This window comes from Gordonia phthalatica, from assembly GCF_001305675.1.
Classification (GTDB): Bacteria; Actinomycetota; Actinomycetes; order Mycobacteriales; family Mycobacteriaceae; genus Gordonia; species Gordonia phthalatica.
In genome coordinates, this window is record NZ_CP011853.1 from 1,483,943 (window position 1) to 1,599,285 (window position 115,343).

Annotated in this window: 99 protein-coding genes, 1 tRNA gene, 3 rRNA genes and 3 pseudogenes (2 of these 106 running past the window's edge); 79 read left to right on the plus strand and 27 right to left on the minus strand. The window is 67.2% G+C overall.

From position 1 onward, the window contains the following. From ACH46_RS06920 to ACH46_RS06930, 3 genes are all read right to left on the minus strand, one after another. Window positions 1-701 carry the 5' portion of a lytic transglycosylase domain-containing protein gene (locus ACH46_RS06920; protein WP_062395091.1) on the minus strand. The gene continues 409 nt to the left of window position 1, outside the view, so 701 of the gene's 1,110 nt are visible here — the first part of the coding sequence; the start codon lies at window positions 699-701; the stop codon falls past the left edge of the window. A gap of 138 nt (window positions 702-839) precedes the next feature. After that, window positions 840-1,361: a DUF1003 domain-containing protein gene (locus ACH46_RS06925; RefSeq protein WP_062392267.1), complete on the minus strand. Its 522-nt coding sequence runs from the start codon at window positions 1,359-1,361 to the stop codon at window positions 840-842. Next, window positions 1,358-2,638 carry a magnesium transporter MgtE N-terminal domain-containing protein gene (locus ACH46_RS06930; protein ID WP_062392268.1) on the minus strand — a complete coding sequence of 427 codons (1,281 nt, stop codon included), beginning with the start codon at window positions 2,636-2,638 and terminating at the stop codon, window positions 1,358-1,360. Before ACH46_RS06930 ends, ACH46_RS06925 begins: the two co-directional genes overlap by 4 nt. A 37-nt stretch (window positions 2,639-2,675) precedes the next feature. Between ACH46_RS06930 and ACH46_RS06935 the strand changes: the two genes are divergently transcribed. From ACH46_RS06935 to ACH46_RS06960, 6 genes are all read left to right on the plus strand, one after another. Beyond that, window positions 2,676-3,152, plus strand: coding sequence for a YflT domain-containing protein (locus ACH46_RS06935; protein ID WP_062392269.1), 477 nt, complete (start codon window positions 2,676-2,678; stop codon window positions 3,150-3,152). A gap of 177 nt (window positions 3,153-3,329) precedes the next feature. After that, on the plus strand, window positions 3,330-4,814 hold the full coding sequence (locus tag ACH46_RS06940) for an ABC transporter substrate-binding protein (RefSeq protein ID WP_062392270.1): 1,485 nt from the start codon (window positions 3,330-3,332) through the stop codon (window positions 4,812-4,814). 50 nt (window positions 4,815-4,864) lie between these two features. Next, the gene (locus ACH46_RS06945; protein ID WP_417935295.1) at window positions 4,865-6,187 is read left to right on the plus strand and encodes a carbohydrate ABC transporter permease; all 1,323 of its coding nucleotides are present in this window, start codon (window positions 4,865-4,867) and stop codon (window positions 6,185-6,187) included. 6 nt (window positions 6,188-6,193) lie between these two features. Further along, on the plus strand, window positions 6,194-7,024 hold the full coding sequence (locus ACH46_RS06950) for a carbohydrate ABC transporter permease (RefSeq protein ID WP_062392271.1): 831 nt from the start codon (window positions 6,194-6,196) through the stop codon (window positions 7,022-7,024). A gap of 3 nt (window positions 7,025-7,027) precedes the next feature. Continuing rightward, window positions 7,028-8,197, plus strand: a complete 1,170-nt coding sequence (locus ACH46_RS06955) for an ABC transporter ATP-binding protein (protein ID WP_062392272.1) — start codon at window positions 7,028-7,030, stop codon at window positions 8,195-8,197. A 47-nt stretch (window positions 8,198-8,244) separates the two neighbouring features. Then, entirely contained in the window at window positions 8,245-8,835 is a 591-nt protein-coding gene (locus ACH46_RS06960; protein WP_062392273.1) for a suppressor of fused domain protein, read from the plus strand. A 42-nt stretch (window positions 8,836-8,877) separates the two neighbouring features. Here ACH46_RS06960 and ACH46_RS21845 read toward each other — a convergent pair whose 3' ends face one another. The 3 genes and pseudogenes from ACH46_RS21845 to ACH46_RS20765 form a co-directional block, all read right to left on the minus strand. Further along, window positions 8,878-9,327 carry a hypothetical protein gene (locus ACH46_RS21845; protein ID WP_335334161.1) on the minus strand — a complete coding sequence of 150 codons (450 nt, stop codon included), beginning with the start codon at window positions 9,325-9,327 and terminating at the stop codon, window positions 8,878-8,880. Between the two features lie 26 nt (window positions 9,328-9,353). Continuing rightward, entirely contained in the window at window positions 9,354-9,851 is a 498-nt protein-coding gene (locus ACH46_RS21850; protein ID WP_335334162.1) for a type IV toxin-antitoxin system AbiEi family antitoxin domain-containing protein, read from the minus strand. Between the two features lie 133 nt (window positions 9,852-9,984). Then, a pseudogene (locus tag ACH46_RS20765) lies at window positions 9,985-10,372 on the minus strand (dioxygenase family protein); the annotation flags it as partial. Between the two features lie 40 nt (window positions 10,373-10,412). Between ACH46_RS20765 and ACH46_RS21580 the strand changes: the two are divergent. Next, window positions 10,413-10,523, plus strand: a pseudogene (locus tag ACH46_RS21580) (suppressor of fused domain protein); the annotation flags it as partial. A gap of 325 nt (window positions 10,524-10,848) precedes the next feature. Here the strand turns inward: ACH46_RS21580 and ACH46_RS06975 are convergent. Beyond that, window positions 10,849-11,937 (minus strand): magnesium and cobalt transport protein CorA, encoded by a 1,089-nt coding sequence (locus ACH46_RS06975; protein WP_226995790.1) that lies wholly within the window; start codon window positions 11,935-11,937, stop codon window positions 10,849-10,851. Between the two features lie 64 nt (window positions 11,938-12,001). Between ACH46_RS06975 and ACH46_RS06980 the strand changes: the two genes are divergently transcribed. Both ACH46_RS06980 and ACH46_RS06985 read left to right on the plus strand, forming a co-directional pair. Further along, a complete protein-coding gene (locus ACH46_RS06980; RefSeq protein WP_062392275.1) occupies window positions 12,002-12,616 on the plus strand; it encodes a MarC family protein in 615 nt (204 codons plus the stop codon). Window positions 12,617-12,639: 23 nt separating this feature from the next. After that, on the plus strand, window positions 12,640-13,533 hold the full coding sequence (locus tag ACH46_RS06985) for a glycine betaine ABC transporter substrate-binding protein (protein ID WP_226995791.1): 894 nt from the start codon (window positions 12,640-12,642) through the stop codon (window positions 13,531-13,533). 92 nt (window positions 13,534-13,625) lie between these two features. On the opposite strand, the gene ACH46_RS06990 is transcribed toward ACH46_RS06985, so the two are convergent. Next, complete coding sequence (locus ACH46_RS06990) at window positions 13,626-14,456, minus strand: SDR family NAD(P)-dependent oxidoreductase (RefSeq protein WP_062392276.1); 831 nt, start codon at window positions 14,454-14,456, stop codon at window positions 13,626-13,628. A 41-nt stretch (window positions 14,457-14,497) separates the two neighbouring features. Beyond that, the gene (locus ACH46_RS06995; protein ID WP_062392277.1) at window positions 14,498-16,030 is read right to left on the minus strand and encodes a flavin-containing monooxygenase; all 1,533 of its coding nucleotides are present in this window, start codon (window positions 16,028-16,030) and stop codon (window positions 14,498-14,500) included. Window positions 16,031-16,108: 78 nt separating this feature from the next. On the opposite strand from ACH46_RS06995, the gene ACH46_RS07000 reads away from it, so the two are divergent. The 4 genes from ACH46_RS07000 (at window position 16,109) to ACH46_RS07015 (ending at window position 19,055) form a co-directional block, all read left to right on the plus strand. Then, the gene (locus ACH46_RS07000; protein WP_062392278.1) at window positions 16,109-16,714 is read left to right on the plus strand and encodes a TetR/AcrR family transcriptional regulator; all 606 of its coding nucleotides are present in this window, start codon (window positions 16,109-16,111) and stop codon (window positions 16,712-16,714) included. 306 nt (window positions 16,715-17,020) lie between these two features. After that, the gene (locus ACH46_RS07005) at window positions 17,021-18,100 is read left to right on the plus strand and encodes a glycosyltransferase family 2 protein (RefSeq protein WP_062392279.1); all 1,080 of its coding nucleotides are present in this window, start codon (window positions 17,021-17,023) and stop codon (window positions 18,098-18,100) included. 35 nt (window positions 18,101-18,135) lie between these two features. Beyond that, the gene (locus tag ACH46_RS21255) at window positions 18,136-18,405 is read left to right on the plus strand and encodes a hypothetical protein (protein ID WP_062392280.1); all 270 of its coding nucleotides are present in this window, start codon (window positions 18,136-18,138) and stop codon (window positions 18,403-18,405) included. Next, a complete protein-coding gene (locus ACH46_RS07015) occupies window positions 18,405-19,055 on the plus strand; it encodes a class F sortase (RefSeq protein ID WP_062392281.1) in 651 nt (216 codons plus the stop codon). Before ACH46_RS21255 ends, ACH46_RS07015 begins: the two co-directional genes overlap by 1 nt. Window positions 19,056-19,178: 123 nt before the next feature. Here ACH46_RS07015 and ACH46_RS07020 read toward each other — a convergent pair whose 3' ends face one another. From ACH46_RS07020 to ACH46_RS07030, 3 genes are all read right to left on the minus strand, one after another. Beyond that, a complete protein-coding gene (locus tag ACH46_RS07020; RefSeq protein WP_062392282.1) occupies window positions 19,179-22,934 on the minus strand; it encodes a multifunctional oxoglutarate decarboxylase/oxoglutarate dehydrogenase thiamine pyrophosphate-binding subunit/dihydrolipoyllysine-residue succinyltransferase subunit in 3,756 nt (1,251 codons plus the stop codon). A gap of 288 nt (window positions 22,935-23,222) precedes the next feature. Next, on the minus strand, window positions 23,223-27,026 hold the full coding sequence (locus ACH46_RS07025) for an ABC transporter ATP-binding protein (protein WP_062392283.1): 3,804 nt from the start codon (window positions 27,024-27,026) through the stop codon (window positions 23,223-23,225). Continuing rightward, a complete protein-coding gene (locus ACH46_RS07030) occupies window positions 27,023-27,835 on the minus strand; it encodes a hypothetical protein (RefSeq protein WP_193392952.1) in 813 nt (270 codons plus the stop codon). The genes ACH46_RS07025 and ACH46_RS07030 overlap by 4 nt, the downstream gene beginning before the upstream one ends. A 317-nt stretch (window positions 27,836-28,152) precedes the next feature. Between ACH46_RS07030 and ACH46_RS07035 the strand changes: the two genes are divergently transcribed. The 4 genes from ACH46_RS07035 to ACH46_RS07050 all read left to right on the plus strand — a co-directional run bounded on the left by ACH46_RS07035 (window position 28,153) and on the right by ACH46_RS07050 (window position 33,798). Continuing rightward, a complete protein-coding gene (locus ACH46_RS07035; RefSeq protein WP_082399468.1) occupies window positions 28,153-29,637 on the plus strand; it encodes a DHA2 family efflux MFS transporter permease subunit in 1,485 nt (494 codons plus the stop codon). Window positions 29,638-29,739: 102 nt separating this feature from the next. Beyond that, window positions 29,740-31,032, plus strand: a complete 1,293-nt coding sequence (locus ACH46_RS07040; RefSeq protein WP_062392285.1) for a metallophosphoesterase family protein — start codon at window positions 29,740-29,742, stop codon at window positions 31,030-31,032. Further along, entirely contained in the window at window positions 31,029-33,623 is a 2,595-nt protein-coding gene (locus ACH46_RS07045) for an AAA family ATPase (protein ID WP_062392286.1), read from the plus strand. The genes ACH46_RS07040 and ACH46_RS07045 overlap by 4 nt, the downstream gene beginning before the upstream one ends. Window positions 33,624-33,725: 102 nt before the next feature. Further along, window positions 33,726-33,798: transfer RNA gene (locus ACH46_RS07050), tRNA-Arg, on the plus strand. Window positions 33,799-33,870: 72 nt separating this feature from the next. On the opposite strand, the gene ACH46_RS07055 is transcribed toward ACH46_RS07050, so the two are convergent. Beyond that, the gene (locus tag ACH46_RS07055) at window positions 33,871-34,335 is read right to left on the minus strand and encodes a GNAT family N-acetyltransferase (RefSeq protein WP_082399883.1); all 465 of its coding nucleotides are present in this window, start codon (window positions 34,333-34,335) and stop codon (window positions 33,871-33,873) included. A 34-nt stretch (window positions 34,336-34,369) separates the two neighbouring features. On the opposite strand from ACH46_RS07055, the gene ACH46_RS07060 reads away from it, so the two are divergent. The 7 genes from ACH46_RS07060 (at window position 34,370) to ACH46_RS07090 (ending at window position 40,824) form a co-directional block, all read left to right on the plus strand. Further along, window positions 34,370-35,722 carry a hypothetical protein gene (locus ACH46_RS07060; RefSeq protein WP_062392287.1) on the plus strand — a complete coding sequence of 451 codons (1,353 nt, stop codon included), beginning with the start codon at window positions 34,370-34,372 and terminating at the stop codon, window positions 35,720-35,722. A 101-nt stretch (window positions 35,723-35,823) separates the two neighbouring features. Next, the gene (locus ACH46_RS07065) at window positions 35,824-36,225 is read left to right on the plus strand and encodes a hypothetical protein (RefSeq protein WP_062392288.1); all 402 of its coding nucleotides are present in this window, start codon (window positions 35,824-35,826) and stop codon (window positions 36,223-36,225) included. Beyond that, window positions 36,222-36,788 (plus strand): hypothetical protein, encoded by a 567-nt coding sequence (locus tag ACH46_RS07070; RefSeq protein WP_062392289.1) that lies wholly within the window; start codon window positions 36,222-36,224, stop codon window positions 36,786-36,788. The genes ACH46_RS07065 and ACH46_RS07070 overlap by 4 nt, the downstream gene beginning before the upstream one ends. A 3-nt stretch (window positions 36,789-36,791) precedes the next feature. Next, on the plus strand, window positions 36,792-37,445 hold the full coding sequence (locus ACH46_RS21260; protein ID WP_062392290.1) for a hypothetical protein: 654 nt from the start codon (window positions 36,792-36,794) through the stop codon (window positions 37,443-37,445). A 146-nt stretch (window positions 37,446-37,591) separates the two neighbouring features. Beyond that, entirely contained in the window at window positions 37,592-39,043 is a 1,452-nt protein-coding gene (locus tag ACH46_RS07080; RefSeq protein ID WP_062392291.1) for a hypothetical protein, read from the plus strand. Beyond that, a complete protein-coding gene (locus ACH46_RS07085) occupies window positions 39,040-40,368 on the plus strand; it encodes a hypothetical protein (RefSeq protein ID WP_062392292.1) in 1,329 nt (442 codons plus the stop codon). The genes ACH46_RS07080 and ACH46_RS07085 overlap by 4 nt, the downstream gene beginning before the upstream one ends. Window positions 40,369-40,464: 96 nt before the next feature. Continuing rightward, entirely contained in the window at window positions 40,465-40,824 is a 360-nt protein-coding gene (locus ACH46_RS07090; RefSeq protein ID WP_062392293.1) for a hypothetical protein, read from the plus strand. A 27-nt stretch (window positions 40,825-40,851) separates the two neighbouring features. On the opposite strand, the gene ACH46_RS07095 is transcribed toward ACH46_RS07090, so the two are convergent. Beyond that, the gene (locus tag ACH46_RS07095; RefSeq protein ID WP_062392294.1) at window positions 40,852-41,328 is read right to left on the minus strand and encodes an SRPBCC family protein; all 477 of its coding nucleotides are present in this window, start codon (window positions 41,326-41,328) and stop codon (window positions 40,852-40,854) included. Next, a complete protein-coding gene (locus ACH46_RS07100) occupies window positions 41,321-41,662 on the minus strand; it encodes an ArsR/SmtB family transcription factor (RefSeq protein ID WP_062392295.1) in 342 nt (113 codons plus the stop codon). Before ACH46_RS07100 ends, ACH46_RS07095 begins: the two co-directional genes overlap by 8 nt. A 70-nt stretch (window positions 41,663-41,732) precedes the next feature. Between ACH46_RS07100 and ACH46_RS07105 the strand changes: the two genes are divergently transcribed. The 3 genes from ACH46_RS07105 (at window position 41,733) to ACH46_RS07115 (ending at window position 45,220) form a co-directional block, all read left to right on the plus strand. Beyond that, on the plus strand, window positions 41,733-42,563 hold the full coding sequence (locus ACH46_RS07105) for a shikimate 5-dehydrogenase (RefSeq protein WP_062392296.1): 831 nt from the start codon (window positions 41,733-41,735) through the stop codon (window positions 42,561-42,563). A 28-nt stretch (window positions 42,564-42,591) separates the two neighbouring features. Then, on the plus strand, window positions 42,592-43,302 hold the full coding sequence (locus tag ACH46_RS07110; RefSeq protein ID WP_062392297.1) for a haloacid dehalogenase type II: 711 nt from the start codon (window positions 42,592-42,594) through the stop codon (window positions 43,300-43,302). 544 nt (window positions 43,303-43,846) lie between these two features. Then, window positions 43,847-45,220, plus strand: coding sequence for an HNH endonuclease signature motif containing protein (locus ACH46_RS07115; RefSeq protein ID WP_062392298.1), 1,374 nt, complete (start codon window positions 43,847-43,849; stop codon window positions 45,218-45,220). On the opposite strand, the gene ACH46_RS07120 is transcribed toward ACH46_RS07115, so the two are convergent. Next, window positions 45,217-46,074 (minus strand): ribokinase, encoded by an 858-nt coding sequence (locus ACH46_RS07120; RefSeq protein WP_062392299.1) that lies wholly within the window; start codon window positions 46,072-46,074, stop codon window positions 45,217-45,219. The two genes, ACH46_RS07115 and ACH46_RS07120, sit on opposite strands and share 4 nt — an antisense overlap. Window positions 46,075-46,148: 74 nt before the next feature. Between ACH46_RS07120 and ACH46_RS07125 the strand changes: the two genes are divergently transcribed. The 7 genes from ACH46_RS07125 (at window position 46,149) to rho (ending at window position 55,214) form a co-directional block, all read left to right on the plus strand. After that, window positions 46,149-46,532 carry a VOC family protein gene (locus tag ACH46_RS07125; RefSeq protein ID WP_062392300.1) on the plus strand — a complete coding sequence of 128 codons (384 nt, stop codon included), beginning with the start codon at window positions 46,149-46,151 and terminating at the stop codon, window positions 46,530-46,532. Window positions 46,533-46,605: 73 nt separating this feature from the next. Continuing rightward, window positions 46,606-48,258, plus strand: a complete 1,653-nt coding sequence (argS, locus tag ACH46_RS07130; RefSeq protein ID WP_062392301.1) for an arginine--tRNA ligase — start codon at window positions 46,606-46,608, stop codon at window positions 48,256-48,258. A 58-nt stretch (window positions 48,259-48,316) separates the two neighbouring features. Then, the gene (gene lysA / locus ACH46_RS07135) at window positions 48,317-49,741 is read left to right on the plus strand and encodes a diaminopimelate decarboxylase (RefSeq protein WP_062392302.1); all 1,425 of its coding nucleotides are present in this window, start codon (window positions 48,317-48,319) and stop codon (window positions 49,739-49,741) included. Next, window positions 49,738-51,045, plus strand: a complete 1,308-nt coding sequence (locus ACH46_RS07140; protein ID WP_062392303.1) for a homoserine dehydrogenase — start codon at window positions 49,738-49,740, stop codon at window positions 51,043-51,045. The genes lysA and ACH46_RS07140 overlap by 4 nt, the downstream gene beginning before the upstream one ends. Beyond that, window positions 51,038-52,123: a threonine synthase gene (gene thrC, locus ACH46_RS07145; RefSeq protein WP_062392304.1), complete on the plus strand. Its 1,086-nt coding sequence runs from the start codon at window positions 51,038-51,040 to the stop codon at window positions 52,121-52,123. The genes ACH46_RS07140 and thrC overlap by 8 nt, the downstream gene beginning before the upstream one ends. A 16-nt stretch (window positions 52,124-52,139) precedes the next feature. Continuing rightward, window positions 52,140-53,090, plus strand: coding sequence for a homoserine kinase (gene thrB / locus ACH46_RS07150; RefSeq protein WP_062392305.1), 951 nt, complete (start codon window positions 52,140-52,142; stop codon window positions 53,088-53,090). 210 nt (window positions 53,091-53,300) lie between these two features. Further along, window positions 53,301-55,214 (plus strand): transcription termination factor Rho, encoded by a 1,914-nt coding sequence (gene rho / locus ACH46_RS07155; protein ID WP_226995856.1) that lies wholly within the window; start codon window positions 53,301-53,303, stop codon window positions 55,212-55,214. A gap of 167 nt (window positions 55,215-55,381) precedes the next feature. Here rho and ACH46_RS07160 read toward each other — a convergent pair whose 3' ends face one another. Beyond that, entirely contained in the window at window positions 55,382-56,476 is a 1,095-nt protein-coding gene (locus ACH46_RS07160; RefSeq protein ID WP_236995115.1) for a flavodoxin domain-containing protein, read from the minus strand. A gap of 299 nt (window positions 56,477-56,775) precedes the next feature. Between ACH46_RS07160 and rpmE the strand changes: the two genes are divergently transcribed. The 16 genes from rpmE (at window position 56,776) to ACH46_RS07240 (ending at window position 70,820) form a co-directional block, all read left to right on the plus strand. Further along, window positions 56,776-56,988 (plus strand): 50S ribosomal protein L31, encoded by a 213-nt coding sequence (gene rpmE, locus ACH46_RS07165; RefSeq protein ID WP_062392308.1) that lies wholly within the window; start codon window positions 56,776-56,778, stop codon window positions 56,986-56,988. A 95-nt stretch (window positions 56,989-57,083) separates the two neighbouring features. Beyond that, window positions 57,084-58,157 (plus strand): peptide chain release factor 1, encoded by a 1,074-nt coding sequence (gene prfA / locus ACH46_RS07170; protein ID WP_062392309.1) that lies wholly within the window; start codon window positions 57,084-57,086, stop codon window positions 58,155-58,157. Continuing rightward, window positions 58,154-59,104: a peptide chain release factor N(5)-glutamine methyltransferase gene (gene prmC / locus ACH46_RS07175; protein ID WP_082399472.1), complete on the plus strand. Its 951-nt coding sequence runs from the start codon at window positions 58,154-58,156 to the stop codon at window positions 59,102-59,104. Before prfA ends, prmC begins: the two co-directional genes overlap by 4 nt. Beyond that, on the plus strand, window positions 59,101-59,760 hold the full coding sequence (locus ACH46_RS07180; RefSeq protein ID WP_062392310.1) for an L-threonylcarbamoyladenylate synthase: 660 nt from the start codon (window positions 59,101-59,103) through the stop codon (window positions 59,758-59,760). Before prmC ends, ACH46_RS07180 begins: the two co-directional genes overlap by 4 nt. After that, complete coding sequence (locus tag ACH46_RS07185; RefSeq protein ID WP_226995792.1) at window positions 59,757-61,019, plus strand: serine hydroxymethyltransferase; 1,263 nt, start codon at window positions 59,757-59,759, stop codon at window positions 61,017-61,019. Before ACH46_RS07180 ends, ACH46_RS07185 begins: the two co-directional genes overlap by 4 nt. Window positions 61,020-61,021: 2 nt before the next feature. Then, complete coding sequence (locus ACH46_RS07190; protein WP_062392311.1) at window positions 61,022-62,179, plus strand: MraY family glycosyltransferase; 1,158 nt, start codon at window positions 61,022-61,024, stop codon at window positions 62,177-62,179. A gap of 27 nt (window positions 62,180-62,206) precedes the next feature. Next, on the plus strand, window positions 62,207-62,722 hold the full coding sequence (locus tag ACH46_RS07195) for a hypothetical protein (RefSeq protein WP_062392312.1): 516 nt from the start codon (window positions 62,207-62,209) through the stop codon (window positions 62,720-62,722). Window positions 62,723-62,911: 189 nt separating this feature from the next. Beyond that, on the plus strand, window positions 62,912-63,769 hold the full coding sequence (atpB, locus tag ACH46_RS07200) for a F0F1 ATP synthase subunit A (protein WP_082399474.1): 858 nt from the start codon (window positions 62,912-62,914) through the stop codon (window positions 63,767-63,769). Window positions 63,770-63,880: 111 nt separating this feature from the next. Then, window positions 63,881-64,126 (plus strand): ATP synthase F0 subunit C, encoded by a 246-nt coding sequence (locus ACH46_RS07205; RefSeq protein ID WP_062392313.1) that lies wholly within the window; start codon window positions 63,881-63,883, stop codon window positions 64,124-64,126. Window positions 64,127-64,142: 16 nt separating this feature from the next. Further along, window positions 64,143-64,691, plus strand: a complete 549-nt coding sequence (locus ACH46_RS07210; RefSeq protein ID WP_062392314.1) for a F0F1 ATP synthase subunit B — start codon at window positions 64,143-64,145, stop codon at window positions 64,689-64,691. Window positions 64,692-64,827: 136 nt separating this feature from the next. Further along, complete coding sequence (locus tag ACH46_RS07215; protein WP_062392315.1) at window positions 64,828-65,634, plus strand: F0F1 ATP synthase subunit delta; 807 nt, start codon at window positions 64,828-64,830, stop codon at window positions 65,632-65,634. Between the two features lie 99 nt (window positions 65,635-65,733). Then, entirely contained in the window at window positions 65,734-67,368 is a 1,635-nt protein-coding gene (gene atpA, locus ACH46_RS07220) for a F0F1 ATP synthase subunit alpha (RefSeq protein WP_062392316.1), read from the plus strand. A gap of 1 nt (window position 67,369) precedes the next feature. Further along, window positions 67,370-68,335 (plus strand): F0F1 ATP synthase subunit gamma, encoded by a 966-nt coding sequence (locus tag ACH46_RS07225; RefSeq protein ID WP_062392317.1) that lies wholly within the window; start codon window positions 67,370-67,372, stop codon window positions 68,333-68,335. Window positions 68,336-68,375: 40 nt separating this feature from the next. After that, window positions 68,376-69,824 (plus strand): F0F1 ATP synthase subunit beta, encoded by a 1,449-nt coding sequence (gene atpD, locus ACH46_RS07230; RefSeq protein ID WP_062392318.1) that lies wholly within the window; start codon window positions 68,376-68,378, stop codon window positions 69,822-69,824. Window positions 69,825-69,833: 9 nt separating this feature from the next. Continuing rightward, window positions 69,834-70,211, plus strand: a complete 378-nt coding sequence (locus ACH46_RS07235; protein ID WP_062392319.1) for a F0F1 ATP synthase subunit epsilon — start codon at window positions 69,834-69,836, stop codon at window positions 70,209-70,211. A gap of 168 nt (window positions 70,212-70,379) precedes the next feature. Beyond that, the gene (locus ACH46_RS07240) at window positions 70,380-70,820 is read left to right on the plus strand and encodes a DUF2550 domain-containing protein (RefSeq protein WP_226995793.1); all 441 of its coding nucleotides are present in this window, start codon (window positions 70,380-70,382) and stop codon (window positions 70,818-70,820) included. 9 nt (window positions 70,821-70,829) lie between these two features. On the opposite strand, the gene ACH46_RS07245 is transcribed toward ACH46_RS07240, so the two are convergent. Next, window positions 70,830-71,444 (minus strand): cob(I)yrinic acid a,c-diamide adenosyltransferase, encoded by a 615-nt coding sequence (locus tag ACH46_RS07245; RefSeq protein ID WP_062392321.1) that lies wholly within the window; start codon window positions 71,442-71,444, stop codon window positions 70,830-70,832. A 38-nt stretch (window positions 71,445-71,482) separates the two neighbouring features. On the opposite strand from ACH46_RS07245, the gene murA reads away from it, so the two are divergent. From murA to ACH46_RS07280, 7 genes are all read left to right on the plus strand, one after another. Beyond that, on the plus strand, window positions 71,483-72,751 hold the full coding sequence (gene murA / locus ACH46_RS07250) for a UDP-N-acetylglucosamine 1-carboxyvinyltransferase (protein WP_062395103.1): 1,269 nt from the start codon (window positions 71,483-71,485) through the stop codon (window positions 72,749-72,751). A 194-nt stretch (window positions 72,752-72,945) separates the two neighbouring features. After that, window positions 72,946-74,217, plus strand: a complete 1,272-nt coding sequence (mdo, locus tag ACH46_RS07255; RefSeq protein ID WP_062392322.1) for an NDMA-dependent methanol dehydrogenase — start codon at window positions 72,946-72,948, stop codon at window positions 74,215-74,217. A 5-nt stretch (window positions 74,218-74,222) separates the two neighbouring features. After that, window positions 74,223-75,281, plus strand: a complete 1,059-nt coding sequence (locus tag ACH46_RS07260) for a MadB family AAA-type ATPase (protein WP_062392323.1) — start codon at window positions 74,223-74,225, stop codon at window positions 75,279-75,281. Further along, window positions 75,278-76,786 (plus strand): MadC family VWA domain-containing protein, encoded by a 1,509-nt coding sequence (gene madC / locus ACH46_RS07265; protein ID WP_062392324.1) that lies wholly within the window; start codon window positions 75,278-75,280, stop codon window positions 76,784-76,786. Before ACH46_RS07260 ends, madC begins: the two co-directional genes overlap by 4 nt. 62 nt (window positions 76,787-76,848) lie before the next feature. Then, window positions 76,849-78,033: an iron-containing alcohol dehydrogenase gene (locus ACH46_RS07270; RefSeq protein WP_062395105.1), complete on the plus strand. Its 1,185-nt coding sequence runs from the start codon at window positions 76,849-76,851 to the stop codon at window positions 78,031-78,033. 2 nt (window positions 78,034-78,035) lie between these two features. Continuing rightward, window positions 78,036-79,376, plus strand: coding sequence for a MadS family sensor histidine kinase (locus tag ACH46_RS07275; RefSeq protein WP_062392325.1), 1,341 nt, complete (start codon window positions 78,036-78,038; stop codon window positions 79,374-79,376). Further along, entirely contained in the window at window positions 79,376-80,050 is a 675-nt protein-coding gene (locus tag ACH46_RS07280; protein ID WP_062392326.1) for a MadR family response regulator transcription factor, read from the plus strand. The genes ACH46_RS07275 and ACH46_RS07280 overlap by 1 nt, the downstream gene beginning before the upstream one ends. Before the next feature lie 12 nt (window positions 80,051-80,062). On the opposite strand, the gene mftM is transcribed toward ACH46_RS07280, so the two are convergent. Beyond that, window positions 80,063-80,941 (minus strand): mycofactocin oligosaccharide methyltransferase MftM, encoded by an 879-nt coding sequence (gene mftM / locus ACH46_RS07285; RefSeq protein ID WP_226995794.1) that lies wholly within the window; start codon window positions 80,939-80,941, stop codon window positions 80,063-80,065. A 444-nt stretch (window positions 80,942-81,385) separates the two neighbouring features. Between mftM and ACH46_RS07290 the strand changes: the two genes are divergently transcribed. From ACH46_RS07290 to ACH46_RS07305, 4 genes are all read left to right on the plus strand, one after another. Continuing rightward, window positions 81,386-82,906 (plus strand): 16S ribosomal RNA (locus ACH46_RS07290). Window positions 82,907-83,281: 375 nt separating this feature from the next. Continuing rightward, window positions 83,282-86,420, plus strand: a 23S ribosomal RNA gene (locus ACH46_RS07295). Window positions 86,421-86,555: 135 nt separating this feature from the next. Then, window positions 86,556-86,672: ribosomal RNA gene (gene rrf / locus ACH46_RS07300) — 5S ribosomal RNA — on the plus strand. The 16S, 23S and 5S rRNA genes sit together here, the layout of an rRNA operon. A 257-nt stretch (window positions 86,673-86,929) precedes the next feature. After that, window positions 86,930-88,084: a low temperature requirement protein A gene (locus ACH46_RS07305; RefSeq protein WP_062392327.1), complete on the plus strand. Its 1,155-nt coding sequence runs from the start codon at window positions 86,930-86,932 to the stop codon at window positions 88,082-88,084. A 26-nt stretch (window positions 88,085-88,110) separates the two neighbouring features. On the opposite strand, the gene ACH46_RS07310 is transcribed toward ACH46_RS07305, so the two are convergent. Beyond that, the gene (locus ACH46_RS07310) at window positions 88,111-89,607 is read right to left on the minus strand and encodes an NAD-dependent succinate-semialdehyde dehydrogenase (RefSeq protein WP_062392328.1); all 1,497 of its coding nucleotides are present in this window, start codon (window positions 89,605-89,607) and stop codon (window positions 88,111-88,113) included. 77 nt (window positions 89,608-89,684) lie between these two features. Between ACH46_RS07310 and nucS the strand changes: the two genes are divergently transcribed. Next, complete coding sequence (gene nucS, locus ACH46_RS07315; RefSeq protein ID WP_062392329.1) at window positions 89,685-90,371, plus strand: endonuclease NucS; 687 nt, start codon at window positions 89,685-89,687, stop codon at window positions 90,369-90,371. Window positions 90,372-90,384: 13 nt separating this feature from the next. Here nucS and ACH46_RS07320 read toward each other — a convergent pair whose 3' ends face one another. Both ACH46_RS07320 and mce read right to left on the minus strand, forming a co-directional pair. After that, window positions 90,385-91,341 carry a hypothetical protein gene (locus tag ACH46_RS07320; RefSeq protein WP_062392330.1) on the minus strand — a complete coding sequence of 319 codons (957 nt, stop codon included), beginning with the start codon at window positions 91,339-91,341 and terminating at the stop codon, window positions 90,385-90,387. 119 nt (window positions 91,342-91,460) lie between these two features. Continuing rightward, window positions 91,461-91,946, minus strand: coding sequence for a methylmalonyl-CoA epimerase (gene mce, locus ACH46_RS07325; protein WP_062392331.1), 486 nt, complete (start codon window positions 91,944-91,946; stop codon window positions 91,461-91,463). Window positions 91,947-92,060: 114 nt separating this feature from the next. On the opposite strand from mce, the gene ACH46_RS07330 reads away from it, so the two are divergent. The 4 genes from ACH46_RS07330 to ACH46_RS07345 all read left to right on the plus strand — a co-directional run bounded on the left by ACH46_RS07330 (window position 92,061) and on the right by ACH46_RS07345 (window position 95,484). Beyond that, window positions 92,061-93,257, plus strand: a complete 1,197-nt coding sequence (locus tag ACH46_RS07330; protein ID WP_062392332.1) for an acetyl-CoA C-acetyltransferase — start codon at window positions 92,061-92,063, stop codon at window positions 93,255-93,257. A 6-nt stretch (window positions 93,258-93,263) separates the two neighbouring features. Then, window positions 93,264-93,629, plus strand: coding sequence for a DUF3817 domain-containing protein (locus ACH46_RS07335; protein ID WP_062392333.1), 366 nt, complete (start codon window positions 93,264-93,266; stop codon window positions 93,627-93,629). Between the two features lie 44 nt (window positions 93,630-93,673). Further along, entirely contained in the window at window positions 93,674-94,579 is a 906-nt protein-coding gene (locus ACH46_RS07340; protein WP_193392973.1) for a tetratricopeptide repeat protein, read from the plus strand. 110 nt (window positions 94,580-94,689) lie between these two features. Continuing rightward, complete coding sequence (locus tag ACH46_RS07345) at window positions 94,690-95,484, plus strand: acetoin reductase (RefSeq protein WP_062392334.1); 795 nt, start codon at window positions 94,690-94,692, stop codon at window positions 95,482-95,484. Here the strand turns inward: ACH46_RS07345 and glgB are convergent. The 4 genes from glgB to ACH46_RS07365 are packed head-to-tail and all read right to left on the minus strand — an operon-like array spanning window position 95,477 to window position 101,179. After that, on the minus strand, window positions 95,477-97,297 hold the full coding sequence (gene glgB, locus ACH46_RS07350; RefSeq protein WP_062392335.1) for a 1,4-alpha-glucan branching protein GlgB: 1,821 nt from the start codon (window positions 97,295-97,297) through the stop codon (window positions 95,477-95,479). The two genes, ACH46_RS07345 and glgB, sit on opposite strands and share 8 nt — an antisense overlap. Further along, window positions 97,294-99,294, minus strand: coding sequence for an ATP-dependent DNA helicase (locus ACH46_RS07355; protein ID WP_062392336.1), 2,001 nt, complete (start codon window positions 99,292-99,294; stop codon window positions 97,294-97,296). Before ACH46_RS07355 ends, glgB begins: the two co-directional genes overlap by 4 nt. Next, a complete protein-coding gene (locus ACH46_RS07360) occupies window positions 99,291-99,887 on the minus strand; it encodes an isochorismatase family protein (RefSeq protein WP_062392337.1) in 597 nt (198 codons plus the stop codon). The genes ACH46_RS07355 and ACH46_RS07360 overlap by 4 nt, the downstream gene beginning before the upstream one ends. Beyond that, entirely contained in the window at window positions 99,884-101,179 is a 1,296-nt protein-coding gene (locus tag ACH46_RS07365) for a nicotinate phosphoribosyltransferase (RefSeq protein WP_236995126.1), read from the minus strand. The genes ACH46_RS07360 and ACH46_RS07365 overlap by 4 nt, the downstream gene beginning before the upstream one ends. Before the next feature lie 61 nt (window positions 101,180-101,240). Between ACH46_RS07365 and clpS the strand changes: the two genes are divergently transcribed. The 9 genes from clpS (at window position 101,241) to ACH46_RS07410 (ending at window position 107,384) form a co-directional block, all read left to right on the plus strand. Further along, a complete protein-coding gene (gene clpS, locus ACH46_RS07370; protein ID WP_193392954.1) occupies window positions 101,241-101,543 on the plus strand; it encodes an ATP-dependent Clp protease adapter ClpS in 303 nt (100 codons plus the stop codon). Continuing rightward, window positions 101,543-102,190, plus strand: a complete 648-nt coding sequence (gene aosR / locus ACH46_RS07375) for an oxidative stress transcriptional regulator AosR (protein WP_062392340.1) — start codon at window positions 101,543-101,545, stop codon at window positions 102,188-102,190. Before clpS ends, aosR begins: the two co-directional genes overlap by 1 nt. A 3-nt stretch (window positions 102,191-102,193) precedes the next feature. Then, window positions 102,194-103,279 carry a P1 family peptidase gene (locus ACH46_RS07380; RefSeq protein WP_062392341.1) on the plus strand — a complete coding sequence of 362 codons (1,086 nt, stop codon included), beginning with the start codon at window positions 102,194-102,196 and terminating at the stop codon, window positions 103,277-103,279. A gap of 55 nt (window positions 103,280-103,334) precedes the next feature. Continuing rightward, window positions 103,335-103,790, plus strand: a complete 456-nt coding sequence (locus ACH46_RS07385) for a M67 family metallopeptidase (RefSeq protein WP_062392342.1) — start codon at window positions 103,335-103,337, stop codon at window positions 103,788-103,790. A gap of 2 nt (window positions 103,791-103,792) precedes the next feature. Continuing rightward, on the plus strand, window positions 103,793-104,068 hold the full coding sequence (locus tag ACH46_RS07390; protein ID WP_062392343.1) for a MoaD/ThiS family protein: 276 nt from the start codon (window positions 103,793-103,795) through the stop codon (window positions 104,066-104,068). Window positions 104,069-104,071: 3 nt separating this feature from the next. Continuing rightward, window positions 104,072-105,058, plus strand: coding sequence for a PLP-dependent cysteine synthase family protein (locus ACH46_RS07395; protein ID WP_062392344.1), 987 nt, complete (start codon window positions 104,072-104,074; stop codon window positions 105,056-105,058). Between the two features lie 74 nt (window positions 105,059-105,132). Next, complete coding sequence (locus tag ACH46_RS07400) at window positions 105,133-105,705, plus strand: rhomboid family intramembrane serine protease (protein WP_062395111.1); 573 nt, start codon at window positions 105,133-105,135, stop codon at window positions 105,703-105,705. After that, window positions 105,702-106,505 carry a glutamate racemase gene (murI, locus tag ACH46_RS07405; protein WP_062395110.1) on the plus strand — a complete coding sequence of 268 codons (804 nt, stop codon included), beginning with the start codon at window positions 105,702-105,704 and terminating at the stop codon, window positions 106,503-106,505. The genes ACH46_RS07400 and murI overlap by 4 nt, the downstream gene beginning before the upstream one ends. 105 nt (window positions 106,506-106,610) lie before the next feature. Then, complete coding sequence (locus tag ACH46_RS07410; protein ID WP_062392345.1) at window positions 106,611-107,384, plus strand: cyclic nucleotide-degrading phosphodiesterase; 774 nt, start codon at window positions 106,611-106,613, stop codon at window positions 107,382-107,384. A gap of 396 nt (window positions 107,385-107,780) precedes the next feature. Here ACH46_RS07410 and ACH46_RS07415 read toward each other — a convergent pair whose 3' ends face one another. Beyond that, window positions 107,781-108,059 carry a helix-turn-helix domain-containing protein gene (locus ACH46_RS07415; protein ID WP_157851020.1) on the minus strand — a complete coding sequence of 93 codons (279 nt, stop codon included), beginning with the start codon at window positions 108,057-108,059 and terminating at the stop codon, window positions 107,781-107,783. Between the two features lie 85 nt (window positions 108,060-108,144). Here ACH46_RS07415 and ACH46_RS07420 point away from each other — a divergent pair. The 4 genes and pseudogenes from ACH46_RS07420 to rph all read left to right on the plus strand — a co-directional run. Beyond that, a pseudogene (locus ACH46_RS07420) lies at window positions 108,145-111,113 on the plus strand (BPTD_3080 family restriction endonuclease). Next, on the plus strand, window positions 111,100-113,805 hold the full coding sequence (locus ACH46_RS07425; protein ID WP_062392347.1) for a site-specific DNA-methyltransferase: 2,706 nt from the start codon (window positions 111,100-111,102) through the stop codon (window positions 113,803-113,805). The pseudogene ACH46_RS07420 and the gene ACH46_RS07425 overlap by 14 nt, the downstream one beginning before the upstream one ends. Before the next feature lie 270 nt (window positions 113,806-114,075). After that, window positions 114,076-114,810 (plus strand): Fic family protein, encoded by a 735-nt coding sequence (locus tag ACH46_RS07430; RefSeq protein ID WP_226995797.1) that lies wholly within the window; start codon window positions 114,076-114,078, stop codon window positions 114,808-114,810. Between the two features lie 155 nt (window positions 114,811-114,965). Next, a protein-coding gene (gene rph, locus ACH46_RS07435) for a ribonuclease PH (RefSeq protein ID WP_062392348.1) crosses the window boundary here: on the plus strand, window positions 114,966-115,343 show its 5' portion. The gene runs 381 nt beyond the window's last position; only the first 378 of its 759 coding nucleotides appear in the window; it begins with the start codon at window positions 114,966-114,968; the stop codon falls past the right edge of the window.

Below are 115,343 nucleotides of genomic sequence, written 5' to 3' on the forward strand. Positions count from 1 at the left end.
TATCGGCCCGCGGAGTAGGTCGCGTCGAAGATGTTGTCGGGATCGGCCTTGCCGTCGCCGTTGGCGTCGGAGCCCCAGGCGGCCCAGGTGCTCGGGATGAACTGCATCGGACCCATGGCGCGGGCGTACCCGTTGCCGTGCTTGATGACCTCGTTGCCCGCGAGGCTGCCGTCGAGCACGGGGCCGCGGATGGCGCTGCGGCTGTTGCCGTAGGCGTCCACGTTTCCGTTGCCCGCGTGACCGGACTCGATGCGGCCGATGCCGGCCAGGAGGAACCACGGCAGCTTGCACTGCGGCGTCTCGGCGGCGACGCGGGTGGCGGCCAGCTTGTACGCCTTGAGGACGATGCCGGGGATCCCGAGCGGGCCGGAGGGCAGGTTGGCGGCCAGGCGGAACTGTGCGGGGCCGTCACTGATCGACGGATCGGACGGATCCGCGGGGGGAGCGAAGCCGACGAGAGTCGCGGTGCCCGCGGGCACGGTCATCGCGGTCTTGCTCGCGGCCAGTTCGGCGCGGTCGCCTGCGAGGTCGACGCTGGAGACGGAGGCCGGGGCCATCGACAGATCTGCGGGTGAGGCGGGGGTGACGCTGGAGACGGTGCCGCCGAGGACGACAGCGCCGATGGCGGCGGTTGCGGTGCCGACGGCCAGGCCACGGCGCGACAGGTGCACACGGTTCGGGCGGTCACGCCACAAAGTCATCCCCATACAGCTTTCTCTGTTCCGCTTACTCGTCCTCGACACGGGATCACCGCGTGTCGCTGACGTCGAATCAGAGGGAAGTCTGCAATCATCCCCCCGTCCGACTGTGAGCAAGCATACATGCGATGGTTTCTGCGGTCATGTCGGATCGGAATCTTCGGCCTTCGCCAGTCTCTCGGTGATGCGGTCGGTGATGCGATCGGCGAGCTCGTCGACCAGATCGTCGAGCTCGTGCCGCATGTAGTCGCGGGTCACGGTGTCGCCCACCGCGAGTCGGACCGCGGCGAGTTCGCGCGCCAGGAACTCGGTGTCGTCCTTCGTCTGCGCGGCTCGGGCCCGGTCCTCCTCGAGGGACACGCGGTCGCGGTTCTCCTGACGGTTCTGCGCCAGCAGGATCAGCGGGGCGGCGTAGGCGGCCTGCGTCGAGAACGCGAGGTTCAACAGGATGAACGGGTACGGGTCCCATTCGAAGGCGAAGATCCCGATGTTGAGCGCGATCCACACGATCACGATGACGGTCTGGATCGCCAGATAGCGTCCGGTGCCGAGGAAGCGGGCGATGCGCTCGCTGTACACGCCGACGACGTCGGAGTCGAGGTTGAAGCTGATCCGGGTGCGATGGGTGCTGGGCGTGTCGAGGTGGCGGCCGACAGGGCTCATCGATCGGTGCCTTCCAGGTCGGTCTCACGCCAGTCGCGCGGGAGCATTGCGTCGAGGAGATCGTCGACCACCACGGCGCCCAGCAGGTGGCCGTCGTCGTCGATGACCGGTGCCGACACCAGGTTGTACGTGGCGAAGAACCGGGCCATCTTATCGAGCGTGTCGCCCGGCAGCAGTCGGGGAATCTCCTTGTCGAGGATGCCGCCGACGAGGTTGGCCGGCGGCTCGCGGAGCAGGGCCTGGGTGTGCACCGCGCCCAGGAACTTGCCCGTCGGTGTGTTGGTGGGAGGTCGGACCACGAACACCATGCTGGCCGCTGCCGAGTTGATGTCGGGGTCGCGGACCCGCGCCAGCGCTTCGGAGACCGTCGCATTGGCGGTCAGGATCAACGGTTCCGGTGTCATCACGCCGCCCGCGGTGTCGGGGGAGTGCAGGAGCAGTCGACGCACCGACTCGACGTCCTCGGGATCCATCCGGGCCAGGAACGCCTCGGCCTCGGCCTGCGGCAGTTCGCCCATCAGGTCGGCCACGTCGTCCGGGTCCATCGCCTCCAGGACGTCGGCGGCCCGGTCGGGTTCCACGCTGCCGAGGATGGCGCTCTGGTCGTCGGTCGGCATCTCCTGGAGGACGTCGGCCAGGCGTTCGTTGTCGAACGCCGAGGCGATCTCGTTGCGGCGCTTGTTCGGCAGTTCGCGGAGCGCGTGCGCGACGTCGGCCGGGCGCATGTCCTCGAACTGGGCGAGGGCCATCTCCACGCCCTGTCCCGGTCGAGACAGTTCCAGGGTGCTGATGCCGTGCACGTGGCGCCACTGGACGACGATCGTCTCGCCGCGTCGTCGCAACCCCTTGCGGAGCGTGCGGAGCGCGACGCGGTTTACCATCCAGTCGCGGGTGCGGGTCTGTTCGATGGCGAGGTCGACCACGGTCAAGTCCTCGCCCGCGAGTTCGGGGTAGTCCGGATCGTCGACCCGCGCACGCGTGTCCAGCACCTGACCGACGGCCAGGGCCTCGTTCGGCCGCAGGCGGAGCCGTCGAAGATTGACGTGACCGGTCGTCAGAGTGACCGCGTCGGGCTCGATGCTGGTCACCCGCAGCATCGGCACGAAGATGCGGCGGCGCGTCGTCAACTCGACGGCGAGGCCGAGGACGCGGGGCTGTTTTCCGGGCATGTGCATCGACACGACGACGTCGCGGACGCGGCCGATCGATTCGCCATCGGGGCCGAGCACGGCGAGGCCGACTAGTCTGGCCACAAAGACCTTGAGGGCGGGCGTCATGCGTCAAGCCTAGAGTCATCCCAACCCTGGAGCCGAAATGACGAATCCGATGCGACAGACCCCGGGCCTCCCGACGCCGCCCAAGGGATGGCCGGTGGGCTCCTACGACACCTACGCGCAGGCGCAACGAGCTGTGGATTACCTGTCGGACAACGAGTTCGCCGTCGAGAACCTGACGATCGTCGGCGTCGACCTGATGCAGGTGGAGCGCGTCCTCGGTCGGCTCACCTGGAGCAAGGTGATCGTCGGCGGCCTCGGATCGGGTGCGTGGTTGGGCGCCTTCTTCGGCCTGCTGATGACGTTGGTCGCCGGATCCACCTGGACGCCCATTCTCATCGGCGTCGGCGCAGGCATGGTCTTCGGTCTCATCAGCGCCGCGGTCCCGTACGCGGCGACCCGGGGGCAGCGCGACTTCACCTCGACGATGCAGCTGGTGGCCGGCCGATACGACGTCCTGTGCGACCCGCGTGCAGCGGAGAAGGCACGAGACATGTTGGCGCGCCTGGCGATCTAGCTCCTCGGCCCGGACGGAGGGCCTTCACCTCGTCGAAATGTCACCGATTGGACACGACTCACCCGAGTCTTCCGATCGTGTGCGCTGTGTCACCCACCGGTGGGATAACGTATGGCCCACATCAGTTTTCACAGCTGTTTCTTAGACGAGGGTCGAAGGTAGGAGGCTGGCAGCGAGATGAGCAAGGGCTATTCCGCGCCGGAGGGACATTCAGGCGCATCACCCGGCCGCACCCGGCGCAAGCTGGTCACCCGCTTGGCGGCGACGGCGGCGGCCGCGGCAGCAGCCGCTCCGCTTCTCGCGGGTTGTTCCACCGGTTTCGAGCAGGGCGTCATCAACGTCTACGCCGCCGCCGACGGTTTCGATTTCGTGAAGCAGCAGGCGGCCACCTGCACCGAGGAGTCCGGGGGCAAGTACCGGATCCAGGCCAACGTCCTGCCGAAGGGCGCCGACGACCAGCGGCTCCAGTTGGCGCGTCGCCTGGCGGGCAACGATCACACGATGGACCTGATGGCGATGGATGTCGTGTGGACGGCCGAGTTCGCCAATGCGGGCTGGGTGGTTCCCGTGCCCGACGACCTCGCCGCCGAGGTGGAGAAGACCAACCTCGCGGGGCCGCGCGAGACCGCGATGTGGAAGGGCCCGGGCGATTCCGAGAAGCGCCTGTACGCACTGCCGCTGTGGACCAACACCCAATTGCTCTGGTACCGGCCGGACCTGATGAAGGACACCCTCGGCAGCAGCAAGCCGCCGAAGACCTGGGATCAGCTCCTCGAGGACACCCAGGCGATCGCCGACAAGGGCGGCCCCAGCCAGATCATGGTCCAGGCCAAGCAGTACGAGGGCCTCATGGTCTGGTTCAACTCGCTGCTCACCAGCGCGGGCGGCACCGTCCTCGACCCGAACGACCCGAGCAAGGTGACGCTCAACGACACCCCGGAGCATCGTGCCGCGACGGTGAAGGCGCTGCAGGTGATGCGGGCCGTCGCGACCGCTCCCGGCCGCGACCCGTCGATCACCCAGTCCGATGAGGGCACCGCTCGTCTCGGGATGGAGACCGGCAAGGCTGCGTTCGAACTGAACTGGCCGTTCGTCTGGGCGTCGGCCCGCACCAACGGGGCCACCGGCGACGTCGCCTTCCTCAAGGACATCCTGTCCCCGTACAAGGACCTGCTGACCAACGAGGACAACCCGCCGACCGACGCGCAGTTGGCGCCGATCAACAAGAAGATGCAGAAGCGCTTCAACTTCGCTGCGTACCCGGGCGTCTACCCGGACAAGCCCGCGCGGTCGGCCATCGGCGGCTTCAACCTGGCGGTCGCGTCGACGTCCAAGCAGCCCGCCCTCGCGTTCGAGGCGGGCAAGTGCCTGACCAGCGAGTCGGCGCAGAAGATGTACGCGGTCTCCGGCGGCACGCCGCCCACCATCGCGTCGATCTACGACGACAAGGAGTTCAAGCTCGCCTACCCGATGGGCGCGGAGATCCGGAAGGCGCTCGACGACGCGGGCGCCACCCGTCCGGCGTCGCCGCAGTACCAGGCGATCTCGACCCTGGTCACCGCCACGCTGTCGCCGGTCGACTCGTGGGATCCGGAGACGATGGTTGACAAGCTGGCCGAGCAGGTGCAGCGCGCCATCGACGGTGAGGGGATCATTCCGTGACCGACGAGCACAACGACGGCGGCGCGCCGGGTGACCCCGGCGGGTACGGATTGAGCCCGAACGGACCGGTCCCGGACAGCACGCCGGGCAAGCACGCCCGGCCCGAGGACGCCGACGGCACGTCCCCGTCCGGGACGCCGGTCTCCGACGGCGCACCCTCGGTCCACTCGGACGTGTGGGTGGCGCCGCCGTCACCGCCGGCTCCGGGGCCGGGGAGTGCGGTTCCGCCGAGTGCGGTTCCGCCCGCGCCGCCCCAGTCGGAGTCGCCCCAGTCAGAGCTGCCCCAGTCGGAGTCGCCCCAGCCGGGGTCACCCCGGTTCGGGGAGCCGCCCGCGTCACAACCCTTGCGACCGCAGTCCCCGGTCGCCCCGGCACCGGTGGCCGCCGCAGTCGGCGCGTCACCGGTCGGTCCCGGAACGAATGGAGGTTCGATGTCCGAGGTCCTCGACACCGGTCCCACTCCGGCGCTGGCGAATGCGCCGAAGCTGAAGACGACCGGCCGCAAATCGTCCGAACGCAAGCTCGCCTACTGGCTCGTCGCACCGGCCGCCATCGTCATGGCGCTGGTGACCGGGTATCCGATCATCTACGCCTTCTGGCTGTCGTTGAACAAGGCGACACTCACCGCGCCCGACGACCAGGAGTTCGTCGGCCTCTCGAACTACGTCACCGTCCTGTCCGACGGCTACTGGTGGTCGGCCTTCGGCGTCACCGTGTTCATCACCCTGGTCTCGGTGGTCATCGAGTTGGCGCTCGGCATGGCGATCGCCCTCGTGATGCACCGGACGCTGTTCGGCAGGGGCACGGTCCGCACCGTGGTCCTGATCCCGTACGGCATCGTCACCGTCGCGGCGGCCTTCTCCTGGTACTACGCCTGGACGCCCGGCACCGGCTACCTGGCGAATCTGCTGCCGGACGGCTCCGCGCCGCTCACCGAGCAGTGGCCGTCGCTGTTCATCATCATCTTGGCCGAGGTCTGGAAGACCACGCCGTTCATGGCGCTGCTGCTGCTGGCCGGCCTGGCACTGGTCCCGGACGAGCTCCTCAAGGCCGCGCAGCTCGACGGCGCGGGCGCCTGGACTCGACTGTTCCGGATCATCCTGCCGCTGATGAAGCCCGCGATCCTGGTCGCGCTGCTCTTCCGCACCCTGGACGCCTTCCGGATCTTCGACAACATCTACGTCCTGACGGCCGGCTCCAACGGCACCGGTTCGGTGTCGATGCTCGGCTACAACAACCTGTTCAAGGCGTTCAACCTGGGCGTCGGATCGGCGATCAGCATCTTGATCTTCCTGTGCGTGGCGATCATCGCCTTCGTGTTCATCAAGGGGTTCGGCACCGCCGCCCCCGGCTCCGACGACGAGGGGAGGTAGTCACCGATGGATACGACTATGCGACGCAAGGTCGGCTGGACCGTCGCCAACATCCTGGTGGTGCTCTACGCGGTGATTCCGCTCTGGTGGATCATCAGCCTGTCGTTCAAACCGACCGGCAGTGTCACCGACGGCAGCTTCATCCCGAAGCAGTGGACGCTCGACAACTACAAGGGCATCTTCGACACCAGCGCGTTCACGTCGGCTCTGATCAACTCGATCGGCATCGGCATCCTGACGACGATCATCGCCGTCGTCCTGGGCACCATGGCCGCCTATGCGATCGCCCGCCTGGAGTTCCGCGGCAAGAAGCTGCTCATCGGCGCCGCGCTGCTGATCGCGATGTTCCCGCAGATCTCGCTGGTCACGCCGCTGTTCAACATCGAGCGTCGCCTCGGCCTGTTCGACACGTGGCTCGGCCTGATCCTTCCGTACATCGCGTTCGCGCTGCCACTGGCGATCTACACGCTGTCGGCGTTCTTCCGCGAGATCCCGTGGGATCTGGAGAAGGCGGCCCAGATGGACGGTGCCAGCCCCGCGCAGGCCTTCCGCCGAGTGATCGTGCCGCTCGCCGCGCCGGGTGTCGTCACGGCGTCGATCCTGGTGTTCATCTTCGCCTGGAACGACCTGCTCTTGGCCCTGTCGCTGACCTCGACGGAGAACGCGATCACCGCCCCGGTGGCGATCTCGCAGTTCACCGGCAGCTCCCAGTTCGAGGAGCCGACCGGTGCCATCGCGGCCGCCGCCGTCGTGATCACCATTCCGATCATCATCTTCGTACTCTTCTTCCAACGACGTATCGTGGCCGGTCTGACCTCCGGCGCGGTGAAGGGATAACCCATGGCCGACATCGTTCTGGAGAACGTCTCCAAGCAGTACCCGGACGGCTCGACGGCCGTGCACGGGGTGAACCTGACCATCGCCGACGGCGAGTTCGTGATCCTCGTCGGCCCGTCGGGCTGCGGCAAGTCGACGACCCTCAACATGATCGCCGGACTCGAGGACATCACCTCGGGCGACCTCCGCATCGGCGGCACCCGGATGAACGAGACCGCTCCGAAGGACCGCGACATCGCGATGGTCTTCCAGAGCTACGCCCTGTACCCGCACATGTCGGTGCGGCAGAACATCGCGTTCCCGCTGACGCTCGCCAAGCTCGACAAGGCGGAGATCAACCGTCGCGTCGAAGAGGCCGCCACGATGCTCGACCTGACCGAGTACCTGGACCGCAAGCCCGCCAATCTGTCGGGTGGCCAGCGGCAGCGCGTCGCGATGGGCCGCGCCATCGTCCGCACTCCGAACGCCTTCCTGATGGACGAGCCGCTGTCGAACCTCGACGCCAAACTCCGCGTGCAGATGCGCACGGAGATCGCGGCGCTGCAGGCGCGACTGGGCACCACCACCGTCTACGTGACCCACGACCAGACCGAGGCCATGACCCTCGGCGACCGCGTCGTCGTCATGCGGGCCGGGTACGTCCAGCAGGTCGGAGCGCCGCAGGAACTCTACGACCACCCGGCCAACCTGTTCGTCGCCGGCTTCATCGGTTCGCCCGCCATGAACTTCCTGCCGGGTCGGCTCACCGCGACCGGCGCCGACACCCCGATCGGGCACATCACGTTCGCCGATCAGCAGGCCATCACCGGCCGGGCGCGGGAGGCGGGCTCCAACGGTGAGGTGCTGCTCGGCATCCGGCCGGAGCACCTCGTCGACGCAGCCCTGACCCACGAGGCGGAGCTCGCGCAGTTCCTGACCTTCCCCATCACCGTCGACCTGGTCGAGTCGATGGGCTCGGACAAGTACGTGTACTTCACCTGGAACACGCCGGACGCGGCGAGCGACGTGCTCACCAAGCTGGCCGAGGACCTGGGGTCGACGACCGCGGGCGGCCAGAAGGTCGCACGCCTGTCGCCGTACACGCAGGCCCGCCGCGGCGACAGCCTGACGCTGGCGCTGAACCCGGACCGGCTCCACGTGTTCGACACCGCGAGCGGCGTCAGCCTGCGCTGACGCCCGCCCGCGAATCGCACTCACCCCACCCGTGATTCACTGGTGGGGTGAGTTCGTCTTCGGGATCGGTCACCGATCGGGTCATCGCGCACGTGTCAGGGATCGTCGGATCGGAGCCGCAGAAGGCCTCGGTGACCTTCCTCGGCGTCGAACCGGTCGACGTCCTCCGCTTCGTCCGCGGCGACGAGGTGATCTTCGCGACCGTCGGCTGCTCCCGGCACCCCATGCATGACCCGACCGACCTCGTCGCCGACCCGGTCCGCGGGCCGCGCGCCGAGGTGACGATGACGATGCGCGCGACCACCGGGCTGCAGGGCCTGCACAAGTCGCTCGCGATGCTGGCCGCCGCGCCGGCCGTCGAAGGGCTGATCCTCGACGTCGACTCGCTCGTGGACCTGCAGCAGCCGCTCTGGGCGGGCGCCATCTGCTCGGCGTTCCTGCTCACCGCGGACGACCGCTTCGCCGACCTGCCGCTCGACGTCCCCGCGGACCCCGTCCGCTTCCTGCGCGCCGTTCCGATCACCGCGAACGAGGCGGCGTGGGTGCGGCTCAAGGGCGCCGACGAGCTCCGTGCCGCCTGGGCCGAGGCCGGCGTCGACGTGACAGACCCGACGCGCGCGGCGGTTACGCCGGGGTGAGCCGCCCAACTGTGTAGTTCTTTACCCGGAGCGGGTAAGGAACTACATACCGAACGTTCTCACAGTGCACGACGGCGACGAGCACGGCGTCGGAGCGCCCGTCCACCCGTGGTTCTGGAGTACGCGTCCTAGCTTCGATGCCGTCGAACAGGAGCGGATGTGGGCCTGGCCCCAGGCGAGTCGCACTGTGTGCAGTGCGGCGAACGCAGCTGCGTCCAAGTCCCGCTCCAGGTCCCTGTCGCGCGACGTCGCGTCGTCGTGGAACTCGAGACCGTCCAGTTCGACGACGACTCCGAACTCCTCGTACTTCACGTCGCGGAAGCCGCGACGACCGACCTCGGTCGGTGCCTGTCGCACGCCGCGGGGGAGACCGTGCGCTCGTTCGACGTGCGTGAGGTACGTGTGTTCGAGCGCCGAGCAGGCGCCGTCGCGGACGTCGATCAGGACTTTCGTGAGGAAGGCGCGGCGCCTCATCCGCAGGCGGTTCGCCATCGCTGTGAGCAGGCGATCAGCTGTGGTCAGCCGCGCCTGAACCGCGTCCGCGAGGCAGGCGACGGCGCGCAGATCGTTCGGGCGATGTCGAGAAGGGCCTCTTCGAGGCGGATGCGGGGAGGCCGCATGTTGTCGTGGATCAGGCCGGGTGACAACGCACGATGGTGAACGACGACGCCTGGCCGACGTGACACGCGTCGACCGGCCGCAACGGTGATGTGGATCGCCTCGTCGTCGTGGCCCGAGCAGTCCCTGCGTTCGGCAGCACGCAGCGCCGAACTGTGACTCAGGACGGCGGGCGCCGCGTCGAGCACTGCGCACCACGCGCGCTGCAGCCAGGTCGGTTCGCCGGTATGCGTGAGATAGACCCCTGGATACACCGGCACCCACAGGCCGGATCGCAAGCGCTGGCGGACGAATGCGGAATCGAGTCCGCATTCGAAGACCTGTTGTCGCGTGATGACGCCGGACTGATCCTTGATGAGCTGTGCCAGGAGCGCTAATGCGATGTCGATGTCCCCCATGGGTCGAGTGTCATCGAACGAATCGGACTTCGCGGACCGGTTCGCGCTCGTGTGGACGACTAAAAAAGTTGTTCACATGTAGTTTGTTACCCGCTCCGGGTAACGAACTACATGCTAAGCGCCTTCAGGGCGCTCAGCCGTGCGCCAGCACGATGTCGAAGCGAGTGCGGGACCACGGCTGATCGCCGAGGTAGCGGCCGTCGGGCGTCGGCGTTCCTGTCGCCTGCGGGTCGAACGAGGCGATCAGCGAGTCCTTGACGCCGAAGGCGCTGTCGCCGATCTCCAGCTGGGGATCGCCGTCGACGAAGATGTGCGTCACGAGGGTCCGCAGGCCCGGGGCCGACACCATGAAGTGGAGGTGGGCGGCGCGGACCGGGGAGCGGCCGGTGGCGGCGAGCATCTTTCCGACGGGACCGTCGTGCGGGATCGGGTATGGCGTCGGCTGCAGGCCCCAGAAGCGGTAGCCGCCGTTCTCGTCGGTGAACAGGTGCGCGCGCGGCGACGCGGTCGTCGCCGTACTCCGGTGCGCCCTCGACGAAGAACGGGCCGAAGACCGTCGACAACGAGGCGGCGTGGGTGCGGCTCAAGGGCGCCGACGAGCTCCGCGCCGCCTGGGCCGGGGCCGGCGTCGACGTGACAGACCCGACGCGCGCGGCGGTCACGCCGGGGTGAGCAGCCCAACTGTGTAGTTCTTTACCCGGAGCGGGTAAGGAACTACACACCAACGGCATTCACGGCACAAGTCGGCGACGTGCACGGGTGCGGTTCTCCGCGCCATCCATGATTCTGCAGGACCCGCCCCAGCTTCGATGCCGTCGAACAGGAGCGGATGTGGGCCTGGCCCCAGGCGAGTCGCACTGTGTGCAGTGCGGCGAACGCAGCGGCGTCCAAGTCTGGGACGAGTGTCATCGAAGGACTCGGACTTTGCGGACCGGTTCTCGCCCGTGTGGACGACTCGAAAAGTTGTCCACATGCTAGGGAGCAAGACGCTGAAGCGCTACAGCCAGTGGTACTTGTGGAACGTCCGCCACAGGGTGAAGCACACCGTGAACAGGGCGATCAGCAGGATCGGATAGCTGAACTGCCAGTGGAGCTCGGGCATGACGTCGAAGTTCATGCCGTAGATGCCCGCGGCGGCGGTGGGGACGGCGGCGATGCCGGCCCACGCCGAGATCTTCCGCATGTCGGTGTTCATCTGCGTGCTGACCTTGGTGGCCGCGGCGTCGAGCAGTGAACTCAGCCGCTCCTCGTACTCACCGACCATCTCATTGACCAGCGTGAGGTGGTCGGCGACGTCGCGGAAGTGCCTGCGGATCTCCTTGCTGTTGGGCGTCAGAGCGGCCGATTCCGCCGTCACCTTGTTCCCGGACAGCAGGCTCAGCGGTGTGCCGAGCGGATACACGGCGCGGCGCAGCTGCAGGACCTCGCGTTTGAAGAGGTAGACGACGTCGATGTCGAGATCCCGCGACGACGCCGCGAAGATCCGTTCCTCCAGCTCGTCGACGTCGGACTCCATCTCCTGCACCACCGCGACGTAGGAGTCGACGACGCGGTCGGCGACGGCGTGCACGACCGTCGCGGGCCCCAGCTTCAGGTGCTCGGGTGTGCTCTCGAGGCGCTGCCGGACGCCGGCGAGGTGGGTGTGGTCGCCGTGGCGGACGGTGATGATGAAGTCGCGACCGGCGAGGACCATGATCTCGCCGGTCTCGACGATGTCGTTGGCGACCTCGTCGTCGTCGTGATCGATGTACTTGACGGTCCGCAGCACCAGGAACAGGGTGTCGTCGTACAGTTCCAGCTTGGGCCGCTGGTGCGCGTGAACGGCGTCCTCGACCATCAGCGTGTGCAGGCCGAAGGCCTCGGCGACGTCGCCCATCTGGCGTTCGTCGGGCTGATGCAGACCCAACCAGACGAAGCCGCTGCCGGTGGCGCGAACGAAGGCGAGCGCCTTGCGGAAGTCGAGGCCGGTCGGCTGGCGGACGCCGTCGACGTACACCGCGCAGTCGACGACGGCGCGCGCCACCGGAACCGGCGGGGGAGCGACGGTCGCCTGCTTTCCCGATCCGCGGTTTCCCGGCTGCAGCATTCTCGGCATGGACGGCACAGGTCGACCTTATCGGTCGGGTAGCCGCGCTGCTTACACTCAGTGCGTGTATTTCGACATTGCTGTGTTCACGACGACAGCGATCACGTTGATCGTCATCATGGACCCGCCCGGCCAGATCCCGGTGTTCCTGTCCCTGGTCGGGAAGCGCTCACCGGAGTACCGCCGGAAGGCCGCGTGGCAGGCGCCGCTGGTCTCGCTCTTCGTGATCAGCATCTTCGCGATCGGCGGCCGGGCGATCCTGGCGTACCTGCACATCGGCATTCCTGCACTGCAGGGAGCGGGCGGTCTGCTGCTCCTGCTCGTCGCGCTGCAACTGCTGATGGGGACCTCGGGGCAGAAGCAGGAGGCCGACGAGGACGTCAACGTCGCGCTGGTCCCGCTGGGCACCCCGTTGCTCGCCGGGCCCGGTGCGATCGCCGCGGTGATCGTCGCAGTCAGCCAGGTGCACGGGGAGATCGGCGGATACCTCGCCATCGCCGCCGGGATCCTGGTGGCCCACATCGTCGTGACGTTGGCCCTGTTGTTCTCCACCAACATCATCAACGTGCTCAAGGTCTCGGGCATCACGCTGCTGGCCAAGATCGCCGGTCTGCTGCTCGCGGCGATCGCCGTCGAGCTGATCGCGACGTCGGTGATCGGCTTCGCGGCCACCGCGTGACCACTCGACTACCGTTGACGCCGATGCCCTTCCGATCCATGTCCTCGCACCGTCCGGTCCGCCGCGGCGCCGCACTGCTCGCGACCGTCGGCCTCGCCGCGACCCTGCTGACCGCCTGCGGATCCGACGCTGCCGACCCGTTCCGCGTCGGTAGCGACGGCAGTGCGACGATGCGGGTCGCAGCCGCGGTGTACGCCGGAGCCCTCCAGCGCACGGGCGTGCGGATCGAGGTGCAGCCGAAGCCGGAGGGCGACCGTCGCCTGCTCGACGAGACCGCGCAGGGCGACCTCGACCTCTTCCCGGCGTTCACCGGCGAGCTGCTGACGACATTGACGCCGAAGCCGGAGGCGACGTCGGCCGCAGACGTCGAGGACGCCGTCAACCGGGCGCTCCCGCAGGACGTGACGATCGGCGATCCGGCCGCGGTCGACAATCGTCGACAGCTGGTCCTGTCGCAGCGGCTCGTCGACGAACGGCACGTCACCGACCTCGCCGGATGCGGCGCGCTGCCGCCCGGCATGCCCCTGGTCACCACCGGAACCCTGACCGACGACGACAGAACCGCGTTCGCCGCGTGCCGGGTGGGACCGGTGACGGAGGGACTGACGGCGGCAGAGGTGGTGCGACGCGTCGCCTCGGGGACGCAGCTCGGAACCCTCACCGGCCTCGAAGCCGCGACGGCGCTGGCTGGACACGACGACGTCACCGCAGTGCGGTCCGCGGACACCGGACCGAGGTCGCAGGACCTGGTGCCCGTGTTCCGTGCCGGGCGCGTGGGGAAGTCGCAGATGAAAGCGCTCAGCAGAGTGGCCGGCGAGCTCACGACCGCCGATCTCGCCGCGATGGCGCAGAAGGTCGACGGCGGCGCCGATCCGACCGCCGTCGCGAACGAGTGGCTCAGCACCAGCGGCGGTTAGGCCGTGTTGGATGAGTCGCAGAGACACGCGTGCCGTGTCCCGCGCCCCCCGAATCGGGGCACGGAACACGGCACGGAGCGGTGCGGCGGGTGCTACTTGGTCTTCGAGAACGCCCAGCCGGCGAGGCGGGCGCTGATGCTCTGGTAGCCCGAGGCGACGAGGCGGACGCTCAGGTCCAGCACCTTGGCGTCGAGGCCCACCAGTACGCGGGCGCGGTCGCGTTCCACGGCCTTGATGATGATGTCGGCGGCCTTCTCCGAGCTGGTGTTCGCCAGGTACTTGTCGAACAGCTCGGCGCTCTTGGCCTGATCGTGGTCACCGGAGGTGGTGGCGTTGCGGGCGATCGCGGTCTTGATGCCGCCCGGATGCACGCAGGTCACCTTGACCGGGTGCTTCGCGATGATCATCTCCTGGTTCAGCGCCTCCGTGAAGCCGCGGACCGCGAACTTGGCCGAGTTGTACGCCGCCTGCCCCGGCTCGGCGAGGAGGCCGAACAGCGACGAGGTGTTGACGACGTGGCCGTCGCCCGACGCGATCAGGTACGGCAGGAACGCCTTGGTTCCGTTGACGACGCCCCAGTAGTCGATGTCCATGACACGCTCGATGTCCTTGAACTCCATCGTCTCGACCTCGCCGTGGTGCGCGATGCCCGCGTTGTTGAAGATCGCGTTGACGGTGCCGAAGTGCTCGGCGACGGTGTCGGCGTACTCGAGCACGGCCTCGCGCTCGGCGACGTTCAGCAGCTGGCTGTGGACCTGGGCGCCGGTCGCGGCGACGAGGCGCTCGGTCTCGGCGAGGCCGTCGGGGTTCACATCGGAGATGGCGATCTTCGCGCCGCGCTTGCCGAGTTTGATGGCCAGGTCGCGACCCATGCCGGAACCGGCGCCGGTGATGACGATGACCTTGTTGTTGAAGTCCTTCATGTCTTATCTCCTGGAGTGTTCGGGTGGTGCAGTGGTGAGGATCAGGCGTCAGCGGCGGCGGGCTCGTCGGCCTCGTCGGCCGGGGCGACGAACTCGTCGGCCGTCTTCACGTCGTACGCGGCGACGTCGAACGACCGTGTCTGGTTGCGGAAGTTGAAGGTGAAGCCGGGCCACAGGACGGTGATGTTGCCGTGCTCGTCCTTGTACCACGAGGCGCAGCCGCCGTTGACCCACACGCTCTTTTTGAGGTTGTCCTGAAGGCTGCGGTTGAACGCGTCCTGCACCGACTTCTTGACGTCGACGCGGACGATGCCGCGCGACCGGGTCTTGCGGACGTAGTCGACGAGGTAGTTCAGCTGGGACTCGATCATGTAGACCATGGAGGTGTGGCCGAGGCCGGTCGACGGGCCGATGAGCAGCATCAGGTTCGGGAAGCCGTGGATGAACGAGCCCTTGTAGGCCTGCATGCCGTCGACCGCCCAGACCTCCGACAGGCTCTTGCCGCCGACGCCGACGATCGTGTCGAAGACGGGGGAGTCGGTGACGTGGAAACCAGTGGCGATGACGATGACGTCGACGTCGCGCTCGGTGCCGTCCTTGGTGACGATGCCGGTCTCGGTCACGCGGGCGATGCCGTCGGTCACCAGTTCCACGTTGTCCTGGTCGAGGGTCGGGTACCACTCGTTGGACTTCAGGATGCGCTTGCAGCCCACCGCGAACTTCGGGGTGACGGCCTCGCGCAGCTTCGGATCACGGATGCCCTTGAAGATGTTGCCGCGCGAGAGGATCTCGACCGGCTTGAGCGCCTTCGGGGCGTAGGTCATGCCTGCGGCGACGATCTCGTTGAACGAGTAGATGCCGCCGCGGATCGCCGACTGGAAACCGGGGATGTTCTTGAACGCCCAGTTCTCCAGGCCCAGGTAGGGGCGCTCGTTGCGGGGGATGATCCACGGAGCGGTGCGCTGGTAGACGTCCATGTGGCCGACGACCCTGCCGAGCTGCGGGACCACCTGGATGGCGGAGGCGCCGGTGCCGATCACCGCGACGCGCTTGCCCGCGAAGTCGTAGCCCTCATCCCAGCGGGCGGTGTGGACCATCTTGCCCTGGAAGCCCTCGATGCCCTCGATGTCGGGGAGGTTGGGCTCGCAGAGCGGGCCGACGCCGCCGACCAGGGTGCGTGCGGTCAGGCTGTGCGCCTCGCCGTCGCGGGTGTAGTCGATCTCCCAGCGGCCGAGGTCCTCGTTCCACTCGGCGTGGGTGACGTCGGAGCCGAACAGCGACTTCTCGCCGATGCCGTGCTCGTCGGCCACCTTGTTGATGTACCGGTGGATCTCCGGCTGGTGCGAGTACGAGCGCGACCACTCGGGGTTCATGGCGAACGAGTAGGAGTACAGGTGCGAGGGGACGTCGCACGCGGCGCCCGGGTACACGTTGTCGCGCCAGGTGCCGCCGAAGTCCTGCCCGCGGTCGAGGAGCACGTAGTCCTCGACGCCTTCCTGCGTGAGCTTGATGGCGGCGCCGAGGCCGGAGAAGCCCGCTCCGATGATCGCGATCTCTACATCATGCGTTGTCATGGTGACAACGATAAGAGTCTGTTGACCGAGAGTCAATAGCTAATTGAACTTTGGTCAATAAGGCCCTACGGTGGTGACATGACCACGACGAGAACCCGCATGAGTCCGGCAGCACGACGTCGACAGCTCATCGACCTCGGCGTCGACATGGCCCGTACCGTGCCGTTGGAGTCGGTGACCATGGAGGCGGTGGCCGAAGCCGCGGGGGTGTCGAAGGGGCTCATCTTCCACTACTTCGAGTCGAAGGCCGACTTCCACCTGTGCGTCATCACGGAGCAGGCGCAGGAGATGCTGGATCGGACCGAGCCGCAGGAGGAGCTGGGGGATCCGATTGCGATGCTCACCGCGTCGATGGCCGCCTACGTCGATTACGTTGCGGACAACGGTCGCGGCTTCGTCGGCGTCATCCGCGGTGCCGCGAGTGCCGACGACGCCATCCGCGAGGTCGCCGACAGGACCCGCGCGCAGATGACCGAACGGATCCTGTCGCGAGCGGATCGGATCGGCATCGAGCGCACGCCGGCCATCGAGATGGGCGTCGCCGGGTGGATCGCCTTCGTCGAGGAGTTGCTGGTGCGGTGGCTCGACGAGCCGGTCATCACAAGGGACCAACTGGTCGACATCTTCGTCACGGCCCTGCCTGCGCTCGCCGGCGTCGTCGGCATGGTCACCGCGGGGGAGTAGGGCGCCGCGAACTCATTCGCCACAGTGCGGCCCGCGCGTGACGACTGTCGGTTGCCGTCCACCGAATCGATGAGTGATCCAGTTCATCTGTGACCGACGGTACTTGCATCGGTTCAGATGAATCTGTCGCGGCGACAACCGCCAGGTAGCAATTTCACCTGGCATTTCGTCGAACTGTTACAAACGTGGATAAAAGTTTTGTATCCGCCTCATCGTTTCACTGATGGGGAGAGATGTTCTTCCCCTTCCGCTCCCTTTAGCGTCGTCTTCCGTAATCCACAAGGGTCCAACGGAAGGGGAGCCGACGTGCTGACAGTCCTCGTCCCGGCGCACAAGGGCGGCCACGTCCATGGGAGTGACGCGCAGCCGCAGATCATCGAGATGCTGGACTCGCTTGCGGCCCAGACGGTGGTTCCGGACCGCATCGTCGTCCTGATCAACAACTGCACCGACGACACCCCGGAACTCGCTGCGGCGGCCGGAGCTGAAGTCCTTCATGTACCCCCGAATCCGCACAAGAAGGCCGGTGCGCTGAACTGGTGGCTCGACGAGAACCTCGCGGTGCTCGAAACCACCGACCAGATCCTGGTGATGGACGCCGACACGATCCTGGAACCGGAGTTCGTCGAGAACGCGCGCAAGCGGATCGACTCGGGCTACCACGCGGTCGGCGGCGTCTTCCTCGGCAAGGAGGGCGGTGGCTTCGTCGGCATGCTGCAGCGCAATGAGTACGCGAGATACGCCCGGGACATCGAACGGCGCAACGGGCGATCACTGGTTCTCACCGGGACCGCGACCGTCTTCACCATCCGGGCGCTCAGGCACGTCGTCGCCGGTCGGGAATCGGGGCTGATCCCGAACTCGGCGGCGAGCGGTGAGCGGGCCCAGGTCTACGACACCAAGGCGCTGACCGAAGACAACGAACTGACCTTCGCGCTGCTCCACCTCGGGTACAAGATCATCGCGCCCGTCGAGTGCGGCCTCACGACCGAGGTCATGGAGACCTGGGGCGACCTGGCCAAGCAGCGCGAACGGTGGAAGCGCGGCGCCATCGAGAACAACCGCCACTACGGCCTCACCCGATACACCCTCAACTACTGGCGTCTCCAGCTCTGGGGCCAGATCGGCATCTTCGTCACGATCGCCTACCTCGCCACGCTCGTGTGGGCCGTCGCGAGCCTGTCGATCACGGTCTTCTGGGTGTGGATCCTCGTCACGGCCGTCTACGCCGTCGAACGATTCGTCACCGTCGTCGGGCGTCGCGGCCTACGGCAGGGTCTGATCGGGTTCCTCATCGTCGTCGAGATGCCGTACGACATCTTCCTCCAAGGCGTTCAACTTAAAGCCATCGCAGCATCGGCGCTGCACACCCGCGCGTCCTGGTGACGCGCTCCGCACTACACAAGTCAGGAGTCTTGACCATGGCAATCGCCTCCCCAGTCAGCGCAGTCGGACCGCTCGCCCAGACCGGAGTCGGCGCGACCGCATCCATCGGCGCGCTCGCCACGACGGTCGACGGATGGACCGCCGCCGCCCTCGGCGCCGTCTTCATCCTGCTCGCCGCATTCACTCTCTTCGGCGCGGCCGGTGCGCTCGCACGCACCCTGCCGATGCCGGGATTCCGGTATCGGACTCCGAAGCTCCTCGCACCGTCCGACGACGAGTATCTGGCGCTCGTCGGAGGTGCGTGATGGCCGACGACGGACCGTGCTACCGAGCCCGGCGGCTGCCGCTCGGCGTGCTGACGACCGTGGCGGTCGTCGCGTTGATCGCCGGGCTGGCCGGTGCCCTCATGGCCATCGGCGGGTCGCCGCGTGCAGACGGTTCGGAGGTCGAGCCCGCTGTGGCGACGGCGGCCGCGGACCGAGCCTCCGCGCCGGTGCGGATCAAGGTGGGTCCGCAGGACGGCGTCCGTGCGATGGACGCTCCCGTCTCGGTGATGCCGTCGGCGTGCACCGACGTCATCGAGCCTCCGTACGACTCCCGAGTCGGCGACGTGTTCTGGTGCTCGGACTACGCCGCGCTCGGCAGCGGAGGTGACCGGCCGACGGTGCTCGCCGGTCACGCGGGCGCCTCGATCGATACTGTCTTCAACGATCTGTACCCGCGCGGTGACGCCTTCGTCGGTCAGACCGTCCGCTTCGAGACCGCGGGCGCCGGCGAGCGCGCTTATCGTGTGACCGCCGTGTACACGCCGGCGAAGGCGGACCTCCCGTATCTGACGCAGGTGTGGGGGACGCCGGGACAGCAGCTGGGCGGTCGCGTCGTCCTCGTCACCTGCCTGCAGACCCCGGACGGGGCGTGGGGCAAGAACTACGTCGCGGTGCTCAGCCCCGCCTGACCGGACGCCCGAACCGAAGCCGGCCGCGGCGACCTCGACGACGAAAAGAAGGCCCGCCCCATCGGAATCCGATGGGGCGGGCCTTCTCAGGTCGTGCGCCGGAGCGTCACGCGCGGGGCGACGTCAGTTGAACGCCTCGTCGACGATCTCCTGCTGCTCCACCGCGTGCACCTTGCTGGAACCGGACGACGGAGCGGACATCGCGCGGCGCGAGACGCGCCGCAGACCGGCCAGCAGCTCGGGCAGCATCTCCGGGAGCCAGAGGCCGAGGAACGGCCACGGACCCTGGTTGGCGGGCTCCTCCTGGACCCAGCGGAAGTCCTTCGCGTTCGGGTACGCCTCGAGGGTGCGTGCCAGGCGGCGGTAGGGGACCGGGTACAGCTGCTCGACGCGGACGATGGCGACGTCGTCGCGGCCGTCCTTCTCCTTGCGGGCGGCCAGCTCGTAGTACAGCTTGCCGCTGACCAGAAGGACGCGCTGGACCTTATTGCGGTCGCCACCGTTCTTGAAGGCGGGGTCGTCGATCACCGAGAGGAACTTGCCCTCGGTGAACTCCTCGACCGGCGAGACGGCGGCCTTGTTGCGGAGCATCGACTTCGGGGTGAAGACCACGAGCGGGCGGCTGATGCCGTCGTGCACGTGGCGACGCAGCAGATGGAAGTAGCTCGCCGGGGTCGACGGCAGCGCGACGGTCATCGAACCCTCGGCACACAGCTGCAGGAAGCGCTCGATGCGTCCCGAGGTGTGGTCGGGTCCCTGACCCTCGTGACCGTGCGGCAGGAGCAGGACCACGTCGCTGCGCTGACCCCACTTGGCCTCGCCGGAACTGATGAACTCGTCGATGACCGACTGGGCGCCGTTGACGAAGTCGCCGAACTGCGCCTCCCACATGACCAGGGCGTCGGGGTCGGCGACGGCGTAGCCGTACTCGAAGCCGAGGACGCCGTACTCCGACAGCGGGGAGTCGTAGACCAGGAATCGGCCGGTCGCGTCGGGCAGGTGGTTCAGCGGGGTGTACTCGCTGCCGTTCTCCCGGTCGATGAGGACCGAGTGACGCTGCGTGAACGTGCCGCGGCGGGCGTCCTGACCCGACAGGCGGACGGTGCGGCCCTCCTGGACCAGCGAACCGAAGGCCATCATCTCGGCGAACGACCAGTCGACGTTGCCCTTGGTGGGCATCTCGTGGCGACGCTTGATGACCGGCTTCACGCGCGGGTGCGCGGTGAAGCCCTCCGGCACGTTGCCGAAGGCGTCGCCGATCTGCTGCAGGCGCTCCTGGTCGACGGCGGTGACGAGCTTGGTGACCAGCGTCTGGTCGCCCTCCACCGACGGCGACGCCTCGGGCGTGTGACGCTCGAGTTCCTTGACCTCGACGAACACGCGCTCCAGCTGACCCTGGTAGTCGCGGAGGGCGTCCTCGGCCTCCTTGGTCGAGATGTCACCGCGGCCGATGAGGGCTTCGGTGTAGCTCTTGCGGACGCTGCGGAGGTTGTTGATGACGTCGTACATGGCCGGCTGGGTCATCGACGGGTCGTCGCCCTCGTTGTGGCCCAGGCGGCGGTAGCAGACCAGGTCGATGACCACGTCGCGGTTGAACGCCTCGCGGTAGTCGACGGCCAGCTTGGCGGCCCAGACGCAGGCCTCGGGGTCGTCGCCGTTCACGTGGAAGACCGGCGCACTGATCATCTTGGCGATGTCGGTGCAGTACTGCGTGGAGCGGGAGTGCTCGGGCGCGGTGGTGAAGCCGATCTGGTTGTTCACGACGATGTGCACGGTGCCGCCGGTGCGGTAGCCGGGCAGCATCGACATGTTGAGGACCTCGGCCACGATGCCCTGGCCGGCGAACGCCGCGTCACCGTGCAGCATCAGCGGGAGGACGCCGAACTTCTTGTCCTCGCTCATGCCGTCCTGCTTGGCGCGGACGATGCCCTCCAGGACCGGGTCGACGGCCTCCAGGTGGCTGGGGTTGGCGGTCAGCGAGACGGTGATCTCGTTGTCGCCGAACATCTGGTAGTACTTGCCCTCGGCGCCGAGGTGGTACTTCACGTCGCCCGAGCCGTGGGACTCGGCGGGACCGAGGTTGCCCTCGAACTCGCTGAAGACCTTCGAGTAGGGCTTGCCGACGATGTTCGTCAGGACGTTCAGGCGACCGCGGTGCGGCATGCCGATGACGACCTCGTCGAGCTCGTGCTCGGCGCTCTGATCCAGGACGGCGTCCATCATCGGGATGACGGCTTCCGCGCCCTCGAGGGAGAAGCGCTTCTGACCGACGTACTTGGTGGCGAGGAAGGTCTCGAAGGCCTCGGCGGCGTTGAGCTTGCTCAGGATGTACTTCTGCTCGGCCACCGGCGGCTTGACGTGCTTGATCTCCACGCGCTCCTGGAGCCAGCGCTGCTGCTCGGGATCCAGGATGTGCGTGTACTCGACGCCGACGTGACGGCAGTAGGCGTCGCGCAGGATCGACAGGACGTCGCGCAACTTCATGTCGCGCTGGCCGTGGAAGCCGCCGACCTTGAACGAGCGGTCCAGGTCCCACAGGGTGAGGCCGTAGGTGAGGACGTCCAGGTCGGGGTGAGCGGCCTTGGCGGCGGCGTCCATCATCAGCGGGTCGGTGTCGGCCATCAGGTGACCGCGGCTGCGGTACGCGGCGATCAGCTCGAGGACGCGGGTGTTCTTGTCGACCAGGCCCGCGGGGATGTCGCGACGCCAGCGGACCGGCTCGTACGGGATCCGCAGCGACGTGAACAGTTCGTCCCAGAAGTCGTCGCTGATGATCAGGTTGTGAATGGTGCGCAGGAAGTCGCCCGACTCCGCACCCTGGATGATGCGGTGGTCGTAGGTCGACGTCAGCGTCATCAGCTTGCCGACGCCCATGGCGGCGATCTGCTCGTCGCTGGCGCCCTGGAACTCGGCGGGGTACTCCATGGCGCCTGCACCGATGATGGTGCCCTGACCCTGCATCAAGCGGGGGACCGAGTGGACGGTGCCGATGGTGCCCGGGTTGGTCAGCGAGATGGTGACGCCTGCGAAGTCGTCGGCGCCGAGCTTGCCGTTGCGCGCGCGGCGGACGATGTCCTCGTAGGCGGCCACGAACTCGCCGAAGTTCATCGCCTCGCAGCCCTTGATGGCGGCGACGACGAGCGTGCGGTTGCCGTTCTTGCCCGGCAGGTCGATCGCGAGACCGAGGTTGGTGTGCGCGGGGCTCACCACGTTCGGCTTGCCGTCGACGATGGCGAAGTGGTTGTTCATGCTCGGGAACGCCTTGAGCGCCTGGACGATCGCGTAGCCGAGGATGTGGGTGAAGCTCACCTTGCCGCCGCGGGTGCGGGCGAGGTGGTTGTTGATGACGACGCGGTTGTCGATCATCAGCTTCGCCGGGATGGCGCGGACGCTCGTCGCGGTCGGCACCTCCAGCGAAGCGTTCATGTTGCGGACGATCGCTGCGGCCGGGCCGCGCAGGACGCGGTTCGTGTCGACGGCGTCGGCGTCGGCGGGCTTCGCGGTCGACGCGGCCATCGACGTGCCGGACGCGGCCTTGGTGGCGGCGGACTCGCGGGCGGGGGCCGGCGTCCGAGCGGGGGCGGCGGCCTTCTTGGCGGGCTCGGTGTCGAGCGTCACGGCCTGCTTCGGTGCGACACGCGCGGCCGGAGCCGGAGCCGGAGCCGCGGGGGCGGCGGGAGGCGTCGCTGCGGGTGCGGGCGCCGCGGGCGGCGTCGCACCGTTCGCGGGGGCTGCGGCAGTCGTGCTGGGACGGTAGTTCTTGAGAAGCTCGTGCCAGCTCGGATCGACTGATTCAGGGTTGGTCTGGAATCGCTGGTACATCTCCTCGACCAGCCATTCGTTTTGTCCGAAGTCAGATTCGGATATCGAACTGCTCACAGCGTTGTCTCGCCTCAATTCACCCAGGTGTTTTTCGATCGCTCGGCAGGCGGGCGCTTGATCTCGTGAACCGTCGCCGACCTGCCAACAGTCGATGGTACGCGGCAGCGTCACGGCCCGTGCGAACTGCGCGACACCGACCAGGGCAGTATGCGGGTAGTGGTCAAAATCACGCAATGGGACGAACGAATTGCGGTGGATATGTCGGGTTTGGCAAGTTCGGCGTCTGTCTGCTGATAGGCGCTGCGTACGGATTGAGTGTGTTCACCTATCAATCGCGGTCTGCGGTCATCGGATGCCGACCGGATCGGTCGGTGCGCGGTCGTCGCAGGCGTCCGGGGAGACCCCGGCATCCCACAGTCGCCGGTATGGTCCGCGGGCGGCGAAGAGTTCGTCGTGGGTGCCGAGTTCGACGATTCGACCATCGTCGACGACGGCGATCACGTCGGCGCGGGCGGCCGTCGCCAGCCGGTGCGCCACGATGACGCTGGTCCGACGATGCGCGAGAGCTTCGCCCGCCGCGAGGACCTGTGCCTCGGTCGCCTGGTCGAGCGTCGCGGTGGCCTCGTCGAGCAGGATGAGGTCCGGTTCGACGAGTTCGGCCCGGGCGAGGGCGATCAGCTGGCGTTGACCGGCGGAGAGGCCGCGGCCTCGTTCGGCGATGCCGAACTCCATGCCGCCGGGCAGTGCCGCGATCATGCTCGCCGCGCCGACACGACGCGCGGCCTCGGCGATCTGCTCGCGATGGGCGTCGGGACGACCGTAGGCGATGTTGTCCGCCACGGTTCCGGCGAACAGGTGGGGTTCCTGCGGGACCACGCCGAGGCGGCTGCGATAGCGGGGGAGGTCGAGTTCGCGGAGGTCGGTGCCGTCCATGCGTACGGTGCCGTGCGTCGGATCGTAGAACCGGGCGAGGAGCTTCACGATGGTCGACTTGCCCGCACCGGTGGTGCCGACGAGGGCGAGTGATGTGCCCGCGGGGATCGTCAGGTCGACGTCTGTGAGGGCCGGGCGGTCGGCGCCGGAGTAGCGGAAGTCGACGGCGTCGAGGCGGACGTCGCCGCGGAAGGCGGGAGCTGCGAGCACCTCGGCCGACGGAGCGGTGTCGGCCTGCGGTGCGTCGACCAGCGAACTCGGGGTCAGCAGCAGGTCGCGGATTCGGCGCAGTCCCACCGCTGCCTGCTGGTACGCGTCGAACACCGTGGTGAGTTGCTGCACCGGACCGAACAGCATCGCCAGGTACAGGACGAAGGCGATCAGAGTGCCGGACGACAGTGATCCGGAGGTCACCTGGTGGGCGCCGACGCCCAGGACCACGGCGGTCGCGGCCTCGGAGCAGAAGGTGATGAACGGGAAGTACAGCGAGATGGCCCGCTGGGAGTCCATCCGCGCCTCCACCCAGGCGTCGCTGCGGCGGCCGAACTCGGCCTGTGCCACCGGGATGTGCCGGTACGCGCGAGTGGTGGCCAGACCGGCGATGTTCTCCTGGAAATCGGCGTTCACAGCCGACACCAGTTCGCGAGTGCGGGTGTACGCGCGGGACGAGTAGCGACGGAAGATCACGGTCGCGACGAGCAGGATCGGAATGACCGGGGCGATGACGAGCGCCAGTTCCCAATCGGTCGCCAGCAGGGCGCCGGACACGCCGAACAGGGTGAGTACGGCGATCACCGCCGTCGACAGGCCGTTCTGCACGAACCCCGACAGGGCGTCGACGTCGGTGGTCATGCGCGTCATGATGCGACCCGACAGTTCGCGCTCGTAGTAGTCCAGACCGAGTCGCTGCAGGTGGGCGTAGCTGCGGATCCGGAGGGCGTACAGGACGCGTTCGCCGGCGCGCGCAGAGGTGACGACGTTGACGGCTCCGGTCACCCAGGTCACCGCGACCAGTGCGACGCCCGCGACGGTCGCGAGGCCGATGATCGTCGCGTCGGCGCGACCGGCGGCGTCGAGCACGGTGCGCGCGAGAGTCGGGAACACCAGGCCGATCAGCGTCTCGACGGCGATCGTCCCCACCACCGCGGCCAGCAGCAGGCGCACGGGGCGGAGGATCTGTCGGAGGCTGAACGACGGTCGGTGCCTGCGGGCGGCGTCGACGTCGACGTGCGGCGGTTCGTCGGCCGGGGGCAGGGCGTCGACGGCGGCGCGGATCTCGTCGGTGGCGGGCAGGGAGCCGAGGGCGCCGGAGCGGCCGCCGTGCATGCGGGCGGGAGCGGCAGTCTGCAGACGAGCTCTCGGCGCTTCGCCGTCGACGCCGCCGGGCCACAGGTCGTCGACGGTGATCGAAGACTGCTGCTGGACGCTCGCCGCGGCCGCCGCGCGCTGGTCTGCGGTGTCGGTGGCGGACATCAGGCGCCGGAACAGCGAGCTGCGTCGTGACAGTTCGGCGACGGTACCGATGTCGGCGACGGCTCCGTGGTCGAGGACGGCGACGCGATCGGCGATGGCGAGGGTGGAGTCGCGGTGGGCCAGGACCAGCATCGTGGTGCCCAGCGACCGGAAGTGCGCGAAGATCCGGGCCTCGGTCGCGGCGTCGACGGCGGAGGTCGCGTCGTCGAGGACCAGGACGCGGCTGCCGCGATGGAGCGCCCGAGCCAGAGCCACCCGCTGGCGTTGACCGCCGGACAGGGTGAGGCCGCGTTCGCCCACGCCGGTGTCGTAGCCGTCGGGGAGGTCGGCCGCGAAGTCGGCCGCCGCCGCACGGGCTGCGGCGACGATCGACTCGTCGGCATGGGCCGGGGCCTCATCGGCGCCGAGCGCGATGTTGGCGGCGATGGTCGTGGAGTAGAGGAACGGCTCGTCGAAGGCGAAGGAGACCGCGTCGTACAGGCTGTCGGTCGACACGGTCGCGAGGTCGGCGCGCGCCCCGTCGGCGCCGATCAGGGCGATGGTGCCCGCATCGGGGCGGTACGCGCCGGTCACGAGTTCGGCGAGAGTCGATTTGCCCGAGCCCGGGCCGCCGACCACGGCGACGCACTCGCCGGGTCGGATCGTCAGGTCCAGGTCGGCCAGGACGGTGCGGTCGTCGTACCGGACCGAGACGCCGTTGAAGCTCAGCCCGAGCGGACCGTCCGGGGCGGTCTCGGTGTTGGCGAACGCATCGTCGCGAGGATGGTCGATGACCTCGTACACGCGGGTGACGGCCGACGCGGCGAGCTGGGCGTTCACCACGAGGTTGGTGAGGATCCGAGCCAGGCCCGACATCGTCGCCAGGTAGGTGGAGAACGCGAGGAAGGTGCCCGGGGTGATCTCGCCGAGGTACACGAGGTAGCCGCCGAGACCGATCACGGCGACCATGCCGAGTTGGGGGACCGCACCCATGGTCGGCATGAAGCGGGAGCTGATCTTCGCTGCGCGCAGCTTGAACCGGTACAGGGTGTCGCCGAGGGCCGCGAGCTCGTCGGTGGCGCGCCGTTCCTGACCGAAGCCCTTCACCACCCGCACCCCGGTCACCGTCTCCTCGACGTGGCCCGCCACTTCGGCGGCCGACTGCTGCGCCGCCCACGTCGCGGCGAACAGACGTCGTCTGCTGCGGTAGACGATCACCGCGATCAGCGGGACCACCGCCACCGCGACCAGGGTGAGCAGCGGCGACAACCAGGCCATGACCGTCAGCGACAGCACCACCTGCACGGCGCCGCCGAGGGACAGCGGGGCCATCGCGAGGAGAGATTGGACGATCTGCAGGTCCGAGATCGAGCGCGACACCACCTGGCCCGTGCGGATGGTGTCCCGGGAGGGGCCGTCCACGTGGTGGAGGGTGTCCAGGAGTCGACGTCGGAGGGTGTCCTGCACGGTGATCGCCATGCGGCCGGCCGTCATCCGGCGCCCGAACTGCCCGGCGTATCGGATCACGGCGCCGACCAGCAGAGCACCGATCAGCGCGGGCAGGCCGAATCGACCGGATCCGTGGCCGGTGGCGGTGTCGATCGCGGCTTTGGTCAGCAGCGGGGCGACGATGTCGACGGCCACCGCGCCCAGCGTCGCGACTGTCATCACGATCGCCAGGCGGCGGTGCCTCCAACACTCGGCGACGAGCCGACGGATCCAGCCGTCGGCCGCCGGTGTCGCAGTCGGTGGACGGTCGGTCAACCCGCCTCGATGGCACTGCGCAGACCGACGACCTCACCGTCGAGATCCCAGAAGCGCGGCGGGGGACCGAACGCCTCGCGGGCGTTCCGGAGGACCAGTGAGCCGAGCGCCCGGTTGCCGACGCCGCCGATCACCGCGCCGATGCCGCCCGGGATCAGCTTGCCCATCACCACGGGCGCCTTGCCCAAGGTGAACTTGCGGACGAAACGGTTGCCGAGGGTCCGGTTGATGGTCTTGAGGTTGATCTTCGGGAGTCCCGGCACGTCGAGCTTGGCCATGGCGTCCCGGCTCTTGGCGCCGATCGCCTTGCCGACGATCGTGGTGCCCTCGTCGCCCAGCGCGACGGCGAGAACCAGGGTCTTGCGGCGTTCGGCGTCGGCGGGGGAGATCCCGTGGACCTCGGCGATCGCCAAGGCGAGCAGTGCGGACGCCTCGATGAAGAGAGCGCTCTCGGCGGTGATGGCGCCCAGCGCGGCGACGGTGCCGATGCCCGGGACTGCGGAGGTGGCGCCGACGGCGCCACCGGATGCGGTGACCGTGCGCAGGTAGTGCTTCTCGAGTCGACGGATCACCTGCTCGGGGCTCTCGTCGGGGTGCTTCGCGCGGACGCGCTCCACATACTTGGCGACGGCGGGCTGCTGCAGGCGCTGCGCCTTGTCGACCAGTGCGCCCAGGACCGCAAGGGTGCCCTTGCCCGCCTTGCGCTGGTCCTGGGTGAGTGCATCCTCGGTCGCCGCGGCGGGCAGTGCGCTGCCGCTGGGGTCGTAGACGACGTCCTTCCGGGCAGCGTCGCGCTTCGATTTACGCATGTCGGTCCTCCCTCGTTCGCTCCGACTCGCGGTTGCGAGGCGCAGTCAGGCGATGTCACAACTGTATGCGCGACCACCGACATCGTGCGGTGGCGAGCAACATGACCTCGGCGGCTCGGGACCCGCGCGGACGCGGTGAACCACCTTCGTACAAGCCATTGTGTGCCGGAGATATTCCGCTCCGGGTGTCACGTCCGTCACACGACGTTTTCGCTGGTCGGCGTACTCGAAACGGGGGTCGTCGCCGGTCGGTGATCGGTGCTAGCCTTGGCCGGTTCATCACGCGAAAGGCGAGTTCAGTGACCGCAACTCCGCAGATGCCGGCCTTCAAGTCCGTCACCGATCGGCCATGGGCCGCGTTGATGGCGCTGTGCGTCGGCTTCTTCATGATCCTGGTCGACATGTCGATCGTCGCGGTGGCGCAGCCGCAGATCATGCAGGCGCTCGACGCCGACGTCAACCAGATCGTCTGGGTCACCAGCGCCTACCTGCTCACCTATGCGGTCCCGCTGCTGATCGCGGGTCGGCTCGGCGACAAGATCGGGCCGAAGAAGGTCTACCAGGCCGGTCTGCTGATCTTCACCGCCGCCAGCGTGTGGTGCGGCCTGTCGGACACCATCACCGCGCTGATCATCGCCCGCGGCGTGCAGGGGCTCGGTGCGGCCCTGATCACCCCGCAGACGATGGCGCTCATCACGCGCATCTTCCCGCCGGAGCGGCGCGGTGCCGCGATGGGCGTCTGGGGCACCGTCGCCGGCGTCGCCACCCTGGTCGGCCCGCTGCTCGGCGGCATCCTGACCGACTCTTTCGGCTGGGAGTGGATCTTCTTCGTCAATCTGCCGGTCGGCCTCGTCGGCCTGGTCCTCGCGGCGATGCTGGTGCCCGACGTCGAGACGCACGACCACCGCTTCGACTGGGTCGGCGTGGCGCTCTCGGCCGTCGGTCTCTCGGCGCTCGTCTTCGGGATTCAAGAGGGCGAGTCGTACGACTGGGCCGGCTGGATCTGGGGCCTCATCGGTGTCGGCGTCATCGTGATGGGCCTGTTCCTGGTGTGGGAGGGCAAGGGCAAGGTGGAGCCGCTGGTTCCCCTGTCGCTGTTCCGCGACCGCAACTTCAGCGTCTCCAACCTCGGCATCGCGTCGATGGGCTTCGCTGTGTCGGGCTCGATGATCCCGATCATGTTCTTCCTCCAGCTGGTCGGCGGCATGACTCCGCTCCGCTCGGCCCTGGTGATGGTGCCGATGGCGGTCATCACCGGTGTCCTCGCGCCGATCGTCGGACGCATCCTCGACCGCGTCCACCCGCGCAGCGTGGTGGCGCTCGGCCTCTTCGGATACGCGACCGCCAGCGTCTGGGCCGGATTCATCTTCCGGCCCGAGACGCCGGTGTGGCACCTCCTGCTGCCGACGATGCTGATGGGCGTCGCGAGCGCCGCCGTGTGGGCGCCGCTCGCCGCGACCGCGACCCGCAATCTGCCGTGGCACCAGGCCGGCGCCGGCGCAGGCGTCTACAACACCACCCGCGTCATCGGTTCCGTCGTCGGCGCCGCAGGCATCGGCGCCCTGATGATGTCGCGACTGTCGGCGCATCTGCCGGGCGTCGACACCAGCGGTCACGGCGGTGCCGTCGCCCAGCTGCCCGAGGCGGTGCGCGAACCCTTCGCCCGAGCGATGGGCGAGTCGATCTATCTCGGTGCCGCGATCCTGTTCATCGGTGCGGCCGCGACGCTGTTCCTCGTCGACCATCGGACGGGGAGGACCTCGGTCGAACCGGAAGGAGCCCAGGCCGACGCCACTGCGTAAGCCGGTCGCCGACGGCGCGCGAGGGGCGCTTGCCCGGTTTTGTCAGAGGTGACTCGTACCATCGCCAGAGACGAGTTGACCACTGGGAGATTGGAGCACGGCGTGACCAGACCGGCCTACGACGATTCGGCACTCGACGGCACCGCATGTGTCACCGAGCCGCTGTTCGACCTCGAGCCGCTCGCGCTGTTCTCCGTTCCCACATCGGCGGCCGCGCAGCCGCCCGCCGACGCGGGGACGGCACCCGCCGTCACGTTTCTGCACACCGCGGACTGGCAGCTGGGGATGACCCGGCACTTCCTCGCCGGCGAGGCTCAGCACACCTACAACGCCGCTCGTGAAGACGCGGTCGTGCGGATCGGCACCCTCGCGAAGGAGACCGGAGCCGAGTTCGTCGTCGTCTGCGGCGACGTCTTCGACGACCCGCGCGTCTCCACCCGCATCATCCGGCGGACCCTCGACGCGCTGGGCGACTACCCGGTGCCCGTGTACCTGCTGCCCGGCAACCACGACCCGCTCGACGCCACGAGCGTCTACTCCTCCAAGGAGTTCAAGGACGCGTGTCCGGCCAACGTCCACGTCCTCACGGAGGCGGGCGTCGTACCGGTGCGCGACGGTGTCAGCCTGGTCGCCGCCCCGTGGACCACCAAGCGGCCGCTCACCGATCTGGTCAACGACCAACTGGCGAAGCTCGCACCGTCCGACGACATCCGGATCGTCGTCGGACACGGCGGCGTCGACTCGCTGAGCCCCAACTCCGATCCGTCGATCGTCCGTGCGGCGACCCTCGATGTCGCCGTCGCCTCGCAGCTCGTCGACTACGTGGCCCTCGGCGATCGGCATTCGGTCACCTCGGTCGGCGACTCGGGGCGCATCTGGTACTCCGGCGCCCCCGAGGTGACGGCGTTCGATCACGTCGAGACCGCGCCCGGGCACGTCCTGGAGGTCACGCTGACCCGCGGTGCGCAGTCGTCGATCGACGTGACCCGACACCGGGTGGGGCAGTGGGCGTTCCGCACGATCCGCGAGGACGTCGACGGTGCCGACGACATCGAACGGCTCCGCGGCCTGCTGACGGAGATCGGCGACAAGTCGCGGACCGTGGTGCAGCTCTCGCTGACCGGCACCGTCAGCGTCGCCGAGAACGTGATGCTGTCCGACCTGTTGGAGGAGTTCGGCGACCGCTTCGCAGCGCTCACCATCTGGGAACGACACCACGACCTGACCGTGGTCTCCGACCCGTCCGACGTCACCGCCCTCGACCTCCAGGGGTACGCCGCGCTTGCCGCCGAAGAACTCGCCGCGCGGGCCGCGTCGACCGTCGACGAGGCCGACGCCGAAGCCGCACGCTCCGCGCTGGGACTGCTGTACCGACTGTCGGGAGCCGCGCGATGAGGCTGCACCGACTGCGCGTCGCGAACTTCCGCGGCGTCGAGGCCCGGGAGATCGAGTTCGCGGACACCGGCGTCACCGTCATCGAGGGCGACAACGAGGCGGGCAAGTCGTCGATGATGGAGGCCTTCGACCTCCTGTTGACGACGCAGTCCAGCAGCAAGTCGAAGCACGTGCGCGGCATCCAGCCGTCGGGGCGCGACGTCGGGACCGACGTATGGGCCGACATCTCCTGCGGCGCATGGCGCTTCGAGTACGCGAAGCGCTTCAACCGCCAGCCGGAGACCACCCTCACCATCGTCGAGCCCGTCCGCGAGCAGCTCGTCGGTCGCGAGGCGCACGAGCGCGTCGAGGCGATCCTGGCGGAGTCGCTCGACAAGACGCTGTTCGGTGCGCTCCGGTTGCTGCAGTCCACCGATCCCGCGCTCGGCGATCTCGCGAACAGCGCTGCGTTGTCCCAGGCACTCGACCGTGCGGCGGGCGAGGCGGAGTCCGACGGCGGGGAGTCGCCGCAGACTCAGGACCTCGTCGCTGCGGTGACCGCCGAGTACACGAAGTACTACACCCTGAACCAGGGACGGCCGACCGGTGAGTTGGCGCAGGCGACGGACGCTGCGCGCAAGGCTGCGGCGGCCGTCGCCGAACGCGAGGCGATCCTCGCCGGCGTGCAGGAGGCGGCCGACAGGTTGCCGCGGGTCGCGGAAGCGATCAAGCAGTTGCTGGCGGAGGAGCGCGACGGCGCCGTCGAGCTGGCGACCGCGAGCGCCGCCGTCGCCGAGGCCGACGGGGTGGGGGAGCAGGTCAAAGCGGCGCGCGCGGTGGTCGAGACCAAGCAGATGGCGCATCGGGTCGCCGTCGACGCGGCCAACGAGCGAACCCGGTGCCGTGAACGCCGCGCGACGATGGCGGCGTCCGCGGACCAGACCACCGCGCGCATCGCCGAGGCACGACGCCTCGCCGCTGCCGCGACCGACGCGGCCGCCGCACTCGCCGCGGAGATCGAGACGTCGTCGGCGAAGCTGGGCCGACTGCGCGAGGATCTCGGCGTCGCAGAAACCGCCGTCGTCGTCGCCGCGGATCGCGGGCGACTGACGAGGTTGACGGCGACGCTCGCCGAAGTCGCACGTCTGCAGCGCGAACTCGCGGAGGCCCGGGAGGCCGCCGCCGCGGTCTCGGTGACCGGCGACGACGTGCGCGAGGCCACGGCGTTGGATCGTGACATCACGACGCTGACCGCCCGGCTCGACGCCGCCTCCGCGCGAGTGGCGGTGACCCGTCTGGGCGACGGCGACGTGCTTGTCGACGGGACTGATGTCGACGATCGGCTCGAGGTCGCGGCGTCCGAACTGTCGGTCGTCGAGGTTCCCGGCGTGGCTCGAATCGAAATCCGGCCCGGCGCCGACACAGCCTCGCTGGCGACGGAGCTGGCCGGGGTACGCAGCCGCGAGACGGAACTGCTGCGACGGTGTGGCGTGCCGAGCCTCGCCGACGTCGCCCCTGCGGCGAATCGTCGTGCGGATGCGCTGCGACGGGTGAACGAGTTGGAGCGCGATCTGCAGCGGGAACTCGCCGGGTCGCGTCCCGAGGACCTGGAGCGCCAACGGCTCGACCTCGTCGATCGGGTCCCCGACGGCCCCGTCGTCGAAGTCGACGACCCCGCGCCCCTGCGGCAGGCGGAGCGCGACTTGTCCGACCTCATCGCGCGAGCCGAGCGCACGCGCGACGCGAAGTTGTCGGAGGCGCGCGAGCAGAGCGGCCGCGCCGACGCATTGGAGGAGTCGGGCGCGCGCATCGTCGACGAGGTCGCCGCGCTCGACGCCGAACTCGCCGCGTCCGAAGGCGAGATCGACGACGAATCGCTGGCGGCGCGAGTGATCGACGCGGCGACTGCTCTCGATGAGGCTCGTGCCGTCTTGGTGAAGCGAACCCAACGACTCGACCAGCTCGACCTGGCGGGCCTGCAGAACACACTGTCGCACGTCGAGTCGTCGCTCGAGCGGACACGGAAGCAGCTGACAGAGCAGCGCCGCCTGCGCACCGAGTTCGTCACCAAGCTCGACGTCTGTCGTGCCGACGGCCGCCTGGACGAGCTGTCCGAGGCGATCGCCGAGAACGATGCCGCACAGGCCCAGTTGAAGCGTGTCTCCGCACGTGCGGCAGGTGCACGGGTCCTCCACGAGACGTTGCAGCAGAAGCGGAACGAGAGTCGCGCCCGGTACGTCGACCCGTTCACCAGGCGCCTGGAGGAGTTGGCCGCACCGGTCTTCGGCGAGGACGTTCGCTTCCACGTGACCGACGAGTTCGTCATCGCCACCCGCACGCTCGGGGGAGTGACGGTCGACATCGACGCATTGTCTGCAGGTGCCAAGGAGCAGGTCGGCCTGCTGGCGCGCCTGGCATGCGCGACCCTCATCGACAGTGCCGACGGCGTCCCGCTGATCCTCGACGACGCGCTCGGGTACACCGATCCGGGGCGTCTGACCTCGATGGCCCAGGTGCTCGGCACTTCCGGTGGTGACGCCCAGATCATCGTCCTGACCTGCACACCCGACCGTTACAACGAGGTCGCGGGCGCGAAGCTGATTGCGGTCTGAGGAGTCGGCCCGGACTCCGAGCATCACGTGCTCGACGGGCGACACCAGCCCCAATGTTGGGGCCGTCGCAAGGCATGCGCTAATGTTGCTTTCGCCCAATGAGCCCCCCTAGCTCAGGGGATAGAGCGTCTGCCTCCGGAGCAGAAGGTCGTAGGTTCGAATCCTACGGGGGGCACCGAGAAAACCGCAGTTCAGAGGAATTCTGGCCTGCGGCTTTCGGTTTCCGTGCCACCTGCGTGCCCGATCGTCAGGGCCGCGGCGGAATCGGCCGAATCCGTCGTCGCTCCAGCACTGTCTCATCGGGGTCGACGAAGCCGAACTGACGGTATAGACCGTGTGCGTCGTCGGTGTGCAGCAGCCAGCGGAAGTGGACTCCGGGACCGCGTTCGATCATCTCGTCGACGAGCTTCTTGCCGAGCGAGTGACCGCGCGCCGACGGAACCACGAAGACGTCGGCCAAATAGGCGACCGTGACACCGTCGGAGATCGCGCGGGCGAACGCGACGAGGTCGCCGGTGGCGGTGTCGATCGCTCCGACGACGCGCCAGGATCCGTCGATCGCGTTCCGGATGTCGGCGCGACTGCGCCACTTGCCCCAGTAGACGTGATGCGTCAGGAATTCGACGACGGCGTCGTAGTCGAGGCGGGCGCGGTCGTCGAAGAACTCGAATCGGTCGTCGACCGGCACGGGTGGGGGCGGCGGGGTGGTCATGCCACGATTGTCGCCCACCATAGAGTGGACAGTCGTGAAGACGCAGCGGGTGATCGTGGGCACAGTGTCCGCATTGTTCGCCGTGATCTTCGGGATCGCGGCGATCATCACCTCGTCGCGGCCGGCGCAGATCGACGACGCTCCACGCTGGGTGGCGGTCTTCGCCGTGTTGGTCGGGATCGGTGAGCTGGTGGTCGTCGGGTCGGCGAGAGTGCGGACTCGGGTTCGACCGCGTGGTTCGCGAGCGTTCGCGGTGCTGACCGGCGGTTTCGGCGTGGCGATGATCCTCGTCGTCGTACTCGGGTGGCGTCAACACGGGCAGCGGGCGCTCCTGCGGTTCTACGACGAGTACGGTTCGGTGATTCTCAGCTGCGCCGCGGGGATCGCGGCGGGGCTGGCGTTGCTCCTGCTCAGCCCGAGGTGGGCTGCGTTCCGGCCGGGGAGGGCGGGGGCTGTCGTCGCCGCGGTGACGGCGGTCGTGTGGGCGTCCACGGTGGCACCGCTGACCGTTCTCTATGCGAATCCGTGGCACACCGACCTGATACGCGCAGTGCCTCGATCGACGCAGACCGCGGATTCCCCGTATCGGATCGGCTCGGTGTCGGTGAACGTCAGTGTCCTCACGTTCCCGGGAGGCTTCGCCATCGCGGAGAACGGTGTGCTGACCGCCTATGACAGCCGCCGCGGAGAGCCCGCGTGGCGCTTCGACTACAGCGAACTCGCAGGTGGCGGTGTCGCCGAGCTGAGGTCGGCGGGAACCGCGGGTGGTGCCATCGACCTGGTGCTGGACTCGGTCGTGATCACGCTCGCCGCGTCCGACGGTGAGGTCCTCGGCACGGAACTCACCAGCGAGGACTTGCGTTCGGGCGAACCGTACGACGTCCCCGGCTCCGACGGCCGCCTGACCTTCGGTTACGAGAGCGGTGCCGTCGACGACGAGGTGTCGATCCGTGATGCGTCCGGATCGCTGCTCGATCAGTTCGGCATCCCGCGGGAGGCCACGGGCGAAGGACATCCGTTCGTGGTGAAGGGGATCGGCGACACGGTCATCGGCTACTCGTCGTATCGGGCGAACGCGTTGTTCGTTCGGAACATCAGAACTCGGTCCACGACAGAGATCTCGCTCGCAGGCAGTGATGCGGCGCAGTCCGATCAGCTCGCGAACCTGCCGATCGTCGCCCCCGTCGGGGCGCGGATCTGGGTGGTCGGCGGCCGGGAATCGATACGGGTGGATCCGGTGTCCGGCGAAGTCGACCGGGCACCGACGACCTGCCGTCGAGGCGGGAAGGTGATGGGCGTGTGGTCGGTGGGCGACGGTGCCCTCGCGTGGTGCTGGGGGCGGGACGGTCGGGATGAACTGGCGACGGAGTTCGTCGGCATTCCGTGATCGGCGTTCCCTGCCTCGGCGAATTCTCGGTGCAGCCCGGTGGAAGTCGGCTGAATGACGACGATTCGGGCCGACGGTACCGGTCCGATAGCCTTCGGGCCATGGAGGAGACAGCGGGGGAGACGACCTCGGACGAGGGCCGTCAAGCAGCGCAGTCGGACGACAAGGACATGCTCGACCATCTCGGTCTCGCCTGGATCAAGAAGCTCGGTTCGTTCGCCGACGTGCTGATCGGCGTCGGCGTCGCTCTGCTCGCGATGGCGGTCTGGGTCGCGACGATGGTCCTGATCAACGGCACGCCGAACGAATCGCAACACTTCTACGGCACCGGCGGCGAGACCCGCTTCACCGACATCCGACTGCCGGTCGCCGGCGGTGTGGTGCTCATGGCCGGGCTGGTGATCGTTCTGGTCGCTACGCTGTTCGCCGTCCGGCGGTCGGCGCCCGATGGGAGGGAGCGCAGCGGGGAACCATCGTCGCCACGGTCAGCGGCGTCGGCGTGATCGTCACCGCGCACTACTTCACCGGACTCCTCTCCGACCGGACCGACGACTGGGGAACCGAGGGGTCTGGCTACGCCGCCGCGGTACTGGCCTGGGGCTTGGCGATGTTCGGCTTCATCACGACGTTCCTCGCGGTGTTCTTCCTGGATCGGGAGCGACCGTCCTTCTTCACGCCGGTCGCTGCGCTGATCACCGTGGTCGTCGGGGTTGCGACGATCGGGTTGTCCCCGGTTGGCGACGGCAGTCTCCGCACCGCACACGGCGAACTGACCGAGCTCGCCGATTCACAGCCCCATGCGGTGCGTGCACCGGGGAGGGTCGTCGACGACCTCACGGTCTACACGCCGATCACTCTCGCGGGATATCTGTCCGGGGGCATGGTTCGGACCGCAGAGACCGGGGACAAGACTGCCGACATCGTCATGCACAACTTCGCGGACTCATCGGTTCGCTGGCGCCTGAAGGTCCCCGGCGACATCTACGACGGACTCTCCATGCGCGCCTATGAAGGCTCTCGGTATCTGGTCGTCACCACCCGTATCGGAACGACCTTCACGACCTAAGGGGTGGACGTCTTCACCGGCGACGTCGTGTGGCGTCGACCGGGGCTCCGGTCGACGGAGGACATGCACATCATGCGGTCGAAGGAGGTCGAATACCGGCTGCTCGACGTTCCGGACGATCGATTGTCGGTCTCGATGACCGACCTCGCGACCGGTGATGAGGCGTGGCGCTTCACGACGCCGAGGCTGTGCTCGATCGGCGGGGTCCAAGACCGGCGGCACGCGGTCTTCGCGATCGTGAACTGCGCGGACCAGCAGAGTCGTCTGGTAGCGATCGACCCGACGACGGGTGCGGCGACGACGGTGGCGGAAGACCGTCAAGGGATGCTCGCCGGACGGGTGGAGCGCGATGCCGACGCGGGCGCCGACGGCGTGAAGTACAGCGGCGAATATCTGCTTGACGTGGGGGAGTCCCTCGTCGACGCCCGGTCCCAGAAGCCGATCAAGGGATTCCACGGTGCGCTGTGCGACGGTGCCGGCGAGTGCCTCGTTCCGTCGTCCGGAGGAAAGAGCGTCGTCTTGCGCTCGCTGACGGGGTCGCATCCGGACGTCGTGTTCCGCGGCGTCGGGGAGGCTGGCAACCCTGTTGTTCTGCGGGAGTCGGTGGTGTGGGTCGTCGGTGGGGACAACGGTCGGACCGTGGTCATCGGAGACTGACGGACCGGCGCGACGTCGACGGTTCGCGGCCAGATCGCGCAGCCTCGCGTCGTCGCGGGCGGTGTCTTCGTTCCGCCGTACGACACGACTGGCTCATCGGACGACGACGGTGCACGCACCGGTCTGTTCCTTCCGGAGGTGAAGTGATGACCGACGACATGGCGACGGAGACTCCGGTGTCCAGTGCTCCCGAAGAGGATGCGCCGACCGTACCGACCGCAGAGGAACTGAATCCTCGCCTCGGCGTGAGCTCGTCGATGCTCGGCGTCTCGATCGGGTCCGCGATCTTGGCGATGACCTGCGGCCTGGCCGCGATCTCGAGTTTCAGTGAGGTCTACTCGATCGATGCCGTTCTGGCGGTGACGACGGCGGTGGCGGTCGGTGGCGGTGCAGCCGCCCTGGCGCTCGCCATCGTCATGGCGACCTGGGGACGTTCGCACTTCATCGACATGATCTTCCCGATCGGATTCGTCGCCATGCTCGTTTTGGTCCTCGGCGTAGGCGCCGGAGCGACGCACTTCGACGACGATCGCGATCTGTTCCGCTTCTTCGACTCCGGTGGCGCCGTCGTCCTGGCATTGCTCGGTGGACTGTTCGTCGTCGTGAGTCTGGTTGCGGCAGCGGCGATCCCGTCGAAGGCTGGACGTGGACGGCGGCGGCCGGTGGCTGTGACAGTGGGACTGGTGGTGATCGTGGGCGCGGGTGTCGTCGTGCCGGTCGCGGGCGCCTATGCGGATCATCCGTGGAAGCCGCAGGTATTCGCGGACCCGACGGGCGGGTCGTATCCGACCCATCTGGGGCGTCCCTCGTTCCACGTCCTGGTTCCGGGTGATTCTTACATCACTCGGACGGACACCGGGTTCGTCGTTGCTGCAGGCAGCGTAGCGACTGCGTACGACGGAGCCACCGGGACGAAGCTGTGGTCGATAGATTTCACCGACTTCACTCCGGGTGGCGAGTCCGGTCCGACTTTGAACGTCACGCGCGTTCGCCTCGACCGGGTCGACGCCGTTGCCATCACCCGCGAAGGCGTGGGCGTGCAGGTGGATTCGAGCACGGGCCGAGTGATTCGCCATGTGTCGCTGGAGAAGGATCGAGCCACGAAGGAACGCGTCCATTATTTGGCCGAGGGGAGGCAGGCGACCGTCGTCGGCCGAATGGTGACCGTCGAGTCCGACAACGGAACGGTGATCGACCGGTTCGAGCTCCCGGAGATGTACAACGTCGACGGAGACGGCCCCGCGGGGATCCTGGTGTTGGAGAGTGATCAGCTCGAGGATGGTGACACGTTCATGTTCCGCGACGTGGTGGCTCACCGCTTCGGGACGTTCGAGACCGCGAAGCTGGGTCTGGGCCATTCGCGAGTCGGCACGTCCAGTGAGAGCGTCATCGGGTTGGGGGAGAACTTCTTGATGGCGGACTTCAAGGACCTCGTACTCGTGAATCGCTCGGGCGCTGTCGTGCAGCGGCGTGGTACTCCGTGCAGCGGCGGTGAGATCATCGGCGGGATCTTCAAGCAACGCGGGGCGATCCTGGTGCAGTGTCTCGGTTCCGATTCGATGAATGACTCGCGGGAGATCGTGGGGTTGACCGAGTGAACGACTCGAGTCGGTGGGCGACGATCGTTGCCGCGGCGCTCGCCGCGGCAGCGGGAGCGCTGGGCGTGTGGGGCATGACGTCACTGTCCTCGGCGCTCGTCATCGGCCCCGGCCTGATCGCACTCGGGGTCGCCACGATGATTGTCGTGGCGATCGTCGGAACTGCCGTCGCACCGGCCGTGTGGGTGGATCGGCGGCGAGAGCGAGTGGCGGATCGCAGATTCTATCTGCTGTACATCGGAGTGCTGATGGCCCTCGCAACAGTGGTGGTGGGCGGTTTCGCAGTCGCTCGACTGACGATTCTGCGGATCTTCGACGACGAAGGCGCAACGGTCTTGCTTCTCTGCGCGGGCACGGCGGCCTCGTGTTCAGCGTTGGCCGCTGCCTGCGTCGACAGGCCGTCGCCGCGCTGGAGCAGCGGTGCGGTGGTCGGGACCCTCGTGGTCGCGGTGGTGGTGAGTGCGGGTGCCGGGGTCGGTTCGAAGCACTTCGGAATGACATGGAAATCCGGGCACACCGAACTCGTCATGCGCCCCGCAATAGCCGGCGGTGTGGACACGGTGACATACCGCAAAGCCGTGGGCGACTCCCCGGTGCAGTTTCTGCGGAACGTCATCGCCGTCGCCGAAGAGGAACGCCTCGCTGCATACAGTGGCGTGACCGGCGAACTCGCGTGGTGGGCGTCGTTCCCGATGGCCTCGGTTCGACCTCGAGATGTGCGGCTCCACGCCGCCGATCCGATGCGCGAGAACCTGATCTTGACGACTCGAGATGTGGACTTCACGATTGACGGCCGCACTGGGGCGCTCATCAGTCGCGTGCGGAGTGCAGACACGGTGAAGTCCAGTCGGCGGGCAGTCGTCGGCGCCGACGGTCAGCTGTTCGTCGCTGGGAACGAGCGCGGCAGGCGTTGGCACGTCCGTCTCACGAGTCCAGAAGGTGCAATCGTCGACGACTTCGAGCTCCCCGACGGACGGGGGTCGGTGGGCGGAGGCCCTGTCTTCGCGCATCGACTGCCCGGGAATCGGCTCCTTGCCGCGGCAGACGGCGCGACCAACCTGTTCATACGCGATCGTGAGGCGAAGACCGTGTCGTCGATCGAGCCGAACTATCACCCGCTCTTACTCGGCGAGGACACTGTGACAGCGATCGGTGATCGCATCGTCGTCTCCGACGGACCCGTCCTCACGGAGATCGACCCTTCGGCCGCACGCGTCGTCCGTCGCGTCGACTCTCCGTGCCCCCACGCCTTCAGAGTCGTGACGGTTGCGAACCGAGTCGTCGTCGAGTGTCCGACGATACGTCAGTGGATCGGTTTCCAGTAGGGCGACACGTAGTCACCTGAGTGTCAAGCAACACTTGACAGGCACTTGTTGGGCTGTCAAGATTATCTTGACACGAAACACGGTGAGGAGGATGCAATGAATCTGGTGGAACGCGCAAACGAAGTCGATGTGACCGATGCTGCTCGCGCGGTGCTGAACGTCGCGGCGTCCGAGGCCGGCAGGTTCGCCGATGAGTTGATCGGAACGGGACCGCTCCCCGGCACGGATGCGTGGAAGGCGGAGCAGGAGACGGACGTCCCCGCGCAGCGAATGCTGGCGTGGCAGTTGGTGAGCTTGCGCGTGCAGTTCGCTGCGGGGCTGGACTGCATCGAGACGGTGATCGTCCTGCGTTCGATGTCCACGAGTTGGGAGACGATCGGCAGGGCTGTCGGGATGAGCAGGCAAGCTGCGCACGAGCGGTGGGGTACGCGGGTGAAGGCGCTTCTGCCGGAGTAGAGGCGTTGCCGCGCACCCTCCCCGCGATCAGCGCGACGTCGTGAGCTCCCGGTACCGCGCCAGGTACAGCGGCCAGCCGCCGTCTCCGGCGACGCCCTGACGGACCGACTCCCATCCGGGGCCGTGCCGATCGAGGTGGCGATGTTCGACCGCCACGAGCGTCGACGACGGACCGTCGGCGGTGAAGCTGATCTCCACCTCGCTGCACCGCTCGTGATCTGTCTCGATCTGCCACGTCGGCCCGATGTCCCAACTGAAGACGACGCGATGCGGCGGCTCGAAGGCGAGGATGCGCGCCCAGCGGCATTCGGTTCCGTCGTCGGCGCGGTCGATGATGGAGCCGCCGATCCGGGGTTCGAAGACGGTCTCGGTGATCGGGGTGCCGAGCAGATTGTGTTCGCGCGGTTTGAAGTCGCCGAAACGGCCGGTGAAGAGCTCGAAGGCCGCGGCGGGGGAGACCGGCACGGTCACTGAACGTTGGATGGTCGAGCTTGAATCAGTCATTGGTCTCGTCCTGTTCTGCGTTGATGGACTGGGTCGCAGTCTCGGCGAAGCCGTCGAGGGTGCGACTCCAGAAGGTTTCGAGTTGGTCGCGGAGCGCCGAGAGTGCCGCGGCGTTGACGGAGTAGACGCGGCGCGTTCCGTGCTGCTGGTCGGCGACGACGCCGGCGTCTTTGAGGACCTTGAGGTGCTGCGACACCGCAGGTCGGCTGATCGGCAGGCGGTCCGCGATCTCACCGACCGCCAGCGGGTCCCGAGTGAGGAGTGCGAGGATCTCTCGCCTGGATCCATCGCCCAGGACGGTCCAGGCCAGTTCCTGATCTCCGTTAGTCTTCACGAACGGTAAGTATTCGCTTACGGATACGAAGTGTCAAGGGTCTGTGGTCGACCGCGGTTACCCTCGACGCATGACCGCACCGCACTCTCGTGACCTCGACCGCGACACCGTCTTGTGCATCTCATTGGCGGCGCGGCCGTCGAACATCGGCACCCGATTCCACAACTACCTGTACAACCAGCTGGGCCTGAACTACGTGTACAAGGCGTTCGCGCCCGCCGATATCGCCGCTGCCGTCACCGGCATTCGGGGGCTTCCGATCCGCGGCGCCGCGGTGTCGATGCCGTACAAGGAGGCGGTGATCGACCTCGTCGACGTGATGGAGCCGTCCGCCGCGGCGATCGACTCGGTCAACACGATCGTCAACGACGACGGCGTTCTTCACGCGTACAACACTGACTACCAGGCTGTCGCCGACCTGCTGGTCGCGTCGTCGTTCGACCGGTCGGCTCCGGCTGTGGTGGCCGGCAGCGGCGGGATGGCGAAGGCGGTCGTCGCGGCGATGCGCGACTCCGGCTTCACTGACGTCACGGTGATCGCACGCAACGTCGCGACCGGTTCGGCGCTCGCTGAGAAGTACGGGTTCCGTCATGCGACGGAGGTCGGCGACGCCCGCCCGACCACGCTCGTGAATGCCACACCGATCGGCATGGCCGGCGGCCCCGACTCCGACGGCATGCCGTTCGCGCAGGGCGTGATCGATGCGGCGACGGGCTGCCTGGACGTGGTCGCAATGCCTCCGGAGACGCCGCTCGTCCGTGCAATGCGCGCGCGGGACGCGGAAGTGATCAGTGGGGATGCAGTGATTGCGGGGCAGGCGGCCGCGCAGTTCGCCCTCTACACCGGCATCACGCCGACCCCGGAACAGGTGGGGGAGGCGTCGGAGTACTCGAGGAGTTGACCGCCCGACGTTCTGACAGACTCGAGGCATGACTTCGCTGCCATCGCCGTCGACGCTCAAGGTCCTGGCCTTCGACACCTTCGGGACCGTCTCGGACTGGCACGCGGGAGTGAGTTCTGTACTCGCGCAGCTCTTTCCGGAACTTGACAGCTCCTTGGTGGCGCGCGACTGGCGCCGGATGTATGCGCCGATCATGGCTGAAGTGGAGATCGGTGAGCGGCCGTGGACCCTGCTCGACGACCTGCAACGGGAGACACTCGATCGCCTGCTGCGGTCGAAGTACGACGTCGTTCCGACTGCAGAACAGCTCGACGTGGCGGTCCACTCATGGCATGTGCTTCCCGGCTGGCCCGACTCCTCGGCGGGCCTGCATCGACTGAAGAAGAAGTTCACGATCTGCGCGCTGAGCAACGGGAACGTCGCGCTCCTGAACGAGATGGCGAAGACGTCCGACTTCCCGTGGGACTTCATTGGCGGGTCTGACCTCTGGCGTCACTACAAGCCGGCGTCCGAGGTGTATCTCGGGTTGGTCCGACTCATGCAGGTGGAGCCGAGTGAAGTGATGATGGTCGCCACGCACGTGACCGACCTCGCGGCAGCGCGCACCTTCGGGCTCCAGACCGCTTACGTCTCGCGTCCCACGGAGTGGGGACCGGAGACGAAGCGCGAGGAACCGAACCCCGACGATGCGTTCTTCGTTCGGGGGATCGACGAATTGGCGACGCTGCTCGGTTGCTGACCGCGGTTGCGTGAGGCGCCGTTGCCTCGCACCACGGCTGAATCGTGGACCGCGGCCATCCGAGCGTGTCAGACGCTCTCGATAGTCTTATTCATGGCGATATGCACTGTTTCGCGGCAGGTGTCACTGTCCTAATTCGAACTATTGAACTAATTAAATGTGAGAGGTATCATAGTAGGTGAAGTAGCGGAGACGGCCTGCGGGTCGTGTCGGGTTGTTTGAGAAGTTCATAGCGCGTCGCGGCACAGGCGACACGGGCCATTTCCGGGGCGTGGGAGCTGGAGGGGTGGCCGGTGGGTGTCCGACGGCAAAAGAGGTGACGCCGTCGTCGGCCGGGGTTCGGGGTGGTGCGGGTCCAGTGCCGAGTCTCGGCGACGGTGTCTCCTGCGTTCGTGACTGCATCGGGGTGTGGTCGCGGTGGTCTGCTCGTGCGTCTGATTTCGGGAAGTGTGTGAGTTCGACGCGCGGTCGCCGGCGCCCGTGGCGATCCCGCGGCCGGGTCGGCGATCGCGCGGAAGAGTTTTGTGAAGGTGAGGGGATTGTGATGGCTGGAATCGATGCAGCGTTCGCTGATGTTGTCGATCGGTTCGCTGATGTGTTGACCGAAGCACTCTGCCCGTCAGGGGAATCCACGTCGGGTGGTGAGCTTGCACGGTTGTGTGTGGCACCGTCCACGGTCGGGTCCGATGATGATCGGATTCTGGCGATGATGGTGGGCCCGGCGAGAGTGCTGAACCTGTCCACGACCGCCCTGTCGCAGGTGGCGGAGGTGGCCGAGCGTGCCGGGACTCGACGTCGTCAGCGGTTGAAGAGTCCGGTGGAGTTGTTGAAGCAGTTGGGGGTCGTGCCGGTGTTGGCGCAGCGGTTGGTCCGGGTCGGGCAGGCGGCGCGGTGGATGCCGGGGTTGATGAGTCGGGCGCGGGTGGGTGGGGTGCCGATCGAGCAGGCCGACGCCGTCGCACGGGGGATCTCGTTCGTGCAGAAGCGAGTCCCGCTCGACGACGAGGCACGCGCCGACCTGGTGCGACGCCTGTCATCCCAAGTCACGCCGAAAGACGTCGACCACCGAGCACGCGAGTTGGCGATCGAATGGGCACCCGAGATCGACGACACAGATCCCGATGCGGTTCCGGTCGCCGAGAATCCGGAGTTGAACGAGATGACGGTGGTGACCGGCGACGATGGTCGGACGATGGTGTCGCTCGATACCGACGCGTTGTCTGGGGAGGAGTTGAGTCAGGCGCTCGACCCGTTGTGTAAGCCGGTGCTCCAGCCCGACGGGTCTGAGGATCCGAGATCGGCCGGTCAGCGTCGAGCCGACGCGCATGCTCAGATCATTCGCGAGTATCTGGCAGGCCGTGACCGTCCGACCGTGTCCGGTGGGGTGTTGCCGCATGTGTCGTTGATCGTGCCGGTCGAACGGGCAGGTTCGGAAGGCGCTGCGGTACAGGAGTCGTCGCGGGTGGCCTCGCTCGGGTTCACCGGGCCCGTCTCGTCCTCAACAGTCGGGCTGGTCGTCTGCGAAGCGGCGATGCGTCGGGTGGTGACGGATGCGGATTCCGCACCCCTGGATGTGGGTCGCGAGCACCGGCTGGTGACCGCGGGACTACGCAAGGCCTTGGAAGCGCGGGATCGCGGGTGTGCGTTCCCCGGGTGCGGGCGCCCGGTCTCGCGGACTGACGCTCATCACTGCACTCCGTGGTCGGAGGGCGGCGAGACCGCGATCGACAACTGCGTGCTGCTGTGCCGGATGCACCACACCGTGATGCATCAGACCGGGTGGGAGGTGTTCATCGGCCACGATCGGCATCCGTGGTTCCGGCCACCGCTGGATCCGGAGCATCCGGAACGATTCCGGGAACCGATCCGCTCCAACGCACGACGAACGATGACACTCGAACCCACCGTCGCGGCTTAGGGCGTGTTGGATGAGTCGAGCAGTCGGTCGATCTCTGCGGAAGTCGGAGCGGACGCTGCGCCGACAACAGTTGTCGCCAAGGCCCCTGCGGCGTTGGCGCGGGCCAGTCGTCCCTCCTCTGGACGGTTCCAGGCCGCGGCGAGCGCTCCCGTGAAGGCGTCTCCGGCGCCGGTCGTGTCGACGACGTCGACCGGGATTCCGCGTGCTCGTGCGCGTCCGGTCGGGGACCGGAGCTCGGCCCCGTCGCCGCCGAGAGTCGTCACGACCGTCGGGACGGACGCCAACTGAGCTGCGAGCGAACAGGACTCCGCCTCATTGACGACGACTGAATCCACGCACGACCACACCTCGGGCGGGAGATCGCGGACGGGGGACGGATTCAACAGAACGGTCGCGTCGCCGGCGCGTGCAGTGCGTGCTGCGTCGAGCAGAACTCTGTCTGACACCTCCAATTGAAGGAGCAGGACATCGGCCGCTGCGATGACCCGGCGGTCGTCGTCGCTCAACCTGAGTGCGGCGTTCGCTCCCGGCACCACGATGATGGTGTTCTCACCGGAGGCGTCGACGGAGATCGCTGCGACCCCGGTGGGGCCGCTCACGGTGGTGACTCGCAGCGCGACGCCGGCATCGCGAAGTGGGCGCAGCACGGTGTTCGCCGCATCGTCATCACCGACAGCGCCGATGAAGGTGACAGACGCCCCTGCCAGTGCGGCAGCACGCGCCTGATTCGCGCCCTTGCCGCCCTGTCCGTAGTGGACGGTGGACCCGGCGACTGTCTCACCGGGCCGGGGAAATCGCCCGCAGGTGGTCACGATGTCGAGATTGATGCTGCCGACAACGACGACGGAGGTCATGCGGTCAACCGTAAGGCAGAAGCCGGTACGGCGGACGGGACGACGATGTCAGCGGCCATCGGTACCCTTTCCGCATGACGCAGATCCGACCGTTCCTCATGTTCCAAGGTGCCGTCGCCGCGCAGGCGATCGAGCTCTACCTCGCAGCCTTCCCCGACGGGAAAGTGCTGTCGTCGAAGCCGCAGCCGGAGGAGTCGAAGGGCATCATGCTCGCCGAGCTCGACCTCGCAGGCCAGCGAGTCCTGGTGAGCGACAGCGCCGTCGACCACGCCTTCGACTTCACACCATCGAGCTCACTGTTCGTCGACGTCGAAACCCGTGAGGAACTGGAACGCCTCGTCGACGTCCTCGGCAAGGACGGTGCCACGCTGATGCCCCTCGACGACTACGGCTTCTCGACCGCATTCGCGTGGGTTAATGACCGTTTCGGGGTCTCCTGGCAACTGAATCTGGCGTGATCGTCACGGCGGTCGCGTCCTGACGGAGGTCCGATTGTCGAGAAGTGCACCCGGGCCAATAAGATGAACAGCTGTGACTCCCACCGAACTAGCTGCTCTGCTTCGCGCTGCGACGCAGAAGGTTTTCCAAGCTCATGACCTCGACACCTCGTTGATTCCTGAGTCGGTGGTCGTCGAGCGACCGCGCAGTCCGGAGCACGGCGACTACGCGACCAACATCGCGCTCCAACTCGGCAAGCGCGCCGGCGTGAACCCGCGTGAACTCGCGACCTGGCTCACCGAAGAACTCGCCACCGACACGGGCATCGCGTCGGCCGAGATCGCCGGTCCGGGCTTCGTGAACCTGCGATTGGCCGCCGCCGCGCAGAACCAGACCGTGGCGACCGTTCTCGAGCAGACCACCGCGTACGGCCGCGGCGACGAACTCGCCGCGATGCACGTGAACCTCGAGTTCGTGTCCGCCAACCCGACCGGGCCCATCCACCTCGGCGGAACCCGCTGGGCCGCCGTCGGCGACGCTCTCGGCCGAGTCCTGTCGGCGCGCGGCGCCGAAGTGACCCGCGAGTACTACTTCAACGACCACGGCGAGCAGATCAACCGCTTCGCCAACTCGCTGATGGCCGCCGCAAAGGGTGAGCCGACCCCGGAGGAGGGGTACGCGGGGGAGTACATCGACGAGATCGCCGCGACCGTCGTTGCGAAGGTCCCAGGAATCCTCGACCTCCCCGTCGATGACGCACGTGAGGCCTTCCGCTCCGAAGGCGTCGAGCTGATGTTCGCGCACATCAAGAAGACGCTCCACGAGTTCGGCACCGACTTCGACGTGTACACGCACGAGAACTCGATGTTCGACCGCGGCATGGTCGACGAGGCCATCGCCGAGCTCAAGGCCAGCGGCAACCTCTACGAGGCCGACGGCGCCTGGTGGCTGCGCTCCACCAACTACGGCGACGACAAGGACCGCGTCGTCATCAAGAGCGACGGCCACCACGCCTACATCGCCGGTGACATCGCCTACGTGCGTGACAAGCACCAGCGCGGTGCCAACCACCTGATCTACATGCTCGGGGCCGACCACCACGGCTACGTGGTCCGACTCAAGGCCGCCGCCGCAGCGCTCGGGTACGACCCGGAGCACATCGAGGTCCTGATCGGCCAGATGGTGAACCTGGTCAAGGACGGCCAGCCGGTCCGCATGTCCAAGCGCGCCGGAACGGTCATCACCCTCGACGACCTCGTCGAAGCCGTCGGTGTGGACGCCGCCCGCTACGCGCTGATCCGCTCGTCGATCGACGTCAACATCGACATCGACCTCGACCTGCTGCGCAAGCAGTCGTCGGACAACCCCGTGTACTACGTGCAGTACGCACATGCACGGCTGTGCGCGCTGGCGCGCCACGCGGACGAGCTCGGCCTCACTCTGAGCACCGAGCACCTGGACCTGCTCGACGACCCGGCCGAAGGCGACCTGATCCGCACGCTCGGCGACTTCTCGGAGGTCGTCACCACCGCGGCCACGCTCCGCGAACCGCACCGCGTGTGCCGCTACCTGGAGTCCCTCGCGGGCACCTACCATCGCTTCTACGCACGCTGCCGCGTCCTGCCCCAGGGCGACGAGGAAGCCGGCGACGTCCACACCGCCCGCCTGGCGCTCTGCGCGGCGACGCGGCAGGTGCTCGCCAACGGACTGGAGCTGGTCGGTGTGACGGCTCCGGAACGAATGTGACAGGCGAGAGTTTGACGATCAAGCACGTGACGCCCCTTTACCCGATCCAGGAGCACACCTGATGGCACACCCCGCAGGACCCCGCCACGCCGAGATCCTCGCCGCCCCGCACCTCGCGGAACGGCCCAACAGCCCGGAAGAGCTCTCGCGGATCCCGGAGAACGTGTACCCGCGCGGCACCCGCCGCAACGACGACGGCGTCGTCGAGCTCGGCGGCGTGTCCGTCGACCAGCTCGCCACCGACTACGACACCCCGCTGTTCGTGTACGACGAAGCCGACTTCCGGTCGCGCTGCGCCGACATGCAGAACGCCTTCGGTCCCTACGGCCGCGTCCACTACGCGTCCAAGGCGTTCCTGTCGACGCAGGTCGCGAAGTGGATCGAGTCCGAAGGGCTGTCGTTGGACGTCTGCTCGGGTGGCGAACTCGCCATCGCGCTGCACGCCGGATTCCCGGCCGAGCGCATCGCGCTGCACGGCAACAACAAGTCCGAAGCAGAGCTCGCCGCAGCGGTCGACGCCGGCGTCGGCGACATCGTCCTCGACTCGATGATCGAGATCGAACGACTCGACCGCATCGCAGGCGAGCGGGGAGTGGTGGCCGACGTCCTCGTCCGCATCACCCCGGGCGTCGAGGCGCACACCCACGAGTTCATCTCCACCGCGCACGAGGACCAGAAGTTCGGTTTCGCGCTCGTCGGCGGCGTCGCGCTCGACGCGGTCCGCGCCGTGTTCGCCGCACCCAACCTGCGCCTCGTCGGCCTGCACAGCCACATCGGCTCGCAGATATTCGAGATCGACGGCTTCGAGCTCGCCGCACGCCGCGTCATCGGTCTCCTGGCCGACGTCGTCGCCGAGTTCGGCGTCGAGAAGACCAAGCAGATCAAGCTCCTCGATCTCGGTGGCGGCCTGGGCATCTCGTACCTCGAGAGCGAGACCCCGCCGCCGGTCGGTGTGCTGGCCGAAGCGCTCGCCGAGATCGTGCGCCGCGAGTCGGCGGCGCTGAACCTCCCGATGCCGACCATCGCGGTGGAACCCGGACGCGGCATCGCCGGTCCCGCCGGCGTGACTCTGTACCGGGTCGGCACCATCAAGGATGTCGCCCTCGACGGCGGCACCGTCCGGCGCTACGTGTCGGTCGACGGCGGCATGAGCGACAACATCCGCACCGTCCTCTACGACGCCGAGTACGACGTCCGCCTGGCGTCCCGCGTGTCGACCGCGAAAGCCGTCGTCTGCCGGGTGGTGGGCAAGCACTGCGAGAGCGGCGATATCGTTATCCGGGACTGCTGGCTGCCCGAAGACCTGGCGCCGGGTGACATCCTCATGGTCGGCGCTACCGGTGCCTACTGCTACTCGATGTCGAGTCGCTACAACATGGCGCCGCGCGCCGCGGTCGTCACGGTCAACGAAGGCCGATCTCGAGTCATGCTGAGGCGGGAGACGGTCGAAGACTTCTTGAGCTTGGAGGTGGATTCGGAATGAAGGAATCGTCTCGTCCGATCGGTGTCGCCGTGCTGGGCATGGGCAACGTCGGCACCGAGGTCGTCCGGATTCTCACCGAGAAGGCCGCTGACCTGCAGGCTCGCATCGGCGCCCCGCTGGAGCTGCGCGGCGTCGCCGTCCGGGACCTGTCGAAGGAGCGCAAGGGCGTCGACCGGGCGCTGCTGACCGACGACCCGATGGCGCTGGTGCAGCGCGACGACGTCGACCTCGTCGTCGAACTCCTCGGCGGCATCAAGCCGGCCCGCAAGCTGATCCTCGCCGCCCTGGAGGGCGGCAAGTCGGTCGTCACCGCCAACAAGGCGCTGATGGCCGAGCATTCGGGTGAACTGTCGAAGGCCGCCGAAGATCACCGCGTCGACCTCTACTTCGAGGCCGCGGTGGCGGGCGCGATCCCGGTGATCCGTCCGCTGACCCAGTCGCTCGCCGGTGACTCGGTGAACCGCGTGGCAGGCATCGTCAACGGGACCACCAACTTCATCCTCTCCGAGATGGCCGAGAGCGGCGCAGGGTACGGCAAGGTGCTCGCCGAGGCCGGTCGCCTGGGCTACGCCGAAGCCGACCCGACCGCCGACGTCGAGGGCTACGACGCCGCGTCCAAGGCGGCGATCCTCGCGTCCATCGCGTTCCACTCGCGAGTCACCGCGTCGGAGGTGCACCGCGAGGGCATCACCGGGATCTCCGCGAAGGACTTCGACGCCGCGAAGAAGTTCGACTGCACCATTAAGCTGCTCGCGATCTGTGAGCGCATCGACGTCGACGGCGAGCAGAAGATCTCGGCGCGCGTCTACCCGGCGCTCGTTCCGCTCGATCACCCGCTGGCCACCGTCAATGGCGCGTTCAACGCCGTTGCGGTGGAGGCCGAGAACGCCGGCCGCCTCATGTTCTACGGACAGGGCGCAGGCGGCGCGCCGACCGCGTCCGCCGTGCTCGGCGACCTGGTCATGGCGGCCCGCAACCGGGTCTTCCACGGCCGCGGCCCCCTCGAATCGACGTATGCGGGACTGCCCGTGGCGTCGATCGACGAGGTCCCGACCCGCTACTACGTCTCGATGAAGGTCGCAGACGTGGCGGGAGTCCTGCACCAGGTCTCCGGTGAGTTCGCCAAACGCGGCATCAGCATCGCCGCCGTCCGTCAGGAGGGTGCAGGCGACGATGCCCGCCTGATCGTCGTGACTCATCGTGCATCCGACCGCGCACAGTCGGACACCGTCGCCGCACTCGAAAAGATGGACTCCGTACTCAAGGTGTCCAGCGTGCTCCGTTTGGAGGGAACCAATGACTGACACCACCCACCAGCCTGTCCACCGTGGATGGCCCGGCCTGATCGAGGCCTACCGCAGCCGCATGCCGGTGCAGGACGACTGGAAGATCGTCACCCTGCTCGAGGGCGCGACACCGCTTGTCGCGGCACCGGTCCTGTCCGAGATCACCGGCTGCGACGTCTACCTCAAGGTCGAGGGCCTGAACCCCACCGGCTCCTTCAAGGACCGCGGCATGACGATGGCCGTCACCAACGCCGTCAACCACGGCAAGAAGGCCGTCCTCTGCGCCTCCACCGGCAACACGTCGGCGTCGGCCGCGGCCTACGCCACCCGCGCGGGCATCACCTGCGCGGTCCTCATCCCCGAGGGCAAGATCGCGATGGGCAAGCTCGCCCAGGCCGTCATGCACGGCGCCAAGATCATCCAGGTGCAGGGCAACTTCGACGACTGCCTGGAGCTCGCCCGCAAGGTGACCTCCGACTACCCGGAGATCGAACTCGTCAACTCGGTGAACCCGGCCCGCATCGAGGGCCAGAAGACCGCGTCGTTCGAGATCGTCGACGTCCTCGGCAAGGCCCCCGATGTGCACGCGCTGCCGGTCGGCAACGCGGGCAACATCACCGCCTACTGGAAGGGCTACAACGAGTACCACGCCGACGGCATCATCGACTCGCTCCCGCGGATGCTCGGCGTGCAGGCCGCAGGTGCCGCACCGCTGGTGAACGGCGCCCCGGTCAGCGATCCCGAGACCATCGCCACCGCCATCCGCATCGGCTCGCCCGCCAGTTGGAACCAGGCCGTCGCAGCCAAGGAGGAGTCGGGCGGCATGTTCCGCGCGGCCACCGACGAGAAGATCCTCGAGGCCTACCAGCTGGTCGCCGGTCGCGAAGGAGTCTTCGTCGAGCCGGCCTCGGCAGCCAGCGTCGCCGGTCTGCTCGCCAGCCGTGAAGAGGGCTGGATCAAGGAAGGCGAGACGGTGGTCTGCACCGTCACCGGCAACGGACTGAAGGACCCCGACACCGCGCTGCTCGGCATGCCTAAGGTCGACGCGATCCAGGTGGATCCCGTGGCGGTCGCACAGGCACTGGGTGTGAACTAAAGAGTTGGAAACCACCATGACGACACGGACGACGATCGGCGCCGCCGACGCGGAATGCGTTCTGGCCGAGGGGATTTCGGTCCGAGTTCGAGTTCCGGGATCGAGCGCGAACCTGGGACCCGGCTTCGACTGCCTGGGCCTGGCGCTGTCGGTCTACGACGAGGTGGCGGTCACCGTCACCGACGGCGGAATCACCGTCGCCGTGACCGGCGAAGCCGCCGACCGGGTGCCGCTCGACGGGCGTCACCTCGTCGCCCGTGCCGTTGTGCGTGGATTCGAGGCGGCCGGTGTCGCCGTCCCCGGATTCCACCTGGAGACCACGAACGCGATCCCGCATTCGCGGGGACTCGGCTCGTCTGCCGCGGCAGTGGTCGGCGGACTGGCCGCCGCATCGGCGCTCGTGGCAGCGGACGGTCGTCGCCCGGCGCTCGACGACGAGACGCTGGTGCAGCTCTCAAGCGAATTCGAGGGACACCCCGACAACGCTGCGGCATCGGTTCTCGGCTCCGCGGTGGTCACGTGGTCGCGGGGGAGCGACGAATACTTCGCCCGCCGCCTGCAGGTCCACCCGTCGGTGGTCGTGACCGCGTTCGTGCCGCAGTTCGAATCGTCGACCGAAGCCACCCGCGGCCTGCTGCCGGATTCGGTGCCGCGCGCCGACGCCGTGTTCAATGTCAGCCGTGCGGCGCTCGGCGTGGTCGCGTTGACCGCAGATCCCGACTGCCTGATGGACGCGACCCAGGATCGGCTGCACCAGGACTACCGCGCCGAGGCACTCGCCGACACGACACGGCTGGTGCGGGCATTGCGCGAAGCCGGTCACGCCGCTACCGTGTCGGGTGCTGGACCGTCGGTGCTGGTGCTGGGAACCGCGCCGCTCGGACATCACGAGACCGAACTCGCCGCAGGCCTGGGATTCGCCATGATTCCCGTCGACGTGGCGGACGGCGTCGAGGTCATTTCCTAAGTTCGCGCCTACCCGGTGGTACGCTGACTGTGCCCCGCCGGAACCCAGGGCGTGTCTGATCTCCACCCGATTGTCCGGCGAACCAACAAATTTTGTTTCTCTGCCCATCTGGGCGGGAACCCCGGTATCTGAAATCCGGGGAACGAAAGGAATTCCGTGACCGAAACGGATGTGCAGGCACCGAAGCGGGCCCGTACCGGACTTTCCGCCATGCTGCTGCCCGAGCTTCGTGCGCTGGCAGGCGAGCTCGGCATCAAGGGCACCTCGGGCATGCGCAAGGGGGACCTGATCGACGTCATCCGAGCACATCAGCACGGCGGCGCAGCGAAGGCAGCAGCGCCGAAGGCGGAGAAGGCCGACAAGCCTGCGGTCGCGAAACAGCAGGAGACGAAGCCTGCGTCCAGCGAACCTGCAGGTGAGGCTCCCGCGGCCGCGAAGGTCGCCGAGAAGCCGACCGAACAGAAGACCACCGCGCCGACGTCGGAGAAGAGCGCCGACGACGCCAAGGCCGACGCCGACACCAGGCGTGAAGGCACCGCCAACGCCGGTGGCCGTCAGAACCGCGAGCAGACCGCAGACGGCGAGGGCGGCGGCAACCGCCGCAACCGTCAGCGCAACCGCGACAACCAGAACCGCGACAACCAGAATCGCGATGACCAGCGCGCCCAAGGGCAGAACGACCAGGAGTCCGGCGACAAGTCGGGCGACGACAGCACCAAGACCCAGGGCAACCAGAACCGCGACAACCAGAACCAGGGCAACCAGGGTCAGGGCCGGAACAACCAGGGGCAGGGCAACCAGCAGAAGCAGGGCCAGAACCAGGGCGGCGGCCAGAACAACCAGAACCGCGACAACAACCGCGACGAGGACGGAGAAGGCGGCGGCCGCCGGAGCGGACGTCGATTCCGCGAGCGTCGCCGCGGGCGTGACCGTGACGGCGGCAACCAGGGCGAACCCCAGGTCAACGAGGGTGACGTCCTGAAGCCGGTCGCCGGCATCCTCGACGTCCTCGACAACTACGCCTTCGTCCGCACCTCCGGATACCTGGCGGGCCCCGACGACGTTTACGTCTCGATGAACCTGGTGCGCCGCAACGGACTCCGCCGCGGCGACGCGATCACCGGTGCCGTCAAGGTGCCGCGCGACGGCGACAACCCCAACAACCAGCGGCAGAAGTTCAACCCGCTGGTCCGCCTGGACACCGTCAACGGCACCGACGTCGAGGCCGCACGCAAGCGCCCCGACTTCACCAAGCTGACGCCGCTCTACCCGAACCAGCGGCTGCGTCTGGAGACCACCGCCGAGCGACTGTCGACCCGCGTCATCGACCTGATCATGCCGATCGGCAAGGGCCAGCGCGCCCTCATCGTCTCGCCGCCGAAGGCCGGTAAGACGACGATCCTGCAGGACATCGCCAACGCGATCACCACCAACAACCCCGAATGCCACCTGATGGTGGTCCTGGTGGACGAGCGTCCCGAAGAAGTCACCGACATGCAGCGCAGTGTGAAGGGCGAGGTCATCGCCTCCACCTTCGACCGCCCGCCGTCGGACCACACCAGCGTCGCCGAACTCGCCATCGAGCGGGCCAAGCGTCTCGTCGAGTCCGGCATGGACGTCGTGGTGCTCCTCGACTCGATCACCCGCCTCGGCCGCGCGTACAACAACGCGTCGCCTGCGTCGGGCCGCATCCTGTCCGGTGGTGTCGACTCGCAGGCGCTGTACCCGCCGAAGCGGTTCCTCGGCGCCGCACGCAACATCGAGAACGGCGGCTCGCTGACCATCATCGCGTCCGCACTCGTCGAGACCGGCTCCACCGGCGACACCGTCATCTTCGAGGAGTTCAAGGGCACCGGCAACGCCGAGCTCAAGCTCGATCGCAAGATCTCCGAACGACGCGTCTTCCCGGCCGTCGACGTCAACCTTTCGAGCACCCGCAAGGATGAGCTCCTGCTCTCGCCCGACGAGTTCGCGATCGTCCACAAGCTGCGTCGACTCCTCTCGGGCCTCGACTCGCAGGCCGCCATCGACCTGCTGATCTCGCAGCTCAAGAAGACGCGCAGCAATGTCGAGTTTCTGATGCAGGTCAGCAAGAACGCACCGGGCGTGGCGGGGGACAACTGACACGGAGCGGCAGGTCGAGCCGATTCGCGAGGCGCTAGCCGAGAATCGGTCGAGACCGCGTGAGAAGGGCTGGTAGGAGGATCGCCTCCTACCAGCCCTTTCTTGCTACGATTTCGACCGATTCTCGGCCTTCGGCCTCGTGAATCGGCTCAATCTGAGCCTCCGGCTCAGTACACGTCGCGGCGGTATTGGCCTGCTTCGCGCAGACGCTGCACCTCGGCGCGGGCGCCCTCCTCGTCGAAGTCGCCGTACTCGCGGATGATCGCGGTGAGCGTCTCGTCGACGTCGCGGGCCATCTGGGTGGCGTCGCCGCACACGTAGAGGATGGCGCCGTCGCGGATCCAGCTGTAGATCTCCTCGCCCTTGCCGCCCATCAGGTGCGAGACGTAGACCTTCTCGTCCTGCTCGCGGGAGAACGCGACATCGAGGCGGAGGTTGCCGTCGGCCTCCATCGCCCACATCTCGTCGCGGTACAGGAAGTCCTGATCGCGGTAGCGGGCGCCGTGGAAGAGCCAGTTGCGACCGTGGCCGTCGTCGTTCGAGCGCTCGTGGATGAACGCACGGAACGGGGCGATGCCGGTGCCGGGACCCACCATGATGATGTCGGTGTCGGGCTCCGGGAGTCGGAACGACTTGTTGGCCGTCACGTAGATGCCGACCGTGTCGCCCTCGTCGACGCGATCCGCGAGGTAGGTGGAGGCGGCGCCGCCGCGGTCGCGGCCGTCGGTCCAGCCCTCGGACGCGAGGTGGCGGACGGTGGCGGGAGTCAGGTGCAGGGTGCCGCTGTGCACCGACGGGGACGACGAGATGGAGTAGGTGCGGGCGGCGAGGGGACGCAGCTCGGAGAGGAACGCCTCCGGGGTCGGGGACCACGTGGGATCCAGATTCAGCAGGTCCAGCACGTCGCGTCCGCGGCACCAGGCGTCGAGCTCGGCGCGATCGCCGGCGAGGAGATCGGCGATCTTCGTGACGCCACGGGCGTTCGCCAGGTGATCGAGCAGGTACGGCGACGTCGAGGTGATCTCGAAGCCGTGGATCAGTGCGTTGGTGAGGGTGCGCTCGCCCTTGCGGTCGGCGATGACCGTGTCACCCGGGACACCGAGTCGGTCGATGATCGCCGCGACCAGGGCGGGTTCGTTGGCCGGCGTCACGTTGACCGCGTCGCCCGGCTCGTACTCCAGCCCCGAGCCTTCGATGTCGAGGATCAGGTGCCGGACCTCCTTCTCGCTCTCCGGCGCCGTCAGCAGCTCGTTGCGGATCACGGTGGCGGGGTAGGGGTTGCGGCGGGACCAGCGAGGACGTTTCGAAGCGCGTGATGCAGTGCGTTCTAGTGTCGGATTCGCAGTCGTCATTACTTCAGAGTAAGCCGCAGTCGCCCCAGTTCAGGAGGGGCGTCGCCGGAAAAGAGACCCGTCTCACTCTCTGTGACGGCCGTCCTGAGGTCGCCGATTGGTCCGAGACGGCCCGACTGTGGAATAATTCGTCGGTCAGTCCGGTTCCGGTTCACACCACTGAAAAAAGTCAGCGGTGACCCGGCGACCACGATGAAGGGACCTCACACATGAAGCAGGGAATCCACCCGGATTACCACGTGACCACCGTCAACTGCGGTTGCGGCAACGAGTTCACCACCCGCAGCACCGCCAAGGGCGGCCACATCACCGTGGAAGTCTGCTCCAACTGCCACCCGTTCTACACCGGCAAGCAGAAGCTTCTGGACACCGGCGGCCGCGTCGCACGCTTCGAGAAGCGTTACGGCAAGCGCGTCAAGTAGCTCGCTTCAGGCGCCCGACACGAAACCTCGCCGGTTTCGCGTCGGGCGTCTGTCGTTTTGCTGTACCCGATCCCGAGACGAAAGAGACCCACCAGGTGAGCACGCAGGAACCGTCCGCCATCGACGACATCCTCGCCGAACACGCCGGACTCCAGGACCAGCTGTCCGATCCGTCGCTGCACGACGACCCCGCCAACGCGCGACGCGTCGGCAAACGGTTCGCCGAACTCGCCCCGGTCATGACCACGTACAGCAAGCTGACCGCCGCCCGCGACGACCTCGAAGCCGCTCGGGAGCTCGCCGAGGTCGACAGCTCGTTCGCCGAGGAGATCCCGGCCCTGGAGGCGACGGTCGCCGAACTCGACACCGTGCTCACCGACCTGCTGGCACCGCGCGACCCGCACGACTCCGACGACGTGGTGCTGGAGGTCAAGTCCGGCGCCGGCGGCGAGGAGTCCGCACTGTTCGCGTCCGACCTGGTCCGCATGTACCTCAAGTACTGCGAGAAGCACGGCTGGAAGGCCACCGTCCTCGGTGTCACCGAGTCCGACCTCGGCGGCTACAAGGACGCCACGCTGTCGATCAAGGCGCGTGAGACGGTGCGCGACGGCGTGTGGTCGCGGCTCAAGTTCGAGGGCGGCGTGCACCGCGTGCAGCGCGTGCCGGTCACCGAATCGCAGGGACGCATCCACACCTCGGCGGCCGGCGTGCTGATCTACCCGGAACCGGACGAGGTGGAGGAGATCCACATCGACGAGTCCGACCTGCGCATCGACGTCTACCGCAGCTCCGGCAAGGGCGGCCAGGGCGTCAACACCACCGACTCCGCCGTGCGCATCACCCACCTGCCGACGAACATCGTCGTCACCTGCCAGAACGAGCGCTCGCAGATCCAGAACAAGGCCCGCGCCATGCAGGTCCTCGCGGCACGACTGAAGGCCGCCGCCGAGGAGGCCGCCGACGCCGAGGCCGCCGAGGGGCGCCACGCGCAGATCCGCACCGTCGACCGCTCCGAGCGCATCCGCACCTACAACTTCCCGGAGAACCGGATCACCGACCACCGCATCGGATACAAGGCCAACAACCTCGACTCCGTGCTGGGCGGCGAGATGGACGCGCTCCTGGACGCGCTCGTCGACGCCGACAAGCAGGCGCGTCTGCAGCAGTGACGTCCCGCATCTCGGCCGACGAACTGCGCCGGAGCGTCGCGCGGCGACTGGCCGATGCCGGACTGGACTCCGCGGGCGCCGAAGCCACCGAACTCGTCGCCCAGATCCTCGGCGTGGAGCCGGGGCGGCTGCTGCTGGTCGACGAGGTCGCCGACGCAGACGTCGCTCGGATCGGTGACGCGGTGGCCCGACGCGTCCGGCGTGAGCCGCTGCAGCACATCACGTCCCGCGCACATTTCGCCGGTCTGGAACTGGCGGTGGGGCCCGGGGTCTTCATCCCGCGGCCGGAGACCGAGCTGATCGTCGAATGGGCCCTGACCCGGATCGCCGAGACGTCCTCGACGCGCACGGATCCGCTCACCGTGGTGGACCTGTGCTCGGGGAGCGGCGCGTTGGCACTGGCGATCGCGCACCACGCGCCGCGGACGACGCGGGTGATCGCGGTGGAGCTCTCAGCCACGGCGGGGGAGTACCTGCAGCGCAACATCGACGCCCTCCGCCTCGCCGACCGTGTGCGGCTGGTGCGCGGCGACGTCACCGACGCCGACACCGTCGGACCGATTCTGCGTGACGCCGACCTGGTGGTCAGCAACCCGCCGTACGTCCCCGCGCAGTCCGAGGTGTCCCCGGAAGTCGCCTACGATCCGCCGGAGGCCGTGTTCTCGGGGGACTCGGGAATGGACCTCATCGACGCGCTCGCGCCGCTTCTGGCGCGACATCTTCCGCCGGGTGTGGCGGTCGCGATCGAGCACGACGACACCACGGCCGAGGCGGTGTGCGCCGCATTGACCGACACCGGGGAGTTCGATCGGGTGCGGTCGCACCTGGACCTGGCGCGACGACCGCGGTTCGTGAGCGCGGTTCGCCGTGATGATCGGTTGGGACACGGTCGCGACAGTGGGTCTGCGGCTTCCGGCGCCGACTGCGTGGAAGGATGGAAAGCGTGAGCGCGGTATTCGATTGCAGTGACCCCGACGAGCGGGAAGCAGGCCTGCGGGCCGCGGTGGGCGCCGCCCGCGGCGGCCGCCTGGTGGTGATGCCGACCGACACCGTGTACGGCCTGGGCTGCGACGCCTTCGACAGCGAGGCGGTGTCCGCGCTGCTCGAGGCGAAGGGGCGCGGCCGCGACATGCCGGTTCCGGTGCTCGTCGGCTCCTGGCACACTGTCGACGGCCTCGTCCGCTACGTCTCGCCGCAGGCCCGCGAACTGGTGCAGGCGTTCTGGCCGGGCGGCCTCAGCCTGGTGGTGGAGCAGGCGCCGTCCCTCGCGTGGGACCTCGGCGACACCTCCGGCAGCGTGATGATCCGCATGCCGCTGCATCCGGTCGCCATCGAACTGCTGCGCGAGGTGGGGCCGATGGCGGTCTCCAGCGCCAACATCTCCGGGCAGCCGCCCGCCACGGTGGTCGGCGACGCGAAGACCATGCTCGCCGACAAGGTGGCCGTCTACCTGGACGGTGGGCCGGCGGATCATGCCGTCGCGTCGACGATCGTCGACCTGACCGGCGAGACGCCGATCATCCTCCGCGAAGGCGCGATCCCCGCGGAGGACATCGCCGAAGTGCTCGACGTCGACGTCGCCGACCTCCGGAGGACCCCGTGAGCACCGAGTCCGGGATCGGCGGCTTCGTGAACCCGCTCGACGCCGACGCCGAGGTCGCCGCACTGCTGGCCCGCGAGGAGACCCGGCGCCGCGGCAGCCTGCAGATGGTGGCCGCCGAGTCGGCGTCGTCGCCCGCGGTCCGCGCGGCCGTCGGATCGATCTTCGCCGACAAGTACGCGGAGGGCTATCCCGGACGTCGCTACCACGGCGGCGTTGAGGTGGTCGACGACGTGGAGCAGCTGGCGATCGACCGCGCCCGGACCCTCTTCGGCGCGGAGTACGTCAACGTGCAGCCGCTGTCGTGGGCACTCGCCAACTTCGCCGTCTACGTCGCCTTCTCCCAGCCCGGCGACCAGGTGCTGTCGCTGAGCCTCAAGCACGGCGGACACCAGTCGCACGGCTCGCGCGCCAACCTGTCGGGACGCTGGTTCGGGGTGCTGAACTACGGCGTCCGCCGCGACTCCGAACGCGTCGACTACGACCAGATCCGCGAGCTCGCCCTGCTTCACCGTCCCCGCATCCTGGTGGCCGGCGGCACGTCGTACTCGCGCGGCTGGGACTTCGCCGCGATGCGCGCGATCGCCGACGAGGCGGAGTGCATCCTCTGGGTGGACGCCGCGCACCTGGCCGGCCTCACCGCGGCCGGAATTCTCGAGTCGCCCGTCCCGTATGCGGACGTGGTCACCGTCGCCACCAACAAGGTGATGCGCGGACCGCGCGGCGGCATGCTGCTGGCGCGCGCCGAGCACGCCGACTCGCTCTCGCGGGCCGTCTACCCGTTCCTGCAGGGTGCGCCTGCGATGCACGCGATCGCGGGCAAGGCCGTCGCCTTCGGCGAATGCCTGCGTCCCGAGTACACCGACTACGCGCACGCGGTCGCCGACAACGCCGCCACGCTGGCCGCCCAACTCGACGCCAGAGGTCTGCGGACCGTCTCCGGCGGCACCGACACCCACATCGGCGTGGTGGAGGTGTCCTCCCTGGGGATCAGCGGCCGCGAGGCGGCACGACGCCTCGCTGCCGGCCGGATCGTAGTCGACAAGGCGGTGACCCCGTTCGACGAGGCGCCGGTCGCAGAGGGCTCGGCCATCCGCTTCGGCAGTGCGGTCCTGGCGTCCGACGGCCTGCGGCCCGCGGATATGCCCCACATCGCCGACCTGATGATGCAGGCGATGACCACCGACGACCCCGCTCGCCACGAGGCGATCGCTCGGGACGTGGCTGCGATCGGCGGCGACGGGCCGACAGGGGAGAGGTAGCGGTGCTGGGTTACGCGCTGGAGTCCTCCAGTGGCGGAGCCGGAGTGCCGCTGCGTGAGTTGGCGCTGGTCGGTCTGGCCGCCGCAGGCATCACCTACTTCATCACCGGCCTCGTCCGGGTGTCCGCGGTCCGGTTCGGCGCGGTCGCCGTGCCGCGGCAGCGGGACGTCCACGTGATCCCGACACCCCGTCTCGGCGGCGTCGGAATGTACATCGGCTTCGTCTGCGCGATCGGTCTCGCCGCGCAGCTCCCGGCGCTGAACCGCGGGTTCTCCTACACGCACGACATGCTGGCGGTCATCACCGCGGGTCTGGTGATCGTGCTGGTCGGCATCGTCGACGACCGCTGGGGTCTGGACGCCCTCACGAAGTTCGTCGGCCAGCTGACCGCCGCGGGCGTCCTCGTCATCATGGGCGTCAGCTGGTACCTGCTGTACGTGCCGTTCGCCGACATCGGCACCGTGGTGCTCGATCCGCTGCAGGCAGGCCTGCTGACCGTCGCGATCACGGTCACCACCATCAACGCCATCAACTTCGTCGACGGGCTCGACGGCCTGGCCGCCGGGCTCGGCCTCATCGCCGCCGTCGCGATCTGCCTGTTCTCGCTGGGCCTGCTGCACGATCAGGGCGGCGACGTCAGCTACTACCCACCCGCACTGATCACCGCCGCGCTGGCCGGCGCCTGCGCGGGCTTCCTGCCGCACAACTTCTCGCCCGCCCGGATCTTCATGGGCGACTCCGGAGCCATGCTGATCGGCCTGATGCTCGCCGCGGCGTCGACGAGTGCGTCGGGCCGCGTGGCCCGCAGCGCGTACGGTCCGGCCGACATGTTCACCCTGCTGTCGCCGCTGATCCTGGTCGCGGCGGTCATGTTCATCCCGATGCTCGACATGATCATGGCGGTGATCCGTCGCACCCGCGCGGGTGTCGGCTTCTACACCCCGGACAAGATGCATCTGCACCATCGGCTGCTGGAACTGGGGCACTCGCAGCGCCGTGTCGCCCTGCTCATCTACCTGTGGGTGGGCGTCCTGGCGTTCACGGTGGCCCTCGGGACGCTGTTCCCGATCACCGTGGTCCTGCCGGTGGGTGCCGTCGGCCTCCTGGTGGCCCTGGTGGCGACCTTCGCCCCGCGCATCCGTCGCCGGTTGGCCCGATAGCGTGCTCCGTCGCTAACCTGATATCTCGTGTCGACCAATGACGAGAACGAACTGACCCCCGCCGCCGACGAGCCGGCCGCCGACCCGGCTGCCGCTGACGTGGACCTCGAGGCGATCGACGAGGCCACCGACCCGGCGGCCCCGCTGCGCGCCGGCCTGAAGTACGGCGTTCGAGGACTCGGGATCCTTCTCGTCGCCGGACTGCTGATCTGGTGGCCGTGGAAGGGGGAGCCGGGACTGTGGGGCGTGCTGATCGGCGCCGCGATCGGCGGCGGCTTCATCCTGATCACCGTCATCACCATCCTGCTGACCGCGAAGGCCTCGCCCACGGTGGTGATGGGCGCGCTGATGGGCGGCTACCTGGTGAAGGTCATCATCGTCATCGCGGTGACAGCGGTGCTGAAGGACATGACCTTCTATCACAAGGGTGCACTGGTCAGCATGTTGATCGGTGCCATCGTCCTGGTGCTCGGCAGTGAACTGTGGGGTGTGCTGACCACGCGTCAGGTCTACGTTGCGCCAGAGTCGAACGACCGCAAATGATGTGAGCAGGCTCACCAAGGGTGTCCTGACCTGCTACTACAGGCGATAGTAGACACCGTGCAGGTGCGAACACGGAAAGAAAACGCGGCCCTGATTGGTCGCAGACGCTTCTGACTTGCTAGTCTGCTCCCGCGGGTCGATGCAACGACAAGCAGTTCAACTGCCGTCGAGCACCTCGCGGAATGACCGATGGAATCCGTAGGCCGGGAGGCTGAGCGGAGCCGAGAACGGGAGAGAACGCTGAACGCCATCCTCGCCGAAGGATCCTTCGAACACGCGCCGAAGATCGATGACTTCTTCCCAACGATGCTGTTCGGTGGAACGCAGGAGGACTCGGCGTGGTGGGGCATGGACCGCCTCATGCTGATCCGCCTCGTCGTCGCAGTGCTCGTCGCACTCTTCTTCGCACTCGCGCTGCGCAACCCCAAGGTGATTCCGGGCAAGCTCCAGAACATCGGTGAGAGCATGCTCGACTGGGTGCGGATCAACATCAGCGAAGAGATCCTCGGCAAGGAGGAGGGGCGCAAGTACCTCCCGCTGATCGCGTCGATCTTCTTCGCCACGATCATGCTGAACATCACGTCGATCATTCCGGTCCTGAACATCTCGACCAACGCCCGCATCGGCATGCCGCTGGTCATGGCCCTCGTCGCCTACGTGACCTACTGCTGGGTCGGCATCTCCAAGTACGGCTTCTTCGGCTACATCAAGGCCACCACGGTTCTCCCGGGCGTGCCGCTGCCGATCCACTTCCTGCTGATCCCGATCGAGTTCGCCTCGACCTTCATCCTTCAGCCCTTCACCCTGACCGTTCGACTCATGGCCAACATGCTGTCCGGTCACATGATGCTGGCCCTGTTCTTCGGCGCCACCCAGTACTTCATCATCGAGCAGAGCGGGATCTGGACCGTCGCCGGTGTGGGCTCGCTGCTCGCGGCCGTCGGCTTCACCTTCTTCGAGCTGCTGGTCATCGCGCTGCAGGCCTACATCTTCGCGCTGCTGACCGCGGTCTACATCGACAAGTCGATCCACGCCGCGTCGCACTAGACGACCACTGATCAACCAAACAAGTCTTCGGACCTGCACCGACGCGGGACCGACACAAACTGACTCACTCGTCCGACCGGGCGGGGAGCCACCAAGAAAGGGAATCGCAAGATGAGCTTCATCGCCCAGACCCTCGCTGCCGACAACACCATCGAAGGCTCCGGCTTCGGTGCCATCGGTTACGGCCTCGCAGCCATCGGCCCCGGCATCGGCGTCGGCATCGTCGCCGGCAAGGCCATCGAGGGCATCGCCCGTCAGCCCGAGCTGGCCGGCCAGATCCGCGCCACCATGTTCCTGGGCATCGCACTCTCTGAGGCACTGGCGCTGATCGGTATCGTCGCCGGCTTCATCTTCTGATCGAGAGACGACAGCAATGATCAACGAACAGATTCTCGCGGCGAACCCGGCGGACAATCCGCTCATCCCGCCGCTGTACGACATCTGGTGGTCGCTGGTCGCCTTCCTCGTCGTCCTCTTCGTCTTCTGGAAGTACGTCATCCCGATGTACCGCAAGGCACTCGACGAGCGTCGCGACACGATCGAGGGCGGTATCGCCCGCGCCGAGGCCGCTCAGGCCGAGGCGGCACAGCAGCTGGCGGCGTACCGCGAGCAGCTGGCCGGTGCACGTGAGGAAGCGGCAGCCATCCGTGACGAGGCCCGCACCCAGGGTGCGCAGATCGTCTCGGACATGAAGGCTCAGGCCACGAGCGAGAGCGATCGGATCATCGCCAACGGCAACGCCCAGCTCGACGCGCAGCGTCAGCAGGTCGTCTCCGAACTGCGCGGCGATCTCGGCAAGCTGTCGGTCGACCTGGCTGAGAAGCTGGTCGGTGAGTCCCTGTCGGACAACGTCAAGCAGGAGGGCACCGTCAACCGGTTCCTCGCCGAGCTCGACGGTGTGTCGAACGAGACCGCGAAGTAAATCGATGGACGCGAGGATGGAGCGGGTCAGCGATCGGGCAGGAGTCACTCCCACCCGTCGCGCCGCCACATCCGAGGCCGGCCGACACCCAGGCGAGCGCACACTGCTGATCTCGCCAGACAAGGAAGTTAGCTAGATGTACGCAGCGTCAAGCCGTGAAGCCCTCGATGGGGCCCGCGTCGAGCTGGAAACCATCCTTCGTGGAGCCGATGCGACGACCGTCGGAACCGAACTGCTGACGGTGGCCGACACCGTCGGCGCCGACCGCACGCTGCGCATCACGCTGGCCGACTCGGCGACGGCGCCCGATCATCGGGCCGCCTTCGCGGACAAGGTTCTGCAGGGCAAGGTCGCGGACGCTACGCGGACCATCGTCGCCTCGACGGCGGCACGGTCCTGGTCGAGCGATGCCGAGCTGGTCTCGGGTCTTCGTCAGCTGGGTCGCGAAGCCCTGCTGCTGGCGGCCAAGGCCGGCGACAAGGCGGACACCGTCGAAGACGAGCTGTTCCGTCTGGCCCGTGTCATCAAGGGCGACAACGCCCTGGAGCAGGCGCTCTCGGATCGCAGCCGCAGCACCGCCGATCGCACCGCGCTCCTGCGCACGCTGATCGACGGCAAGGTGGACGCGATCACCGAGCGGCTGGCCGTGGACGCGGTCGCCACCTCGGCCGAGCTCCCCGGCGATGCGATCGACGAGCTGTCGCAGCTGGCAGCAGCCAGCAACGGCCGCAAGGTCGCCTACGTCACCAGCGCGGGCGAACTGTCGAGCGAGCAGCGAAGCAAGCTCGCCTCGCAGCTCTCGGAGATCTACGCGGCCCCGGTCACCCTGCACGTCGACATCGACCCCGAGCTCCTCGGCGGCGTTGTGGTCCGTGTCGGTGACGAGCGCATCGACGGCAGCATTGCGGGTAAGATCGCGACGCTGCGTCGCGGCCTCCGGTAGCCACCCACCATCTTCAGCAGTACATAAGAATCTGGCCGACTCCTCGGCCGGAACGATTCCCAAAGACCGAAGAACCAGAAAGCCAGGAAGAGCAGGAACATGGCGGAGTTGACCATCTCCTCCGATGAAATTCGGAGCGCGATCGCAAGTTACACCCAAGACGTGGGCAGCCAGGCCGCGCGCGAAGAGATCGGCACCGTCACCGACACCGGTGACGGCATCGCGCACGTCGCCGGCCTTCCCGGTGCAATGGCCAACGAGCTGCTGGAGTTCCCCGGCGGCATCCGCGGCGTCGCACTGAACCTCGACCTGGACGAGGTCGGCGCCGTCATCCTGGGCGACTCGGAGAACATCGAAGAGGGCCAGGAAGTCAAGCGCACCGGCAACGTGCTGTCGGTCCCGGTCGGCGACAAGTTCCTCGGCCGCGTCATCGACCCGCTGGGCGCCCCGATCGACGGCCTCGGCGCCATCGACTCGGAGGGCGACCGCGTCCTCGAGCTGCAGGCGGCCTCGGTCCTCGAGCGTCAGCCCGTCGAGGAGTCCCTCGCCACCGGCATCAAGGCCATCGACGCCATGACCGCCATCGGCCGCGGCCAGCGCCAGCTGATCATCGGCGACCGCAAGACCGGCAAGACCGCGGTCTGCATCGACGCCATCCTGAACCAGAAGGACAACTGGGCGACCGGCGATCCGGAGAAGCAGGTCCGCTGCATCTACGTCGCCGTCGGTCAGAAGGGTTCGACCATCGCCGGCGTCAAGTCGGCTCTGGAAGAGGCCGGCGCGATGGAGTACACCACCATCGTCGCGGCTCCCGCGTCCGACTCCGCCGGCTTCAAGTGGCTGGCCCCGTACACCGGCTCGGCCCTCGGCCAGCACTGGATGTACCAGGGCAAGCACGTCCTCATCGTGTTCGACGACCTGTCGAAGCAGGCTGAGGCCTACCGCGCCATCTCGCTGCTGCTGCGCCGCCCGCCGGGCCGCGAGGCTTACCCCGGCGACGTCTTCTACCTGCACTCGCGTCTGCTGGAGCGTTCGGCCAAGCTGTCCGACGCCCTCGGCGGCGGTTCGATGACCGCCCTGCCGATCATCGAGACCAAGGCCAACGACGTCTCGGCGTTCATCCCGACCAACGTCATCTCGATCACCGACGGCCAGGTCTTCCTGGAGTCGGACCTGTTCAACAAGGGCGTCCGCCCCGCGATCAACGTCGGCATCTCGGTGTCGCGCGTCGGTGGCGCCGCCCAGACCAAGGGTCTCAAGGACGTCTCCGGTTCGCTGCGTCTGGAGCTCGCGCAGTTCCGTGAGCTGGAGGCCTTCTCGGCCTTCGCCTCGGACCTCGACGCCGCGTCGAAGGCACAGCTCGAGCGCGGTGCCCGCTGGGTGGAGCTGCTCAAGCAGGACCAGTACAGCCCGGCCGCCGTCGAAGACCAGATCGTCTCGCTGTACCTGTGCGGCGAAGGCTTCATGGACTCGGTGCCGGTCGCGGACATCCGCCGCTTCGAGGCCGAGCTGCTCGGCGATCTGCACCACACCGCCAAGGGCGTGTACAGCAACATCGCGGGCGGCAAGAAGCTGACCGCCGAGGACAAGGCCGCTCTGGCGACCGCGACCAACAACTTCAAGGCCGGCTTCATCGCCTCGGACGGCACGCGTGTCGTCGAGGTCGAAGCCGACCCCCTGGCCGCTGAGGACGTCGAGTCGGAGACCCTCAAAGTGACCAAGAAGCAGAAGTAACATGGCAACCATTCGGGAGCTGCGCTCGCGGATCAAGTCGATTCAGTCGACGAAGAAGATCACGAAAGCGCAAGAGCTGATCGCGACCTCGCGGATCACCAAGGCACAGGGACGCGTGGCTGCCGCCCGCCCCTACGCCAAGGAGATCACCCGGGTCGTCACGACGCTGGCCAACGCCTCGACGTCGCTCGACAGCCCCCTGCTGGTCGAGCGCGAGACGCGCCGTCGCGCCGCCGTCCTGGTCGTCACCAGCGACAGCGGACAGTGCGGCGGCTACAACTCGAACGTGCTGAAGGAGACCGAGGAACTGCTTTCGCTGCTGCGCAGCGAGGGCAAGGAGCCGGTGGTGTACGTGATGGGCCGCAAGGGCTTCGGTTACTACACCTTCCGCGATCGTCCGGTCGCAGCGAACTGGTCGGGCTTCTCGCAGCAGCCGAAGTTCTCCGACAGCGCCGAAGCGGTCCGCCACCTGGTGGACTCCTTCCTCGCGGGTTCGGGGGAGCGCGTTCCGCTTCCCGGCGCCCACGGAGAGCAGGCCGACATCGAGGGCGTGGACGAGCTTCACGTCGTGTACACGCGCTTCGTCTCGATGCTGACCCAGAAGCCGGTCGTCCGCCGCATGGCGCCGATCGACGTCGAGTTCGAGGTCGAGCAGCTGAAGATGGGGGACGACATCCTCGAGGACGACGCGAACGCGGTCGTCGGCCCGGAGGTCGAGTTCGAGCCCGAGGCCAAGGAACTGCTCGACGCCCTGCTGCCCAAGTACGTCGCCTCGCGCATCTTCGCTGCGTTGCTGGAGTCGTCGGCATCGGAGCACGCGGCACGTCGCACCGCCATGAAGGCGGCCACCGACAACGCCACCGAGCTCGAGAAGACCCTGTCCCGTCAGGCCAACGCGGCCCGTCAGGCGCAGATCACCCAGGAAATCAGCGAGATCGTCGGCGGCGTCGAGGCGCTGGCGAACTGATCGCGACACAAGACACACCTGAAGGAAAGTGAAGTAATCAATGACTGCAGCAGTCACTGACACGAGTGCGGGAGCCGCTTCGGCCACCGCCGGTCGTGTCGCCCGGGTGATCGGCCCCGTCGTCGATGTCGAGTTCCCCCGCGGCGCCATCCCCGCCCTGTTCAACGCCCTCCACGCGGAGATCACCCTCCCGTCGGTCGCCAAGACGCTGACCCTCGAGGTCGCCCAGCACCTGGGCGACAACGTGGTCCGCACCGTCTCGATGCAGCCCACCGACGGCCTGGTCCGCGGCGCGGCCGTCGTCGACACCGGCAAGCCGATCTCGGTTCCCGTCGGCGACGTCGTCAAGGGTCACGTCTTCAACGCTCTGGGCGACTGCCTGGACGCACCGGGCACCGGTCGCGACGGCGAGCAGTGGGGCATCCACCGCAAGCCCCCGGCCTTCGATCAGCTCGAGGGCAAGACCGAGATCCTCGAGACCGGCATCAAGGTCATCGACCTGCTGACCCCGTACGTCAAGGGCGGCAAGATCGGTCTGTTCGGTGGTGCCGGTGTCGGCAAGACCGTGCTGATCCAGGAGATGATCACCCGTATCGCTCGCGAGTTCTCCGGCACCTCGGTGTTCGCCGGCGTCGGTGAGCGCACCCGTGAGGGCACCGACCTCCACCTCGAGATGGAGGAGATGGGCGTTCTCCAGGACACCGCGTTGGTGTTCGGCCAGATGGACGAGCCGCCGGGCACGCGTATGCGCGTCGCTCTCTCGGCCCTGACCATGGCCGAGTACTTCCGTGACGTTCAGCACCAGGACGTGCTGCTCTTCATCGACAACATCTTCCGCTTCACCCAGGCCGGCTCCGAGGTCTCGACCCTGCTGGGTCGCATGCCTTCGGCCGTGGGTTACCAGCCGACGCTGGCGGACGAGATGGGTGAGCTCCAGGAGCGCATCACGTCGACCAAGGGCCGCTCGATCACCTCGCTGCAGGCGATCTACGTCCCCGCCGACGACTACACGGACCCGGCGCCGGCGACCACCTTCGCCCACCTGGACGCCACCACGGAGCTCTCGCGCCCGATCTCGCAGCTGGGCATCTACCCGGCCGTGGATCCGCTGACCTCGACCTCGCGCATCCTCGAGGCCTCGATCGTCGGCGACGAGCACTTCCGCGTCGCCAACGAGGTCAAGCGCATCCTGCAGAAGTACAAGGAACTGCAGGACATCATCGCCATCCTCGGTATGGACGAGCTCTCCGAAGAGGACAAGGTCACGGTCAACCGGGCCCGTCGTCTGCAGAAGTTCCTCGGCCAGAACTTCCTGGTCGCCGAGAAGTTCACCGGCCAGGTCGGTTCGGTCGTTCCGCTGTCGGAGACCATCGACGCCTTCGACCGCGTGTGCAAGGGCGAGTTCGATCACCTGCCCGAGCAGGCGTTCAACAGCTGCGGCGGACTCGACGACGTCGAGGCCGCTGCCAAGAAGATCGCCGGAAAGTAGTCGCTGCTCATGGCTGACAAGACTTTCCGACTCGAGGTCGTCTCGCCGGACTCCGAGCTGTACTCGGGAGACGCCACCTTCATCGTCGCGCAGACGACGGTGGGTGAACTCGGCATCCTCGCGGGCCATTCTCCGTTGCTGGCCGAGCTCGCCCCCGGCGGCTTCGTGAAGGTGACGGAGGCGTCGGGCAACCAGACGGCGTTCGCGGTGCAGGGCGGCTTCCTGTCCGTCACCGGCGAATCCATCACGGTGCTCGCCGAGGCCGCGCAGTTCGCCTCGGAGATCGACGTCGCCGCAGAGCGCGCCGTCCTTGAGTCGGCCGAGCCCGGTAGCGACGACTACCTGCACGCCAAGTCCCGCGTCCGCGCAGTGGAAGCTGTGAGCTGACGCAGGCACTGCGACTGATCGACGCAGAGATCTGATGAAGACGACGAGAGCCGTCCTGCTGAGCAGGGCGGCTCTTGTCGTCTGTTCGATCACCCCCGGGCCTCGTCTCAGGAGGAGGCCAGGTGCGGTGGTGTATACCTGCTTGTGAGGAGGTTGATCGGATTGCCGATGTGGGTATGGATGATCGTCGCGGTCGTGATCGCGGCGATTCTGATCGCGGCCGGTGTCATGTACCGACTCATGGAGGTGAAGCGCGCGGGCACCCCGGTGCTGCTGCGCGCGCTGCCCGCGGAAGCCGACCACGGCTGGCGCCACGGTGCCGTGCATTACGGTGAGGACGCCCTGGCGTATTACCGGCTCAGTTCACTGCGCCCCGGCCCCACGGTGAGTCTGTCGCGCCGTCGGATCGAGATCGTCGGTCGACGGGCACCGGTCGGAACCGAGCTGGAGATCATGGAGCCCGAGGACTCCGTCATCGAATTGGCGATCGGGCGGTCGGGCAAGGGCGGTCGGTACGAGATGGGGATGAGCCCCGAGGTGCACACCGCGTTCCAGTCCTGGATCGAGGCACGGCAGCCGCGGCGGGCGCGCCGCCGACCCGCCGCGTGAGCACGGTCCCTACTGCGTGAAGGGCGGCTGCTCGGGCCGCTGACGTTCGCCGCCCGGCACCCACTTCACATCGCTGCCGCCCGCGCGGACGTTCGCGACGCGGGCGAGGATGAACAGCAGATCCGACAGGCGATTCAGATACTTGGCCGGCAGCACCTCGGTGTTGTCGGGATTCTCGTTGATCGCCGCCCAAGCGCTGCGCTCGGCCCGCCGGACCACGGTGCGCGCCTGGTGCAGGAACGCGGACAGGGGAGTGCCGCCCGGCAGGATGAACGAGTCGAGGGGCGCGATCTCCTCGCCGAAGGCGTCGCACCAGGTCTCCAGCGCGTCGATGTAGGCGGGCTGGATACGCAGCGGCGGGTACTTGGGGTCCTCGACGATCGGCATCGCCAGATCGGCCCCGGCGTCGAACAGATCGTTCTGAACGGTGGTGAGCACGGCCGCGATGTCGTCGGGGACCTCACCACCGACGGTCAACGCGAGACCGATGGCCGCGTTGGCCTCGTCGCAGTCGGCGTAGGCGGCGACGCGAGCGTCGGTTTTCGAGACGCGCGAGAAGTCGGAGAGGCCCGTGCTCCCGTCGTCTCCGGTGCGGGTGTAAACGCGAGTGATATGGACTGCCATGTCTGCCTAAGTTACTCGACACGGATAAGGTGATGGGCGTGAGTGATCGCTACTTGGTTACGGGTGGGGCGCGACTGGTCGGCGAGGTCTTCGTCGACGGCGCCAAGAACAGCGTTCTGAAGCTGATGGCCGCCGCGCTGCTGGCCGAAGGTCGTACGGTGCTGACCAACGCGCCGCAGATCGCCGACGTCCCACTGATGGCCAAGGTCTTGCGCGGCCTGGGTGCCGAAGTCGAGATCGACGGCGACGTCGTGACGATCGACGTGCCCGCCGAACCCGACTTCCACGCGGACTTCGACGCCGTGAAGCAGTTCCGGGCGTCCGTGTGCGTGCTCGGCCCGCTGATGGCCCGCCGTCGTCGTGCGGTGGTCGCTCTGCCCGGCGGCGACGCGATCGGCTCGCGGCCGCTCGACATGCACCAGGCGGGCCTTCGCGCCCTCGGTGCGCAGAGCACCATCGAACACGGCTGTGTCGTCGCGTCGGCGGAGACCCTGACCGGCGCGGCCATCGCCCTCGAGTTCCCCTCGGTGGGTGCCACCGAGAACATCCTGATGGCGGCAGTCCTGGCAGACGGTGTGACCACGATCGACAATGCGGCGCGCGAGCCGGAGATCATCGACCTGTGCGAGATGCTGATCCAGATGGGGGCGCGGATCGACGGCGTCGGCTCGCCGACGTTGACCGTCGACGGCGTCACCGACCTCACGCCGACTCGACACCACGTGGTCGGCGACCGCATCGTCGCCGGAACCTGGGGTGTGGCGGCCGCGATGACGCAGGGCGACATCCGGGTCCGTGGCGTGGACCCCGACCACTTGCGCCTGGTGCTGAAGAAGCTCGAGGACGCCGGCGCGGACGTGGAGCGGTTCGACGACGGCTTCCGCGTGGTTCAAGAGGGACGACCGGTGGCTGTGAACACCGCGACCCTGCCGTACCCCGGCTATCCGACCGACATGCAGCCGATGGCGATCGGTCTCGCGACCGTCTCCGAGGGCATGTCGATGATCACCGAGAACGTCTTCGAGGCCCGATTCCGGTTCGTCGAGGAGATGGTGCGGTTGGGCGCCGACGCACGGACCGACGGCCACCACGCGGTGATCCGCGGCGTCGAGAAGCTCTCCAGCGCTCCCGTCTGGTCGTCGGACATCCGCGCAGGCGTCGGACTGGTTCTGGCGGGTCTGGTGGCCGACGGAGTGACCGAGGTCCACGACGTCGAGCACATCGACCGCGGCTACCCGAACTTCGAGGAGCAGCTGACGGCCCTCGGCGGTCGTATCGAGCGCGTGACCGACGCGCCGGTCGACTGATCCCGCGGACGGAACCGGCGGACGCAATTCCGTAGACCTGACCGAAGGGACAGGTCCCCGCACTGAACTCTCGGGCCCAACCTGATCCCACCGGGTCAGGGACTCTTGTCGGGGCCCTGTGACGGGGAACACGCTGGTGAGGACAGTCAAGCAGCGCCGAGTGCGCCGCGCACCTCACCGAAGGAGTTCACCCCATGGCCATCGAGCTGAATCAGATCTGGGACTTCCCGATCAAGGAGTTCCACCCGTTCCCGAAGGCGAAGCTCGGTGTCGGCGCGCACGACATGCTGGGCGTCGAGGCCAAGGAACTCGGCATGACGCGCGTGCTGCTGATGACGACGGGCCTGCGCGGTTCGGGGATCATCGAGGAGCTGACCGGCAAGATCGAGTACCAGGGTGTGGACGTCGTCCTCTTCGACGAGGTGCAGTCCAACCCCAAGGACACCAACGCGATGGACGCCGCGGCGCGCTACCAGTCGGAGAAGTGCGACGGCATCATCTCCGTCGGCGGCGGATCCAGCCACGACGCGGCCAAGGGCGCGCGCATGGTGATCGCGCACGACGGCCGCAACATCAACGAGTTCGAGGGCTTCTCGAAGGCCACCAACAAGGAGAACCCTAAGCACATCGCAGTCTCGACGACGGCGGGCACGGGCTCGGAGACCTCGTGGGCCTACGTCATCACCGACACGTCCGACATGGACAACCCGCACAAGTGGGTCGCCTTCGACGACACCTGCCTCGTCGACCTCGCGATGGACGATCCGCTGCTGTACTACTCGTGCCCGCAGGAGTTCACCGCCTACTGCGGCTTCGACGTCCTGGCGCACGCGAGTGAGCCGTGGGTGTCCCGGCTGGACTTCGCGCCGTCGCTCGGCAATGCCAAATACGCGATCGAGTTGATCGCGAAGCACCTGCCGACCGCCGTCTACGACCCGCACAACCTCGAGGCGCGAACCGGCATGATGCACGCGCAGTACATCGCCGCGCAGGCGTTCAACTCGGGCGGCCTCGGTCAGATCCACTCGATGTCACACGCCATCAGCGCCTACTTCGACCTGCACCACGGCCTCAACAACGCGATCGCCCTGCCGCGCGTCTGGGAGTACAACCTGCCCGCCCGCTACGAACGGTTCGCCGAGATGGCACCGCTGATGGGCGTCGACACCCGCAACATGACAACGGTGCAGGCGGCCGACGCCGCCGTCGACGCCGCCATCCGCCTGTCGAAGGACCTCGGGATCCCCGACAACTTCGGCTCGGTGCACCCGGACACCTATCAGAAGAACCGGATGGGCACCGAGAAGTACGCCGGTCGCGGCGACAGCGTCGACACGTCCGACGAGATGGTCCGCACCATCTCCGAGCACATGATGGCGGACTGGTGCACGCCGGCGAACCCGCGCGAGTGCACCGTCGAATCGCAGCTGCCGATGATCCGTCACGCCATGACCGGAAGCTACTGATACCGATGACCGACGCACTCGCAGGCACCTCCGTGGCAACGGAGAAGAACGGATTCGACACCGTCGACGACCTCGCCGACGCGCTGGCGAACGAGGGCTATCTGATCGCGCCGGACCTCGCCGTGGTGCTCCACCTGGCGACCCTTCTGGAACGACCGCTGCTGCTGGAGGGGCCTGCGGGCGTCGGCAAGACCGAACTGGCCAAGGCGTTGGCGGCCGCGTCCGGTCGCGAGCTGATCCGGTTGCAGTGCTACGAGGGGCTCGACGACGCCCGGGCACTCTACGAATGGGATTACGCCCGACAGCTGCTGCACGTGCAGATGCTGCGCGATCGGATCAGTGACGAGCTCTCGGGACACGAGACGCTGTCGGCGGCGTCCGCGGCACTCGCCCGGACGGATGTCGGTGTGTACACCGAGGACTTCCTGGTGCCGCGCCCGCTCCTCGCAGCAATCGTCTCGACCGCTCCGACGGTGCTTCTCGTCGACGAGATCGACCGCACCGACGAGGCCATGGAGGCGGTGATGCTGGAAGTCCTCGCCGAACGCCAGGTGACGGTTCCCGAACTGGGGACCTTCACCGCCCGGTCGGTCCCGTGGGTCATCCTCACCTCCAACGACACCAGGGAGCTCTCACCTGCACTGAAGCGTCGCTGCCTCCACTTCCAGGTGGACTATCCGACCGTCGAACGGGAGGAGCAGATCGTCGCGGTGCGGGCTCCCGACGTGGAGCCGTCGGTGATCGCCGACGTCGTCGACCTGGCCCGCCGACTGCGCGAGCTGCCGCTGCGGAAGAGTCCGTCGATCGCCGAAGTCATCGACGCCGCACGAGCCGCATCCCTGCTCACCCGGCAGGACGCCGGCGGCGACGCGCCCGTCGATCTGACCGCGGACGGCGCGCTCATGTCGTTGCTGGTGAAGTTCGGCACCGACCTCGACCAGGTGCGACGCTCGCTCGCGCCGACCGCGGCGGCGCGGTCGTCGAGCACCGCGGGCGCCGGAACCTCGACGGCGTCGGCGTTCGGCGCGGCACGGAGCCGGGCGGGAGCCGGAGCCCGACGATGAGCGTCCTCGACGGACTCGCCGTCGCCTTCGGCGGTGCACTCCGCGCGTTCGGCGTCCCGGCCTCACCCGCCGAGGTGATCGAGATCCGACGCGTCATGGCGATCATGGGCGCCGACGATCTCGATCGCCTCAGGTCGGGGCTGCGGTGCGTCGGCGTCAAGTACGGGCACGAGCAGCCGTTGTTCGACCTGGCCTTCGACGTCTACTTCGGCCTCGCCGAACCGCCCGCCGACGAGCGGGGAGCGGCCGCGGTCCGGACCGTCGTCAACGATCTCCCCGACGACGTCGACTGGGACGACGACTTCGCCGGCGCCGGACGGATGATCGGCGCCGATGAGCACACCTCGGAGATCGGCGACCTGATGATCGACGACCCTGACGCGACCGAGCGGACCGGGGAGAGCTCGCACCGGGAGGACGACGACTTCTCGGTGTCCTCCGGCGCGGAGGAACTTCAGGTCGCGACCGAGTCGTCGCCCGTGAGCAGCGGCGCGACGTACACCATCGACGTCGATCACGCGGCGGCCGCGGAGGTCGGGGAACTGGTCGGCACCGGCGCACGCGTCGAGAGCGGCTCGCTGTCGCTGGCCGACGCGGCGAGCCTGCTCCGCGCGCTCGGCGCGACCGACGGCAGACGGGCGTACGAGGCCGAGGGAGTCGACGACACCGCGGCGCTCGACCAGTCGCAGCGCCAGGCACTGCAGGCCGCGCTGTCGCGGTTCGTCGACGCGCTGTCACAGCGGCTCGAGACGGCCGCGCCGGGACCCGGCGGCGACACCGAGGACGCCGGGGCGCATCGCGATCAGGCGGACATCGACCGTGCCTGCCACCGGCTGGTGCAGCGGATGCGCGGTGCGCCGCGTCGGGTGCCGAGGGAGACCGACACCGGCCGCCTGGACCTGCGGTCCACGATGCGCGCGGCGGTGGCGACCGACGGTGTCCCCGTCCACCTGTGGCGTCGGCGGTCCGTGCCCGGGCCGGTACGACTGCTGGTGATGGTCGACGTCTCGCTGTCGGTCCGGCCCGTCGCCGGCTTCATCCTGCGTCTGGCGCAGACGCTGCACCGCTTCGGCGATCGGTGCGAGGTGATCGCCTTCGTCGACCGACCGGTTCTGGTCACCACCGCGTTGCGGTCGTCGACGTCGGGCGACGCACTGGCGTCCGTCCTGGCCGCTGACGGCCTCGACCTCGCGGCCACCAGCGACTACGGGCGGGTGTGGACCGAGACCCTGGCGAGCTTCGGAGACCTCGTCTCACGGCGGACCAGCGTGCTGGTGGTCGGCGACGCCCGCAGCAATGCGTTCGACCCCCGCGTCGACCTGTTCGCCGACCTGGCCCGTCGGGCGTACCGGGTCGCGTGGCTGACGCCGGAGCCGTCCCGCTACTGGGGCCAAACCGGTTGTGCGCTCGACGAATACGCGGACCACTGCGCCGGTGTGGTCAGTGCGCGCGACGGCGCCGAGATCCTCCTGCGGTGCGACGAACTCGGCGCGGCACTGCGATGAGAACCGGTACCGTCGCTGAGAGCAGTGGAGGTGATGGAGTGAGCGGACCCGCAGTGATCGGGATGGGCGTGAGTCGCGACGGCGGTCCACGGCCGGCCACCAATCGCGTCGCGAAGTTCCACACCCCGGAGATCGTCGTCGGTCCGGGGTCGTTCCCGGAGGCGGTGGCGGCTGCCGCCGGCCTCGGTGTCAGGAGGCCGCTGGTGGTCTCGGACCGCCGTCTGCAGGCCACTCCGTGGTACGGGCAGCTCCTCGACGACCTGCGCGCCGAGGGGCTGGAACCCGCGTCGTACGTCGACGTGACGCCGAACCCGCGAGCGGGGGAGGTGACCGACGGATTCGCGGCGTACCGCGCACACGGCGCCGACGGACTGCTCGCGCTCGGCGGCGGGTCGGTGATCGACACCGCGAAGGGCGTCGCGGTGCTCGCGTCCAACGGCGGGCTGATCCTGGAGTACGAGGGCATCGACCGCGTCCGACGGCCGCTGCCACCACTCGTCGCCATCCCGACCACGGCGGGCTCGGGCGCGGACGTCTCCCAGTTCTGCATCATCAACGATCCCGACCGGCGCACCAAGATCACCATCATCGGACGCACCCTGGTCCCGAACGTCACCGTCATCGATCCGACCCTGCTGACCACGGCGCCGGCCGAGGTGACCGCCCAGGCGGGGATGGACACCCTGACGCACTGCGTGGAGGCCTACGTGTCACTCGCCCACGGGCGACTGACGGACTCGCTGGCGCTGGAGTCGCTGACCGGGGTCTGGAACAACCTGGAGCGACTCGTCGACGACCCGGCCGACCGCGCCGCGGGGGAGGAGATGGCACTGGCGTCGCTCCGGGCGGGGATGGCGTTCACCAACGCGATCCTCGGGGCGGCGCACGCGATGAGTCACCCGGTCGGCGGTCACTGCGACGCACCGCACGGCACCATCAACTCGGTGCTGCTGCCGCACGTCATCCGGTACAACGCCACCGTGTGCGCCGACGACTTCGTGAGCCTCGCCGAGGCCGTCGGGATCGAGAGCTCGGGTGATCCGCAGTCCGTCGCGGACCGTCTCGCCGACGCCGTCGCACGGTTGGCGAACCGGGTCGGCATGCCGGAGACGCTGACCCCGCTGGGTGTCCGGTCCGACGACCTGGATCTGCTGACCCGGCATGCGCTGGCCGATTCCTGCATGATCACCAATCCGCGCCGCCCGGAGGAGTCCGGGATCCTGGACCTCTACCGACAGGCGCTCTAGTCGTGGCCGCGTCGGAGCCGGATCTCGCGCGACTGGTCGGTCTGCGGACTGTCAAGGGTGGCCACTACGCGGAGTTCCGCGGGACCACCGCACGTCTGAGCCGGGTGATGACCGCGCTGGAGGGGATCTCGAAGGCACTCGTCCAGACGGCGTCCGGGCCGGAGGCCCTGGTGATCGCGGTGGTCGAGACGGTCCGCGATCACCTCGGCGCGGAGTGGGTGCTGTTCGCACTCGCCGACGGTCACCTGGGGCAGACCGGACCGCGTCACCTCATCGCGTCCGGCGACGGCCAGATCATGGCGTTCGAGGGCGCCAGCGTCGCGCAGCCTCCGGCCGACCTGCCCGACCCGGTGCTCAACCGACTCAACGACGTGCTCCGCGGCGAGGACGAGATGCTCCGTGGTCCACTGGTCGGAGACCACCACATCCACGTGCCGGTGGAACTCGACGGGAGCATCGTCGGCGGCCTGTCGGCGTGGACCCCGGACGACACCGTGGTCGACCCCGCCGACCTCATGGTGCTGCGCATCCTCGCCGGTCAGGCCACAGTGGCGATGGTGAACGCGAGCCTGTTCGCCGAAGCCAATCGACGCGCCGAGGAGCTCGCGGAACGGAACGCGGAGTTGCTTCGCACCCAGCGGGAACTCTCCGCGGTCCAGCGAACCGCGCTGCTGAACGGCGAACGCTCCCGGATCGCCCGCGAACTCCACGACTCCGTCGGACAGTCGGTGCTGTCGGCGGGACTGCAGATGGAACTCTGCCGCGGCGACGTCGCCGGCCCGGCCGTCGAGCACCTCGACAAGGCCGTCCGGTTGACGCGCGACGCCATGGGACAGCTGAGGAATGCGATCTACACGCTCTCCGAGGCGCGGGCGCCGATGACGAGCATCGCCGAGACCCTCGACGAACTGTGCGCCCTCCACATGCCGGCCACGACGACGACGTCGGTCACGGTTCGCGGTCGACCGCGCGAGCTTCCCGGCGACGTCCAGCACGGCGTTCTCCGCATCGCGGGTGAGTCGCTCTTCAACGCCGCGGTGCACTCGGGTGCCACGGAAGTCGTGGTGACCTTCGGTTATGCCGAGCGTGAGGTCACGCTGTGGGTCGACGACGACGGGCACGGCGACCCAGACGCCTTGCGTGGAACTCTGCGTGCCGCGCGAGCCGGCGAACCCGCCGCGAGCCGCCATCGCGGACTGGCCAACATGGCCTCACGTGCCGAGGAACTCGGCGGCAGCCTGCGGATCCGCAGGTCACGCCTCGGCGGGGTTCGCATCGCTGCCGTTCTGCCGTATCTGGATGCCGACTCCGCACGTGGAGCGGCCGCCCTCAAGGAGACGTGATGAACCAACGTCCACCGGCACCGACGCCACCTGCGGGAAGGCCGATCCGCACCGTCCTCGTCGACGACCACGCGCTCCTGCGGGAGGGGCTGCGCGCCCTGCTCGATCGGGACGACGACGTCGCAGTGGTGGGGGAGGCGGGTTCGTTCGACGTCGCACTGGCAGAAGTCGCGCACTGCGCACCCGACGTGGTCGTGGTGGATCTCAAGCTGACGGCGGGGACCGAGTACGAGGGGCTCCGCCTGATCCGGGAGATCAGCAACCGCCATCCGCGCGTCGCGACGCTGGTGCTCACGACCTTCCTCGACGACGACGTCGTGGTGCGCGCGGTCAGGGCCGGCGCACGCGGCTATGTCGTCAAGGACGTCGACACCACCGAGCTGATCCGCGCCATCCGCACCGTCTCGACCGGCGGCAGCGCCTTCGACCCGCGCAGCGCCGCGATCGTGCTGCGCACGGTGTCGGGGGAGCACAACGTGGCCGCCGACCTCACCGACCGCGAGCGCCAGGTGTTGAAGCTCCTCGCCGACGGCAAGTCCAACGCTCAGATCGGCGGGACCCTCTTCATCTCGGAATCGACCGTCAAGTTCCACATCCGGAACGTGATCCGCAAACTCGGCGTCACCAAGCGCACCGACGCCGTCTACGTGGCCAGTAAGCGCGGCCTGATCTGACCGGCCCCGCACCTACTCCGGATCGATCACGAGCCACCCGCCGTGGTCGGCGAAGATCCGACTCGGCCCTGCCACCGCAGACGCCCAGTCGCGCAGGTCGTCTTCGCAGACCGTCCGCAGATGCCCGAAGTGCGGGCTCGCCTTCTCCTCGTAGGGTACGGCGATCACGACGCGTCTCCGGGCGACCCGGCAGGATTCGGCGATCGCTGTGTGCACGTCGCACGGTTCCAGGTGCTCCAACAGATGCAGAAGTGTCACTGTGTCGAAACTGTCGTCCGCGAACGGCAGGGCGCGAACGTCGCCGACGCGGGTCGCTACGGGTAAGCGGAGCTCCGTCGACGCGTCGTCGAGCAGTTCGAGGGCCCCGGCACAGATGTCGGTGGCGGTCACCCTCAGGCCGGCTCCCGCGCACTGCAGAGCGAAGAACCCGAAACAACACCCGACCTCGAGGACGGAGTCGCCGTCGATGAGCGACCGCGCCCGCCGATGGATGGGACTGAACGGGACGGATCCGAAGCGCAGCTCGGCCACCGAGTTGGCATAGAACGCTCGCCATGAGGCACGAGGATCGGGGCCGACGCTGGTGATGAGGCTGACCGCCGCCGCTTCGAAGTCGTCTCTGCCTGCGATGACTCCCTGCTCGACCAATGCGGACAGTTCGGAGACGACGACCGAATCGCTGATGTCGGCGGGGGAGTAGGAGTGGACCAGCTCGACGGTGTCGCCGGAACGACGCCACCGGAGCCGGCCGGACAGCTGGTACTCGTTCGCGCGGTCGTTCAGCTCGAGGTCGCCGAAACGGCGAACGATCATCGCGGTTCGAGAACCCGCAGACAGTGGATCGCCCAGCAGGGGATCGCGCAGCAGGCGATCGGTCAGCAGTGTGCTCATGCTCTGACGCTATGAGTCCGCATGACCTGCGGTAACTGGCCGACGGGGCGGTTCCACTGGCCGAAAGGACAGTTCCGCGCCCGCCCGTTCGGTACCGCCACGGCGCGCGGCAGTCGCTTGATCGACCAGGCGATTTGACCTTCCGGACGGACGTGCGTAACTTATTCCAGGTCAGCGCGACAGGCGCTGGCGGTGAAAAGCCCGGTCACGGCGGCGAGTTGCACTCGTTCCGGTCGGCCGGGTAGAGTAGCGGTCCTGCACATCGCGGAGTTCCTGTTCTTCTTCACGGAGGTTCGGAGCGGTGCGGTTTGCGGGGATTGTTCCGGCCTGGTAGGTTGGAAAGGTCGCCTCGGAGACGGGGAGATCGACGTTATAACTACAGATGTCTGTTTGGTCAGGTTCTATTTTTCTGGCTTTGTGTTGAAACTTTTGTTTCTGCATTTTTTGTTGGAGAGTTTGATCCTGGCTCAGGACGAACGCTGGCGGCGTGCTTAACACATGCAAGTCGAACGGAAAGGCCCCTTCGGGGGTACTCGAGTGGCGAACGGGTGAGTAACACGTGGGTGATCTGCCCTGAACTCTGGGATAAGCCTGGGAAACTGGGTCTAATACCGGATATGACCTCGCATCGCATGGTGTGGGGTGGAAAGCTTTTGCGGTTTGGGATGGGCCCGCGGCCTATCAGCTTGTTGGTGGGGTAATGGCCTACCAAGGCGACGACGGGTAGCCGACCTGAGAGGGTGATCGGCCACACTGGGACTGAGACACGGCCCAGACTCCTACGGGAGGCAGCAGTGGGGAATATTGCACAATGGGCGCAAGCCTGATGCAGCGACGCCGCGTGAGGGATGACGGCCTTCGGGTTGTAAACCTCTTTCGCCAGGGACGAAGCGCAAGTGACGGTACCTGGAGAAGAAGCACCGGCCAACTACGTGCCAGCAGCCGCGGTAATACGTAGGGTGCGAGCGTTGTCCGGAATTACTGGGCGTAAAGAGCTCGTAGGCGGTTTGTCGCGTCGTCTGTGAAATTCTGCAACTCAATTGCAGGCGTGCAGGCGATACGGGCAGACTTGAGTACTACAGGGGAGACTGGAATTCCTGGTGTAGCGGTGAAATGCGCAGATATCAGGAGGAACACCGGTGGCGAAGGCGGGTCTCTGGGTAGTAACTGACGCTGAGGAGCGAAAGCGTGGGGAGCGAACAGGATTAGATACCCTGGTAGTCCACGCCGTAAACGGTGGGTACTAGGTGTGGGGCTCATTTCACGAGTTCCGTGCCGTAGCTAACGCATTAAGTACCCCGCCTGGGGAGTACGGCCGCAAGGCTAAAACTCAAAGGAATTGACGGGGGCCCGCACAAGCGGCGGAGCATGTGGATTAATTCGATGCAACGCGAAGAACCTTACCTGGGTTTGACATACACCAGACGCAGTCAGAGATGGCTGTTCCCTTGTGGTTGGTGTACAGGTGGTGCATGGCTGTCGTCAGCTCGTGTCGTGAGATGTTGGGTTAAGTCCCGCAACGAGCGCAACCCTTGTCCTGTATTGCCAGCGGGTTATGCCGGGGACTTGCAGGAGACTGCCGGGGTCAACTCGGAGGAAGGTGGGGATGACGTCAAGTCATCATGCCCCTTATGTCCAGGGCTTCACACATGCTACAATGGCGCGTACAGAGGGCTGCGAGACCGTAAGGTGGAGCGAATCCCTTAAAGCGCGTCTCAGTTCGGATTGGGGTCTGCAACTCGACCCCATGAAGTCGGAGTCGCTAGTAATCGCAGATCAGCAACGCTGCGGTGAATACGTTCCCGGGCCTTGTACACACCGCCCGTCACGTCATGAAAGTCGGTAACACCCGAAGCCGGTGGCCTAACCCCTTGTGGGAGGGAGCTGTCGAAGGTGGGATCGGCGATTGGGACGAAGTCGTAACAAGGTAGCCGTACCGGAAGGTGCGGCTGGATCACCTCCTTTCTAAGGAGCAAACAACACTCCAACGCTGGTGCCGAATGCGCATCGGGTTGGTGTTTGTTCATGGGTGAAACACAAGAAACCATCATGATGCCGGCCGGAGACAATATGTTTGCGGTTGGTGGTGGTCTGGTCTCGGTGACGAGACTGGTGAACGTGTTGGGGTTGGTGGGTGTGTGTTGTTTGAGAAGTGCATAGTGGATGCGAGCATCTAGCCCAACTTTCGGTTGGGTTGTGTGTTCTGCAATTTCGATTCTGGTTTGTGCGATTCGAGTCTTAGTGTTCGGGTTGTATGAATGATTTTTTGTTTTGAATGGTGTCCACATTCGCGCCTTGCCGGCTTTGTGGTGGTTGGTGGGGGTGTGTTTGTGGGTGTTGTTGTAAGTGTTTTAGGGCGTTCGGTGGATGCCTTGGTACCAGGAGCCGATGAAGGACGTGGTAGGCCGCGATAGTCCTCGGGGAGTTGTCAAACGAGCTGTGATCCGAGGGTGTCCGAATGGGGAAACCCAGCACGAGTGATGTCGTGTTACCCACCTGTGAATGTATAGCGGGTGTGGAGGGAACGTGGGGAAGTGAAACATCTCAGTACCCACAGGAAGAGAAAACAAAATGTGATTCCGTGAGTAGTGGCGAGCGAAAGCGGATGAGGCTAAACCATGCGTATGTGATACTCGGTAGGGGTTGTGCGTGTGGGGTTGTGGGGTGATCGTTGGGTGTTCTACCGGACATCCGGTCAGTGATAAATCATTATGTTAGGTGAAGTGGCCTGGAATGGTCTGCCGTAGTGGGTGAGAGTCCCGTAACTGAAAGCATGGTGACTGGCTTCGATTTTTCCCAAGTAGCAGCGGGCTCGTGGAATCTGCTGTGAATCTGCCGGGACCACCCGGTAAGCCTAAATACTTTCTGGTGACCGATAGCGGACTAGTACCGTGAGGGAAAGGTGAAAAGTACCCCGGGAGGGGAGTGAAATAGTACCTGAAACCGGACGCTTACAATCCGTCAGAGCCTTGCACTTTTGGTGTTGGGGTGATGGCGTGCCTTTTGAAGAATGAGCCTGCGAGTTAGTGCTCAGTGGCGAGGTTAACCCGTGTGGGGTAGCCGTAGCGAAAGCGAGTCTGAATAGGGCGTTTGAGTCGCTGGGTCTAGACCCGAAGCGGAGTGATCTACCCATGGCCAGGGTGAAGCAGAGGTAAGACTTTGTGGAGGCCCGAACCCACTTCAGTTGAAAATGGAGGGGATGAGTTGTGGGTAGGGGTGAAAGGCCAATCAAACTCCGTGATAGCTGGTTCTCCCCGAAATGCATTTAGGTGCAGCGTTGCGTGTTTCTTACTGGAGGTAGAGCTACTGGATGGCCGATGGGCCCTACTAGGTTACTGACGTCAGCCAAACTCCGAATGCCGGTAAGTGAGAGCGTGGCAGTGAGACTGCGGGGGATAAGCTCCGTAGTCGAGAGGGAAACAGCCCAGATCGCCGGCTAAGGCCCCTAAGCGTGTACTAAGTGGAAAAGGATGTGGGGTTGCTGAGACAACCAGGAGGTTGGCTTAGAAGCAGCCACCCTTGAAAGAGTGCGTAATAGCTCACTGGTCAAGTGATCCTGCGCCGACAATTTAGCGGGGCTCAAGTACACCGCCGAAGCCGCGGCACTCACACATTTCATCGGCTTCACCCTTTGGGGTGTTGTCTAGTGGTGTGGGTGGGTAGGGGAGCGTCCTGCATCCGTGGAAGCAGCGGAGTGATCCAGTTGTGGAGGGTGTGGGAGTGAGAATGCAGGCATGAGTAGCGAAAGACAAGTGAGAAACTTGTCCGCCGGATGACCAAGGGTTCCTGGGCCAGGTTAATCCGCCCAGGGTGAGTCGGGACCTAAGGCGAGGCCGACAGGCGTAGTCGATGGACAACGGGTTGATATTCCCGTACCCGTGTATCCGCGCCCAGTGATGAATCATCTGTACTAACCATCCAAAAGCCGTTTTTGATTTCTTCGGATTTCTCTGATGGTGGCTGCGTGGGACCTTGGGTGTAGTAGTCAAGCGATGGGGTGACGCAGGAAGGTAGCTGGGCCAACTGATGGAATAGTTGGTGTAAGCCTGTAGGGAGAGACATAGGCAAATCCGTGTCTCACATATCCTGAGAGGTGATGCGTAGCCGTTGAGGTGAATTCGGTGATCCTATGCTGTCGAGAAAAGCCTCTAGTGAGTTGGTACACGGCCCGTACCCCAAACCGACACAGGTGGTCAGGTAGAGAATACTAAGGCGATCGAGTGAACTGTGGTTAAGGAACTCGGCAAATTGCCCCCGTAACTTCGGGAGAAGGGGGACCACGATCGGTGACGACATTTTCTGTCTGAGCTGGTGGTGGTCGCAGAGACCAGAGAGAAGCGACTGTTTACTAAAAACACAGGTCCGTGCGAAGTCGTAAGACGATGTATACGGACTGACGCCTGCCCGGTGCTGGAAGGTTAAGAGGACCGGTTAATCAACTTTGTTGGTGAAGCTGAGAATTTAAGCCCCAGTAAACGGCGGTGGTAACTATAACCATCCTAAGGTAGCGAAATTCCTTGTCGGGTAAGTTCCGACCTGCACGAATGGCGTAACGACTTCTCTGCTGTCTCAACCACAGGCTCGGCGAAATTGCAGTACGAGTAAAGATGCTCGTTACGCGCGGCAGGACGAAAAGACCCCGGGACCTTCACTATAGCTTGGTATTGGTGTTCGGTGCGGTTTGTGTAGGATAGGTGGGAGACTGTGAAGCCGGCACGCTAGTGTTGGTGGAGTCGTTGTTGAAATACCACTCTGATCGTATTGGGCTTCTAACCTCGGACCCTGATCGGGTTCAGGGACAGTGCCTGGTGGGTAGTTTAACTGGGGCGGTTGCCTCCTAAAGTGTAACGGAGGCGCCCAAAGGTTCCCTCAGCCTGGATGGCAATCAGGTGTTGAGTGTAAGTGCACAAGGGAGCTTGACTGTGAGACGTACATGTCGAGCAGGGACGAAAGTCGGGACTAGTGATCCGGCACCGGCAAGTGGAAGCGGTGTCGCTCAACGGATAAAAGGTACCCCGGGGATAACAGGCTGATCTTCCCCAAGAGTCCATATCGACGGGATGGTTTGGCACCTCGATGTCGGCTCGTCGCATCCTGGGGCTGGAGTAGGTCCCAAGGGTTGGGCTGTTCGCCCATTAAAGCGGCACGCGAGCTGGGTTTAGAACGTCGTGAGACAGTTCGGTCTCTATCCGCCGCGCGCGTCTAGAAACTTGAGGAATCCTGTCCCTAGTACGAGAGGACCGGGACGGACGAACCTCTGGTGTGCCAGTTGTTCCGCCAGGAGCACTGCTGGTTAGCTACGTTCGGAAGGGATAACCGCTGAAAGCATCTAAGCGGGAAGCCTGTTCCAAGATGAGGTTTCTCACCCACCCTTTGGGTGGGGTAAGGCCCCCTACAGACTATGGGGTTGATAGGCCAGAACTGTAAGCACAGTAATGTGTTCAGGTGACTGGTACTAATCGGCCGAGGACTTACCAACAACACTCACCACCATTTTTCAAGGATTGGTGAGTCGGAGTTGACGACGCACAATCATAGGTTCGCGCATCCACTATGTACTTCTGAAACAACACACCAATCCCCGTGTGGGGTTGGGTGGATAGTTTCATAGAGTTACGGCGGCTATAGCGGTGGGGAAACGCCCGGTCCCATTCCGAACCCGGAAGCTAAGCCCACCTGCGCCGATGGTACTGCACTGTAATGGGTGTGGGAGAGTAGGACACCGCCGAACACAATTTCAGGAAGCCCCTGACCACGACGTTGGTCAGGGGCTTTCCTCGTATCTGGACCCAGCCGGCGGCGGTCTCGATACTCGACGTCGCTCACTCCGTTCGCGTCGGCGAACTCGACCACCCTGGGTAGCGGCGGTCTCGACCAACCTGTGTAGCGGCGGTCTCGATACTCGACGAGCCCTCGCAAGCTCGGGTCGGCGAACTCGACCAACCTGGGTAGGGCTCGAGCACGCCGAACAGGCGTAGCCTTCGACGAATGTCGAGTGATACCGGGACACCGGTGGAGGATCTGGGCGGGCAGTCGAGCGTCTCGACCCTGGAATTGTTCTTCGATCTGGTCTTCGTCTTCACGATCACCCAACTCACCCACGCTTTCGTCGTCGAGCCGACCTGGGTGACGGCGGGAGAGGTGGCGATCGTCTTCTGCCTCACCTGGTGGATGTACAGCGGGTTCATTTGGCTGACCGGAGAAGTGGCGCCGTCGACGTCATCGCGGCGAACGATGCTTCTGGTGGGGATGCTCGGCTTCTTCGCGATCGCACTCGCGGTGCCGGACGCGGTGCACGGCAGGGGAGTCATCTTCGGGTGGGCGTTCTTCGGGGTGACGGTCCTTCACGCGATCGTGTACTGGACGGCGGGCGGGGCAGATTCCGGACGCGTCATCGGCCGCCTGCTCCCGATCAACCTGGGCGCGGCAGTGCTGGCGGTGATCGGCGGGTACGCGGGTGGTGCCGCCGGCTTCGCGTGGTGGGGTGTCGCGGTGGTGGCCCTCGCGTTCCTGCCGAGACGAACGGCATCGGCCGACGGCTTCATCGTTCGCCCGGGCCACTATTGCGAACGACACGGCGCGGTCGTGATCATCGCCGTCGGAGAGTCGATCGTCGCGGTCGGAGCCGGGCTGGCCGGGGTCCCGATGAACCTGCTGTTCTTCGTGGAGGTGGGTCTCGGGCTGACACTCTGCTACGTCCTCTGGTGGGCGTTCTTCGGGTTCGACCACGAGCGAGGAATCCGAGTGTTGGAGGCGCTGCCCGTCAAGGAACGTAACCGGCCTGCCCTGTACGCCTACGGGTACGCATGTGTCCCGATGCTGCTCGGCATCGTCTTCACGGCGGCCGGACTGGGTATGACGATCGCGCGCACCTCGTCCTCGGCGACGTGGGCGGAGGCGATCGCCCTCTCCGGCGGCGTCGCGTTGTACATGTTCGGCCAGGCGGGCTTCCGCGTGGTTCTCGGACTGCCGCGCCCGTGGATTCGTGCGGTCGCAGGCGTCATCGCTCTGGCGATCATCCCGATCGGCGCATTCGGTGAAGTCTGGATGGAACTGGTCGCGATCCTCGTCTTCGTCTACGCGGCGGTCATCGCCGATGACCTCCTCATCGGGAAGGAGGGGGAGCACAGTTCATATCTGTAACCGCCCTCGGCGACTGCCCGAACGGGTCAGAGACTCGGCGGCAGGGCTACGTACTTGGTGTTCAGGTACTCCTGGATGCCTTCCGAGCCGCCCTCCGATCCGAGACCGGAGGCCTTCACGCCTCCGAAGGGCGCCGCGGGGTCGGAGATGACTCCGCGGTTCACTCCCACGAGGCCGGCCTCGAGTCGACGGGAGACGCGCTGCACACGGTCGAGCGTCGTCGAGTAGAAGTACGACGCCAACCCGTAGTCGGTGTCGTTGGCGATCGTGATGGCTTCGTCTTCGGTGTCGAAGCCCTGAATGGCGGCGATGGGGCCGAAGATCTCCTCGGTGAGGATGTCGGAGCCGGCGGGGATGTCGTCGATCACCGTCGCGGCGTAGTAGAAGCCGTCACCGGGGAGCGATCGTCCCCCGGTGTGGACGCTGGCACCCTTGGCGACCGCATTGTCGACGAGTGCGGCCAGTCGTGATCGTTGACGGTCGTTGATGATGGGCCCCAGGTCGGTGGTCGTCTCCCATCCCGGCCCCACGGTGGTGGCGGCCATGCGCTCGGTCAGGCGCTTGGTGAACTCCTCGCGGACCGAGTTCTGGACCAGGATGCGGTTCGCGGACGTGCATGCCTCGCCACCATTGCGCATCTTGGCGGCCATCGCACCGTCGACTGCCGCATCCAGGTCGGCATCGTCGAACACGATGAACGGGGCGTTGCCTCCCAATTCCATCGATGACTTCAGGATGTTGTCGGACGCCTGACCGAGGAGGATGCGGCCGACCTGTGTGGATCCGGTGAACGAGACCTTGCGCAGACGCCGGTCCGCCATCACGGCGGCCACGACCTCCGGCGCGCGGAGTGTCGGGAGCACGGAGAGGACCCCGGCGGGGACGCCCGCGTCGGTCAGATCCTTGATCAACAGCATGGTGGTGAGGGGCGTGTCCTCCGACGGCTTGACGACCATCGTGCAGCCGGCGGCCAGAGCGGGTCCGATCTTCCTGGTGCCCATCGCGAGCGGGAAGTTCCACGGCGTCACGGCGAGGCAGATGCCGACCGGTTCCTTCGTGACAATGATCTGGCCGTTGCCCGAGGGCGCGGTGGTGACGCGACCGTTGATCCGGACGGCCTCCTCGGAGAACCAGCGCAGGAACTCGGCGCCGTAGGTCACCTCGCCCTGGCTCTCCGCGAGGGTCTTGCCCATCTCCAACGTCATCAGCAGGGCGTAGTCGTCTCGCTTGGCGGTGATGGCCTCGAACGCGCTCCGCAGGATCTCACCGCGGGTGCGCGGCGGCGTGGCGGCCCACTCGTCGGCGACCGCCTCCGCGGAGTCCAGCGCGCGGGCGGCGTCGTCGACCGAAGCGTTCGCGACGGTTGCGAGCACGTCGCCGGTCGCCGGATTGAGGACGTCGAACGTGGCGCCGTCGGACGCCGGGCACGACTGCCCGTCGATCCACAGTCCCGTCGGAACACTCTCCAGGAGAGCTGCTGCGGCGTCGGGGAGTGGGGAAACGGAAGGGGTGGAGGTGCTCATGATCCCGAGGGTAGTCCGGCGACAGGCCGCGGGTGGGGCACCGAGAACTGTCGGTCGCCTCCACTACACTCTCCGATGTGCGTCTCGTGATTGCCGATTGCCAGGTCGACTACGTTGGTCGACTCACCGCCCATCTCCCGATGGCCAAGCGCTTGATCCTCATCAAGTCAGACGGCTCGGTGAGCATTCACGCCGACGACCGTGCGTACAAGCCGCTGAACTGGATGAGTCCGCCGTGCTGGCTGGTGGAGGAGCCGCCGGCCGATGGGGTCGACGACATCGAAGCCGTGTGGGTCGTGGAGAACAAGGCCGGGGAGCAGCTCCGCATCAGCATCGCCGGATTCCACCACGACAGCAGTCACGAGTTGGGCCTCGATCCCGGGCTCGTCAAGGACGGCGTCGAAGCACACCTGCAGGAACTGCTCGCCGAGCACATCGAGACCCTGGGTGCCGGCTACACCCTGATTCGGCGCGAGTACATGACCGCAATCGGCCCCGTCGACATCCTGTGCCGCGACGCCGACGGGCAGACGGTCGCCGTCGAGATCAAGCGACGCGGCGAGATCGACGGCGTCGAGCAGCTGACCCGTTACCTGGACCTGCTGAACCGTGACTCCACGATCGCCCCCGTCGCGGGAGTCTTTGCCGCCCAGGCGATCAAGCCGCAGGCGAAGACCCTCGCGAACGATCGCGGAATCCGGTGCGTCGTCCTCGATTACGACAAGTTGCGCGGCACCGAGGACACCGAGTTCAAACTGTTCTGAGCGCCCCGACCGCTCAGGCCGTGGCCTGAGCGGCGGCCTCGGGTTCGTCGTCGGACTCGTCGCGCCGCGCGGTGCCGTAACGGTCGCTCTCGTAGTCCTCGATCGGATCGTCGTCGACGGTGTCGAGGACATCGGTCTTCTCCGACGGGGAGTCCCCGTCCTCGAAGCGGTCGCGGCCCTTCAGCGTTCGATTGAGGAGCGACAGGTCGTTGTCGCGGTCGAGGGAGACGAGCTCGCGCTCCTCGTCCGAGAGCTCGAGCGCGGCAGGCAGATTGCTGATGTGCTCGCGCAGCGCGTCGAGGTGGTCGAGGATCTGCTTGTGCGCGTCGTGTGCGGCTCCCGCGAGTTCGCGCGACCGGGCCAGCCGGTTCATCGAGATGTTGTGGGCGGCGCCGCGCAGCCGTGCCGCGTCCTCTTCGGCCGCGGCGATGATCTCCGCGACCCGGACCTTGGCGTCCTCCGCCTCCTGCTTGGACTTCTCCTCGCGTTCCTTGGCCTCGGCGTCGATCTCCGCAGCGCGCTTCTCGGCGGCGGTGATGAGCGAGTCCGCGTGCTCCTGCGCCAGCTCCTTGGTGCGGGTGGCTGCGGCCGCCGCGGAGGCACGGACGTCCTCGGCGCTCTGGCGAGCCACCGAGAGGGTCTCGTCGGCCTCCTCGCGGGCGTTAGCACGCATCTCCGACGCCTCGTCGGTGGCGAGCTGCAGCATGCGGGAGACGCGGTCGGTCATGCCCGCGACCGTGGTCGGCGGCACCGAGAGGGTGTTCACCTCGTCCTGCAGTTCGCGAATACGACGGCGTGCGTCATCGAGATGACTCTGCAGTTCGTCGGCGTTGGCATGCGCCGAGTCACGATCGGCGGCCATCATGCGCAATTCGGCATCGAGGACGCGGATGTGGTCGGTGACCTGGTCGCGGTCGTAGCCGCGCATGACGATGGGGAAGGGGCTCTGACGATGTCCGGGGGCTGACATGGGGCCAGTCTATGACCGATCGCGAAGCGTTGGGTGATCGGGCGACGGGGTGTTGAGCGGAGATTTGATAACGAATCTCCGTGCGCCCCGTCGTCGGGGTGGAATCGGGTGAAAGGGAACTAGTGGGCTGCGGCGGGCTCGACGAGTTCGAGCAGCACGCCGCCGCTGTCCTTCGGGTGCACGAAATTGATGCGCGAGTCGGCCGTACCGCGCTTGGCCTGCGGATACAGCAGTCGCACGCCGTTCGCGGTCAGGCGTCGCGCCACCTCGTCGACGTCGGTGACGCGGACCGCCATCTGCTGCATCCCCGGGCCGCTGCGACCGATGAACTTGGCGATCGTCGACGCCTCGTTCAGGGGCATCAGCAGCTGGATCAGCGTGTCGCCGCCCTCGGGTCCGATCATCGCCTCGCGGACGCCCTGCTCCTCGTTCACCTCCTCGTGCTGATTGACGAAACCGAAGTTGTCGAGCCACCACTGCGCCGAGGCGTCGAGGTCCGGCACGGCGAGTCCGACGTGATCGATCGCGGTCACGAGGTCGCTGATGGCGGCCAGAGCGCCGGTTTCGGTGGTCTTTGTCACGTCATTTGATGAGGAGTTGGTCATGCCATAACGGTAGCGTTGAGGGGAGTGGGGCGTCGCATCGCGGCCGCCCCTGAGCACGACCGCAGCTTCGGCGTGGCCGCCGTGGACTGCTGCCTCAAGCCAAGGAGCTGATACATGTCCGACAACACCACCGTGATCGTGTCCGGTGCCCGCACCGCACAGGGCCGCCTGATGGGCTCGCTCAAGAGCTTCTCCGCCGTGGATCTCGGCGCGGTCGCCATCAAGGGCGCACTCGCCAAGGGCAAGGTGGACCCGGCCCTCGTCGACTACGTCATCATGGGCCAGGTGCTCACCGCTGGCGCCGGTCAGATGCCTGCCCGCCAGACCGCCGTCAAGGCCGGTATCGGCTGGGACGTCCCCGCGCTGTCGATCAACAAGATGTGCCTGTCGGGCATCGATTCGATCGCCCTCGCCGATCAGCTGATCCGCGCCGGTGAGTTCGAGGTCGTCGTCGCCGGCGGCCAGGAGTCCATGACCCAGGCCCCGCACGTCCTGCCCGGCAGCCGCGGCGGCTTCAAGTACGGCAACACCGAACTCGTCGACCACATGGCCTACGACGGCCTGCACGACGTCTTCACCGACCAGCCCATGGGTGCGCTGACCGAGAAGGGCAACGACACCGACGGCTTCACCCGCGAGGAGCAGGACGCGTTCGCGGCCCGCAGCCACCGTCTCGCCGCCGCCGCGATCGCCAACGGCGTCTTCGACGACGAGATCGTGCCGGTCGAGATCCCGCAGCGGAAGGGCGAGCCCATCCAGTTCGCCGTCGACGAGGGCGTCCGTGCGGACACCACCGTCGAGTCGCTGGCCGGTCTGCGCCCCGCCTTCCGCAAGGACGGCACCATCACGGCGGGCAGCTCGTCGCAGATCTCCGACGGCGCCTGCGCCGTCATCGTCATGAGCAAGGCCAAGGCCGAGGAGCTGGGGCTCGAGTGGATCGCCGAGATCGGCGCCCACGGCGTCGTCGCCGGCCCCGACTCGTCACTCCAGGAGCAGCCGGCCAACGCCATCGCCAAGGCCTGCGCTCGTGAGGGCATCGACCCGAAGGATCTCGACCTGTACGAGATCAACGAGGCCTTCGCGGCCGTCGGCCTCGCGTCGACCCGCAAGCTCGGCATCGACCCGGAGAAGGTCAACGTGAACGGCGGCGGCATCGCCCTCGGTCACCCGATCGGCACCTCCGGCGCCCGCATCACCCTCCACCTCATCCTCGAACTCGCTCGCCGCGGCGGCGGTGTCGGCGTGGCCGCTCTGTGCGGCGCCGGCGGCCAGGGCGACGCCCTGATCGTGCGAGTCCCTAAGAAAGCTTGATCTCTCATGAATGACTTCTTCAACGTCTCGACCGCGGCCAAGCGGTTCCGACTGATCGCCGTCATCGAGGCGATCACCTGGGGTCTGCTGATCATCGGCATGATCGTCAAGTACGGCGCTGACATCGAGTCGGCGACCATGATCCCGGGCTCGCTGCACGGTGCGGCCTTCGTGGCCTACGTGATCATCACCGTCCTCACCGCCCGCACGCTGAAGTGGGACCTCAAGGTGACCGCTTTGGCGCTCATCGCCTCGATCCCGCCGTTCTTCAGCGTGTGGTTCGAGCAGTGGGCCAAGAGGAACGGCCATCTGGGCGAGCTGTCCGACTCGGAATTCTCCGTCGACGAGGATCGTGACACACTGAACGTGTGAGCAGACCTTCCCGACGCCAGGATCCAGCGAGCGCCGCGATCGCCATGTCCGGCGCAGTCGATCTAGCAGTTCTGAAGGAGCGGGCCGAGGCTCAGCGTCTAGCTGAGTCGCGGCCCGCTTCGTCGTCTCCCACCGGCGGAGACGCCGGTGCCGGTGACGGCGCCGCGGTGTTCGACGTGACCGAAGTCGACTTCGAGGAGCAGATCGTTCAGCGGTCGCTGCGGCAGCTCGTCGTCGTCGATCTGTGGGCCGCATGGGCCGAGCCGAGCAGTCAGCTGTCGCCGATTCTGGCGAAGCTCGCTCAGGAGTCCGGCGGTCGCTGGGTGCTGGCGCGCGTCGACGTGGATCGCAGTCCGCGCATCGCCCAGGCCTTCGGTGCGCAGTCCGTGCCGATGGTGATCGCGCTCGTGGCCGGTCAGCCGGTCGCGGCCTTCAACGGCGCGCAGCCCGAGGAACAGATCCGCGGCTGGCTCGATGACATCTTCGCCAAGGCCGGTCATCTGCTGCCCGAGGTGGAGGGCGCCGAACCTGCCCCGGAACCCGAAGCAGATCCCCGCATGGTCGCCGCCGAGGAGCTGATGAACTCGGGCGACATCGACGGCGCGCTGGACGCCTACCGCGCCATCGCCGCGCTGGAGCCCGACAACGTCGAGGCCGCCTCGGTGGTCCGCAACCTCGAGTTCGTGTCGCGAGCCCAGTCGCACGATCCGGCCGTCGTGACCAACGCCGAACCCGGCGACGTCGACGCCCAACTGGCGGCCGCCGACGTCCTGCTGCTGGGGCAGCGTCCCGAAGCGGCGTTCGATCGCATCATCGACGTCATCAAGGTGACTCGAGACGAGGAGCGCGGTCGTGCCCGGGCGCGGCTCCTGGAGCTCTTCGAACTCTTCGACCCGGCCGAGCCCTTCGTGGTGTCCGCCCGGCGGAAGCTGGCGACCGCGCTGTACTGACGCGGAGGGCTGTTGCAACGTCCTGCAACCCTTCCTGCGGACGGGCTCCGAGAGCCATCCTGACTGTGATGAGTCGCACACTGGTGCCTCACGCGGCGGATGGAGGAGAGATGTCTCAGAATCGGGTAGCGCTCGTCACTGGCGCTGGACGTGGAATCGGTGCCGGCATCGCGCGGCGGCTCGCGAGCGATGGTCTGGACCTTGCACTCGTCGACCTCACTGAGGAGGCGCTGTCGGACACCGCGTCGGCGGTGGAGGCGAGCGGTCGCAGAGTCGTTCGGATCGGCGCGGACGTTTCCGACCGTGACTCGATTCTCGCCGCGGCGGATCGGGCTCTCGACGAACTGGGTCGCCTCGACGTCATGGTGAATAATGCCGGCGTTGCGCTGGTCGGCCCCGTCACCGAAGTGAAGCCGGAAGACCTCGAACGACTGTGGCGGATCAACGTCAACGGGGTGCTCTGGGGGATTCAAGCCGCGGCAGCAGCGTTCCGGAAGCAGATCGATCGGGGCGATGAGCGCGTGGTGCGCAAGATCATCAATGCCTCGTCGATCGCCGGGCACGACGGCTTTCCGATGCTGGGACCGTACAGTGCGACCAAGTTCGCGGTCCGCGCGCTCACGCAAGCCGCTGCGCGCGAGCTCGCCGACGAGCAGATCACCGTCAACGCATACTGTCCCGGCGTGGTCGGCACCGACATGTGGGTGGAGATCGATCAGGCCTTCGCCGACCTCACCGGGGCCGCAGTCGGCGAGACGTACGACAAGTTCGTGGGTGGGATCGCATTGGGGCGAGCGCAGACTCCGGAAGACGTCGCGGCGTTCGTCTCGTATCTGGCGAGCACCGATTCGGATTACATGACCGGGCAGGCCGGCCTGATCGACGGCGGGCTCGTCTTCAGGTGACGGGCGTGAAGAACACCGCCGACGCTGCCGGGAGCGTGATGGTCGCGCTGTAGGGACGACCGTGACTCGGCTCGTCGACCGCGACGATCTGCCCCAGGTTCCCGACGCCGTGGCCGCCGTACTCGACGGCGGCGGTGTTCAGGACCTCGCGCCACACGCCGCGGACGGGGAACCCGAGGCGGTAGCCGTACAGGTCGCGGTCGGAGAAGTTGAAGACGCAGGCGACGAGGCGGCCCTCGGTCCGCGCGTGCTCGTCGGCGCGGCGCAGGAAGCCGATGACGGTGTTCCTGGTGTCGCGGGCGTCGAGCCAGTCGAAGCCGCGGGCGTCGTCGTCCATCGCGTGCATCGCGGGGAGGTCGGCGTGCAGCCGTGCGAGATCGCCGGCCGCGAGCATGATGCCTGCATCCGAACGGTCCCAGTCGAGGCCGCGGTCGTCGGCCCATTCGCGTTCCTGCCCGAACTCCTGCCCCATGAACAGCAGCTTCTTGCCGGGATGAGCCCACTGGTACGCGAGGGTGAGACGGACGTGCGCGGCACGGTCGCAGCCGTCGGGGATGCGGGTCACGAGGGTGCCTTTGCCGTGCACCACCTCGTCGTGGCTGATCGGCAGGACGTACCGCTCGGCGGTGGCGTGGGTGAGCGAGAAGGCGACGTGCTCCTGCAGTTGCGCGCGCTGAGACGGCGGGCGGGAGACGAACGACAGGAGGTCGTGCATCCACCCGAGGTTCCACTTGAAGTCGAAGCCGAGGCCGCCGCGCGCGGTGGTCGTGGTGACACCGGGCCACGCCGTCGACTCCTCCGCGATCATCAGCGCTCCCGGGCACGCCGCGTGGACGGCGTCGTTGAGAGCGCGGAGAAACGCGACCGCCTCGTCGTTCTCATTGGTGCCGCGGGCGTTCGGCCGCCACTGGCCGTCGCCGCGGGAGTAGTCCAGGTACAGCATCGAGGCGACGGCGTCGACGCGCAGCCCGTCCAGGTGGAACTCCGTGCACCAGTAGACGGCGCTCGCGATCAGGAAGTCGCGGACCTCGGGGCGGCCGAGGTTGAAGGCGTACGTGCCCCAGTCGGGCTGCTCGCGACGGAGGGGGTCGGCGTGCTCGTAGAGGGGAGTGCCGTCGAACTCGCCGAGCGCGAACGGGTCCTTCGGGAAATGGGCGGGCACCCAGTCGAGAAGCACGGCGACGCCGCGCGAATGCAGATGGTCGACGAAGAAGCGGAAGTCGTCCGCGGTGCCCCAGCGGCCGGTGCACACGAAGTACGACCCCACCTGGTAGCCCCACGACCCGCCGTACGGGTGCTCCGTGACCGGCATCAGCTGGACGTGGGTGAAGCCGAGCGCGGCGACGTGGTCGGCGAGCTGCACGGCCGCCTCGCGGTATCCGAGTCCCGACCGCCACGAGCCGAGGTGGACCTCGTAGATCGACATCGGTTCGGCCGCCGGACGACGATGCGGGCGGGCGGTGCACCAGGCGTCGTCGGACCAGACGAACTCGGAGTCTGCGGCGATCACCGACGCGGTCTCCGGAGGGCATTGCGCCGCGCGGGCGAGAGGATCGGCCTTGTCCCGGACGATCCCGTCCGCACCGACGACCCGGAACTTGTACGACATCCCCGGGCGCGCACCCGGCACGACCGTCGTCCACACGTCGTCGGCACCGCGGCACATCGGGTGATCGACGGCGGCCCACTCGTCGAAGTCGCCGAACACCGTCACCGCGCGCGCGTTGGGAGCCCACACGGAGAAGACCGTGCCGTCGGCGCCGCTGTGTGCGCCGAGACGACGCCACAGCGGAACCACAGCGGCTTCGTTCACGATTTCGCGGCGCCGGTGGTCAGGCGGGACAGGGCGGCGCGCACGGCCTTCGGATCGGTGGTCCGCCAGAACGGCGGCAGGCTCGCGAGCAAGTACCCGGCGTAGCGGGCCGTCGCCAACCGGGAGTCGAGCACGGCGACCACACCGCGGTCCTCGGTGGCGCGCAGCAGACGGCCGGCGCCCTGCGCCAGCAGCAGTGCCGCGTGATTGGCCGAGACCGTCAGGAAGCCGTTGCCGCCGCGGGCGTCGACGTCGCGCTGCCGGGCCGACAGCAGGGGGTCGTCGGGCCGCGGGAACGGGATGCGGTCGATCATCACCAGGCGCAGCGACGGGCCGGGCACGTCGACGCCCTGCCACAGCGAGAGCGTGCCGAACAGGCAGGTGGCCTCGTCGGCGGCGAACTTCTCGATGAGGGCGGAGGTGGCGTCGTCGCCCTGACAGAGGATCGGGAAGCCGACGCGGTCGCGCAGCTTCTCGGTGGCCTCCTTGGCCGCCCGCATCGAGGAGAAGAGGCCCAGCGTACGACCGCCGGCCGCATTCATCAGGTCCACCATCTCGTCGAGCGTCCCCTCGGCGATGCCGTCGCGTCCGGGAGCGCGCAGGTGCTTGCCGACGTAGAGGATCGCGGAGCGCGGGTAGTCGAACGGGCTGCCCGCGTCCATGCCGCGCCAGCCGGCGCCGTCGGAGTCCTTCTCCCCGTGGGCGGGAAGTCCCCAGGTGCGGGCGAGGGCGTCGAAGTTGCCGCCGATGGTCAGCGTCGCCGAGGTGAGGATGACGGTCGAGTCGGTGAACAGCGAGGTGCGCAGCAGGCCCGCGACGGACAGCGGGGCGATCCGCAGGGTCTTGCGGACGGTGCTGCGGAAGCGGTCCTCCGACAGCCAGACCACGTCGTGGCGCTTGGTGACGTCGGCCTCGCCGAACACGGTCAGGACGCGGACGACGGAGTCGTGCAGCGAGTCGGTGGCGCTGATCGCCATCTGCCGCGCGGCGGCGGCCTCCGGATCCGACCCGGACGACGGGGCCGGACCGATGGCGTTGCGGGCGTTCCACAGGCGGTCGCGGAGCGACGCCAAGATCTCGGGTGCGCCGTTCGGCAGGCGCGTCCACTCGCCCTTCGGTGAGTCCTCGAGCAGCAGTTCCAACTGCTCGCCGGCGCCGACGAGGGCGTCGGCGGTGGCGTCGTCGATCAGCTTCCCGAGGCGTCGGGCCACCTGGGTGACGCCCGCGGCGGAGATCTCCTCGGTGGTGACCGACGTGATGCGGTCCACGAGCTCGTGGGCCTCGTCGATCACGACGACGCGATGCTCCGGCAGGATCGTCGCCGGGCTCATCGCATCGATCGCGAGCATCGCGTGATTGGTCACGACGATGTCCGACGAGCCGGCCTTCTTCCGGGCGAGCTCGGCGAAGCAGTCCTCGGCGTACGGGCAGTTGTTGGCGCCCAGGCACTCGCGGGAGGTGACGCTGACCTGCCGCCACGACTGGTCGCTGACGCCGGGGGAGAGGTCGTCGCGGTCGCCGGTCTCGGTGTCCGACGTCCACTCGCGCAGGCGAGTGACCTCGCGGCCCATGCGAGAGAGGTCGAAGGCGTCGAACAACTCGGCGTTCGGATCCTCCTCGGCGATGCCGGAGTGGATCTTGTTGAGGCACAGGTAGTTCGCGCGACCCTTGAGGATCGCGAACGACGGCTCCCGACCGAGTGGTTTGGTGAGCGCCGCGGTCAGCCGCGGAAGATCGCGTTCGGTCAGCTGGCGCTGCAGGGCGATGGTCGCCGTCGAGACGACGACCGTCTCGTTGGAGTCGACGGCGTGCCGCAGCGACGGGACCAGGTACGCGAGGGACTTGCCGGTGCCGGTCCCCGCCTGGACCGCGAGGTGATGCTTGTCGTCGATCGCCTCGCCGACGGCCTCGGCCATCGCCAGCTGACCGTCGCGCTTCGTGCCGCCGAGCGAGGTGACGGCGGAGGCGAGCAGATCGGCGACATCCGGGACGCTCACCGCGCCGCGGGGTCTTCTGCCGGGATGCCGGTGTGCGCGAGGGCTCCGACGAGTTCGACGCCCGCCTCGCGGAGGGTGTCGAACGCAGTGGCGGTCGTGGCTTCGGCGACGGCTGCGGTGTAGTCCAGCAGCACACGTGTCCGGAAGCCTGCGTTCGCGGCGTCGACCGCGGTGGCGCGCACACAGTGATCGGTGGCGATGCCGACGACGTCGACGTCGGTCACCTGATGCTGGTTGAGCCAATCGGCCAGACCCGTGCCGTCGTCATCGATGCCCTCGAAACCCGAGTAGGCCGCCATGTACTCGCCCTTGGAGAAGATCGCCTGCACGGGTTCCACTGCGAGGTCGGGGTGGAAGTCGGCGCCCGGTGTCCCGACGCGGCAGTGCGGCGGCCAGGTGTCGACGAAGTCGGGGCTGTCGGAGAAGTGCGCCCCGGGATCGACGTGGTAGTCGCGGGTGGCGACGACCACCGGATACTCGGCGGGGAGGGCGTTGATCGCGGCGGCGACGGCACCGCCTCCGGCGACGGCGAGCGACCCGCCCTCGCAGAAGTCGTTCTGCACGTCGACCACGACCAGTGCGCGGACCTTCATCGACTCTCCGGTTCGTTCAGATAGCGGGTGGGGATGGCGGGATCGCCGTGACTGAGCCCCAGCCCTTCCCACGGCAGCGTGACGAGACCGTGCGCGACGTGCTTGCGGGATTCCTCCAGTGTAGGCAGGTCTTCGACGCGGTCGCCGCCGCGCACCAGCGGGATCTGCAGTTCGCTGACGTCGAGGCCGTCGGTGCCGGGGATCGGTGCCGCGGCGACGCCCGGCTCCGGGCGGGTGGAGTCGCGCAGCAGGATCTCCTCGACGATGGTGCCGGTGGAGCGCGCGGCACGGACGGCGCGCTTGGCGCCGCCGTGGCTCTCCTTGCGGCTGGAGCGCTTGGCGACCGGCACACCGTCCACCTCGACGAGCTTGTAGACCATGCCCGCGGTGGGGGAGCCGCTGCCGGTGACCAGCGACGTTCCGACTCCGTACAGGTCGACCGGCTCGGCGCGCAGCGAGGCGATCGCGTACTCGTCGAGGTCGCCGGAGACCACGATCTTGGTCTTGGTGGCTCCGAGGTCGTCGAGCTGCTGGCGCACCTGGCGGGCCAGGACGCCGAGGTCGCCGGAGTCGATCCGGACGGCGCCCAGTTCGGGTCCGGCCACCTCGATCGCGTTCTTGACGCCGGTGGTGATGTCGTAGGTGTCGACGAGGAGCGTGGTGCCCACGCCGAGGGCGTCGATCTGCGCGGCGAACGCCGCACGCTCGTCGCTGCCGTCGGCGTGCGCGAACGACAGGGTGAACGCGTGCGCAGCGGTGCCTGCGCTGGGGACGCCGTAGGTGCGGGCGGCCTCCAGGTTGCTGGTCAAGTCCACCCCGGCCAGGTACGCGGCGCGGGCCGACGCGACGGCGGCCTGCTCGTGGGTGCGTCGACCGCCCATCTCGATGATCGGCCGCCCGGCGGCGGCGTTCACCATGCGGGCGGCGGCCGACGCGATGGCGCTGTCGTGATTGAGGATCGACAGGATCAGCGTCTCGAGGATCACGGCTTCGGCGAATCCACCGCGGACGGTCAGAATCGGCGAGCCGGGGAAGTAGAGCTCGCCCTCCCGGTAGCCGTCGATCTCGCCGCCGAACCGGTAGTCGGCCAACCAACCGAGGGTGTCGTCGTCGAGCACCGGACGCAGCGCGTCGATCTCCTCGGGGCCGAACCGGAAGTCGTCGAGCGCGTCCAGCAGACGGCCTGTACCTGCGACGATGCCGTAGCGGCGGCCGTCGGGGAGGCGTCGAGCGAACACCTCGAAAGCACAGCTCCGGTGTGCGGTCCCCGCCTTCAGGGCGGCGGAGAGCATGGTGAGCTCGTATTGATCGGTCAGCAGCGCGGTACTGGTCACCTTCGCTACCCTATTACTCATGGCGCTGGATGAGGCGACACCAGGTACGAGCACCGGTACCGCGGTGGCGGAACCGGAGGTGGTCCACGACCGCCCATGGGTGACGTTGGTGTGGGACGACCCGGTGAATCTGATGAACTACGTCGCTTACGTATTCCAGAAGATCTTCGGCTATTCCGAAGAGAAATCGAAGGCACTGATGATGCAGGTGCATACCGAAGGCAAGGCCGTCGTCTCCAGCGGCGACCGCGCGAAGATGGAGGCCGACGTCCGCAAGCTGCATGCGGCGGGCCTGTGGGCGACCATGCAGCACGACTCCTGATGCGGACCTGGCGACGCACCGGCGTCGGCGAGGACGTCCGGATCTGTTCGAATCTCGAGACCTACGAGTGCCAGCTGCTCGCGTCGATGGTCGAGTCGATCACCGAACTGCTGACCGAGCGCGCCGAGTCCGCCCCGCGCGACGAGCTGTCGGCGCTGACCGGCATCGTCACGGGCCACACCCGTGCCCCGGACGACGTGACGCTCGGTCGACTGCTGCCCGACTTCCACCGTCCGGACCAGGAGCCCGAGCTGGTGGCCGGGCCGATCGCCGGCGATCTCAACGGTGGGCTGCGGAGCGTCAACGAGCCGCACATCATCGACGCCAAACTGGCGGCGGCGCGCGTCGTGCTCGAGACCCTGCCGAGTGGCGGCGGTGACGTCTCCCTGACCGAGGTGCAGGCCGACGGCTGGCTGACCGCCCTCACTGACATCCGGCTCGCACTCGGGGCGATGCTCGGCATCACCGACGAGCCGTCGAAACTTCCGCCCGACCACCCGCATGCGGCGCACCAGGACGTCTACGACTGGCTGTCGGTGGTGCAGGGGCTGCTCGTGGAGGCGTTGATGGCGGGCCAGTGGACGCAGCCGGAGGATCCGTCGCAGGGCGACTGGGGCCAGGACGACTGGGGTCAGGGAGGGTGGTGACCGGTGGGCATCGATTCGACCGCCGGTAACCGGCTGACCGACGTCGCGGGGATCTCGGTGGGGCACTACCACCGGCTCGACGACGACGTGACGGTCGCGACCAACGATGAGCCGGGTTCGGGGTGGGCCACCGGCACCACCGTCGTCCGACTGCCGCACGGTACGGCCACCGCCGTCGACGTGCGCGGCGGTGGCCCGGGCACCCGGGAGACCGATCTGCTGGACCCGGTCAACACCGTGCGCGGGGCCGACGCGATCGTCCTGACCGGCGGCAGCGCCTACGGTCTCGCCGCGGCCGACGGCGTGATGCTGGGGCTGGAGGCCACCGGGGCCGGACTGCCGATGGATCGGCAGGGGCACGTGGTGCCGATCGTCCCCGGCGCCGTCATCTTCGATCTGCCCGTCGGCCGCTGGGAGAACCGTCCGACCGCCGACTTCGGCGCGCGAGCCCTGGCGGATGCGCGCGTCGCGTTCCAGATCGGCACCGTGGGTGCCGGGGTCGGCGCGCGAGCTGGAGCCCTCAAAGGCGGCGTCGGCACCGCGTCGATCACCATCCCGAAGGGCCCGGCCACCGGCCTGACCGTCGGTGCGCTCGTGGTCGCCAATCCGGTCGGCGGCGTCATCGATCCCACCACCGGACTGCCGTGGGGCGCCGACGACCTGGACCTGCATCGTCTCCACGCGCCGAAGCAGCTGGAGGTGCGACGGCTCGCGGAGCTCACCGCGAAGGGAACGGTCCTCAACACCACGATCGGCGTCATCGCCACCGACGCCACCCTGTCGGTCGCGAACACGAAGCGCCTCGCGATGTCCGGGCACGACGGCCTGGCCCGCGCGGTCCGGCCCGCGCACTCACCGCTCGACGGCGACACCCTTTTCGCGGTCGCGACAGGGGAGAAGCAGGCGGCCGTCGACGAGGACGTCGAGGTGCCGGTCGGCATGGATCAGGACACGCCGGTGGTCGCCGCGCTGGCCGAGGCGGCCGCGACCGTCGTGCAGCGTGCGATCGTCTCCGCGGTGGTGTCGGCCACCGGCATCGCGGGGATCCCCGCGTTCCGCGACGTGCTCGTCTCCGCGTTCGGGGAATAATCCGACCGACTCCGGCCGTTGCATCGAGTTGAACGCTCGGACGCGAGGAGGCTCGGTGCTGCAGATCAGCCAGGAACTGGTGGACGCCATGGTGTCCCATGCGCGAGCGGACCATCCCGACGAGGCGTGCGGCGTGATCGCAGGAGCCGAGGGCTCGGACGTCCCGACCCGGTTCATCCCGATGATCAACGCCGAACGATCACCGACCTTCTACCGGTTCGACTCCGGTGAGCAGTTGCGCGTGTGGCGCGAGATGGAGCGGGCCGACGAGGAACCCGTCGTCGTCTACCACTCGCACACCGCGACCGAGGCGTACCCGAGCCGCACCGACGTCTCGTACGCCGCGGAACCGCAGGCCCACTACGTGCTGATCTCGACCCGCGACCCCGAGCGCGCCGACGTGCGCAGCTACCGGATCCTCGACGGTGTGATCACCGAGGAGCCGGTCGTCGTCGACGGCGTCGAGCTGCCGCCCGTTTCCGCAGAGACTTCCGAGAAGAGCAGGAGCTGATCATGGCGATCACCGTGTCCATTCCGACCATCCTCCGCCCGTACACCGGCGACGTGAAACGCGTCGAGGCGTCCGGCGGGAACCTGGCGGAGCTGATCGGCGACCTCGAGGCGAACCACAGCGGGATCGGGGAGCGGCTCGTCGCCGACGGCGCTCTGCACCACTTCGTGAACGTGTACGTCAACGACGAGGACGTCCGCTTCACCGGCGGGCTCGACACTCCGCTGTCCGACGGCGACGAGGTCACCATCCTCCCGGCCGTCGCCGGCGGCCGCTAGCCGGTGGCACGGTACGAGTCGCTCGTCGAATCGGTCGGCGACACCCCGCTGATCGGGTTGCGCGCGTTCTCGCCGCGTTGGGACGACGGTCGCGACGAGGACGGGACCGAGCTTCCGCACGTCCGCTTCTGGGCCAAGCTGGAGGACCGCAATCCGACCGGATCCATCAAGGACCGGCCGGCGCTGCGGATGATCCAGCAGGCCGAGACCGACGGGCTCCTGCAACCGGGATCGACGATCCTGGAACCGACGAGCGGCAACACCGGCATCTCCCTGGCGATGGCGGCCCGCACGCGCGGCTACAAGATGGTCGCCGTGATGCCGGAGAACACGTCGGAGGAACGCAGGCAGCTGCTGCGCATGTACGGCGCCGAGATCATCTCGTCGCCCGCCGCCGGCGGCTCCAACACCGCGGTGGCCGTCGCGAAGGACCTCGCGAAGCAGCATCCCGACTGGGTGATGCTGTACCAGTACGGCAACCAGGCCAACGTCGACGCGCACTACGAGGGGACCGGACCCGAACTGCTGGCCGATCTCCCGGAGATCACCCACTTCATCGCCGGACTCGGCACCACCGGCACGTTGATGGGCGTCGGCCGGTTCCTGCGTGAGCGGGTGCCCGACGTCGAGATCATCGCGGCCGAACCCCGGTACGGCGACGAGGTGTACGGCCTCCGGAACATCGACGAGGGCTTCATTCCCGAGCTGTACGACGAGTCCGTCATCACCCGGCGGTTCTCGGTGCAGGGCGGCGACGCCGTCGCCCGGGTCCGTGAGCTCCTGGCCGCGGAGGGGATCTTCGCGGGCATCTCGACCGGCGCCATCCTGCAGGCCGCCCGCGGGATCGGTCGTCGTGCGCTGAAGGACGGTCGTCGTGCCGACATCGGCTTCGTCGTGCCCGACGGCGGATGGAAGTATCTGTCGACCGGGGCCTACGAAGGTAGCCTCGATGACGCCCAGGCCGCACTCGACGGCCAGCTCTGGGCCTGAGGAGTCCACCGAAGGGATTGCCCATGAGCAGCGGTCTGCCGTTGCCGTCACCGCCGCCCGCGGCGCCGACACCGATGCCGCGCTGGAAGCGGTCCGCGGTCATCATGATCGGGATCGTCGTCGTGCTGTTCGCGATCGAGGCGATCGACGTCGCGATGAACGGACGGCTCGACCAGAACGGGATCATCCCGCGCCGGATCGCAGGCCTCGACGGCATCGTGTGGGCGCCGTTCCTGCACGCGGACTTCGCGCACCTGATCGGCAACGTGATCCCCGGCGCCGTGCTCGGCTTCCTGCTGCTGATGTCGGGGCGATTCCTCGGCGTCACCGCCATCGTGTGGGTGGTCAGCGGCGTCGGCGTGTGGCTCACCGGGCCGGCCATGTCGGTGACGATCGGCGCGTCGGGCATCGTCTTCGGCTGGCTCACCTACCTGCTGGTCCGCGGGCTGTTCAACCGCGACGTCTGGCAGGTGCTCGGTGGGGTGGTGCTGCTGGCGGTCTACGGTGGAATCCTGTGGGGCATGCTGCCCCAGGGCGGTGCGGTGTCATGGCAGGGACACCTGTTCGGCGCCGGCGGCGGTGTGCTCGCCGCGTGGATGCTGAGCGATCGACGTCCCCGCCCCGAACTCAAGGGAGGCCCGCGATAACCGAGCAGGGAACCGGTCCCATCGGCATCTTCGACTCGGGCGTCGGCGGGCTCACCGTCGCGCGCGCGATCATCGACCAGTTGCCGGACGAGGACATCATCTACATCGGCGACACCGCCAACGGCCCGTACGGGCCGCTCACCATTCCGGAGATCCGCAAGCACGCGCTCGCCATCGGCGACGAGCTGGTGCAGCGCGGCGTCAAGGCCATCGTCATCGCGTGCAACACCGCGTCGGCCGCCTGCTTGCGCGACGCGCGCGAGCGCTACGCGCCGATCCCCGTGATCGAGGTGATCCTGCCCGCGGTGCGTCGTGCGGTCGTGGCGACCAAGACTGGTCGGATCGGCGTCATCGGCACGGAGGCGACCATCGCGTCGCGCGCCTACCAGGACTCGTTCGCCGCGGCGCGCGACGTGGAGATCACCGCCGTCGCCTGCCCCCGCTTCGTCGACTTCGTGGAGCGCGGCGTCACCAGCGGTCGGCAGATCCTCGGCCTCACCCAGGGGTACCTGGAACCGCTGCAGGAGGCCGACGTCGACACGGTGGTTCTCGGCTGCACCCACTACCCGCTGCTGTCGGGCGTGATCCAGCTGGTGATGGGCGACGAGGTCACCCTCGTGTCCAGCGCTGAGGAGACCGCGAAGGACACGTTCCGGGTGCTCACCGAGACCGACACGCTGCACCCTCACGAGGGGCGTGATGCGCGTCGATTGTTCTCTGCCACAGGCGATCCCGACTTCTTTCGCAAGCTCTCGACCCGCTTCCTGGGACCTTCGGTGGGGCATGTCGAGCACTTCTGACCCTGGCCGTGTGGGATTGCACACCGACGGCGTCGCGCCAACTCGCCGATCACAGGTAGCCCGTTCGGTGTTGGTTTTTCGAACCGGCATGGCAGAGTTACCACTATGCGTTTGACGGTGCTCGGGTGTTCAGGGAGCGTGAACGGTCCCGGTGCGCCCTGCTCCGGTTATCTGGTGCAGGCCGACGGGCACCGGCCGGTGCTGATCGACTGCGGGCACGGTGTCTTCGGGGAGCTTCAGCAGCACGCGGACCCCAACGAGGTCGCGGTGCTCCTGAGTCACCTGCACGCCGATCACTGCCTGGATCTTCCCGCGATGCTCGTGTGGCGGCGGTGGTCGCCGAATCCGGCGACGGAGCGGTCGTTGCTGTACGGGCCCAGCGGTACCGCTCTCCGCGTCGGTGCGGGCGCGTCGGAGTATCCGGGTGAGGTGGACGACCTCTCCGACACCTACGACATCCGCGAGTGGGTCGACCGCGAGGCCGTCGACATTCACGGACTGCACATCGAGCCGTTCCAGGTGAACCATCCGCCGGAGACCTACGGTCTGCGCATCACCGGCCCCGACGGCGAGGTCCTCGTCTACAGCGGTGACACCGCGGTGTGCGACGAGGTCGTCGAGCTGGCCAGCCACGCCGATCTGTTCCTCTGCGAGGCGTCGTGGACCCACGACCCCGAGAACCGTCCCGCGGGCCTGCACCTGTCCGGCGTCGAAGCCGGCCAGATGGCCGCCCGCGCCGAGGTCCGCTCCCTCGCCCTCACCCACGTCGCCCCCTGGTCCGACTCCGACGCCATCATGACCGAGGCCTCCGCCGAATACCCCGGCCCCCTCCAGCTGGTCCACCAGGGCCAGATCATCGAGGTCCGCAAGCCGATCTGAGCGGAGCGGGCGCCCCAGGCAGGGGCGCCTGACACGACACAGCACATCCGCGTAACTCACCGCGATCCGCGTAACTAGCCGTCAGAAGCTGGATTCAGAACCCAGCTTCTGACGGCGAACTACGCGGATGCGGGCAGAGGCGGGCGCCCCACGCTGATCGCGTGACGGTGCCGCGAGTTTGCGAGCGCCATCGACGTATCGAGATCGCCGCAGGCTGGGTGGCGGAACACGCCACAGCGCATCCGCGTCACTCACCGGAGAACGCGTAGTTGAGAACTACGCGTTCTCCGCTGGAGTACGCGGATGTCGTCGTTCGAGGCATTCGCGGAGCTCGCCGAGATCCGCGTGCTTCCTGGGTACGCGGATGTCTCGGGAGTACGCGGATGCGGCGGTGGGCTAGTCCGTGCCGGGAACGCCGGCGAGAACGCTCTCGATGAACTCGGGAAGCGGCACATCGAGCGCTTTGCTGAGTGCGATCAGGGTGTCCAAGCGAGGGTTTGCGAGCGTCCGCTTGTTGCGATCGGAGAGGCCGCTCTCGAGGTTCTGAACGTGATTCGGCGTCCGTCCGATCGCCTCGGCCAACTTCTGCTGGCTCCAGTTCTTCGCGTGGCGTCGACGTGCGATCTCCAAACCGAGCTGCTTGGCAAGCAGCACCTCGGCCTGGGAATTCTTCACCAGTTCAGGGTCTCGGCGGAACGCGCCGATCACCACAATGTATACATGGGGAAACCTTGTTTACATGGCGGGAGGGAAGTCCGATATGGCCGGAATCATCGACAACCCGGTCATAAACTCTCCGTACGAGGAACCCCACGAGCACTTCGTCATCGATGAGAACGGCCACCCGACGGGGGAGACGGCGCATGGGCGACGTCCTAGCCAGTCCTTCGTTCCGATCGCGGTTGAGCGAAAAGGGCGGAGCCGCAAGGGGGTTCAGGAAGCGCTCGACTTCGGGACGGGCGAGCGGATCGAGACCAACGACCTCATCAACGAGGTTCGACGCGACGTCACCAAGTGGCGCATGGGTGGCCAGTACCCCTTCGTCACCCCGATCAGCCGCAAACTTCTGATGCACTGGGCGGACCCGACCCGCGACAACCGCGTTCTCTTCTGTCAGCGGGAGGCTGCGGAGACAGCGATCTTCCTCGCGGAGGTCGCGGGGCGGCACGGCTACACCGACTGGCGACGGCGTCTCGCGTCGACCAATGACGAGTTCAATCGCGGCCTTCCTCGGATCGCGCTGAAGATGGCGACGGGCGCGGGCAAGACCGTCGTGATGGGCATGCTGATCGCCTGGCAGGTCCTCAACAAGATCCACGCACCTACTACAAGATCCGCGACCTCGTTCCAGCAGACCTCGAGGGCGGGCTCGACCGCGCGCAGATCGTCATCACGAACTACCACGCGTTCCTTCCCCGCGAATCAAAGGAGTTCAAGGGCGTCGCGGCAAACACGAAGAAGCTGCTGAGGCCGGGGGAGTCGGCGTCGGTCTTCAAGGAGACAGAGGAAGCCGTCGTTGCGCGAGTGCTGCGCGACTTCGGGTCGTCGAAGGGCGAGATCGTCGTCATCAACGACGAGGCTCATCACTGCTACCAGGACAAGCCCGTCACCTCCGGCGAGATCACGAAGGAGCAGGCCGACGCCGACGCGGATGCCCGTGTCTGGTTCCGCGGCATCGCAGCGGTGGCGAAGAAGGTCGGCGTCAAGCACGTCTTCGACCTCTCCGCGACGCCGTACTTCCTCTCCGGCTCCGGCTACAACCAAGGCACCCTCTTCAGTTGGACGGTCAGCGACTTCTCTCTGATGGATGCCATCGAGTCGGGGATCGTCAAGATCCCGCGGACTCCGGTCGACGACGACTCGTCAAGCGATCAGGTCAGCTACCTGCACCTGTGGGATCACATCGGGAAGCAGCTGCCGAAGCGCAAGGGCCTTAAGGTGACGCTCGACGAGCTGCCGCTGCCCGCGGTTCTCGAAGGATCGCTGTACAGCCTGTATCGGAGCTACGAGCGCGCCTACGCGCACTGGCAGCGCGAACTGGAACCGTACGGCGAGACGCCACCGGTCTTCATCGTCGTCTGCCCCAACACCGCGGTCTCGAAGCTGGTGTACGAGTGGATCGGCGGATGGGAGCTCGCGGGCGAGGACGGCGTGGTTCGTTCCGGGAAGCTGGAGCTGTTCAAGAACTTCGACGACGCCGGCCGCCATCTCGCCCGGCCGCGGACGATCCTCGTCGACTCGGAACAGCTGGAGTCGGGCGAGGCGCTGAAGGACGACTTCAAGAAGGTCGCCTCCGGCGAGATCGACGCGTTCAAGGCGCAGTACCGCATCGACCATCCCGGTGCCGACGCCGAGAAGATCACGGATGAAGAGATTCTCCGGGAGGTGATGAACACCGTCGGCAAGCAGGGGAAGCTCGGCGCGCAGGTGCGCTGCGTGGTCAGCGTCGCGATGCTGACCGAAGGCTGGGACGCCAACACGGTCACGCACATTCTCGGTGTCCGAGCATTCGGGTCGCAGCTGCTGTGCGAGCAGGTGGTCGGGCGTGGTCTGCGCAGGCGGTCGTACGCGGTGAACGAGGACGGACGTTTCGAGCCCGAGTACGCGAACGTCTACGGCATCCCGTTCTCCTTCATCCCGTCGGACAAGCCGACCAAGGATCCGAAGCCGCCGGAGCCCACGTTGCACGTGCGCTCGTTGCCGGGACGCGACCACTTGGAGATCCGCTTCCCGCGAGTCGAGGGATACCGCCTCGAACTTCCGGATCCAGAGCTCGTCTTCGACGTCGACCATGCGCAGAAGTTCGTCATCGGCGCCAGCGAGGTGCCGACGTGGACGGAGTCCGAAGGCATCGTCGGCGGGGGTGAGCGCGACGAGATGAATCACCGCGTCGGCGTCCGCAGACAGGAGATCGCGTACAAGATCGCCGAGGATCTGCTCACTCGCTACTTCCAGGACGGCGGCAACCTCCGGCCGTGGATGTTCCCGCAACTCTTGAAGATCGCTGATCTGTGGCTGGAGAACTGCGTGGAGGAACGCGATGGACACAAGGCGTCAGCGCTCCTGACCCTGACCGAACTCCGCGGCAAGGCGTGCGAAGAGATCGTCAACGTCATCCAGCGTTACCCGGACGCGAGGAAGCCGCATGCGCGGGCGGTGCTTCGGGCGTTTGACCCCGTCGGCACGACCGCCGAAGTCTCCTTCTTCACGCGCAAGCCGGCGATTCCGGCGCAGAAGTCGCAGGTGTCGCACTGCGTGCTCGACGGGCCGTCGGGCGGGAACACGTGGGAACAGATTCTGGCGCAGTTGTGTGAGTTGAATCCGCGGGTGGCTTCGTTCGTGAAGAACGATCACCTCGGTTTCGAGATCCCGTACATCCACAAGGGACGGACGCACTCGTACGTTCCCGACTTCATCCTGCGGCTGCGAAAAGCCGAAGGAGAGAAGTTCGACCGACACCTGATCGTCGAAGTGTCAGGCGGACAGAAACCGTTGGGGCCGACGCACGAGAAGGCACGCACTGCCCGCGACACCTGGTGCCCGGCGATCAACAACCACGGCGGCTTCGGCGTGTGGGGATACGTCGAGATCACCGAGATGGTCACCGCCGGTGACGTTTTGAACGAAGCAATCACGAGCGTGTACACGGGTGAGCCGATCATCGGCGACCCCGACCTGCTCGACACCCTCGATCGCCGAAAGACTGAGGTGCACAGTGGCGCGAACTAGGAAGCCCGCCGGACCCACTCCCGTCGAATCGATCGGACACCAGGAGACGAGGTCCAACATCCCGACCGCCGATGCGCAGGAGTTCTACGACGACGCGAGCGAGCAGGTGCAGCCGGTTCGCTATCCGCGCGACCCGGCACTCGATCCCCAGCTCGTCTGGCGCGGCGCAGATGCGCAGGACAGCGAAGACCTCGTCGTCGACGCGCCGCCGATCTTCATCCAGGAGAAGATCGATCCACGCGTCCTCGTCGAGAACCTGCGTCGTACCGCAGCGAAGCCTGAGGACGAGCCCGAGCTCTCGCTGTTCGACAACTTCGACGGCCTCGACGAACTCTCCCAGGTCGAGTTCTACGAGCACCGGGCCAATTGGTCGAACCGCATGATCCTCGGCGACTCGCTGCAGGCGATGGCGTCCCTCGCTGAGCGCGAGTCGCTGCGCGGCAAGGTACAGATGGTCTACATCGACCCGCCCTACGGCATCAAGTTCAACTCGAACTGGCAGGTGTCGGCGCGGAAGCGGGATGTGAAGGACGGGAAGCTGGAGCATGCCGCGCGAGAGGCGGAGCAGATCAAGGCTTTCCGTGACACGTGGGCTGACGGGATCCACACGTATCTGTCGTATCTGCGGGACCGTCTTGTCGCTGCGCGTGACCTGCTGACCGAGAGCGGGTCGTGTTTCGTTCAGATTGGCGACGAGAACGTGCATGTCGTGCGGTCGCTGATGGATGAGGTGTTTGGGGCGGAGAATTTCGTCAGCCAGATCGTGTTCAGGAAGAAGCTGATGCCGCTCGGGTCAAAAACCCTTGAGCGAATGCATGATCACATCGTTTGGTTCGCGCGGGCCAAGGATGCGCTGAAGTACCGGCAGATGTACTTGCCAACGACCCCTGATCGAAATGGTCGCTGGACGGGTGTTGAAGACGCAAGCGGGAATCGACGAGGGTTGACTACGGAAGAGCGGCGAGACCCAGCCAATCTGGGGCAGGGATTGCGAATTTTTGGAACTATCTCTCAATGGGCTCCGTCGTATTCCGAGACGAATGTCTTCGATTTTGACTTTGGTGGCGTGACCTATCGACCTTCACGTGGGCAATGCTGGGTCACGTCACCTGAGAAGATGACTGCGCTTGCGCAAGTCGACCGGCTGTTCGTCGAAGGTGATAGCCCGAGGTTTATTAGCTACCACGATGACTTTCCATTCAAGAAGCTCACGAATCCTTGGTTCGATACTGCTCCCGCCAGCGGGCCCACATATGTAGTGCAAACTAGCCTTAAGCCGATTGAACGGTGCATTTTGATGGCAACCGACCCAGGCGACCTCGTCCTCGACCCGACCTGCGGCTCCGGCACCACAGCCTACGTCGCCGAACAATGGGGGCGCCGCTGGATCACGATGGACACCTCTCGTGTGGCATTCGCTCTCGCTCGCCAGCGCTTGATGGGCGCCAAGTACCCCTATTACCTGATCTCCGACACTCCGGAAGGAAAGGCGAAGGAGGCAGAGGTCTCGGGCGTCCCGCACGATCCGGACCTGCCGACGGGCGGCGACATCCGTCACGGTTTCGTCTACGAGCGGGTCCAGCACATCACCCTGAAGTCGATCGCGAACAACCCCGACATCGTCGAGGGGATGAGTCGCGAGGAGATCGATGCGGCGATCAAGCGGCACGCCGATTTCGAGTACCTCTACGACAAGCCGTACGAGGACAAGAAGAAGGTCCGAGTCTCTGGTCCGTTCACAGTCGAGAGTCTGTCGCCCTACCGCTCGGTGAGCTTCGATCCCGACGTGCAGCACGAGGCCGGGGAATCGATCTCCGAGGCCACCGGCGAGAGCGATCCCGAGGGGCCGGGTTTCGAGCGGTCGATCTTCGACAACCTCGCGCAGGCCGGCATCCAGAACGGTCGTCGTTCCGAGCGCATCGAGTTCGCGGCGCTTAACGAGCACGCTGGTGAGTACGTCCAGGCGATCGCCGACACCCGCGAAGCTGATGACGGCACAGCGATGAGCGTCGCACTGGCGCTCGGCCCGCAGTACGGCACCGTCGACGCGCGCTTCATCAAGGCCGCCGCAAAGGAAGCGCTCGCCAATCCCGACGTCGACATGCTCTGCGTCCTGGCTTTCGCCTTCGACCCGCAGGCGACGTCGGCCACGACAGAAGACGGCGTGACCGTCGACGCGTCGGACGAGGGCTTCGCGGAGGTCGCGGGGGAGCGAAAGCTCGGTCGGCTTCCCGTTCTGCTGGTCCGGATGAACGCCGATCTGCTGATGGGCGAGGACCTCAAGAAGACCGGCGCAGGCAACCTCTTCACGGTCTTCGGCGAGCCGGACATCGTGATTCGCGACTCCGAGGGCGGCCAGTTGATTGTCGATCTGCTCGGCGTCGACGTCTACGACCCGACCAAGGGTGAGGTGCGCAGTAAGGACACCGGCCAGATCGCGCTGTGGATGATCGATACCGACTACAACGGTGAGTCGTTCTTCGTCCGACACTGCTACTTCACCGGCGGCAACGACCCGTACAAGAAGCTGAAGACGTCGCTGAAGGCTGACATCGACGCGGACGCCTGGGCGTCGCTGTACCGCACGGAGTCTCGCCCGTTCGCACGGCCGTCGACCGGACGCATCGCGGTGAAGGTCATCAATGATTACGGTGACGAGGTGACCAAGGTGTTCGATGTTCAGCCGTCGTAGGGAGTCGATCGTCGTCGAAGTAGCGAGGAACGATGACGCGGAGTGATCGGGAAGAGCTGAGGCATCGACGATCCAAGACGTCGACTTTGACGTCGATGAGGTGCTGATCGGCGGCGTTTGCGACACGGAGGCGGATGCTGAAGACGATGCCGAGTGGGCGGAGTCGGCCGCAGATCGGCGAGCATGAGCCTTGTTGACACGCTTGCGTCGACCCTGTCGGCCGACTCCGTAAGCTGAGAGCAGCAGAGGGATTCGAGTCGAGGGGGAGGCGTGAGCGAGGAGTATCCAATCGATCCTGCGCGTTTCGCGGAAGCGCTTCGCGAGCAGCGTCGGATGAAGCTCAAGGGAGGCCTGTACCACCTGAATCAGATCCTGATGGCGTACAACAGCAACCGGATCGAAGGCGGTCGGCTCGACGAGGACCAGACCCGCTACATCTACGAGACCCGCACGGTCAGCGGCGACGCGGTGCCCGTCGACGACGTGGTCGAGACCGCCAATAGCTTTGAACTGTTCGACACCATTGTCGATCAATACGATCAGCCGTTGTCCGCAACGATCTTGAAGTCGTACCACCGGATTCTGAAGACTGGGACAGCGCAAGCACGTGCAGACTGGTTCGCGGTCGGCGATTGGAAGCGCGTTCCCAACGCGGTGGGCGACCGTACGACGGTCCGCCCTGAGGACGTCGGAGCTGCAATCGAGAGTCTGCTCAGCGATACGTCCGAGCCCGGGTCCATGACCTTCGACGAGATCGTCGACTTTCATCATCGCTTCGAGATCATCCATCCGTTCCAGGACGGCAACGGCCGCGTCGGCCGGATAGTGCTGTTTCAGCAGTGTCTGCAGAACGGGATCATGCCGTTCGTCGTACTCGACTCGCATAAGGAGTTCTATTACCGCGGGCTTGCGCAGTACGAGGACGAGCCGGGCTTCCTGCGCGACACGTTCCGTGCCTTCCAGGACTCCTATTACCAGCGCTTCGCTGAGTTCGTCCCGAGGTAGCGGGCCGCGTCCGAAGCATCCGCGTAACTACCCGTCAGAAGCTGGATTCAGAACACAGCTTCTGACGGCGAACTACGCGGATCTCGGCGAACTACGCGGATACGGCGGAGAGCGGGCGCGCTGCAGGAAACGCGGGGTCCAGTAAAGTCGAAGGCGTGACTTCACGAGCAGATGGCAGGGCCGACGACGAACTCCGGCCGATCAAGTTCACCCGCGGTTTCACCTCGCACCCGGCAGGGTCGGTGCTGGTGGAGTTCGGGAACACGCGCGTCATGTGCACCGCATCCGTCACCGAGGGCGTGCCCTCGTGGCGGCGCGGATCGGGCCTGGGCTGGCTCACCGCCGAGTACTCGATGCTCCCCGCGGCGACGCACGAGCGTTCCAAGCGTGAATCGGTCCGAGGCAAGATCGGTGGACGTACCCACGAGATCAGCCGCCTGATCGGCCGCTCGCTCCGCGCGTGCATCGACCTCGCCGCTCTCGGCGAGAACACCATCGCCATCGACTGCGACGTCCTGCAGGCCGACGGCGGC

What these genes read in the sequence shown, in the direction of transcription:
- ACH46_RS07035 (WP_082399468.1), top strand. Translation starts at nt 28,153, where the DNA reads ATGCCGGCCTTCAAGTCCGTCACCGATCGGCCATGGGCCGCGTTGATG.
- clpS (WP_193392954.1), top strand. Translation starts at nt 101,241, where the DNA reads ATGGCGCTGGATGAGGCGACACCAGGTACGAGCACCGGTACCGCGGTG.
- ACH46_RS06950 (WP_062392271.1), top strand. Translation starts at nt 6,194, where the DNA reads ATGGATACGACTATGCGACGCAAGGTCGGCTGGACCGTCGCCAACATC.
- ACH46_RS07120 (WP_062392299.1), bottom strand. Translation starts at nt 46,074, where the DNA reads ATGACCTCCGTCGTCGTTGTCGGCAGCATCAATCTCGACATCGTGACC.
- ACH46_RS07215 (WP_062392315.1), top strand. Translation starts at nt 64,828, where the DNA reads ATGTACGCAGCGTCAAGCCGTGAAGCCCTCGATGGGGCCCGCGTCGAG.
- ACH46_RS07140 (WP_062392303.1), top strand. Translation starts at nt 49,738, where the DNA reads ATGAAGGAATCGTCTCGTCCGATCGGTGTCGCCGTGCTGGGCATGGGC.
- ACH46_RS07055 (WP_082399883.1), bottom strand. Translation starts at nt 34,335, where the DNA reads ATGACCACCCCGCCGCCCCCACCCGTGCCGGTCGACGACCGATTCGAG.
- ACH46_RS07340 (WP_193392973.1), top strand. Translation starts at nt 93,674, where the DNA reads ATGTCCGGCGCAGTCGATCTAGCAGTTCTGAAGGAGCGGGCCGAGGCT.
- mdo (WP_062392322.1), top strand. Translation starts at nt 72,946, where the DNA reads ATGGCCATCGAGCTGAATCAGATCTGGGACTTCCCGATCAAGGAGTTC.
- madC (WP_062392324.1), top strand. Translation starts at nt 75,278, where the DNA reads ATGAGCGTCCTCGACGGACTCGCCGTCGCCTTCGGCGGTGCACTCCGC.
- ACH46_RS07320 (WP_062392330.1), bottom strand. Translation starts at nt 91,341, where the DNA reads ATGTCAGCCCCCGGACATCGTCAGAGCCCCTTCCCCATCGTCATGCGC.
- ACH46_RS06985 (WP_226995791.1), top strand. Translation starts at nt 12,640, where the DNA reads ATGCCCTTCCGATCCATGTCCTCGCACCGTCCGGTCCGCCGCGGCGCC.
- ACH46_RS07105 (WP_062392296.1), top strand. Translation starts at nt 41,733, where the DNA reads ATGACCGCACCGCACTCTCGTGACCTCGACCGCGACACCGTCTTGTGC.
- rpmE (WP_062392308.1), top strand. Translation starts at nt 56,776, where the DNA reads ATGAAGCAGGGAATCCACCCGGATTACCACGTGACCACCGTCAACTGC.
- ACH46_RS07065 (WP_062392288.1), top strand. Translation starts at nt 35,824, where the DNA reads ATGGAGGAGACAGCGGGGGAGACGACCTCGGACGAGGGCCGTCAAGCA.
- ACH46_RS07240 (WP_226995793.1), top strand. Translation starts at nt 70,380, where the DNA reads ATGTGGGTATGGATGATCGTCGCGGTCGTGATCGCGGCGATTCTGATC.
- ACH46_RS07115 (WP_062392298.1), top strand. Translation starts at nt 43,847, where the DNA reads ATGGCTGGAATCGATGCAGCGTTCGCTGATGTTGTCGATCGGTTCGCT.
- ACH46_RS07015 (WP_062392281.1), top strand. Translation starts at nt 18,405, where the DNA reads ATGGCCGACGACGGACCGTGCTACCGAGCCCGGCGGCTGCCGCTCGGC.
- ACH46_RS06930 (WP_062392268.1), bottom strand. Translation starts at nt 2,638, where the DNA reads ATGACGCCCGCCCTCAAGGTCTTTGTGGCCAGACTAGTCGGCCTCGCC.
- ACH46_RS06990 (WP_062392276.1), bottom strand. Translation starts at nt 14,456, where the DNA reads ATGAAGGACTTCAACAACAAGGTCATCGTCATCACCGGCGCCGGTTCC.
- ACH46_RS07310 (WP_062392328.1), bottom strand. Translation starts at nt 89,607, where the DNA reads ATGAGCACCTCCACCCCTTCCGTTTCCCCACTCCCCGACGCCGCAGCA.
- ACH46_RS07365 (WP_236995126.1), bottom strand. Translation starts at nt 101,179, where the DNA reads ATGCTCTCCGCCGCCCTGAAGGCGGGGACCGCACACCGGAGCTGTGCT.
- ACH46_RS07095 (WP_062392294.1), bottom strand. Translation starts at nt 41,328, where the DNA reads ATGACTGATTCAAGCTCGACCATCCAACGTTCAGTGACCGTGCCGGTC.
- thrB (WP_062392305.1), top strand. Translation starts at nt 52,140, where the DNA reads ATGACGACACGGACGACGATCGGCGCCGCCGACGCGGAATGCGTTCTG.
- ACH46_RS07305 (WP_062392327.1), top strand. Translation starts at nt 86,930, where the DNA reads ATGTCGAGTGATACCGGGACACCGGTGGAGGATCTGGGCGGGCAGTCG.
- ACH46_RS07245 (WP_062392321.1), bottom strand. Translation starts at nt 71,444, where the DNA reads ATGGCAGTCCATATCACTCGCGTTTACACCCGCACCGGAGACGACGGG.
- ACH46_RS07260 (WP_062392323.1), top strand. Translation starts at nt 74,223, where the DNA reads ATGACCGACGCACTCGCAGGCACCTCCGTGGCAACGGAGAAGAACGGA.
- aosR (WP_062392340.1), top strand. Translation starts at nt 101,543, where the DNA reads ATGCGGACCTGGCGACGCACCGGCGTCGGCGAGGACGTCCGGATCTGT.
- atpD (WP_062392318.1), top strand. Translation starts at nt 68,376, where the DNA reads ATGACTGCAGCAGTCACTGACACGAGTGCGGGAGCCGCTTCGGCCACC.
- ACH46_RS07080 (WP_062392291.1), top strand. Translation starts at nt 37,592, where the DNA reads ATGACCGACGACATGGCGACGGAGACTCCGGTGTCCAGTGCTCCCGAA.
- ACH46_RS21255 (WP_062392280.1), top strand. Translation starts at nt 18,136, where the DNA reads ATGGCAATCGCCTCCCCAGTCAGCGCAGTCGGACCGCTCGCCCAGACC.
- ACH46_RS07335 (WP_062392333.1), top strand. Translation starts at nt 93,264, where the DNA reads ATGAATGACTTCTTCAACGTCTCGACCGCGGCCAAGCGGTTCCGACTG.
- ACH46_RS07030 (WP_193392952.1), bottom strand. Translation starts at nt 27,835, where the DNA reads ATGCGTAAATCGAAGCGCGACGCTGCCCGGAAGGACGTCGTCTACGAC.
- ACH46_RS07235 (WP_062392319.1), top strand. Translation starts at nt 69,834, where the DNA reads ATGGCTGACAAGACTTTCCGACTCGAGGTCGTCTCGCCGGACTCCGAG.
- ACH46_RS07045 (WP_062392286.1), top strand. Translation starts at nt 31,029, where the DNA reads ATGAGGCTGCACCGACTGCGCGTCGCGAACTTCCGCGGCGTCGAGGCC.
- ACH46_RS07270 (WP_062395105.1), top strand. Translation starts at nt 76,849, where the DNA reads ATGGGCGTGAGTCGCGACGGCGGTCCACGGCCGGCCACCAATCGCGTC.
- ACH46_RS07210 (WP_062392314.1), top strand. Translation starts at nt 64,143, where the DNA reads ATGATCAACGAACAGATTCTCGCGGCGAACCCGGCGGACAATCCGCTC.
- ACH46_RS06940 (WP_062392270.1), top strand. Translation starts at nt 3,330, where the DNA reads ATGAGCAAGGGCTATTCCGCGCCGGAGGGACATTCAGGCGCATCACCC.
- mftM (WP_226995794.1), bottom strand. Translation starts at nt 80,941, where the DNA reads ATGAGCACACTGCTGACCGATCGCCTGCTGCGCGATCCCCTGCTGGGC.
- ACH46_RS07280 (WP_062392326.1), top strand. Translation starts at nt 79,376, where the DNA reads ATGAACCAACGTCCACCGGCACCGACGCCACCTGCGGGAAGGCCGATC.
- atpB (WP_082399474.1), top strand. Translation starts at nt 62,912, where the DNA reads ATGGAATCCGTAGGCCGGGAGGCTGAGCGGAGCCGAGAACGGGAGAGA.
- ACH46_RS07205 (WP_062392313.1), top strand. Translation starts at nt 63,881, where the DNA reads ATGAGCTTCATCGCCCAGACCCTCGCTGCCGACAACACCATCGAAGGC.
- ACH46_RS06955 (WP_062392272.1), top strand. Translation starts at nt 7,028, where the DNA reads ATGGCCGACATCGTTCTGGAGAACGTCTCCAAGCAGTACCCGGACGGC.
- ACH46_RS07360 (WP_062392337.1), bottom strand. Translation starts at nt 99,887, where the DNA reads ATGAAGGTCCGCGCACTGGTCGTGGTCGACGTGCAGAACGACTTCTGC.
- ACH46_RS06975 (WP_226995790.1), bottom strand. Translation starts at nt 11,937, where the DNA reads ATGCTGCAGCCGGGAAACCGCGGATCGGGAAAGCAGGCGACCGTCGCT.
- ACH46_RS07330 (WP_062392332.1), top strand. Translation starts at nt 92,061, where the DNA reads ATGTCCGACAACACCACCGTGATCGTGTCCGGTGCCCGCACCGCACAG.
- ACH46_RS07345 (WP_062392334.1), top strand. Translation starts at nt 94,690, where the DNA reads ATGTCTCAGAATCGGGTAGCGCTCGTCACTGGCGCTGGACGTGGAATC.
- thrC (WP_062392304.1), top strand. Translation starts at nt 51,038, where the DNA reads ATGACTGACACCACCCACCAGCCTGTCCACCGTGGATGGCCCGGCCTG.
- ACH46_RS07400 (WP_062395111.1), top strand. Translation starts at nt 105,133, where the DNA reads ATGCCGCGCTGGAAGCGGTCCGCGGTCATCATGATCGGGATCGTCGTC.
- ACH46_RS07390 (WP_062392343.1), top strand. Translation starts at nt 103,793, where the DNA reads ATGGCGATCACCGTGTCCATTCCGACCATCCTCCGCCCGTACACCGGC.
- ACH46_RS06995 (WP_062392277.1), bottom strand. Translation starts at nt 16,030, where the DNA reads ATGACAACGCATGATGTAGAGATCGCGATCATCGGAGCGGGCTTCTCC.
- ACH46_RS07000 (WP_062392278.1), top strand. Translation starts at nt 16,109, where the DNA reads ATGACCACGACGAGAACCCGCATGAGTCCGGCAGCACGACGTCGACAG.
- atpA (WP_062392316.1), top strand. Translation starts at nt 65,734, where the DNA reads ATGGCGGAGTTGACCATCTCCTCCGATGAAATTCGGAGCGCGATCGCA.
- ACH46_RS06935 (WP_062392269.1), top strand. Translation starts at nt 2,676, where the DNA reads ATGACGAATCCGATGCGACAGACCCCGGGCCTCCCGACGCCGCCCAAG.
- rho (WP_226995856.1), top strand. Translation starts at nt 53,301, where the DNA reads ATGCTGCTGCCCGAGCTTCGTGCGCTGGCAGGCGAGCTCGGCATCAAG.
- ACH46_RS07225 (WP_062392317.1), top strand. Translation starts at nt 67,370, where the DNA reads ATGGCAACCATTCGGGAGCTGCGCTCGCGGATCAAGTCGATTCAGTCG.
- mce (WP_062392331.1), bottom strand. Translation starts at nt 91,946, where the DNA reads ATGACCAACTCCTCATCAAATGACGTGACAAAGACCACCGAAACCGGC.
- ACH46_RS21845 (WP_335334161.1), bottom strand. Translation starts at nt 9,327, where the DNA reads ATGGCGAACCGCCTGCGGATGAGGCGCCGCGCCTTCCTCACGAAAGTC.
- ACH46_RS06925 (WP_062392267.1), bottom strand. Translation starts at nt 1,361, where the DNA reads ATGAGCCCTGTCGGCCGCCACCTCGACACGCCCAGCACCCATCGCACC.
- ACH46_RS21850 (WP_335334162.1), bottom strand. Translation starts at nt 9,851, where the DNA reads ATGGGGGACATCGACATCGCATTAGCGCTCCTGGCACAGCTCATCAAG.
- ACH46_RS07410 (WP_062392345.1), top strand. Translation starts at nt 106,611, where the DNA reads ATGCGTTTGACGGTGCTCGGGTGTTCAGGGAGCGTGAACGGTCCCGGT.
- ACH46_RS07110 (WP_062392297.1), top strand. Translation starts at nt 42,592, where the DNA reads ATGACTTCGCTGCCATCGCCGTCGACGCTCAAGGTCCTGGCCTTCGAC.
- ACH46_RS07090 (WP_062392293.1), top strand. Translation starts at nt 40,465, where the DNA reads ATGAATCTGGTGGAACGCGCAAACGAAGTCGATGTGACCGATGCTGCT.
- ACH46_RS07125 (WP_062392300.1), top strand. Translation starts at nt 46,149, where the DNA reads ATGACGCAGATCCGACCGTTCCTCATGTTCCAAGGTGCCGTCGCCGCG.